Origin of the sequence: Exiguobacterium sibiricum 7-3, assembly GCF_000620865.1 — a bacterium.
GTDB lineage: Bacteria > Bacillota > Bacilli > Exiguobacteriales > Exiguobacteriaceae > Exiguobacterium_A > Exiguobacterium_A sibiricum_A.
The window spans coordinates 723341-838683 of record NZ_KK211190.1; the positions used below are offsets into that span (position 1 = coordinate 723341).

Below are 115343 nucleotides of genomic sequence, written 5' to 3' on the forward strand. Positions count from 1 at the left end.
GCGTCAACTTAGAAATCAAAGGCGGCGAAATCCACGCGGTCATGGGACCAAACGGGACTGGTAAATCGACACTTGCATCAGCATTGATGGGTCACCCGACTTACGAAGTAACGTCTGGTTCAGTCACACTCGACGGCGAAGACGTCCTCGAGATGGAAGTCAACGAACGCGCACAAGCAGGTATGTTCCTCGCGATGCAATACCCAAGCGAAATCAGTGGTGTCACGAACTCAGACTTCTTGCGTTCAGCAATCAACTCACGCCGCGAAGAAGGCGATGAGATCTCACTCATGAAATTCATCCGTCAACTCGACGCACAAATGGGTCTTCTTGAAATGCCGGGCGAAATGGCACACCGTTACCTCAACGAAGGTTTCTCAGGCGGAGAGAAGAAACGGAATGAAATCCTCCAAATGACGATGTTGAAACCAGCCATCGCCATCCTTGACGAAATCGATTCAGGTCTTGATATCGATGCGCTTAAAGTCGTCGCAAAAGGTGTCAACGAAATGCGTTCACCTGAATTCGGCTGCTTGATCATCACGCACTATCAACGCCTCTTGAACTATATCGAGCCAGACTTCATCCACATCATGATGGGCGGAAAAATCGTCATGTCAGGTGGAAAAGAACTTGCACACCGTTTAGAAGCAGAAGGTTATGACTGGGTTAAAAAAGAACTCGGCATCGAAGAAGTCGAAATCGAAACAAAAGCGTAAGACGAGGGAGGAAGCATGATGACTGTAGAACTGAATCTTGCAGTAAATCGCGAGGCAGTGGCAGAACGTGCGACTCGCTTAGGGGAACCCGCTTGGATGATCTCTAAGCGTCAAGACGCACTGGATCTTGCCCCAACGCTCGCATTGCCAAAAGTAGAAAAAATCAAAATCGGTGGCTGGAACTTCACAGAGGGAACAGCAGATCTTGAGACAGTAACAGGTCTGACACCGGATATCGAAACATTGATCGGTGAAAACCGTGACCATATGCTGATCACGCGCAACGGACAACTCGTTCACGCGCAAAACAGCGAAGCGGCGAACGGTGTCATCTTCACGACACTCGAAGACGCAATGAAACATCACCCAGAACTGATCGAGAAATACTTCATGACAGAAGGCGTCAACGTCAATGAAGACCGTCTCGCAGCACTCAACGCGGCACTCATGAACGGCGGTACATTCCTTTATGTACCAAAAGGCTTGAAGTTGACGGTTCCGATGCAAGCAATCTATACGCTGGAGCAAGCGGGTGGTGCACTTTACCACCATGCGATCATCATTGCTGACGCGGACAGCGAACTGACGTATATCGAAAGTTTCGTGTCGTATGGCGAAGAAGCGCATAACGTCAACGTCGTCACGGAAGTGTTCGTTGAAGACAACGCCAAAGTCCTCTTTGGTGGTGTCGATACACTGGCAAAAGGTGCTGTCACATATATGAACCGTCGCGGTGTCGTCAAACAAGGCGCGAAACTCGAATGGGCACTCGGTCACATGAATGACGGAAACACGATCACAGAAACGAAAACACACCTCGTCGGTAACGATTCGTTCTCTGACACGAAAGCCGTAACGGTTGGTCGTGGCGATCAAAAACAAAACTTCAACGTCCGGACAGACCATTTTGGTAAAGGTTCGGAAGGTTTCATCTTGATTCACGGTGTTCAAAAAGATTCGGCAACATCGATCTTCAACGGAACATCGATGATTCACCATGGCGCTTCAAAATCAAACGGTGTCCAAACGGAACGTGTACTCATGTTGTCTGAAAAGGCACGTGGTGACGCGAACCCGATCCTCTTGATTGATGAAGATGATGTCATGGCAGGACACGCGGCATCTGTCGGCCGTGTCGACGAACTTCAACTCTACTACTTGATGAGCCGTGGTTTATCACGTAAAGAAGCAGAACGTCTTGTCGTTCATGGTTTCTTACAACCGGTCGTTTCAGAACTCGCGATTGACTCTGTCAAAGAACGTCTCGTTCAAGTGATCGAAGGGAAAGTAAACTAATATGGGAATCGATGCATCCATCCGCAATCAGTTTCCGATTCTTGACCAACAGGTTAATGACCGGAAACTCGTCTATTTAGATAGTGCGGCTTCGTCACAAAAGCCGCTCGTCGTCATTGAGGCGATTGACAACTACTACAAGACGGTTCATTCGAATGTGCACCGTGGCGTCCATACGCTCGGAACACGAGCGACGGATGCGTACGAAGGTGCGCGTGAGAACGTACGTCGTTTCATCAAGGCGCAACACCATGAAGAGATTATCTTTACCCGCGGGACGACAACGGCGATCAATATCGTCGCGTCGAGTTACGGAATGGAGCATGTCGAAGAAGGGGACGAGATTGTCGTCACATACCTGGAGCACCATGCGAATTTGATTCCGTGGCAACAAGTCGCGAAAAAGAAAAAAGCGAAACTGAAATATGTCGATTTGACAGCGGACGGTCGTGTGACGATTGAAGCGGTCAAAGCACAAATTTCCGATCAGACGAAAGTCGTCGCGATGGCGCATGTCTCGAACGTCCTCGGGACGATCAATCCGATCAAAGAAGTGACACAACTTGCGCACGCTGTCGGTGCCGTCATGGTCGTCGACGCAGCGCAAAGTGCACCGCACCAACAAATCGATGTCACGGATCTCGATTGTGATTTCCTGGCGTTTTCGGCACATAAAATGTGCGGACCAACCGGTATCGGCGTCCTGTACGGCAAAAAAGCATTACTCAATGCGATGGAGCCGGTCGAATTCGGAGGCGAGATGATTGACTACGTCGGGCTTGAAGAGTCGACGTTCAAACCATCACCGTACCGGTTCGAAGCGGGAACACCGATCATCGCAGGAGCTGTCGGCTTGTCGGCAGCAATCGATTTCTTGGAACAAATCGGACTCAGTAACATCGAAGCCCACGAACGTGAGCTTGCCCAGTACGCGATGGCACAAATGCGTGACATCGAAGGACTGACGATTTACGGTCCGGAAGAACGGGTGGGTCTCGTCACCTTTAATCTCGGTGATGTCCACGCACATGATGTCGCGACGGTACTCGATATGCAAGGCATCGCCGTCCGTGCCGGTCACCATTGTGCGCAACCGCTGATGCGCTGGCTTGGAGCCAGTTCAACGGCACGAGCAAGCTTCTACCTGTATAATACAAAGGAAGAAGTAGATGCATTAGTAACAGGACTTCGCCAAACGAAGGAGTATTTCAGTCATGGATTTTAACAATCTCGATCACTTGTACCGTCAAGTGATCATGGACCACTATAAAACGCCCCGCAATCGTGGTGCGATTGACGGTGGTGTGACAATCGATATGAACAATCCGACATGTGGCGACACAATCCGTCTGCAACTCGCAATCGAAGACGATATCGTCAAAGATGCGAAGTTCGACGGCGAAGGATGTTCCATCAGTATGGCGTCTGCGTCGATGATGACACAGGCCGTCAAAGGAAAAACAGTCGAAGAAGCATTACAACTCGCCAACGTCTTTTCCGAGATGGTTCAAGGAAAAGATTATGACGATGAGAAATTTGATCTGGGAGACGCGGAAGCACTGTCTGGTGTGACGAAATTCCCGGCACGAATCAAGTGTGCGACACTTGCCTGGAAGGCGCTCGAACGCGGCGTCGAAGAAGGGAAGTAACTTCGGTCAGTAAGTAAGAGGAGGAAACGAACATGGCTAAGAACATGCCTGAAATTGGCGATTATAAATATGGTTTCCACGATCGCGATATCTCGATCTTCCGTTCTGGACGCGGCTTGACGACAGAAGTCGTCGAGACGATCTCGAAAATGAAGGAAGAACCGCAATGGATGCTTGATTTCCGTCTGAAATCACTCAAGATTTTCAACGAACAATCAATGCCAGCATGGGGCGGCGACCTATCAGATCTTCGTTTTGATGACATCACGTACTATGTTAAACCATCAGAACGTGCTGAAAAATCATGGGATGAAGTACCGGAAGAAATCAAACGTACGTTTGACAAACTCGGAATCCCGGAAGCTGAGCAAAAATACCTCGCAGGTGTTTCAGCACAGTATGAATCAGAAGTGGTTTACCACAACATGAAGAGTGAGCTTGAAGATCAAGGAATCGTCTTCAAAGATACGGATACAGCACTGAAAGAAAACGAAGATTTATTCCGTGAGTACTTCGGTAAATTGATTCCGCCGACGGATAACAAGTTCGCTGCTCTTAACACAGCGGTCTGGTCGGGTGGATCATTCATCTACGTACCAAAAGGCATCAAGATGGATACGCCGCTTCAAGCCTACTTCCGGATCAACTCGGAAAACATGGGTCAATTCGAGCGGACGTTGATCATCGTGGACGAAGAAGCATCGGTGCATTACGTCGAAGGATGTACGGCACCGGTCTACACGACGAACTCGCTTCACTCAGCAGTCGTTGAGATCTTCATCAACAAAAACGCGTACTGCCGTTACACGACAATCCAAAACTGGGCGAACAACGTCTACAACCTCGTTACGAAACGTGCGATCTGTGAAGCCGGCGCGACGATGGAATGGGTCGATGGTAACATCGGTTCGAAATTGACGATGAAATATCCAGCCGTCATCTTAAAAGGTGAAGGTTCACGTGGTATGACATTATCAATCGCGATCGCGGGTAAAGGTCAACACCAAGATGCGGGCGCGAAGATGATTCACCTTGCACCAAACACGTCGTCGACAATCGTCTCGAAGTCGATTTCAAAACACGGTGGGAAAGTAACGTACCGTGGAATTGTCCACTTTGGTCGTAAAGCGACCGGCGCACGTTCGAACATCGAATGTGACACGTTGATCATGGACAACCAGTCGACATCAGATACGATTCCGTACAACGAAATTCTCAACGATAACATTTCGCTTGAACACGAAGCGAAGGTGTCGAAGGTCTCAGAAGAGCAATTGTTCTACTTGATGAGCCGCGGGATTTCACAAGAAGAAGCAACGGAAATGATCGTCATGGGCTTCATCGAGCCGTTCACAAAAGAATTGCCGATGGAATATGCGGTCGAAATGAACCGTCTCATCAAGTTCGAGATGGAAGGTTCAATCGGATAATTTTTCAACTCTCTCATCAACAGATGAGGGAGTTTTTTTCGTGAACAGCTAAAAACGGGTAAAGGATTGAAAAAGGAGGGAGTTATGATGCGTAAACTCATTTATTCTTTTCAAGTCTCGCTCGACGGGTACATCGAGGATGCGTCAGGCAGCATCGCGTTTGCGTCACCGGACGCTGAGCTGCATCAGTATTTTAATGACTACGAAACAGAATTTGATACCCATGTTTATGGACGTCGTCTGTATGAAATGATGCAGTACTGGGAGTCCGCGGATCAAACGGACACAGATCCGATCATCGTAGCGTATGCGAAGACATGGCAAGCGCTCGAGAAGATTGTGTTCTCGGAAACGATGACAGCAGTCGAGGGAAACGCACGTCTTGCGACGAGACCACTTGCGGAGGAACTGGCGGCATTGAAGCAGGCACCCGGGAAACAGATTGCGATCGGCGGGGCGACGCTTGCGGCAGAAGCCGTCCGCTTGGACTTGATCGACCGCTACCATGTCGTCATCTATCCCGTCTTACTCGGAGGCGGCAAGCGGATGTTTCCGTTGTTTGAGCACTCCTTGTCCTTACAGCTCGTGGAGCAGCAGACATTTGCTTCCGGGTGTATCGCCTTGACGTATGAACGGATTCGAACCGACTCCTGATGATCAGCAATGAATCCATGAAACAGGCAGTCTTTTTCTCCTTATTTTTGAAGGAGTAGGAAGGATTTGCTTGTTTTTTATATGAAGAATACACGTCTTTTCGAAGACGAGTCTTGAAGAAGAAATTCCCGATTCCGCTATGCTATGATAAAAAATATGTAGCACACACAGATGAGGAGGGGGAAGGATGATTTATGTCGGCGTGACCGGTTGGGGCGATCACGACAGCCTCTATCCGACACCACAGGATCGGAAGGAGAAGCTCGCTGCCTACGCGGGCCATTTTCCGGCAGTCGAGGTCGATTCGACGTATTATGCGATTCAACCGGAACGGAATTATCAAAAATGGGTCGCGGAAACACCGGATGACTTTCGGTTCATCGTCAAGGTCCATCGGGCGATGAGTGGTCATGACCGGGAAAACAAGGATCCGCTTGGTCCGATCTTTGAACAATACCTCGCTTCGATTGAACCGATGCGGCAGAGTGGAAAGATTGCAGCAATTCTCGTCCAACTCCCGCCCTGGTTCGATGTCAGTAAAGTGCATCTCGAGTACCTTCAGACGATCCGGAAGTCGCTTGCCGGTCTCCCTGTCGCGATCGAGTTTCGGAATCCGTCCTGGTATTCCGAAGCGTACCAAGAGCGGACACTGCGTTTTTTGGCGGAGCATCAGTTCATCCATACGATCTGTGATGAACCGCAGACGGAAGACGGATCTGTGCCGTTTGTTCCCGTCGTGACACAAGAGACGGCATTTGTCCGTCTGCACGGCCGTAATATCAACGGATGGCTCAAGAAGCCCGGCCAAAGCAGTGAGGACTGGCGGAAGGTCCGTTGCCTGTACCGTTACTCGGAAGAAGAACTGCAAGGTTTGGCGACACACATCCGTTCACTTGCCGAACAGGCAAAAGACGTGTATGTTTTCTTTAACAACAACTCAGCAGGAGACGCCGTACCAAACGCCAAACGACTGATCGAGATTTTAGGTCTTGATTATGAATCGCTTGCGCCCCGGCAAATTTCCCTGTTTTAACACCTAGAGGAGGCTTAAGCGTGAAGTTACACGTCATTCATTATAACGATCTGCATTCACACTTTGATATGTGGCCTCGCTATATGTCGTTCATGAAAGAACACCGGACGTACGATTCCCTCGTCTTCGATTTAGGCGACCATGCGGACCGGGTCGCACCGGCGACGGAAGCGACGCAAGGTAAAATCAATACCCATCTATTAAATGAACTGTCCCCGACGGCTGTCACGATCGGAAACAATGAAGGCATTACGTTTCCGCATGATTGGTTGGCAGACTTATATACGGACGCGACGTTCCCGGTTCTCGTCTCGAACTTGACGGCACCGTTTGTGAAAGCCGGCATGATTCAACACCTACCGACGGGAAAAGTTGGGATTTTTGGGCTGACAGCTCCTTATTACGAGCTGTACGCCTTACTCGGATGGACGATTGAAGATCCGTTTGAAGCAGCAGCACGTGAGATCGAAGCTTTGCGGGATCAAGTCGACGTCTTGATCTGTTTAAGTCATCTCGGCTTTTATCAGGATGAAGAACTGGCGGAACGGTTCCCGGAGCTTGATTTGATCATCGGAGCGCATACGCACCACGTCCTCGATGACGGAGTCGTCAAAAACGGCGTGTTGATTGCCCAGGCCGGAAAGTACGGTCAGTACGCAGGGGAAATCTACTTAAACACGGATACGGGCGAAAAAGAGGCGGTCCTGCATCCGCTTGAAGCGTATCCGGCAGACGAGGCGACATCGGTCTTACTCGATAAAGAACAGTATTTAGCGGAGCGTCAGATGAAACAACCGATTGGCCGGACATCAGGTCTGGCGAATGACTGGTTCAACCCGTCCCCGTTTACGCAACTGCTCGCGGATACGATGCGCGACTGGTGTCAGGCGGACCTCGCCTGTGTGCCGGCCGGGATGTTGCTTGGCTCATTGTCCCCGGGACCGGTGTCCGCGTTTGATTTGCACCGGCTTTGTCCGCATCCGATCAATCCGTGTAAGGTGACGATGACGGGTGTGGAATTAAAAGCGTTCATCGCCGAGGTCGACAGTGAGCGTTTTGAACAGCTGAAAGTGCGCGGTCTCGGTTTCCGTGGTAAATTAATGGGCAAGATGCATTATTCTGGAAATCATCACCAAATTGACAATACGAAAACCTATACTGTCGTCCTTCCGGATATGTTTACATTTGGTCCTTTATTTCCGGAAATCAAAGAAATGCCGAAAGAATATTTCATGCCGGAATTATTACGGGATTTGTTGTTCAATCGCCTATCGGAGAAGTCAGAATTTGGTGAATTACCCGTCCGCAAACACTGAATATTTGTTATACTGTAACAGAAATCAGGTCAGTTTTTACGGATAAAGGGGGAAACCGATTCATGGGACGCGGAGAGATACAACGTAAACCAGAGTGGTTGAAAATCAAGTTGAACACGAATGAGACATACACAGAACTCAAAAGTATGATGCGCGAGAAAAAGCTCCACACGGTATGTGAGGAAGCCAAGTGTCCGAACATTCATGAATGTTGGGCTGTGCGCCGGACGGCGACGTTCATGATTCTTGGAAGTATCTGTACACGGGCTTGTCGTTTTTGTGCCGTCACGACAGGGCGACCAAACGAACTCGACTTGGAAGAACCGAAACGAGTAGCGGAATCCGTTCGTCTGATGAATCTGAAACATGCGGTCATCACAGCGGTTGCCCGTGATGATTTAAATGACTTCGGAGCCGGTGTCTACGCGGAGACGGTGCGTGAAGTGCGCCGTATGAATCCGGAGACATCAATTGAAGTCTTACCGTCCGACATGGGTGGGAACTTCGACGCGTTACAGACGCTGATTGAAGCCAAGCCGGACATCATGAACCACAACATCGAGACGGTACGCCGTCTGACACCAACGGTCCGGGCAAAAGCAACGTACGACCGGACGCTTGAATTCCTGCGTCGTTCAAAGGAACTCGCACCTGAAATTCCAACGAAATCGAGTCTGATGTTAGGTCTTGGTGAGACGTGGGAAGAAATTTTGCAGACGATGGACGACTTACGGGCGAATGATGTCGACATCATGACGATTGGTCAATACCTGCAACCGACGAAAAAGCACTTGGATGTCATCAAGTACTACACACCACAAGAGTTTGCTGAATTAAAACAGATTGCGCTCGGAAAAGGCTTCTCGCATTGTGAGGCCGGTCCGCTTGTCCGCTCGTCTTACCACGCCGACGAACAAGTCAACGCTGCGAAAAAAAATAAAGCTGCTCTACCGATTGACTGACGATCAGGGACCGTCCACGCCGCGTGCGGGGACGGTTTTCTGCTGTCTGACGATTCGTTTTCAAGTATGATTATGGTAAGATAAAAGAAGCAGGGGGTGGAAAAATGATACAAGTCAATCGTGAAAGATATGAAATCGTCGAAGAAAAACGGGAAGGATTCCACGAAGAAGCCTTCATCGGCCGCTTTAGCGATGTGCTCGAAAAATATGACTACATCGTCGGAGACTGGGGACACGGACAATTGCGGCTCCGTGGTTTCTATGAAGATAACCATGAAAAAGCAACGTTTGATACAAAAAATCTCCCACGTGGCGGATTATTTGTACGAATACTGCAATTTCGGCTGTGCGTATTTTATCGTCAAACGGATGGAATTCGTAGAAGGAGAAGAAGCACCACCTCGCTTCGACGGATCTTCGGCGAATACGTTAAAACTGAAACGGAAGTTCTCGGCGGAAAAAGAAGAAGCAAACGAAGTCAAAAGCGAACAGTAATCAAAATGACATTTGAAAGGATGTTTCCGATTGGGTGTTTTCGGCTAATAGTATAGTATTACGCACCTATAGGGGGAACTATCCATGAGAATCGTCGGGATCTATCATTCAGTACCAGAAGTCGTCAGTGCTGTTCATGATTTACGTGTCGCAGGAGTTGTTTCAACAGATTTAAAAGTCATTGCCCATGATCGATATGATTTGGAACAAATCGAAGAGTTGGCAGATCTGAACAATCAACAAACATCGACTCGTCTGTCGCAAGAAGAACACATGAATCTATGGCAAGAGATCAAAGGCATCTTTAAAAAGGACAGTGCCGGATCTTCTTCGCACAGCGATGTACTGGAAGCGAGCGGATTGACGAAAGAGGATGTCAACCGTGCCAACAAAGCAGCGGAAGAGGGACAATTCGTCTTACTCGTCGGCGATGAAGCGGATCAACATTCTGAACGGAAAGCCCACGATGAATCGGATAATACAAACGTTTTCAGCGGTCCAAACACGCTCAATGAGCGAAACGATCGGTTACTGTAACAGCAAAACAGCCAACTCCTAAGGGAGCTGGCTGTTTTTTTATAGACCAATGTAGTCACTCAAATATCCTTCAAGTTCGTCTGCCGCCTCATCCTCTAAATCAAAGGCATGGGCGATGTAGCCCGGCTCATCAAAGTCGTCCGGACCAATGATTGCAAACCGGTTCGACAACAGGTTCAGCACCAAAATCTTTCCGAAGAAGTGTTCGGAGTGGGTAATGGCCAAATCGAAACGGCTCGTCTCACCGATCCAGCAGACGAACCGGGTTTTTGTTTGTTCAACGTCGTCGTATAAAAAATCGCGTTCTTGCATCATCTGTCAGTTCCCTCATTTCCTTCATCTCTGATTAGATTAAAGGGTTTGGGGAACCTTTTGCAAGTAAGGTTTACGCGAAAGGCTGTGTTCTGCGATGACCTTCCGGATCGTCCGTGTTTTTGAACGCATGACAAGTGATGTCGTCTCGACGATATCGTCCGTCAAGAAGCGGACGCCGTCGAGCATCTCACCTGTCGTGACACCCGTTGCAGCAAAGATGCAGTCGTCACTTTTAATCAAATCGTCGAGTGTCAACAATTGCAACGGATCGGCAAGTCCCATCCGGATGACACGTGCTGTCTCTTCCTCATTCATCGGGTGCAGACGGGCCTGCATGTCGCCACCCATCGCCTTGACGGCAGCTGCCGTGATGACGCCTTCCGGTGCGCCGCCCGTTCCGATGAAGATATCGATTCCAGTTGAAGGAGAAAGTGGAGCGATTCCTGCTGACACATCGCCGTCTTCAAACAGACGGACACGTGCGCCGACACGCATTGCTGCTTCCCGGAAGTGATCATGGCGTGGACGGTCCTGCATGATGACGGTGACGTCTTCGATTCGTTTTTGATTCAATTCCGCTGCTTTTTGAATGATGAATTCGAGCGGGTCGTCAAGTGAGACATGTCCTTTTAAGTTCGGTCCGACGGTCAGTTTATCCATATACATATCCGGCGCATGTAACAAAGCACCTTGGTCAGCGACAGCGATGACGACCATTGCGTTACCGAGACCTTTGGCAACGATGTTCGTTCCTTCAAGCGGATCGACTGCGATATCGACGATCGGACCGCTTGTCGTACCGACTTTTTCGCCGATGAATAACATCGGTGCTTCGTCGAGTTCCCCTTCACCGATGACGACGGTTCCCGCCATGTTGACGGTATTTAAGACTTCGCGCATGGCAGTCGTTGCCGCATCATCGGCTTCGTTCTTCTTGCCCCGGCCAATCCATTTGGCGGATGCCAGTGCCGCTGCTTCTGTTGCTCGGACGATTTCTAGTGCTAATTCGCGTTCCATCTATGAATAACCTCCAAGTCACTCAATGTGACATACTATTTTCGTAAAAATCTAAATTGAGGATAACACATTGAGCAATGTGATGCAAACAGCCTTTCTGCTTTTCATGTTTCGCCGATAGAGCTAAAATGAAGGGTGTGAGGGGGAATGTAAGATGTATTTTGTAAATCGTGAAAAGATTGAACAAACCGTTGTTTGTTTTGAAACGGCCTTGCGTCAAAGTAAAGAGTTAACAGGGGATGCTTTGACAGTTTCACTTGCGTGGGAACGAATCGGATTTTTAGTGATTGAAAGCATCATCGATATCGGGAACAGTATGATTGATGGTTTCATCATGCGTGATCCGGGAAGTTATGAAGATATCGTCATGATTTTAGAAGATGAGCGGGTCATTGATGCGTCACTTGCGACAAGCTTGAAGCGTATCGTTGCGTTGCGGACACGAATCGTCCGTGAATTTACGACATCGAGTACAGCGGAAATCCGGGATGGTCTTTTGGAAGAAGAAACACAATTACGTCGTTTTCCGGACGCCGTCCGACGTTATTTAGAGACAGAACTCGGACCCGTCTCTGCATTTTTACCAAACGAGGAGTGAGCCAGGATGAAAGCAAAAGGATATTTATTTGATTTAGACGGTACAATGTATAACGGGACAGAACCCGTCAAAGAAGCAGTCGATTTCGTGAACCGGTTGCAGGAAGAAGGCGTACCGTATCTGTTCGTTACGAACAATGCCTCGATGACGGCGGAAGCCGTTGCTGAAAAATTACGCGGCATGGGTGTGCATTCGAATGCGGAACACGTCTTAACGAGTGCGATGGCGACAGGTCGCTACATCGCAGAACTCGATCCGGGTGCGAAAGTCTATGCAATCGGAGAAGGCGGATTGATTGATGCCCTTGAACGTCAAGGCTTACAAGTCGTCGCGGATGAGAATGCCCACTATGTTGTCATCGGTCTCGACCGTCAGATCACGTATGAGAAGTTAGCCGTCGGAGCACTGGCAATCCGGGCCGGAGCCCGCTTCATCTCAACGAATGGAGACATCGCGATTCCGACAGAGCGCGGATTCCTGCCGGGAAACGGTGCGTTGACGTCCGTTTTACGTGTGACGACGGAAAAAGAACCGTTTTATATCGGGAAACCGGAACCGGTCATGGTCAATATCGCAGCCGAAATGATTGGTCTTGCGAAAGAAGATCTCATCATGGTCGGGGATAATTACCATACGGACATTTTGTTCGGGATCAATGGCGGTATCCGGACGATGCATGTCAACTCCGGCGTCCATACACCGGTCTTCATTCAAGGGCAGGATGCCCAACCGACGTATATGGTCGATACGTTGGCAGAATGGATTCTCTAACCAAAAAAATCCCCATTGACGGATGTCAGTGGGGATTTTACTAATTAGAAAACTTGTTCGACTTCAACGACGCCGGCTACTTCTTCAAGCAGGGCACGTTCGATACCAGCCTTCAGTGTGATCGTTGAACTTGGGCAGCTGCCGCAAGCTCCCATCAAACGGAGTTTGACGATACCATCTTCTACATCTACGAGTTCAACGTCTCCTCCGTCACGAAGAAGGAACGGACGCAATTTTTCGAGTACTTCGTTTACTTGATCAAACATTTCCATGCGTAAACACATCCTTTCTTATAGACTCATTGTAACAGGGTTGAAAAATGTTCTCAATCTGGAAAACTTGTATACTAAAAAAGAAGTGCAGAAAGAAAAGGGGGATATAGGATGGAAATCAAGGTATACGGGGCTGCAAAGACTTGTCCGAGCTGTGTAGGGGCACCGAGTTCTGAAGAGACGTACAGTTGGTTGCAAGCGGTTCTCGGACGGAAATACGAGACGGCATTAACCTTTGAATATGTCGATTTCGAGGCCGTGCCGCTCGACGATGAGTGGGTGACAGCCTTAAAGGACGATGTCTATTTTTATCCGCTCGTCCTGCTCGATGGTGAGATGATTGATGAAGGATACGTGCAGCTGAAGAAAATCACCCAGGCGATTGATATGAGAGTGCAAAAAACGGCCCCGGAATGATGACCGGCGCCGTTTTTCTTATTTAATTTTTTTATGTTTCCAGAGGACACCGGACTTCAGAAGACGCGGAACTTTTCCCGTCAAGGCTTGTTTCCCCATGACGATTCCAAAACCGTCTGATTTCCCGAGCGACCCGAGCATGCCGCGTAACTTGATTTCCGGCAGTTTCGGTAACTTCTTGCCGGCCCATTTCGCCTGCAGGACATCAACGACTTGATCGGCTTGATGTTCGGCGAGCTGTCCGCTTGGTGCATACGGCAGACTGGCGCAATCCCCGATGACGAAAACATTTTCATGTTCCGGCACATGGTGGTGATCCGTCAGCTTGATCCGTCCGCCGCTGTCCGCTTCAAAACCAAGATCGCGGACGACTTTGACCGGTTGCGTCCCGGCTGTCCAAATCGTCAAGTTCGACGGATAGGCATCATCGCCGTTTTGAACATCATCTGCCGTGACGAATGTGACGTTGGAATTATTGATGACCTCGACATCATGTTCCTCGAACCACTCTTGGACATAGGTCGAGACCTTATCCGAAAGGAAAGACAAAACGGACGGTCCGCGGTCAAATAAGCGGATTTTTAAATCTTTCCGGCTTTCGTGCAGTTCACTGGCGAGTTCGACGCCGGATAGACCGGCTCCAACGATCGAGACAACCGCGCCGGGTGAAAGTCCGCAAATCGCTTGCTGCGTTTTCCGCGACTCTTCAAGTGTCTGGATGCTGTAGGTAAACTCTTGTGCGCCCGGTATGTTATGGTATTTATCTTCACACCCTAAAGCGATGATGAGATCGTCATAAAACAGTTCCGTCCCGTCTTGCAGATGGACGGAGTTCGTCTCCGGTGAAATCTGGACGACATGTCCATATTTATATGTGAGATGTTCGCCTTCCGGAAAAGCAATCCGAACATCACGATCCGATAATGTACCGGCAGCTAGTGCATAATACTCTGTTTTTAAGGCATGATACGGTAAACGATCGACGAGTGTCACAGCGACCTCTTCATCCTTAAATCGTTCACAAATCCGCATCCCACCGTATCCACCACCTAAAACAACCAGTTGCTTCATAACTTAAAATCCCCCTTAGTTCCCCTAAATCAGTCTGACCTTGTATAATACGACATGAGGAAAGATAATTCCTGCTTAAAGGAGGAAAAAAAGTGAATCCGATTATTGAATTTTGTATCAGTAACTTAGCGACAGGGACCCAGGTCGTCATGCAACAACTCGAACGGGACCCGAATGTCGATGTCGTCGAATATGGTTGTCTCGGTTATTGCGGCATCTGTTCCCTCGATCATTTCTGTCTGGTTGACGGAGAAACGGTTGTCGGCGAGACACCGGAAGAATTGTTAGAAAAGATTTATTTAAAAATTGAAGAAAACGAATTCTAAAAAAATCCCCGTGTCTCAGATGAGACCGGGGATTCGTGTCTGTCAGCGGGCGCGGCTTCGGACTTAGATCGTTTGTTGACGACGCATCATCCAAGGTTTCAGTTTCAAGAACAGCGGAATGAAGAGGGCTGAGATGAACATCGCCTTGATGATGTTAAACGGTAAGATACCGGCTGTAATCGTCGTCCACTTGACGGCAGGATCAAGCATGTAATCCATGCCGAAGAACCAAGCGTACGCTGGAAGAATCAAGATATAGTTGAGGATTGCAAGACCGAGTGCCATCGTGATTGTACCAGCGACAAGACCGGTTGCAAGACCTTTTGTAGATTTCTTTTTATGATAGAACCAACTGACCGGAAGAATGAAGGCAACACCAGCTGCGAAGTTGGCAAGCTCGCCGACCGGAACACCACTTCCGCGGAAGATGTAGTACAGGACGTTTTTGAGTGCTTCGACGATGACGCCGGCGACCGGTGAGAACATGATAGCGGCGATCAAAGCAGGAACATCACTGAAGTCGATCTTCAAATAGTTCGGTAAAAACGGAAGCGGGAAATTCAGTAGCATAAGAACAAATGAAATTGAACCTAACATGGATAATGTGACCATTTTTTGTGTGCGTTTCATACGAGTATAATCTCCTTTTGCTCGTTCCTCTCGATGAAGTATTGGCATGGCTGCGTTCAAAATAAACCCCCATCGAAGTATTCGATAGGGGAGAAGTCCGCAGTAAACTAAACCTGAACGATTTTTGCAAAAATCGGTTCAAGAAATAGAAACATGCCGCCATCTTCTCCCATCCAGACTATACTGTCGGCTCCTGAGTCACACAGAATCAGCAAATAGCGCCCTATTCGCTCGCGGGCTTCAGACGAATCGTCTGTTTACCGCCGGTCGGGAATTTCACCCTGCCCTGAAGATGGAACGATTTAATTTTTTTTGATACAACTCCTTTATACAACGAATTCAAGATAGTTTCAAGCAACTAGGTTTCGATTCACCTCAAAATTGCGTATACTAATAAAAAAGGGAAGGTGATGACATGATTCATTTAACAGAAGCGGCCGCACTCCAAGTCAAAGAGATGATGTTGCAGGCGCCGGACGATGAACAAAATCTGCGCATGCTCGTTCAAGGTGGCGGATGCAGTGGTCTCTCCTACGGCATGGGCTTTGACAGTGAAAAAGAGACAGACTTAACCTTCGAGCAACACGGGGTCAAAGTCATTGTCGATCAAAAAGATTATCCGGTCGTCAAAGGACTGGAAGTAGACTATAAACAATCCATGCTCGGAGGCGGATTCACGATTACGAATCCAAATGCGATTGCCACATGCGGCTGCGGGACTTCATTCCGGACTGCAACCAATGCCGGGACACCGGGCGGATGTTAATCAAATCACTCTAAACGCAGACGATTCCGTCTGCGTTTTTTTGTTTTCGGCGGCGGATCAACAGGACTTTTCGATGCGGATGGAGAAGGACTAACAAGAACATGAGCATGCTATGACAAGGGAGGACTATCGATGCGAAAGGTACTGATTTTTGGTGGAACACGCTACTTTGGTCGACGGTTGGCATTACGGCTTGCGGAATCGGGGGATGATGTGACGATTGTCACGCGCGGCGAGCATACGCCACCTGTCGCGAAAGGCTTGACATTTTTTAAAGGGGACCGAACGTCAAGCAGCACGATGAAAGACTTAGGGAGTCAGAACTGGGATATCATCTATGACAACATCTGCTTTAATCCGTATCAGGCGAAACTTGCGGTCGATGCGTTCGAGGGGAAAGTCGGACGTTACATTCTGACGTCGACGATGTCGGTCTATGAGAACGGTGGAACGAAGATTTCAGAACGTGCCTACAATCCGTTTCCCGGGAAATATGACCTCGAAAAAGAACATGACTACGGGGAAGGAAAACGTCAGGCGGAAAGTTACTTTTTCCAACGGGCGACCTTCCCGGTCATTGCCGTTCGTTTCCCGGTTGTCCTGGGACCGGATGATTATACGGAACGACTAGTCTTTCATGTCAAACGCGCCTTGGCCGGTCAACCGATCATCGCTGAAAATTTGTATGCGAAGATGGGCTACATCTCAAGTTATGAAGCAGCAGCTTTCCTCGAATGGTGCGGCCGTTCGACGATGACGGGACCTATTAATGCTGCAAGCGACGGCGTGTTGTCGATTCAAGACTTGATGGATAAGATTGATCACGTGGCAGAGACGACATCGCGTTTTGAGACGACAGGCGAAGATTCGTCACCACTTGCGCCGGAACATGACTTCTATATGGATACGACAGCAGCCAAGCAAGCAGGGTATTTATTCCAGCATGTCGATGACTGGCTCGATCGACTGATTGAAGAGGAGGTCCGTAACCACAAATGATGCAATTGATGAAACCAACGATCGCATGGGAAAAAGAATACCGTGCCTTTTTAGAAGACTGGCGAGAATCGGGAGAATCGATCGTACCGGAAGTTGTCGGAGATACGTATGAACCGCTCGCAGCCTATTTCGCTGAGCAAGAAGCGGAGGAATCGGAAGTGAGCCCGGGACGTGTTACGCATTCAACGTACTGGATGGTCGATGGACAACGGATCGTCGGTGCATTGAACTTCCGACATGACTTGACGGAGAATTTGAAGTTGTATGGAGGGCATATCGGATACGGCATCCGCCCGTCCGAGCGCAAGAAAGGATATGCGACGACAGGTCTTCGGCTCGTACTCGAGGAAGCACGACAGCGTGGACTCGATCAAGTATTGCTGACGTGTGGTGTCGAAAATCTCGCATCGCGCCTTGTCATCGTAGCGAACGGTGGTCAGGAAATCGAACCGACTGTTCGCGATGGACGCGAGACACGTCGCTTCATCATTTCGTTATGAGGAGGCCTGTTTTGATTCGTGCAGCGGTACTTGAAGACGCTGCTGTGATTGCCCGGATTCATGTCGCATCCTGGCGGGAAACGTACCGGACGATTATGCCGGATCCATATCTCGATCAGTTATCAGCGGAGAACCGGGAATCGGGTTGGCGGAAAAGTCTTGCCGAAGGTCCGGTTTTCGTGGCGCTTGATCAGACAAACGAAATCGTCGGTTTTGCGAACGGTGGACCAAGCAGGGAAAATGATGCGACGGAGGGAGAACTGTACGCGCTCTATCTTTTGAAAAGTCATCAGGGACAAGGAACCGGTAAACGGTTGTTTGATCACGTGTTGGAAGATCTCAGGCGGAAAGACTTCCAGTCTTGCATTGTAAGTGTGCTGGCAGATAACCCGTCCCGTTTCTTTTATGAACGCTTCGGCGGACGTCTCGTTTCCGGACAGCCAATCGAGCGGGGCGGGAAACAACTGATTGCGTGTACGTATCGGATTGTACTTGTCCCGTCATTTAACGCATGAATCAAAAAAACAGCGTTCCTTCGATTCGCAAATCGAGGTGACGCTGTTGTTCGTGATTACTTAATGATTTTTCACTTTTTCGAACAGACTTGTGGAGTGTTGCGGATGACGGGCCGATGGATCAACAAGCAACTTCGCTTGGTTGACGGCAATCGGTGCTTCCCCGAAACCGGTCGCGATCAATTTGACACGACCGTCATAGGTCGCGATATCCCCACAGGCGAAGACACCGGGAATCGCTGTCTCCATCTTCGAGTTGACGCGGATCGAATTGCGTTCGAATTCGACTTCCCACTCCTTGAGCGGTCCGAGCGAGGAGACGAAACCGAAGTTACAGACGACATCATCGGCACCGACGACGATGACTTCATCCGTTTCGGCATGTTTGAACGTCAGCGTCTCGATGCTGTCATCACCTGTGACCGATTCGAGTGTATACGGCGTCATGACATTGACAGACGAGTTATGCAACAATTCGACTGTATGTTCATGGGCACGGAACTTATCACGTCGGTGGACGAGCGTGACCGATTTGGCGATCGGTTCGAGCATCAGTGACCAGTCGACCGCTGAATCACCGCCGCCGAGCAAGACGACTTGACGGTCTTTGAAGCGATCCATCTCGTTGACGAAGTAATGCAGGTTACTTGCTTCAAACCGTTCTGCATCGGCGACACCGAGTGGACGGGCAGCAAACGAACCGTTCCCGGCTGTCAGAATGACGGTTTTCGTATAATGTTCACCTTTGTTCGTGACGAGACGGATTAGTCCGTCATCGAGGCGTTCGTAAGCAAGGACCGTTTCGCCGAGAACGTACGTCGGATCAAATTCATTTGCTTGTTCGAGCAGGCGATCGACTAAGTCCTGAGCCTTGACTTTCGGGAAGCCGGCAATATCGTATATATATTTTTCAGGGTAGAGCGTTGCTAATTGTCCACCGAGTTGCGGCAGACTTTCGATGACTTTCGTCTTCATTTGACGCATGCCTGAGTAAAACGCGGTGAACAGTCCGACCGGACCGCCGCCGATAATTGTGACATCATATGGTTGGTGCATCTGAGTCCCTCCTAAAGTTGGATACCCCTATTATATAGGAAGAGGGGTTCCATGTTGCAAGTACGGGACATCTCACATTTTTTTCAGGGATTGCATATTTTTACTTTGCAATCTATGATAGAAAATGGTTCAATGAACGTATAGACGTGTGAACATTATTTGAACAAAGTTTTTGAGCATTTATCTGCAATTGAATGTGAAGAAAATCACAACAAAACTATTAAGCGTAAGGGGTATCAGAACATGAACACACCAAACATTGTTATTCTTGGAGCCGGCTACGGTGGATTGATCACAGCAGTCAACCTTCAGAAAAAACTTGGCGTCGACCAAGCGAACATCACATTAATTAACAAACACGATTACCATTATCAAACAACGTGGTTGCACGAACCAGCAGCAGGTACGATGTCTGCTGAACAAGCACGTATCTATATTAACGACGTCATCAATCCTTCACGTGTCAAGCTTGTTAAAGGAATCGTCGAAAAAGTCGATACAGCAAGCAATACAGTGAAACTTGTCGACGGTGGAACAGTCCCTTACGATTATGTCGTCGTGGCACTCGGTGGAGTCCCTGAAACATTCGGCATCAAAGGGTTGAAAGAGAATGCTCTAACAATCAGTTCATTGAACAGTGTCCGGAAAATCAAGGAACACATCGATTACTCATTCGCAGAGTATAAAACGACAGGTTCAACAAACCGTTCACTCTTGACGATCGTCGTCGGTGGTGCCGGATTTACGGGAATCGAATTCATGGGTGAACTCGTCAACCGGATTCCTGAACTTTGCAAACAATATGATATCCCACGCGAACTCGTTCGTGTCGTCAATATTGAAGCGGCTCCAACGGTCCTTCCTGGATTTGATGCGGATCTCGTCAACTACGCACACAAATGGCTTGAGCGCCAAGGCATCGAGTTCAAACTCGGTAACGGCATCAAGGAATGTGCACCGGGCAGCGTGACATTCGGACCGCTCCAAGGTGAAACAACAGAAACAATCGAAGCGAACACAATCATCTGGACAGGTGGCGTCAGTGGTAACCCGGTTGTTGCAGCATCTGGCTTTGAAGCGATGCGTAACCGTGTCGTCGTCGCAGAAGATCTCCGTGTTCCTGGACATGAGAATGTCTTCATGATTGGTGACTGTTCAGCGGTTATGGATCCGAACTCGAACCGTCCGTACCCACCAACTGCGCAAATCGCAACACAGCAGGCACACAAAGTGGCTGAAAACATTGCAGCCTTAATCAGTGGACGTCAAACATCGACATTCACATATGAAAACAAAGGAACTGTCGCTTCACTTGGTCATAAAGATGGAATCGGCATGGTCTTCGGTAAGAAGATTTACGGCCGTAACGCATCGTTTATGAAAAAAGTCATCGACAACAAACATTTCCTTGAGCTTAAAAAGATTGGTCTTGCCATCAAAAAAGGTAAATTCTAAGTTCACGTTTTAGGCAAATGTACACTCGTGCATTTGCCTTTTTTGTCGGTTATACTAAAAGAGATTTAAAGGGGGAACATTATGCATATCATTCAAGCCGTGATCGGGAGCGTTCTTTATCTCGTCATGTTCTTTAGTATCGGTTTTATCTTAAACATGTTATTACGCAGTACGTGGATCATGCTTGTCCTTTATCCGATCATCATCATCATGATGATTGATAACCAGTCGACACTTGATTATTTCACGAATGCGCGTGAAGCGATTCCGAAACTCGGGGAACGAATCATGGGTCTGCAGACGGCAGACATCACGATGTTCGTAGCCGGTCTTGCCGGAATCATCATCGCCGGGATGTCCATTCGTTTCCTGCGTAAGAGCGGTTACCAAATGTTTTAAAGTCTACTTGAGTGAGTAGGCTTTTTTAGTATGTGAAAACACGTTATAATAAAAACAGTGTCTTTTAAAAAATGTGTAAGAGCAGATAGGGTTGAGAGCGAATGGATAAACAAATGTACCACGTTATCAAAGTCTTGAATAATAATGTCGTCATTTGTTCGACTGGTGCCAACCAGGAAGTCATTATCCTCGCAAAAGGGATTGGCTTCGGTCGGAAGCCAGGCGATCAACTAACGGATCTTGAAAAGCTAGAAAAAGTATATACGTTAAAGGATAAAGACGAACAAGCGCAGTACAAGGCGCTTGTCGGACATCTGGATGAAAACTTCATCGCCTTGATGAATGAGATCGTCTCCATGATCGAAACACGGTTCGGGAAACGGGTTGACGAACACATTCATATCGGATTGACGGATCATTTGACGTTTACATTCAAGCGCCTTGAACAAGGGATGGAAGTGACGAATCCATTTCTTGCGGAAACCGAAGCGTTGTATCCGGAAGAATATGCGCTGGCGGAAGAAATCGTTGAATTCATTAGTGCTGAAATGAATTTTTATTTACCGCCGGCCGAAACCGGATTTATTGCACTTCATATCCATTCGGCGACGAACTTCAAAGATGTCCTTGAAGTTAACCGACACCATCAATTGGTCGGACTGATTGCCAGTCATATCGAACAACGTCTGCAAATCAAAATCGACCGAAAATCACTGGATTATAAGCGTTTAATCCGGCACCTGCGTTCAGCAATTGAAAGGGTTTCCAATGGGGAGTACCTAGAGGCGCCAGAAAAAGTAGAAAAGCTATTGCGCGAAGAATATCCGCTGTGCTATGATACTGCTTGGGAGCTGATGTCCATCATGGAACGTCAGTTGAAGAAAGCGGTACCGCGCGGTGAAGCGACGTATCTTACGATGCATCTGCAACGCTTAGTGCAGTACGATTTAGGTAAATGACCGCACGGACTACGTGTTACTGATACGATCAGGCATGAGTGGGATGTCGGGCAAGATGATTTATTTCCGTTTCTATTTTTACGGGATAAGTGTATTTTGTCTACAATCCGCTTGTGCCTGATTTTTTTCTGTAAAAATCGGTCGGATGTCTGACTTTTTTTCAACCCGTCATTGGTATTATTCATTATTTTTAGTTTTTACATCAAAAGGAGGAAACACACATGTTCAAACAGATTTTTGCTGTTCTTCAACGTGTTGGTAAAGCGTTGATGCTTCCTGTTGCGATTTTGCCTGCTGCCGGGATCTTACTTGGATTCGGTAACGCGATGCAAAATCCGAACTTGACGTCAAAACTCGAGTTCTTAAAAAATGATGCAATCATCAAGGTTGCAAAATTGATGGAAGCAGCCGGGGATATCATCTTCGGTAACTTAGCACTCTTATTCGCGGTCGGTGTCGCGATCGGATTAGCAGGAGACGGCGCTGCCGGACTTGCTGCCATCGTCGGATTCCTGATCATGAACAAAACAATGAGCGTTTGGCTCGGCGTTACACCAGAAATGGTCGCTAACGGACAAGGGTACGCAAACGTACTCGGAATTCCAACACTTCAAACAGGTGTCTTCGGTGGTATCATCATCGGTTTAATCGCAGCCTGGGCCTACGGGAAGTATCATAATCTCGAATTGCCGCAATTCCTCGGATTCTTCGCAGGAAAACGTTTCGTTCCAATCGTTACAGCAGTCGTTTCATTATTCGCAGGTCTTGTACTTGTTTTCGTTTGGCCGTTCGCTCAAGACGGGTTGAACACATTCTCCCACTTCATGATGGAGAAGAACCCAACACTTGCAGCATTCGTCTTTGGTCTCATTGAACGTTCATTGATTCCATTCGGTCTTCACCATATCTTCTATGCACCATTCTGGTTCGAGTTCGGTTCGTACACGAACAAAGCCGGTACAGTTGTTCATGGTGACCAAGCAATCTTCTTCGCACAGTTAAAAGATAACGTTGCACTAACAGCTGGTACGTTCATGACTGGTAAATTCCCGTTCATGATGTTCGGTCTTCCAGCAGCAGCACTTGCTATGTACCATGAAGCACGCCCAGAGCGTCGCGCTGTTGTTGGTGGTCTTCTTGGATCAGCAGCACTTACAGCTTTCTTGACAGGTATCACAGAGCCAATCGAATTCGCGTTCTTGTTCGTTGCTCCGATCTTGTTCGCAGTTCACGCAGTCTTCGCAGGTCTTTCGTTCATGACAATGCAACTCTTGAACGTTAAAATCGGTATGACATTCTCAGGTGGATTGATTGACTTCCTTCTCTTCGGTGTCCTTCCAGGACGCACGCAGTGGTGGCTCGTCATCGTCGTCGGTCTTGTTCTTGCAGTTGTTTACTACGTCGGATTCCGTTTCGCAATCCGCAAGTTCAACTTGAAAACACCAGGTCGTGAAGACGAAGTCCAAGAGACATCAATGGCTCAAGGTTCTGAACTCGCAGCAGGTATTCTGGATGCACTTGGTTCTGAATCAAACATCAAACACCTTGACGCATGTATCACACGTCTTCGTGTTGAAGTTCTTGATAAATCAAAAGTTGACAAAAATGAGTTGAAAAAATTAGGTGCTGCAGGAGTTCTTGAAGTTGGTAACAACGTTCAAGCGATCTACGGACCGAAATCAGATAACATTAAATCTGAGATTCAAGCTGTCATCGCATCACGTAAACAAGAAAAATCAGTCTAATGATTGAAAGAGCTTTCCCGATTTGGGAAGGCTCTTTTTTTTGTGAAAATAAACATCAGGCAAATAGTTTTGCGTGAGAAACATTAAGGGTATGAAGTAAGTAGTTTGGTTAAAAAAAGGAGGGAAATCACTGATGTGGAAAAATGTGTTCGGTGTGTTGCAACGGATCGGTAAAGCCTTGATGTTACCGGTTGCGATCCTACCGGCAGCGGGGCTTCTCCTGGCGTTTGGTACGGCGTTTCAAAACCCGAATCTGACGCAGTATCTTCCGTTTCTCGAAAATGACGCACTGGTCGTCATTTGGCGGGTTATGCAGGATGCCGGGGATATCATCTTTGCCAATCTAGGATTATTGTTTGCCGTCGGGGTCGCGATTGGTCTTGCGAATGGTGAAGGGGTCGCAGGGTTAGCCGCGATTGTTGGATTCTTGATCATGAACAAAGTTATCAGCTCATTTTTACAGATTACGCCGGAAAAGATTACAGAAGCACAAAAATCGAGTGACTTATCGTATGCGACTGTCTTAGGAATTCCGACCCTGCAAATGGGGGTGTTCGGAGGGATCATCGCCGGATTAATTGCGGCGTACAGCTATAATAAATTCTTTAAAATTAAATTACCTGATTTCCTTGGATTCTTTGCCGGTAAACGGTTTGTCCCAATTGCTACAGCGCTATTCAGTTTAGTCGCTGGTTTTGCGTTGTCCTATATTTGGCCGCCGATCGGGACGGGCATCAATACGTTCTCGAAAACGATCATCGAATCAAATGAAACGTTATCTGCCTTCATCTTTGGATTAGTTGAACGTTCTCTCATTCCGTTTGGTCTCCACCATATTTGGTATTCAAGTTTCTGGTTCCAGTTCGGTGAATATACCGACAAGGCGGGCAATATCGTCAACGGGGATCAGCGGATTTTCTTTGCCCAGTTAAAAGACGGCGTTCCGTTCACAGCCGGAACATACATGACCGGGAAATATCCGTTCATGATGTTTGGACTTCCTGCTGCCTGTCTGGCAATGTATCATACTGTTGCGAAGGATCGCCGGAAAGCCGTTGAAGGGTTATACTTCTCGGCTGCCCTGACCTCTTTCCTGACAGGGATCACTGAGCCTGTTGAGTTCTCATTTGTTTTCGTTGCACCATTATTGTTTGCAGTCCATGCTGTTTTTGCCGGATTATCCTTCATGATCATGGACATTTTGAACGTCAAGATCGGGATGACTTTCTCCGGAGGACTGATTGACTACACGTTGTTCGGTATTTTACCAAACCGGACTTCCTGGTGGCTCGTCATCCCGGTTGGTCTCGTATTCGCCGTCATTTATTACTTTGGTTTCCGTTTCGTCATCCAGAAATTTGATCTGAAGATTCCTGGACGCGAAGCGATTCAGGAAGGTGCTGCCGCATCGACGACGACGGCTGGCGAACTGCCGTATGAAATTCTCCAAGCGTTTGGCGGGGCTTCAAACATCAAACACTTGGATGCCTGTATTACACGACTCCGGATTACCGTTAATGATAAATCAGGTGTCAACAAAGATCGCTTGAAACAGTTGGGTGCTGCCGGTGTCCTCGAAGTCGGGGATAATGTCCAGGCAATCTTTGGTCCGAAATCAGATGGTATTAAGACCGAGATGGCAGAAATTATGAACGACCCGAACTATCAACCACCTGCTAAACCGGAAGCCGATCCGATTCCACAAGTCCCGACAGGAGCGGAAGCGCGGACCGATGACCGGTCAGGCTTAGCCGGAACAGATGGTGCATATGTTCCGAGTGAAGGATACGTCTCGCCACTCAGTGGTGTGATTCGTTCACTCGATGACGTTCCGGATCAAGTCTTCTCCGGACGGATGATGGGTGACGGTTATGCGATTGAGCCGACAGAAGGGTACGTCGTTTCTCCTGTTTCCGGTGAAATCACGACGTTCTTCCCAACGAAACACGCGATTGGTATTCTTGCCGATAATGGAGATGAAATCCTGATTCATATCGGTATTGATACAGTATCACTTGAAGGAAAAGGATTTGAAGCGCTAGCGAAGGCAGGGGATCGGGTCGAACCGGGTTCACCGTTGCTGAACGTTGATCTAGAACAAATCCGACCGCTTGTCCCATCACTCCTGACACCGATTATCGTCACGAACAGCGGCGACCGGAAAGTTTCGGTCGATGTCGGGAAAACAGTTGAAGCCGGTGAAAAGATTTCGTATGACATTAAATAAGAATTGATACGATAAACACGATTCCATTTTTGGGGAATCGTGTTTTTTACATACAGCGAACATTTAACGATGAGATTTTGCACATACGATGATACAATGAATAAGCTATTATGAAGATTAGCTATTTTTTGAAAAGAAAGAGGTGAGTCGATGGCTACGACTTCGACGAAAACACGCTACGTCGTGTTAGGGTTATTGATCGGGATTTTGGTAGCGGCAATGGATAATACCATCGTTGCGACTGCGATGCCGACAATCGTCAGTGAATTAAACGGTTTTGATCAATATGCATGGGTCACATCGGCCTACATGATTGCGACTGTGGCCGGGATGCCGATTTTTGGTAAATTGAGTGATATGTACGGTCGGAAACGATTCTTCCTATTTGGAATGTTACTGTTCATAGCAGGAAGCATTCTTTGCGGGATGGCCGACTCGATTGTTGAACTTTCCGTTTATCGTGCCGTTCAAGGTTTGGGTGGCGGTGCTTTAATGCCAATCGCCTTTACCATCATCTTTGATATTTTTCCGCCTGAAAAACGCGGGAAAGTCAGTGGATTGTTTGGGGCCGTCTTCGGAATTTCAAGTATCTTTGGTCCGTTACTTGGGGCCGTATTAACGGATGCGATCAACTGGCGTTGGGTCTTTTATATCAATATTCCGCTAGGGATTTTGGCATTAACACTCGTTTCCCTGTTTTACAAGGAGTCACCGGTGCATCGGACACAAAAAATCGATTATGCTGGAGCCGTGACGTTGGTTGCCGGACTTGTCCTATTTTTGCTGGCACTTGAAATGGGTGGAAAGGATTATGCGTGGAACTCACCGCAAATCCTTGGTTTGTTTGGAGCGGCTCTCGTTGCCTTCATCATTTTTGGCTTCATCGAACGTCGCGCAGCCGATCCGGTCATCACGTTCAGTTTATTTAGACGGCAATTGTTTGCAGCGACACAAGGCGTAGCCTTCTTTTACGGATTCGTCTTCATCTCTGCCAGTGTCTTTATTCCAATCTTTGTCCAAGGTGTATTTGGTGGCAGTGCGACCAACTCGGGTCTGATTTTGATGCCGATGCTGATTGCATCCGTCGTCTCGGCCCAACTTGGTGGAAGATTACCGAATAAATACGGATTCCGGAATGTTATGCTCGTTTCGGCAGTCTTCTTCTTGTTAGGGGTCTATCTGTTAAGCACGATGTCCCTTGAAACATCGAGAACAGCCATCACGATTTACATGATTATTTTAGGTTTTGGTGTCGGATTCAGCTTCTCTTTACTCAACTTGGCAAGTATCAACGGGATTGAGATGCAGCGTCGGGGAGCCGCTACTTCGATGGGATCAACGTTCCGAACGATTGGGATGACGCTCGGCGTAACAGTTCTTGGAATTGTTCAATCACGGACGTTTTCATCGACAATCAGTGAACAGTTGCCGGGTGGCAATGCACCGGATGGCGGACAATTCCCGACGGCTTCAGCCCTTGCGAAGATGCCGCCGGAAGTAGCGAATGCCATCAAGTCATCACTTGCGGAATCGATTTCGTCGGTCTATTTGTGGGCCTTGATTCCAGCAGTGCTCGGCGTTATCTTTGTCTTCTTGATGGGGAATGAACGACCAACCTTAAAAGAAGGACAAGGCGAACGACCGAAAACAAAGCAAGCATAAAAAGAAGATCAACGAACAAAATTTGACTCAAAAGAAATCATTTGGATATGCACTCGCTTTCCTCAGGCGAGACACAAGCCAGTTTTCCTGCCCCGTTTGGACAGGAAAGCGGGTCTTGTTTGTCTCTGACAGCGCAGTTTACATCTGCGCTTTTTCCTGTAGGAGTCTCGTGCATCAAAAGATTTCTTTAAAGCAAAAACAGAGGGACGGATTTTAAAATCCGTCCCTTATTTGTGTTGCACAATACTAGAGAGAAGCAGTAACTTCTTTTGACGCGACAAAAAAACACGTCCCGAGATGGGACGTGTCCGAAACACCTTATTTTTTGATATCGAATGTCGTGCTGAGGAAGTTGACGACGTCTTCCGCTGTATCCATATCGAGTACTTCTTCGACGATTGCTTCACACTCTGCTTTGTTCAAGCGCGTCATTAAGCTGCGTGCGCGAAGGACAGAAGAAGCGGACATCGAGAATTCGTCGAGTCCGAGTCCGAGAAGGATTGGAAGCGCGAGTTCTTCTCCAGCCATCTCACCACACATGCCGACCCATTTGCCTGCTTTATGTGCTTCTGTGATGACGTTGTTTAAGAGGTTCAAGATTGCCGGGTTGAACGGTTGGTAGAGATATGAAACTTTCTCATTCATCCGGTCAGCTGCCATCGTGTATTGAATCAAGTCGTTTGTTCCGACTGAGAAGAAGTCGACTTCTTTCGCGAATTGTTTCGCCATGACAGCTGTTGATGGAATCTCGACCATCATACCAACTTCGATGTCTTCAGAAACCGTCACGCCTTCTGCTTGAAGATTCGCTTTTTCTTCGAGGAGAAGTGCTTTTGCTGCACGGAATTCTTCAAGTGTCGCAATCATCGGGAACATGACAGCGAGTTTTCCGTACGCACTTGCCCGGAGAAGGGCGCGGAGCTGTGTCCGGAAGAGATCTGTTTGGTCCAGGCAAAGACGGATCGCACGGTACCCGAGGAACGGGTTCATCTCATGCGGGAGATCGAGGTAAGACAATTCTTTGTCGCCGCCGATATCAAGTGTCCGGATGACAACTTTTTTATCGCCCATCGATTCGAGAACCGTTTTGTATGCCGTGAACTGCTCGTCTTCTGTCGGGAACGTTTCAGCGTCCATGTAGAGGAACTCTGTCCGGTATAATCCGACTGCTTCCGCACCGTTTTCGAGAACACCTTTTACATCGTTTGGTGTTCCGATGTTCGCTGCGAGCTCGACGTGATGACCGTCCGCTGTGACTGTTTTTTCGTTTTTAAGTTTTTTCCATTCTTCTTTTTGAGCGATATACGCTGAACGTTTTTCTTCATATTCTGCGATTTGGTCGCTTGAAGGGTTGACGATGACGTCACCTTCCGTACCGTCAAGAATCAAGAAATCACCGTGTTTGACTTCCGTCAAGACGACTTTTGTTCCGACGACAGCCGGAATTTCAAGAGAACGGGACATGATCGCCGAGTGCGAAGTCCGTCCACCGATGTTCGTAGCAAATCCTTTTGCATACTTCCGGTTAAGTTGTGCTGTATCTGAAGGTGTTAAGTCTTCTGCAATGATGATGACTTCTTCATTGATCTGAGCTGGTGTAACGAACGTGATACCGAGCAAGTGGGCCATCGTCCGTTTCGTGACGTCACGGACATCGGCTGCACGCTCACGCATGTATTCGTTGTCCATTGACTCAAAAATCATGACCATCATCTGTGACACTTCATCAAGTGCTTGAGCGGCATTGGTTTTCTCATCGTCGATTTTCGCGTTGACCTGACTCACGATTTCCGGGTCTTCCAAGATCAAGAGGTGAGCTGAGAAGATTTCCGCTTTGTCTGCACCGAGTTCTTTTAATGTGTTTTCACGGATGATTTCAAGTTCACCCTTCGACTTAACGATAGCGGCCTGGAAACGTTCCTTTTCAGCTGCCGAGTCCTCGATTTTATTCGTCGGAATGTCAAAGACAGGTGTTTCCATTACGAATGCCTTTGCAATCGCAATCCCTGCAGAAGCGCCAATTCCTTTGATGTGCTGTGCCATGTGCATTACCCTCTTTTCAGTAAGTTTTTTCGCCGCAGCGACGTCATTTCTTTGCTATCTATAGATACCCATAAACGCATCTCTCTTAACGGGTCGCTTGCGGACTCTCCCTTTGAATGAAAACGTAGACATTTCTGTCGTTGCCAAATGACCGTTTGCTAGAAGTGCCTGTCCTTTTCACCTGTTTAATCCTATCACATTGTGAAACGGGCAACAATTGTTTGAAACGCTCCAAATCGACAAATTAAAGAACGTCTTTTTTGAGAGCGGTTTCATTTGTCCTGAAGGCTATTAGTTGGAAAATCAGATCAAACGCTTCATACTAATACGTATCACTAAAGGGGGATTTGAATATGCGATGGAATCAAGTAGATCCACAAGCTCATGTCGAAGTACTCGTTGTCGGTATTTCAGGAAACCAACCGGTCGAAGAACGGATCCGGTCACTTTATCCGGATCGTTTGGATGAATGGGTACGCCGAGGGGATATCTCAACGAAACAAGGAGAACTCCGCTTGTTGCCAACGCTGACGGGAACTGTGGAACGTGTGTTGTTCGTCGGTCTCGGGAAAGCCGAAGGACTTACGACGGACAGCCTTCGCCGACTATTCGGAAAAGCGGCTCAGTTCTTGAAAGCACGCCAGTTATCCAAAGTGACGATTGATGCAACGACTTTCCCAGGTCAACCGGTCGAACTGATTGCTGAGACGTTTGGCTTAGCTACATATGAAGTCAAACATTATAAAACAAATACCCACGCAACGTATGACCTGGATTTAACGATCTGGTCAGAGGCAGGAGATCAGGATGTTGTACGTGGGGAAGCACTTGCGCAAGCGACTAATCTCGCACGACGTCTCGTCACGATGCCGGGGAACTTGTTGACGGCACCTGCTTTGGCGGATGAAGCCCGCTTTATTGCCGAACGTCACGGACATGATTTAAAAATTCTTGAAAAAACAGATATGGAAGCGCTTGGAATGGGTGCATTGCTCGCCGTCAATCAAGGGTCGACGATTCCACCGAAGCTGATTGTCCTTGAATACAAAGGAGCAGGCGATGATGTCCCGATTGCAGTCGTCGGAAAAGGGGTCACCTTCGATACAGGCGGTTACTCGATCAAACCAAAAGACGGGATCGTTGGGATGAAAGGCGATATGGGAGGAGCAGCAGCGGTTCTCGGATTGTTTGAAGCGCTCGGTCAACTTAAACCGAATGTAAACGTCTTGGGAGTCATTCCGGCGACGGATAACATGATTTCCGGTGACGCGTTCAAACCGGATGATGTCATCACGTCGATGGCAGGAAAAACGATCGAGATCCTGAACACGGATGCGGAAGGACGACTTGTCCTGGCAGACGCTGTCACCTATGCCAAAGAATATAAACCGAAGATGATCATCGATCTTGCGACGCTGACAGGCGGCGTGTTGGTGGCACTCGGAACAGAAATCACCGGGGCATTGACGAACGATGCCGCATTGTACGAACGGTTCGAAGCCGTGACGCAAGAAACAAACGAGATGGTCTGGCAGATGCCGTACGTCGATCAGTTCATCAAGCAGGTCCGACGCTCCGATGTCGCAGATTTAAACAACTCACCGGGACGAATGGGACATATGATTTTCGGTGGTGCCTTCGTCGGTGAATTTGTCGGTGAGACGCCATGGCTCCACCTCGATATCGCCGGAACGTCCGAACAAAAAGCCGCGACGGAGCTTGGTCCAAAAGGGGCGACCGGTGTCATGGTCCGCAGTCTGTATCATTTCGTCGAACGCGAAAAATGATACGTGTCAACAGTGTTCTCATTTTAGTGACCATCATCGGTATCATCTGGTACCTGGATTCACGGGAACAGATTCCTTTGGCGGTAGCGACTTTTTTCGGCGTCTTTACGACGTTATCGCTCCTCAAGAGTCTGCGGGAGAAGTCCAATGGACGTCACCGGAATTGATGCGGCGAAAGCCGGATGGGTGGCTGTATCGATTCGAGACGGTCAGTTTTCCTGGACGGTCGCTTCTTCACTCGACGAAATCGAATGTGGAACCCGGACCTATATCGATATGCCGATTGGACTGGAAGAAGACAAACGCCGGGTGGTCGATCAGTTGTTACGGGAAGAATTGAAGCCCGGCCGAACGAGCAGTGTCTTTAATGCCCCGTTGCGTGAAGCACTGGAGCAAGCCGGTTATCCGGAAGCAAACGATTATTCGAAGCAACAGGCAGGATTTGGTCTATCGAAACAGGCATGGTATTTGTTACCGAAAATCCAGCAGGTGCGGACCTGTTATCGACCGGGCATGATGGAATCTCATCCGGAAGTCTGTTTTGCCCGCCTGACCGGTCATCCGGCACGTCACAGTAAACGGACGGTCGAGGGAGTGGCGGAACGGATCGTATTGTTGCAACGGTACAACTGTCCGGCTTACTGGGAGCTGACTGTCCGCGGTGTCGCGACAGACGACTGGATTGATGCCTGTCTGCTTGCAGTTGCCGCGACGTTACCAGCAGTCTATATGCCGGCTGATCGACCAGTCGATGCGGCCGGATTTCCGTTATATGCAGCACTACCTAAAAAAATCACCTTCACCGAAATGGTGTAGGTGATCCTTTGATAAAGTCCCAAAGATAATGAAAAATGCGGGCGTTGTGTAACGCTTTGATGATGACCGCAATCAATGGACCTAAAATCAATCCAAAGACGCCGAACACCTGAATCCCGACAAATAAGGCGATCAAGGCAGTGATGGGTTGAATACCGATATTATCGCCGACGATTTTAGGTTCCATGATATTACGTTGTAAGATGACAACCCCGTACAGGATGGCGAGACCGATAGCGAGTCCTGTATTTCCCGTAATGATGGAATAGGCGATCCAAGGCAAAAAGACGGAGCCGGTTCCAAGGTAGGGCAAGATATCAAAAAATGCCGCGATGAACGCGATGGCAAACGGATGCTCGACCCCGATGATCAACAGTCCGATCAGGACGATGAAAAAGGTAATTGTAATCAACGTCAGTTGCGCTTTGATGTAACCGAATAAAGCGGACCGGAGACTTGTGACGACCGATTCGGCACGGGCGAACCACGGCAACATTTCGTATTGCTTCAACCGGATTTCATACTTGTGCCAGTCTTTTGAGATGAAGAACCAGGCGAGCAAGACGATGACTAAAATCAATGCGATGGAGGGTAATGTCGCTAAAATCGTCTGCAACATCCCGGCGACACTTTTCGAACCCTCACCAATCGCACTGGCAAGCGAACTGCCGAGGGACTGGATACTGTTTTGGACGGTGTTTTGCTGTGACGGTTCAAGCGAGCGAAGGGCTTCCGACGCATCATTCCAAATCGGTGCCAGTTTTTCGTTGTAGAGCTTTTGAAAATAAAGACTCAGCTCCTGGATTTGTGCCGGTAGTTGGTTAGCGACAAAAACAAGTCCACGAATCAACTGCATGATGATTAAAACGAGTGAGCCGATTAACAAACCGCTCATTAAAATGATGGATAGCAGAGCACCCCAACCGCGGTTGATCCGAAGTCGTTTTTGAAAAAAGTCGACGAGTGGTCGACTGAATAAAGCCAGTAAAAAAGCAAAGACGAACGGGTACATGAAAGAAGACAAGCGAACGATCAGCCAACCGGTGAAAAAGATGGCAAGGATGACGCCAATGAAACGAGCTAACTGCCACAAACGTTCAGTCGACATAAGCAACACCTCTTACTATGTATGGAATGTCATCATCATATCATGTTTGTCAGACGAACGTATCATTCAAAAGGGGAGGAATTCAGATGAAACGAAAAGAAATGGGATTACTCGTATCGCTCGCCGTTGCGAGTGGACTCGCTGTCCGGGAATGGCGGAAGAACCAACAGTTCACGAAACGATTTAAGGAACAATCGGAAGACCGGCTTGTGAAGGGAATGGCGGAGGTGCAGGACGATGCAGGAGATGATTCTTCTTCAACAAAAGGTTGATGAAACGATTCAATCGCTTGGAGGATACTTTCGCCCGTTATCGGGATTAGCCCGCCTGATTGAGGAAGTCGGTGAAGTGGGAGAGGCGCTCGAAACCGGAGATGAGTCGGCGTTTCAAGCGGAACTGGTCGATGTCCTGATGATTTCGACTTGCCTTGCAAATCAATACGTGACGGATTTGGCACATCAGCATCAACAGCTCGAGACGATGGAAGACAAGGTGCAAGGTTCTTTTTACTGCCTTGTTCATGAAGCAGGGCAGGTCGCCCGTGTCATGAACGGATATGAAGGTGACAAGCCGCCGAAAAAGACGGAAGACGTCATTCCGGTCGGGACGTCGCTCGCCCGTCTCCAGCGTGAACTGTTTCGATTGGCCCGTCCACTCGGAATCAACCTCCTGGAAGAAATCGATCGCACAAACGAGAAGAACCTGAATCGTGACCGTAAACGATTTGCTTTGACACGCGATCCAGTGACAGAAGCGACGATTGATCATTTCCGAAGCGCAACAGGAAATGCGGAACGGTTATGGGGGGCGCCTGTCCATGAAGCCGATTTGACACTCGAGGTGCATATTCAATCTGCCCTGCCGTCTTTACGCCGCTTCCTGCGTTGTGCCCGGATTGAAGGCATTGCCGGATTCGTCATCGAGGCTCCAATCGAGCGGACTGCCACTTTACGAAGTGTCAAAGATCAGGCAGATGAAATCGGACGTATGATCAAGGAACAAACTCCATTATCGTTTAAAGAGTCGCCTTACCGGATTGACGTCTATGCCCCTCAGCTTGGTCCGGTTTCGCCGTATCATGCCGAAGACGACCACCGGATGTTTATCGTCCTACATGTTGATGAATAACTAAAAAAGAAGCATCCATTTCCGAGTTGGAATGGATGCTTCTTTTGGTGTAGATCATCTTGAGGGATTAGATAACTCGACTTGTTTCTGGTTCAAGTGTTGCATGAAACGGTTGATTCGGTGAATCGCCTGTTGGAGCTGTTCGATCGAACTGGCATAGCTTGCACGGACGTAGCCTTCACCGCTTGCGCCGAATACAGAACCGGGGACGACAGCGACGCGTTCCGCAATCAACAGTTGCTCTGCGAATTCCTCGCTCGTCAAACCAGTCCCGCCGATGTACGGGAAGGCATAAAACGCCCCACCCGGTGAATGGGTCGGCAGTCCGGCGTCATTTAAGGCTTTGACGAAATAGTTCCGCCGTTGCCGGTAACTGCGGACCATGTCCGGAACCGTCTTGTGACGCGAGCGTAAGGCTTCGATTCCGGCGAATTGAACGAGCGTCGGGGCACACATCATGCCGTACTGATGAACTTTCAGCATCGCCTGGCTGATAGCGGGCGGGGCACAGGTAAAACCGAGCCGCCAACCGGTCATCGCAAAGGCTTTAGAAAACCCGTTGATGACAATCGTCCGTTCCCGCATATCGGGAAGGGTCGCAAAACAAGTCGGCTCGTCTTCATAAGAAAGTTCAGCGTAGATTTCATCGCTGATGACATAAAGATCATGTTTCTTGGCAAGTAACGCGAGATCGGCCAATTGATCGCGTGTCATGACGGAACCGGTCGGATTGGACGGGAAACAAAAGATGATCGCTTTTGTCCGGTCTGTGATGACCGCTTCAATCGTTTCCGGCTGAATCGTAAATCCATCTTCTGCACGACAGGCTGCTGCAATCGGGATGCCGCCTGCAAGTTCGATCAACGGAGCGTACGAGACAAAGGCAGGTTCGACGACGATGACTTCGTCTCCGGGATTGATCAATGTCCGAAACGCTAAATCAAGCCCTTCCGAAGCGCCGGTCGTGACAATGATTTCGTCCGAGACCTGATAGTCAATCGAAAATTTCTCTTGCATGTACAAGCGGATTTCCTGTCGTAATTCGACCAATCCGGCATTGGCGCTGTATGCCGTGTAACCTTGTTCGAGAGCAGCAAAACTTGCTTCCCGGACATTCCAGGGAGTGACGAAATCCGGTTCACCGACACCGAGGGAAATGACGTCTTCCATCGAACCGGCTAAGTCGAAAAACCGCCGGATGCCGGAAGGGGCCAACCGTTCGACACGTTCAGATAAGTGTTTCATGGAGACACCTTCAATCGTTTGTCCCCGTCATCCTGGCTGAATAAAACACCGTCATGTTTATACGTTTTGAGACGGAAATGTGTTGTCGTCGAAATGACGGAATCGAGTGTCGATAATTTTTCTGAGACGAACTGCGATACTTCCTGCAGGGATTTCCCATCAAGGACGACTTGTAAATCGTATGCGCCTGACATCAAATAGAGTGACGTCACTTCCGGGAACCGGTGGATGCGTTCTGCGACCTCATCAAAGCCGCGTCCCCGTTTCGGTGTCACTTTGACATCGATGAAAGCTGTCACGCCATGGTGAGCATGGATTTTTTGCCAGTCGATGACGGCTGTATAACCGAGCAGGACGCCATCTTGTTTGAATGCCTCAAGCGACGACACTACTTCTTCTTCCGTCAGGTCCAGCATCTGAGCAGCAAGGGCGTGATCGATCGGTCCATTCTGCGTCAATAATTCAAGTAATTCCAATTGTTTATCTGTATACACGATAATCACTCACTTTCTGTCAAATGGCCGCTAAACGTTCGCCGTGTTTCACGGAGACGGGAGCGGCGTTCTTCTTGGACGATATGAAAATTTTTCATTTCCGTCGTCGGCAGTTCGTGTTTTTCCACAAGACGCTCAAAATAGACGCGACGTGAGGCATCCTGTTTTGCGGATTGATGATTGCCGGACGGATTAAAGGCATACAGGACAGTCGCACGGGCGGGGTGCAGGACGAGATGATCTTGTCCGACCCGTAAGATCCAGTCCCAGTCCCAATAGTTGAAGACGTCTTCGTCAAATAAACCAAGCTCTTCGTGAAGCGACTTTCGATAGAGGGAACCGGACGGGATATAGGTCGAATCCTCTTTCATGGCTTCCCGATCATACGGATAGGCGAACGGTTCCGTTGTTTTGACGACGCGGTGATCCTGCTGCCAGTCGTAGGTGAACAGTTCCGCATCGACGTACGTCAAGTCCGCTCCGGCTTCGAGATCGCCGACGGCTTCTTCGATATGTGAAGGTAACAACAGATCATCATCGTCGTGGAGAAGGATATATCTTCCGTTTGCTAACGAGACACCGTGGTTTCGTGCCCGGACATGGTGATTTTCCGGCAAATCAATTGCTGTGATCGTCAGTTTGTCCTGAAAATCGGCAACGACGGAAGTCAGCGGCTCTCCATTATTGTTCAAGATGATGACTTCAAAATCCTGATAGATTTGTTTTGTCAGTGCGGTCAGTGCTTCGCGCAACTCACGCAACCGGTTATATGTGGGGATGATGACTGAGACCATCGGCATTTAAGTCGTCTCCTTAGAACAAAGACACCCTTGAAATTCAGGTGTCCTTGTGAGATATTTACATTTTTTCTTCGATTGTCGGAAGTAAGTCATTCCATTCAGCGTCAGCTTCTTTTGTGACGGTGACGAAATCACCGTATGCAAAGAGATTATCGATGCCGTCAATCGTGATGAGTGATGCGAGCAAAGCGTCTTCCGGTGTATCCCCTTTTTTGACGCTGGTACTCTTGGCACCGAAACGGTCTCCGTCGAGGGTGATTTTTACTGAGTTCGGGTTAGGCGTGTAGTCAACTTGCATAATCAGTCTCCTTTCAAAGTTCACACGAATCTTCACATAAAAGTAAGTTCGTTGCGAGTAAAATCAATTCCTGCTGATCCGGTCGTTCATCAAAAGATTCTTCAAAAACGATCCCTATTGCTTCCGCAAGAGGGGTTATTTGATCATGAACCGTCAGTAAGCTTAGTATAGCAGACATTTCCGTCGGATAATTTCCTTCTCCTAGGTGAAATGGATCATATTTTTTTAAAAGTTCTTCTGAACTCATAATCAATAAAACTCCTTATCTCAATATATCTCAAAAGGCGGTAGTTCGCCTTTTCAAATTTGTTTGACCTGAATTTCAATGCAAGGGCTTATTTTTCCGGCATTTAGTGATAACCTATATCTTGTAGATAAATAGGTTTAAAAATGCCTGAAACGTCTATATATAGAGTGAAGATTGAATAACACTTTCTATATGTAGGGCGTCTTTTTTTAGTTTAGCGCATTTTTTACGGCAACGGAACCTATTTTAAAGTTAGAGAATGGGAGTGGTTCATAGTGGCATCTCCACTGAATACAGCACGCATCTATCAAGGTGCAATGACGATAGAAGATGTATATACGGTCATCCGTCAGATTACAGCATCATACTCGGAGCTCGACGTCGAGCGTTACACAGAACGCGCGATTCGAGCACTCGAAGGAAAGACGTTACAGGCGGATCAAGTCTATGAACTCTTAACAATGCATGCGCTGGATATGTTAAAAGCAGAAGAACCGAACTGGACATTTGTTGCGACAGCAACGTACTTGAACCGGTTATATCTTGAAGCGAGTGAAAACCGCGGCTATACAGCGGACGAACGGTACGGCTCGCTTTATCACTTGATTGAGAAATTAACGGAGATTGGTATTTTCACGCCCCACCTTTTAGAAACGTATTCGAAAGAAGAAGTCGAAGAACTTGCGGCATCGATCGATCCGTCACGTGATCATCTGTTCACGTATATCGGACTCCGGACATTATCCGACCGTTACTTAGCGCGCGACCACGTCAAAAAATTATACGAATTACCGCAGGAACGTTTCATGATCATCGCGATGACACTCATGCAGACAGAACCGAAAGACCGCCGGATCGAGCTCGTCAAAGAGTCGTACTGGGCACTTTCGAATCTCTACATGACCGTTGCGACACCCACTTTATCGAACGCCGGTAAATCATATGGACAACTGTCATCATGCTTCATCGATACAGTCGATGATTCTCTACGGGGCATCTATGACTCGAACACTGATGTTGCGACACTGTCAAAAGGCGGCGGCGGAATCGGTGTCTATATGGGGAAAATCCGTTCACGTGGATCAGACATCAAAGGATTTAAAGGGGTTTCAAGCGGTGTCATTCCGTGGATGAAACAGTTGAACAACACAGCGGTCAGCGTCGATCAGCTCGGTATGCGTCAAGGTTCGATCGCCGTTTATCTCGATATTTGGCATAAAGATATTCTCGAGTTCCTCGATGCTAAATTGAATAATGGGGACGAACGGTTGCGGACACATGATTTGTTCACAGGCGTCAGCTTACCGGACCATTTCATGCGGACGGTCGAAGCGCGCGGTGACTGGTACTTGTTTGACCCGCACGAAATCCGGACGGTGATGGGCTTCAGCCTGGAAGATTCGTTTGATGAAACGGAACAAGGCGGCAGCTTCACGGAGAAATACACAGCGTGTGTCAACGAACCGCGTCTGAGCCGGACGAAGGTCCCGGCGATTGATCTCGTCAAACGCTATATGCGTTCGCAGCTCGAAACAGGCACACCGTACATGTTTTTCCGTGATGCAGTAAACCGTGCCAACCCAAACAAACATGCGGGCATGATTTATTCGTCTAACCTTTGTTCGGAAATCATGCAGAACATGAGTCCGACGACCGTGACGGAAGAATACACGGAAGACGGAAAAATCATCATTACGAAAACACCGGGCGATTTCGTGGTCTGTAACTTATCTTCGATCGCGCTTGCGCGTGCTGTCCGTGAAAATGTGTTGGAACGCTTGATTCCAATTCAAATGCGGATGCTCGATAACGTCATTGATTTAAATACGATTGACGTGCCGCAAGCACAGATTACGAATCAAAAATACCGCGCCGTTGGTCTCGGAACATTCGGCTGGCATCACCTGCTTGCTCTCGAAGGCATCCGCTGGGAGTCGGTCGAGGCTGTTCAGTATGCCGATCGTCTTTACGAAAAAATTGCATACTTGACGATTGATGCGTCGATGCAACTGGCGAAAGAAAAAGGCGCGTACCGTCTCTTTGAAGGATCGGAATGGCAGACAGGGGAATACATCGCCCGCCGTCACTACAAAACAACGGCTGAACTGAACTGGGATCGTCTGCAAGCGGACATCACGGCACACGGTATGCGAAATGCCTATTTGATGGCAGTCGCACCGAACTCGTCGACGGCAATCATCGCCGGCAGTACGGCTTCGATCGATCCGATTTACAAGAAGGTTTATGCGGAAGAGAAGAAAAACTACAAGATTCCGGTCACAGTACCCGATTTGACACCGGAAACGAACTGGTTCTATAAATCAGCGTTTGAGATTGATCAGCTTTGGAGCATCCGTCAAAATGCCTCACGCCAACGGCATATTGATCAAGCAATCAGCTTTAATCTCTACGTCAAAAACAGTGTCAAAGCGAAAGAATTACTCGAGATGCACATGGAAGCATGGCAGCTTGGGATGAAGACGATTTACTACACACGTTCGACGACCGTCGAAATCGATGAATGTGAGTCGTGTTCATCATAAGAGAAGGAGGACGATATCATGAAGGCAGCAATCGTATATGCGTCAATGAGCGGAAATACAGAGGAGGTTGCGGAACTGATTGCCAAAGCATGTTCCGAAATGCAGGTCGAACCGACGATGATCTTTGCCGATGATGTGACGACGTATCAGCTAGTCCCTTATGATATCGTCTATTTTGGTTCGTACACCTGGGGAGACGGACAATTGCCGGATGAGATGCGGGATTGTCTTAAGCTGGTCTTAAAGGAAAGTCCGCACGCGATTCCGCAGGCAGCCGTCTTCGGAACAGGTGATAAAATGTTCGTCAAATATTGCCGTGCCGTCGATGAGATGGCCTACCATCTCGCGAAATTCGGGGTACCGCTCGCGGGTGAATTACTCAAAATCGAACAATCGCCGCGAAACCGACCGCACATGGTCAAAGAGTGGACACGTCGAACACTACTGCAATTACAGCAAGAGGGAGCCGAACAACATGGAACAACTACAAAAAATCAAACTGCTTGATGCCCGTCATCCGAATCGTGCGACAGCGATCATCGGTGGGGAGACAAGCTCGATCGTCAACTGGAACGACATTGCGTATCCGCAGTTTTATTCGATCTATAAACAGTTATTATCAAACTTCTGGATTCCCGACGAAATTTCGATGTCAAAAGACATGCAACAATGGAATCAACTGAGCGAACGGGAACAGGATTCGTTTAAGCGGATTATCGGTTTGTTGTCGATTCTCGACTCTGTCCAGACCCGCTATATCCTGGAATCAGCGATGTTTACATCAGACGCTTCAATCCATGCGATTTTGGCGATTGTGGCACAACAGGAAGTCGTGCATAACCAATCGTATAGCTATGTCTTGTCGAGTCTTGTGCCGTTGTCGGAACAAAACCGGATCTTCGACATCGCGAAAGATGACGACATGGTCATGAAGCGGAATGCCTTCATTCTTGATCTGTATGAAGATTTCCAAAACGACCGGACACCGGAAAACTTTGCGAAATCACTCGTCGCCTCAATCGTTCTCGAAGGAATCAACTTCTATTCCGGATTTGCGTTCTTCTATAACTTAGCCCGTCACCAAAAAATGGTCGGAACTTCGACGATGATCAGTTACATCCAGCGGGATGAACTTCAACACTCCTACTTCATCAGTCAGCTGTTACGTGCCGTCTTGACAGAGCATCCGGAAATCGATGCAGACGGTTCATTCACGAAGTTCGTCTACGCGACATTCGAACGTGCCGTTGATCTTGAAATCGAGTGGAGTGAATACGTGTTACGTGACTTGGACGGACTTGATGTCAGCGAGATGCGTGACTACGTCAAATACCTCGCTAATAAACGTCTCCGTGTCATCGGACTCGACGATTTGTATGAAGGACACGATGAAGACGTCATGCCGTGGATTCGCGCCTATTCCGACGACTCGATGAATGCGACGAAATCCGATTTCTTCGAACAGAAATCACGGTCGTATGCGAAGGTAACGGATGCGAACGGATTTGACGATTTGTAAGCCGTTCACGAATCTTTATTTTTTGATTGCTTCACCGTGAAATTTCCTTTACGCTAGGACAGGTGAGGTCATGCTCGACTCCTGCGGAAAAACAAGTTAATCATGACGCTTGAAGATGCATCGCATCTGAAGCGGCATAATGACTTGTCTGCGGAAAGCCGACAGACCGGACCTGTCCTTTTTATCTGTTTATTTTTTAGGTCAATCGAGAAGTGGACAAAAAAAGGGCCGGACTCGAAAAGTCCGGCAGAATCAGGGGGAATACTTGAAGTCTTGCTACTAATTTGTTCCCTTGTAAAATAAAAAATAAACAATTTGAAAAATATTTTTTACCATCCGTAAAAAGTATGTTATTATAAGTTGATGAATTTAGTTAGGGAGTGTATAAACTATGGCAAACTTTGAAAAAGACCAAGTCGTTACTGGTAAAGTAACTGGTATTCAAAACTTTGGTGCTTTCGTAGCACTTGACGAGCAAACACAAGGTCTCGTCCACATCTCAGAAATCTCACACGATTACGTAAAAGACATCAACGATTACGTAAAAGTTGGCGATGAAGTAACTGTTAAAGTTCTCGACATCGACGAAGCTAACAAAAAAATGAAGCTTTCGATCAAAGCAACACAGGAAGCTCCAAAACGCGAAGCACGCGCTAAAGGCCCACGCAAAAACACTGGCCGTCGCGATGCAGGTCCTGCTTTCAAACAAGAAGAAGCTCCTGGCTTCAACGTGTTAAAAGGCAAATTGGAAGAATGGATTGAAAAATCAAACTTCCAAAAATAAGATTTTGAAAGAGAATCGACATCGGTCGGTTCTCTTTTTTTTGCGTTATAAGCATTAAAATAGATGCAAAAGGGGAATGTGTGGATAATGTAAGGTGTTCATTACTTATCAAGGGGGCAACACACAATGGAAAACTTCGAATATCGTAATCCAACGAAACTTATTTTTGGTGACGGTCAAGTCAGCAAGATTAAAGACGAGTTAAAAGCACTAGGTGCAAAAAAAGTCATGCTCGTATTTGGCGGAGGCAGTATCAAACGTAATGGTGTCTATGATGACGTCACACGCGAACTCAATGCGGCAGGAATCGAATACGTCGAATGCGACGGCGTCGAACCAAACCCACGTATCGAAACAGCAGAGCGCGGCATTAAAATTGCACGTGAAGCAGGCGTTGACGCATTGCTCGCTCTTGGTGGCGGTTCTGTCATCGACTGTACGAAATTGATTGCTGCTGGTATCCCGTACGAAGGTTCAGCATGGGATCTCGTCATCGGGAAAGCGACACCAGAAACAGTGATCCCGTTCGGAACAGTCTTGACGCTTGCTGCGACAGGTTCAGAAATGAACTCAGGTTCTGTCATCACGAACTGGAAGACACAAGAAAAATACGGTTGGGGCAGCCCGTTGACGTTCCCGACATTCTCAGTCCTTGATCCAAAGTACACAGTCAGTGTACCGAAAGATCAAACGATTTACGGCATCGTCGACATGATGAGCCATTGCCTCGAGCAATACTTCCACACAGCGCATGCACCGGTTCAAGAACGGATGACGGAAGGTGTCATGAAAGCAGTTATTGAAGCTGCACCGAAACTTGTCAACGATCTCGAAAACGTTGAACTCCGCGGTACGATCCTGTTTGCCGGTACGATGGCACTCAACGGTGTTCTTCAAATGGGCGCACGCGGTGACTGGGCGTCACACAACATTGAGCACGCGGTCTCAGCCGTTCACGACATTCCGCATGCAGGCGGTCTGGCCATCCTCTTCCCGAACTGGATGCGTCACGTTCTTGATGAATCAAACGCACACCGTTTCGTCACGCTCGGTGAAAACGTCTTTGACGTCGATACGGCAGGTAAATCAGAAATGGAAGCAGCACACGCTACAATCGATGCAATCAGTGCGTTCTGGACATCACTTGGTGCACCGAACCGCCTTGCGGATTATGACATCAAAGAAGAAACGGTCGATTCAATCGTGAAGTCAGCGATGACACGTGGAGACTTTGGTAACTTCAAATCACTTGGCAACGAAGATGTTCGCCAAATCGTAACAGCTGCTTTGTAAGCGTCATAACATTTGCTAATCTTTTCACAAAAGACTTGAACGACCTTCCTTCTTGCGTTTTAATGAAAAGGAAGGTCGCATTTGTTTGCGAATGAATAAGGAGGACGAGTGAATGACAACGGTACGTTTTGATTATTCGAAGGCCCTACAATTCGTAGGACAACATGAAGTAGACTATATGGCGGATACGGTAAAAACATTACACGGAGCAATCCACAACGGTACAGGTGCCGGCAGTGATTTCTTAGGATGGGTCGATTTACCGACGAACTATGACAAAGCGGAATTTGAAAAAATTCAAGCGGCGGCTGAAAAAATCAAGTCGGATTCAGACGTCTTGTTAGTCGTCGGAATCGGCGGATCGTATCTCGGGGCACGTGCTGCAATCGAGATGCTCGGTCATTCGTTCCACAACCTATTGTCAAAAGACGAGCGGAAAGCTCCGCAAATCATTTATGCCGGACATAACATTTCTTCGACGTACTTACACGATTTGTTCCAAGTACTTGAAGGAAAAGATGTTTCGGTCAATATCATCTCGAAATCAGGAACAACGACAGAACCGGCAATCTCGTTCCGTCTCTTGAAAACATTCATGGAAGACAAGTACGGTAAAACAGGTGCGAAAGACCGGATTTATGCGACGACAGATAAAGCACGTGGTGCCCTGAAGACACTTGCTGACTCAGAAGGATACCAAACGTTTGTGATTCCGGATGACGTTGGGGGTCGTTTCTCTGTCTTGACACCGGTTGGTTTATTGCCGATTGCGGCAGCTGGTATTTCGATTGAAGACTTGATGGCAGGTGCGCGTGATGCACAAGTTCAGTTCTCAAATGAGAACTTGGCGGAAAATGAAGCGTACCAGTACGCGGTCGTCCGAAACGCATTATATGCTAAAGGAAAAACAATCGAGTTGCTCGTTAACTATGAACCCGCTTTACATTATGTGTCCGAGTGGTGGAAACAGTTGTACGGAGAGTCAGAAGGAAAAGACTTCAAAGGCATCTTCCCGGCAGCAGTCGACTTCTCGACGGATCTTCACTCAATGGGACAATACGTCCAAGAGGGACGCCGTGACTTGTTTGAAACGGTCATCAAAGTCGGACAAGCGCGTCATGCCTTGACGATTGAAAAAGATGCACAGGATCTAGACGGTTTAAACTTCCTTGAAGGCAAGTCGATTCAATTCGTCAATGACAAGGCAGCAGAAGGAACGTTGCTTGCTCACACAGATGGACAAGTTCCGAACTTGACAGTTGAATTGCCGGAGATGACACCGTATCATCTTGGATTCTTGTTCTACTTCTTTGAAAAAGCATGTGCGATGAGTGGATACCTGCTTGGTGTGAATCCATTCGATCAGCCAGGTGTTGAAGCGTACAAGAAAAACATGTTTGCCTTACTTGGTAAACCTGGATTTGAAGCAGAAAAAGCGGAGCTTGAAGCTCGCTTGAAATAAGAAGCCAGACATCTCTCGATTCAGAGGGATGTCTTTTTTTGTCATTTTGGCAAATTCCCACGCACTTTCACTTTTAGAATGCTTTCGAAACAGGTAAAGTGAAGAGAGAAGAAGAAATGAGGTGCACGCACGTGATTACGTTTTTAGATTATTATCAAAATCGGGTTGAACTGAGTTTTGAGGACCATCCGTTTTCAGTCCATCCGCTTCATGTCTGGGTCATAGCCGTGTACGAAGGGAAATGGTTACTGACGCATCATAAGCAACGGGGATACGAGTTTCCGGGAGGAAAGGTCGAGCCAGGGGAAACGGCAGAGGAAGCGGCATACCGGGAAGTCATGGAAGAGACAGGAGGGCGCATTGAACGCCTCCAGTACATCGGACAGTACCGGGTCGAGGGGCGGGGGGATACGATCATCAAGAATATCTACTTCGCCGAAATCAAATCCTTGGTCCCGCATCTTGCTGTCGATGAGACGGATGGTGCCTATTTACTAGACGATATCCCGAAACGTTTAGATACGAACCGCCAATACAGCTTCATGATGAAGGACCGTGTCCTTCCGGAGACTCTTCGTGTACTCGCCGAACGCCGACTGGTTTGAGCTCCCTCGCCAGGGACCATTCCGTACCTTTCGGGTCTTTTATGAAACGTCCGACGGAGAACAGGTCGGGGCGTACATCATCTTACCGGTTCGTGCGAACGGACAAGGTCTCTTATATTTACGTGGTGGGACACGTAATATCGGTATGGTTCGGCCGACCCGCTTAATGCAGTTCGCGCAAGCCGGTTATTTGGTCATGGCTCCTTTTTACCGCGGTAACTTAGGTGGAACCGGTAAAGAAGATTTTGGACATCAAGACATCCTGGACGCCATCAGTGCGTTTGATTGGCTTGATCAATATGTCGAGCGGACGTCGGTCTTTGGCTTTTCCCGCGGAGGTCAGATGGCGCTTTTACTGGCGCATCATCGTGAAGTTGCCCGGACGGTGTCGTGGGCCGGCGTAACGAATCTGATTTGGACGTATGAAGAACAACGGACGATGCAAAAAATGCTCAGACGGTTCACGGGTGGAGTACCGGAACAACGGCTAGAGGAATACCGCATCCGGTCGCCGCTTTATTTTCCACCTCAAGGAGACGTGTTGTTGATTCATGGATTGTATGATCAAAACGTTCGATTGCGTCATGCGACGAACTATGCAGCCCGCTATCCGGAAAAGACCCGCTTGTTGGTGTATCAGTATGCGCATCAATTTCCAATCCATCAAAAAATGCTCGTGACGAAACAAGTCATTGATTGGATGTTATCCAAGTGAAAAACATGTGTGAAAACATCTCAATGCCTCGCATTGAGATGTTTTTTCTCCAAATGATGGGAACATTGATATGTTTTAAAAAAGAGATTTTTTAAGGGAAAACGATATTTGATATACTAGAACATATAAAATAAGCCAGATTAACGGATTTAGAAGGGATATATGAGATGGAAATCTTACTTGCGCGACAACCGATTGTAGACCGGTTTGGTTCGATTGACGCTTTTGAACTCCTCTATCGTTCCGTTGAAGCACCTGAAGTCTTTGATGGTGACTTAGCGACGATGGATGTATTGACGAATACACTGATTCATCTGGGAGTAGATCGTGTAGCAGAAGGAAAACGATTATTCATTAATTTCACGGGTGATTTGTTACAGTCTGAACTGATTGATCATTTGGATCCGACCCAATTCGTGATTGAAGTATTAGAGACGGTACAGATTGATGCTGACATGCTCCTGACGCTTCAGAAGTGGAAAGAAGCGGGCTTCGTATTGGCACTGGATGATTTCGTGACGGATTTGTTGCGTCATCATGGCGCTGAACTGTTTGATTTGATTGATTTAATTAAAATTGATATCGAAGCCATCAATCCACGCGAACAAAGTGCAATCTTACATATCTTGAAGCGGAATTATCCGCATATGCGCTTTTTGGCAGAACGGGTCGAAACACATGAAGACCATACGAGAAGCCTTGAGATGGGATATGACTGGTTTCAGGGATACTTTTATGCCAAACCGATGTTGATGAAAGGAAAGGCGGTTCCTCCGCAAGTACCTGTGCTGTTGAAGATGTTGAAATGGTTGGATACAGACGATCATTATGACGACGTCGTCGATGAAATCGAAAGAAATCCCTACATCAGCGTGCAAGTACTGCAATTGATCAATTCTCCGGGAATCGGTCTTCGAAACACAGTCAGTTCTGTCCGTCAGGCGATTTCCTTATTAGGCTTTTCGCAACTGAAAAGCTGGATTTCGTTAATCGTCTTGCGTGAAATGAAACTCGCAAGTCCATACAAATGGTCAGATGAATTATTACGTTCGTCGTTGCATTGTGCGAAACTATGCGAGTTGTTTGCTAGGGAAACGAAGACACTGAAAGCAGAAAGCGCCTATATGATTGGATTGCTGTCGCATATCGATGCGTTACTTTCCGTAGATATTGATGAAATCATTGATCAGCTTCCGATTGAACCGGCATTGAAAAACGTTTTGCAAGGCGAGGATCATCCGTTTCGAGATTGCCTGTTGCTCGCAATCAGCGCAGACCGAGGAGAATTTGAACGATTCGAGATGCTGAGTAACCGATTCGGGATTGCGAAGCGCCGCGCCTACGAGTTACTGAAGGAAAGCCAAGTTTGGCTCTCTCAAAAGGAACTTCATTTACAGGACAAGACAGATTCAATCGTCTAACACAAAAGGTTGAGCATCCGTTAAGGAGCTCAACCTTTTTAGTGTTATTGATATTTTTAAACGCGAGGACCAGCTGCTTTGATGGCATCGGTCGCACTTTCGAAACGTGCGAAGTTCTGCGTGAACTTTTGAGCGAGTGCAGTCGCTTGTTGTTCGTAAACGGATGGATCCGCCCAGACCTTGACCGGATTGAGTAAATCGGTCGGAACACCAGGGACTTCAATCGGCATATGCAGACCGAAAATCGGATGTTCTTCTGTCGGGATATCTGTGAGCAGACCGTTGACGGCCGCATTGACCATCGTCCGTGTATACGCGAGTTTCATCCGGCTGCCGGTACCGTAAGCTCCACCGGTCCAACCTGTATTGACGAGATAGACTGTGACGCCGTGGCGATCAATCAGTTCTCCGAGCATCGTCGCATATTTTTCTGGAATCAACGGTAGGAACGGTGAACCGAAACACGTCGAGAACGTTGCTTCCGGTTCTGTGACGCCGCGCTCCGTTCCGGCAAGTTTTGATGTATAACCTGATAAGAAGTGATACATCGCTTGTTCTTTTGTCAGTTTACTGATCGGAGGCAACACACCGTAAGCATCCGCTGTCAGGAAAACAATTGTTTTCGGATGACCGGCACGAGACGGGATAGCGATGTTGTCGATGGCAGTAATCGGATAAGCCGCGCGTGTGTTTTCCGTTTTTGACGTATCATCATAATCCGGAATCCGGGTGTCGTCGAGGACAACATTTTCAAGAACGGTACCAAAACGGATCGCATCAAAGATTTGTGGTTCTTTTTCACGTGACAGGTTGACGGTCTTCGCATAACATCCGCCTTCGATATTGAAGACGCCGTCATGTGACCAGCCGTGTTCATCGTCGCCGATCAATTGACGGCTGTCATCTGCAGACAGGGTGGTCTTACCAGTCCCGGATAGCCCGAAGAACAACGCGACATCACCTTCATGTCCAACGTTAGCTGAACAGTGCATCGACAACACTTCTTGTTGTGGCAAGAGATAGTTCATGACAGAGAAAATTGATTTTTTGATTTCTCCGGCGTACTCGGTTCCACCAATCAAGACGATACGGTGTTCAAATGACATCGCGATGAATGTCTCAGAGTTTGTCCCGTCAACCGCAGGATCCGCCTTAAAGTGTGGTGCGTAAACGACCGTAAATGGTTCAAAGGCCGCAACCGTAGGATATTCGCGTAAGAATAGCTGTTTCGCAAACAGATTATGCCAAGCATATTCGGTTACGACGCGCACTGGAAGGGTGAAATGCGTATCGGCACCAGCAGCAGCTTCTGTGTAGTAGAGTTGATCTGCTTCGTTCATATAACGAAGAACTTTTTGTAACAGTTGCTCGAATTTGTCCGATTCCATCGGTTGATTGACATGACCCCAATCGATATGCATCTCACACGATTGATCACGGACGATGAACTTGTCTTTCGGTGAACGACCTGTAAATTTCCCCGTTTCTACAGACAAAGCACCATTTTCTGCAAGAACTCCTTCTTTGTTACGAATCGCATGTTCGACTAGTTCAGCAACGGACAGTTGTTTGAACACATGCTCCTTCTTGAGTAGTTCTTCGATATTCAGGACCGTCATCGGCATCCTGACCCCACCTTTCCCCTACGTTGGTTTTGGCTCTACTATTAGTATGACACATTTATTATATATGACATACTAATGATAGGGCAATCATTTTCATGCGCTGATTTCTATTTATCTGGAAACGCTTTCAGCATTAACAGTTTAACATCTCTTCTGATTTTTTTCGACTAGAAATTAAAACGTTGCTTGACAGAGTGGACACAAGTTTATATCATGTAATTCGTAACGGATACTCTTATTCTGAGCAGGTGGAGGGAACAAGGCCCGAAGAAACCCGGCAACCGTCTTATATTAATTTCATCATTAATGTAGGAAAAGGTGCTCTCCTGAAGCGAAGTAAACACTTCGAACGATAAGAGGGTAAAGGAAGAACGCACAACCTTTCCCTGACCATTTTTGGACATGGAAAGGTTTTTTTCATTTTACCGTCCCACTCAACTAGGGGAAATGAGTACACCGTCAAATTCTTTTTTGGGAGGGTCAAACATGACAAACCTTAATCGCCGACTATTTACGTCGGAATCAGTAACTGAAGGTCACCCGGATAAAATCTGTGACCAGATTTCGGATTCAATTTTGGATGCAATTCTTGCAGCCGATCCAAACGCACGTGTTGCGGCAGAAACTTCTGTCACGACAGGACTCGTATTAGTAGCAGGAGAAATCACGACATCAACTTACGTGGATATCCCGAAAGTCGTTCGTGAAACCATTCGTGAAATCGGCTACACACGCGCTAAATACGGTTTCGATGCAGACACTTGTGCTGTATTGACATCAATCGACGAGCAGTCAGCAGACATCGCTCTCGGTGTCGACCAGGCGCTTGAAGCACGCGAAGGAAACATGTCAGATGAAGAAATCGATGCGATTGGAGCAGGAGACCAAGGTCTGATGTTCGGTTACGCAACGAAAGAAACACCTGAACTCATGCCACTTCCGATTTCACTTTCACACAAACTTGCTCGTCGTCTTGCAGAAGTCCGCAAGACAGGACAACTCGATTACCTCCGTCCGGATGGTAAAACGCAAGTCACGGTTGAATACAACGAGAACAATGAACCTGTTCGCGTCGATACAATCGTCATCTCAACGCAACATGCAGAAGAAGTGACGCTTGAGCAAATCCAAGCGGATCTGAAAGAACATGTCATCGCTCCGGTCATTCCGACGGAGTACATCGATGCAGACACGAAATTCTTCATCAACCCAACTGGCCGTTTCGTCATCGGTGGACCACAAGGCGATGCAGGATTAACAGGTCGTAAAATCATCGTTGATACGTATGGCGGTTACGCACGCCACGGCGGTGGAGCTTTCTCTGGTAAAGATCCAACGAAAGTCGACCGTTCAGCTGCTTATGCAGCACGTTATGTCGCGAAAAACTTGGTTGCCTCTGGTCTTGCAGACAAAGCAGAAGTTCAACTTGCTTACGCAATCGGAGTAGCACATCCGGTCTCAATCGCAGTCGATACGTTCGGAACAGGAAAACTTCCTGAAGCGCAACTCGTCGAATTGATCGCAGAAAACTTTGATCTCCGTCCTGCAGGGATCATCAAGATGCTTGATCTCCGCCGTCCGATTTATCGTCAGACAGCAGCTTATGGCCACTTCGGTCGTACAGACATCGAATTGCCATGGGAGCAGACAGATAAAGCTGCTACTCTTGAAGAGCAGGCAAAACGTTTCGTATAATCCATTGTTCAGAAACATCCTGTTAAAGGGTGTTTCTGAACTTTTTTTGTTTCTCCCGAACTTTGCAGGGATACGACTGAAATTTCTAGAAAAGGGTAAAAGAACATGAGTCTGTAATCTGTAAAAGGAAAAGGGGGATTTCGGTATGGAGATACGCGAAGCAGTTCCGGCTGATGCAGCACGCATTCATGATATTGCGCTCACGTCTTGGATGGACACATATGAGGAAATCTATTCGGAGCGTTCGAAAGCCCATTTCGTTCAGGAAGCGTATCCGCAGGAAGAAGTGGTTCGGGCAATTCGAACAGCGGAAGAAGCACGTGGGGAATACTTCAACGTCGGACTGATTGACGGGGAAATTGTCGGTTTCATTCACGCCATCGATGTGGATGGAACGTGGGAAATCGTCCGTTTGTATGTCTTGCCGAAATACCAACAAAACGGAATCGGACGCCGGCTGATCCGCGAACTGGAATTGCAAGGGGCATCTCCAATTGAAGTCTATGTCGAATCCCGGAACTATAAAGCCCGTCACTTTTTGACTGCATACGGATTCAAGGAAATCAGCGAGACGACAGAAGAAGTCTTCGGTCAGGTGGAACCTGTGACGCGATTGCAACGTATATACGAATAAGGGAAAAGAAATCCGACTTGAGGCGGTTTTGCTGAAGTCGGATTTGTTTCATACTAGATGGATATCTGATGAAGAGGTGAGCGTGTGGTAGAACAACCAACCGGAGTGATCGTCCTTGTGTACCCACTCCAATTACGTGCCAGACCAAGTGAAGCACTGATTCGCGTTTTAGAGCGCGAATATGAAATCCTTCTGGTCGATGCACCCCGCCGTGTGTCGTTTGAAGAACACCAACAGTTGTTAAAAGAAGCATTACGCGAAGCCGGGAAGCGGAAGCTCCCGATTCATATCATTGCCTGCAGCATGGGAGCACTTGTCGTCAATCGACTGCTGCAAGAATATGAATTACCGGTGGCGAGCCTGACGTTCATCTCGCCGTTGTTTGATTGGCATAACTCTAAACAATTGGGGGGCGTCAAGCAAGTCTTTGCGAGCGCCTTCGACCGGTTCCGTCCCGATGCTCCGCTTGGAACGTTACCGTTCGGACAAAACAATGAGGATGCTGCTCGTCTCGGTGAGTTGACATATGCGCAGTATCGCGAGATTGAAGAAGAAATCGTCATCCATGATGAAGAAAGAAAGAAATTACCGCGAGTCCAACTCGCTTGTTTTTATGCACCGGACGATCAATTCGCTGACGTCAAATTGACGCTTGAAGTGTGTCGAAAGATGGGCGGAGACCAGATTTATCTGCAACGCCTGCATGGATTTCCCCACTTCAGTTTTGAACGTTTGAATACACGATTTGCTGAAAAGTTATTGTTGTTCCTAAAAATTGTGGAAGATTAACAACGCTAAATTAAAGAGGAAGCCGGATGTCAGAATCCGGCTTCCTCTTTTTATTGGTCAATAACTTGTTTTTTTAATTTTTTTTCAATTGCCACGATGAACGGCGGGTTATTTTGCTGATTCAAGAAACGGTACTGCAGGACGGCATAATCCTGTTGAGGAAGTGATGAAACGTGTTCCAACACCGCATCGCGTTCGCGGCGTCCTTCCAAGTGACCATGGTAAATCACAAGGACAATCAGACCGCCGGGAACAAGGACCGGAAGAAGGGCCCGGAGTGCCTCAAGCGTCTCTTCTCCGGTCGTCGTGACCGATTTATCGCTTCCCGGTAAGTAACCAAGATTAAACACTCCGGCACGAATCGGACGTTGTTCAGCAAACAACCGAGCTCCGACGTGAATATGACTTTCGTGATACAAATCGACCCAGTCAAAGACGTGAGCCGCCTGCAGTCGGCGGGTCGTTTCCTCAATTGCTTGCTCCTGGACATCAAAAGCGATGACCCGTCCGCTCGGTCCGACCTGCTCTGCAAGAAAATGCGTATCATAACCGTTCCCTGCAGTCATATCGACGACGCAATCCCCTTCATGGATGACGGATTCCAACAATTCTTTTGCGTAAGGTAATACACGTGCAAGTGACATGGCAAAAACTCCTCTTTCTGATTGATATGCTCTATTTTTTTCTAAGTACCCGTAAAATCGACCCTTTAGTCAATTGTATCATTTTTCCGATTGTTCGTTTAAATTGAAGTTCCTTGACAGAGGGCAGAATAATTTCGTAAAGTGGCAAGGTTGGAAACTATATTGGAGGATACTTACCATGCCGAAATTACCTCGCGCGGTCTGGATTCTGGTATTGGCGATGGCGATCAATACGACAGGATCCTCTTTTTTATGGCCGTTTAATACATTATACATTCATGAATATCTGGGAGAGTCGATGACAAAGGCCGGAATGGCTTTATTCGTCAACTCGGCTCTTGCCATCATCGGTAACTACATCGGTGGAAAAGCATTTGATCGGTTAGGCGGCAAACGGACACTTGTCATCAGTGTCATTGGGCTGGTCCTTGCCTCGATTGGTCTCTGGTTGTTCCATCAGACCTTCACCGGGTATGTTCTGATGTTAGGATTGATCGGGTTTGTCGGTGGAATGGTGTTTCCGACCATCTATGCCTTGACCGGCGTCATTTGGCCGGAAGGCGGGAGACGGGCATTTAACGCGATATATGTTGCCCAAAATGTCGGTGTTGCATTAGGGACCGCTATCAGTGGGCAAATCGCGGCAATCGATATCCAGTTCATCTTCATTGCCAATCTGATACTTTATTTGTTGTTTGCGATTGTACTGTTAGTAGGGTTGAACTGGATTCAGGTGCACCCGATCAAACGTCAATCGATGGCTGCAGGTGAGGAAGTGCGGGAACCGCTTTCGCGGAGCTCGGTCCGGACGATGTTGTATGTCTCGATCGGCTACGCACTGTTGTGGTTTGTGTATGTTCAATGGCAGGGAACGTTTGCCGTGCATACAAAATCGCTCGGAGTAACGATTTCTGAGTACTCGATTTTATGGACAATCAACGGTGCGTTGATTGTGTTTGCACAACCATTATTGACGCCGGTCTTACGTTGGTTTGGTGACGATTTGAAACGTCAATTGTTAACGGGGACCGGTATTTTTCTTTTGTCCTATGCCATCGTCCCATTTGCTGGTGGATTTAAGATGTTTTTAGTCGCCATGATCATCTTGACGATTGGTGAGATGTTCATTTGGCCGGCAGTTCCTGCGATGGCAGCGCGCCTGGCTCCGATTGGTAAAGAAGGTGAGTTTCAGGGATACGTCAATATCGCCGCTTCGGCAGGACGGATGATCAGTCCGACCGTCGGGGGTCTGATTTATGATTTATCCGGTATGAACGCTGTATTTCTTACGCTGATTGGACTTATTCTGATGGCAGGATTTACGTTCATTCGAGCGATTCCGAATAAGGCAATAAAATAAGTTAGAAAGACAGAGACGGTCGTTTGATGGCGCCATCTGTCTTTTTTTGTTGAAGCATAAAAAACATGTAAAATGGGTATTCAATTAAAAGGAAAAAAATAATTAATTAACCAAATTAAAGAAAAAATAAAGTGTGTTAGACGTGTCGTGTGCCGGAGGTGGAGAAGATGAGGCAATGTATTTTCATTGAAGACCGGTCGACTTGGACCACACTAGTCGAAAATAAGAGGCTTGATATTTTTTATAGCTATGAATACGTTCATTTGAACGCACGTGCTGAAGAAACTGCTGGATTGATTTATTTTCAGGGAACTTCTGGCGAAATGTTTTATCCATTCTTAAAGCGGCGAATTTTTGATACCGAGTATTTTGATATGATCACACCTTATGGTTATGGAGGTCCGGAAGTTGTTGGTGAATTGACGTTAGAAGAACTGGCAGATGCTAAGCGTTCTTTTCGGCAATGGGCAATGCGTCACAAAATTGTCTCGGAGTTGATTCGTTTTAATCCGTTGACGGAAAATCAAAAACGGATAGCGGATTGGACGACAACTGAATTCATCCGCCATACGACAAGCATCGATCTTCGTCCATCCATCGAGGAAATCATGCAAACATTCCACAAAAAAAACCGGAGTATGATTCGGAAGTCATTAGCGTCAGAGCTGACGGTTCGCCGAGGATCAAAAGAAGATTTGCCGACCTTCATCCGTCTCTATTACCAAACGATGGACCGAAAAGATGCCTCTTCCCATTATTATTTTACACCTGAGTACTTTGAACAACTGTTTCAACCGACACAGCTGTGTGAATCATTACTGTTGATTGCCGAGTGGAGAGGGGAAGCAGTCGGTAGTTATTTCGTACTGCTTGGACAAGAGTATGCACACGGACATTTAATTGGATGTCAACGGGATGAATACAAGCTGTTTCCGAATCAGCGCCTGGAGTATGAGGCGATTTTACATTCCAAGACGGCAGGTATGGTCGAACAGCATTTAGGCGGCGGATATCAGGAACGGGACAGTCTGTTTGAAAGCAAGTGCCGCTACACAGGATACCGGATGTTTGAATACCATCAAGGAAAAACGATTCTTCTCCCACATGTCTATGAACAATTGTGCCAAAGGTATGGAAGTGATAAAGAAGCGAACTATTTCCCGGAATACCGCTACCAAGAGACGGTTTTAGCTAGATGAACCAGCCTGATCGTCTGCGGATGATCAGGTTTTTTGGTAGGCTGATAAGAGGAGGGGAAGCAATGAAAAAAACAGGTCTGATTTTTGATATGGATGGTGTCATCCTCGACAGTGAGATTCAATATTTTAAAGTCCATCAACACATGTTCAAGATGTTATCCATCCCACTCGATCATACGCAGTATGCGACGTTCATGGGAAAAACAGGAGACGAGATGTGGGAAGAATTGATCGCGCAACACGATCTACCTCACTCGACGGAAGCATTACTGGCACTCGAACATGAATTATTCCAACAACATGCGAAACCGGAAGAATGTGGCTTAAAAGACGGAATCAAAGAACTGATGGAACTGGCACGGATAGAAGGATACCGGATCGCGATCGCTTCCTCAAGTTCACTCGAAAAAATTAAACGGGTCATTACGCATTATGGATTAACGGTCGATGCGTACACGAGTGGATTTGAAGTACCACGTTCGAAACCCGACCCGGCAGTTTTTCAGCTCGCGGCAAAGCGGATTGATCAAACACCTGACACCTGTATCGTCATCGAAGATGGAGCAAACGGGATGATTGGTGCGAAGAAAGCGGGAATGGAAGTCATCGCCTTGCTTGACGACCGGATGCCGGCACAAGTTTTGCAACATGCGGATCATGTGGTTTCGTCTCACGCCGAAATCGGAGAAATTTTACGCAACCGTTGACGGTAAGGGAAGGTTCAGCTTACACTTACAAATAGATAGTCCATTGCGACGAACTGAAGTAGTAAGGGAGTCATTCCGTTTTAGAGAGCTGGTGGTCGGTGTAAACCAGTCGGAATCGTCCGTGAACTCGTCAGGGAGCATGATTCGTGAAACCAAGTAGCGAACTCCGGTCCTTCACACCGTTATCTGTGAATCAAGTGGTCTGCTTCTGCAGACAACGTGGGTGGTACCGCGGGAGACAAACCGGTCTTTCGTCCCTATTCCTAGGGGCGGAGACCGGTTTTTTGTATATTCAGAGGAGGAATAGAGATGCCGTACAATCATCGTGAAATCGAACCAAAATGGCAAGCGCGCTGGGAACAGGACAATGCGTTCGTCACAACAGAAGATCCGGAAAAAGAAGGATTTTATGCGTTAGACATGTTTCCTTATCCATCGGGAGCAGGACTGCATGTCGGGCACCCGGAAGGATACACGGCAACCGATATCCTCGCCCGGATGAAACGGATGCAAGGTTACAACGTCCTTCATCCGATGGGATGGGATGCGTTTGGACTCCCGGCAGAACAGTATGCCCTCGATACAGGGAATGATCCGCGGGAATTCACAGCGCAAAACATCGAAACGTTTAAACGTCAGTTAAAAGACTTAGGGTTCTCTTACGATTGGGATCGTGAAATCAATACGACGGATCCGAAATATTACAAATGGACGCAGTGGATTTTCACGAAGTTATATGAACAAGGATTAGCATTTGTCGACGAAGTAGCCGTCAACTGGTGCCCGGCGCTTGGAACCGTGCTTGCGAACGAGGAAGTCATTGACGGACTGTCCGAGCGTGGCAATCATCCCGTCGTCCGTGTCCCGATGCGGCAGTGGGTCTTGAAAATTACGGAATACGCGGACCGTTTACTCGAAGATTTAGATGATCTTGACTGGCCGGAATCGGTGAAGGAGATGCAACGGAACTGGATCGGAAAATCGGAAGGTGCGGAAATTGACTTTACGATTGATGGTCATAAAAAACAAGTGACAGTCTTTACGACACGTCCGGATACAGTGTTCGGCGCCACCTACCTTGTCCTTGCACCGGAGCATCCATTCGTTGCGGACATCACGACAGCTGATCACGAAGAAGCCGTCAAAACCTACATCGCTTCTGTTCAGACGAAATCGGACTTGGAACGGACGGATCTTGCCAAAGAAAAAACAGGTGTCTTTACGGGAGCATTTGCCGTAAATCCGATTTCCGGCGAACGTCTTCCGATCTGGATTGCCGATTATGTGTTATCAACATACGGGACAGGCGCGATCATGGCCGTACCGGCACATGACGAGCGGGATCATGAATTTGCGAAACAGTTTGACCTTCCGATTATCGAAGTCGTAAAAGGCGGTAACGTCGACGAAGCGGCTTATACAGGAGAAGGCGAGCACGTGAATTCACAGATGCTCGACGGGCTTTCAAAACAAGAAGCGATTGAGACGATTATTGCAGAACTTGAAACAAATCAAGTCGGACGCAAAAAAATCACATTCCGGTTGCGTGACTGGTTATTCAGTCGTCAACGGTACTGGGGTGAGCCGATTCCGGTCGTCCACATGGAAGACGGAACGATGAAGACGCTGGATAAATCTGAACTTCCACTTGAATTGCCGATGATTCCGGAAATCAAGCCGTCCGGAACAGGTGAATCTCCACTCGCCCTTGCAGAAGACTGGCTTGATTATACGGATCCTGTCACGGGACTTAAAGGACGTCGTGAGACGAACACAATGCCACAATGGGGCGGCAGCTGCTGGTATTATCTTCGCTTCATTGATCCGCATAATGAAGAAGCGATTGCAGATCCGGAAAAATTGAAATACTGGCTCCCGGTTGATATTTATATCGGAGGAGCTGAGCATGCTGTTCTTCATTTACTGTATGCCCGTTTCTGGCACAAAGTCTTGTATGATGTCGGTGTCGTACCGACGAAAGAACCATTCCAAAAGTTATACAACCAAGGGATGATTCTCGGAGAAAACAATGAAAAAATGTCGAAATCACGCGGAAACGTCATCAACCCGGATGAAATCGTCAAGTCGCACGGTGCGGATACGCTTCGCTTGTACGAGATGTTCATGGGACCACTTGACGCCTCAGTGTCCTGGTCGGAGAATGGTCTTGACGGAGCCCGTCGTTTCCTTGACCGCGTCTGGCGTTTGTTCGAACGCACAGCGGACATTCAGGACGTGACGACAGTCGATGCCGACTTTGAACGTGTCTACCACCAGACTGTCAAGAAGGTAACGGAAGACTTCACGAATATTCAGTTCAACACCGGCATTTCGCAGTTGATGGTCTTCGTCAACGAAGCAAACAAACAACCGGTCTTACCGCGTCATTTCCTTCGCGGATTCATTCAGTTATTGACGCCTGTTGCTCCGCACTTAGGGGAAGAGTTATGGGAACAACTTGGCTTTGACGACACATTGACATATGCGGCATGGCCGACATTCGATGAAACGAAACTCGTCAGTGATACGATGGAATTCGTCATTCAAGTCAACGGCAAGGTCCGTTCGAAGCTTGTCATCAGCATCGACGCAACGAAAGAAGAAATTGAAGCCCTTGCGTTTGCAGATGAAAAAACACAAGAGTGGATTGGCGATAAAACGGTTCGAAAAGTCATCGTCGTTCCGAAAAAACTGATCAATATCGTAGCAAACTAAGGCAAAACCCCTCATCTGATTTAATCAGATGGAGGGGTTTTCGTTTATCTCCGTCGCAAGTCCGCTTTTTTTTTAGGGCGCCTTCTGCTAAACTGAATCAGAAACCGAGACAGAAAGGCGATTTGTGTAAATGAAACGAACTTATATAGTCTATACAACGATTTTTGCCGTCGTCTCCGGTCTGATCCTTTGTGTGTCCCTCGTCTTTTCAAGACCCGAGACCGTCGCACAAATCAAAGAGACGTTTGCAAAAATTGAGACACAATCGAAACACCAAGCAGCTGTTAAACAAGTACCACCGAAAACACCGTCCTCGATTCCGAATCCGGAAGAGCCGTTGATCAAGAATGTCCAACAGATGTTGTACGATGATTCGATTGGTTCTTATCTTGTCGTAACGGAAGACTATCACTTTTTTGAAATCAGCGGGACCGGAGAACGGATCAACGCTTCGTTCCAAATCGAAGATGAAGGCAAGTTGATGCTGTCGGGTGTTGACGGGATGACGCTCGTTGACGGTGAGACCGTCGCTTTATTGACATCCAATCAAATTCTCGTGACAGTTAAACGGGAAGAGGGTGTCTGGAAAGAAGACAAACGAGAACGGGTAGCAGGTACGACAATCCGCGACAGTTTCCACGGACTTGGTTATGACGCCAAGAAAAAACAATTTTACACGATCAATCACATTCGCTCGTTAGCGCGAAGTGAACTGACGTATTTTACGACGAAACAAGATGAAATCAAGATTGATAAAGATGCGACTGCGAAGGAAAAACGGGCCTTGAAGAAAAAACAAAAACCACCGTATTTGACGATCGTGGCACGAAAGCGGATCGACACGGCCAGTGGTATGCGCAGTGATGCGAAAAAAGCGTTCGCGGAAAACTTCCGTCCGATCGGTCTTGCCGAGCGGCAAGGGCGGATTTATACACTGGATTCGGAAACGTTATTCCTGTATTCGATTGACACGAATGATGTGACCATCACAGGGGAATCAGCGAGTCCAAAAGTGTACGGGGCAGAAGGTATATTTGTTCAGGACAATGAGTTGTTTGCACTCATCCAAACGGATAAATTCTCGAGTCGTTCGTTTACACCTATCGACTAAAAGGCTAGCTCCGTGTGGAACTAGCCTTTTTGTCATAATGCGGTCAGGGCAGCATTCGTTCCGGCACAATGTCCGGTCACGAAAGCGGCTGTGATATTGTAACCACCTGTATAGCCGTGAATGTCGAGGATTTCGCCGGCGAAAAAGAGACCGCCTGCTTTTTTCGACATCATCGTTTTAGGTTGAATTTCCTTAATCGAAACGCCGCCACCGGTGACAAATGCTTTATCAAAGTCGAGTGTTCCCACTGCTTGAAGCGGGAATCGTTTGAGCGTTGCTAACAATTGGGTGAAGTCTTGTTTTTTAATTTGCGTGCACACTTCATCACCAAAACCGATACGGGCAAATAACAGATCGAGTAATCGTTCCGGAACAAATCCTTTTAACGCATTACGGACTGTCTTTTTCGGATTAGCGGCAAGGGCGGCTTGGAACCGTTCCGTCAAGGCACCAATCGATTCGTCCGGGAATAAATCAATGGAGAGATGGACGACACGTTCGCCTGACCGTTTTCTTTCCTTAATCGTGTACTGACTGCACCGTAACGCAATCGGACCACTTAAACCAAAATGTGTGAACAAGAGGTCACCGGTATGCGTTTTAATCGGTTTGTCTTTTTTACCGTGGACCGTTAAGGCGACGTCACGTAACGAAAGACCTTGTAGTGTCTTTTCTTGGATAAACGTATCATTCAGTAAAATCGGAACTTCGGTCGGAAAGAGGTCCGTGATCGTATGGCCGGCTTTACGTGCCCAAGGATAACCGTCACCGGTTGAACCAGTGTGTGGAACCGATTGTCCACCAACCGCGACGACACAACTTTTGGCTTCAAGACGGGTTCCGTCAGCAAGCAAGACGGCTGCGAACGAACCGTCCGGGTGAAAGTCAAGGGTTGCAACTTCCGCATTGATTTGGATTTCGGCGCCGTGTTGACGAATTTGATCAATCAACACACGAACGACATCGGCGGCCTTATCGGAAACCGGGAACATCCGTCCATTGTCCTCTTCTTTTAATGCGACACCGAACCCTTCGAACAGTTCAATGATGGATTCGTTATTGAACTGTGAAAAGGCGCTGTAGAGAAAACGGCCATTTCCGGGAATCGATTGAACAAGCTCTTCCAGTGGTTTGCGGTTTGTGACATTACACCGACCGCCACCTGAAATCGCTAATTTTCGTCCGAGTTTACTTCCTTTATCGAGCAAAAGCGTCTTAGCGCCTGCTTGTAACGAGGCGAGTGTTGCCATTAAGCCGCTGGGGCCGCCTCCGATTACGATTACATCATACATGTGGTCACCTCATTTGTTGGATTCTGCTTGTTTCACTTTAGCAGAAGTTTGTACTGTAAACAAACCGTCTCTTTCTTTTATGGAAGCTGAGCGGTATAATGATTTGCAATTGTGCAAGAGAGAACTTGTATATTGAGACGTTTATCGAGTCAAGAAAAATAGAAAGTGCGAGGAAGGTTATCCATGTCGACTGTGAGCAAAAAGCAAGAAACTTCATCTAGTAATACCGGATTCGTTCGTGGAACGATGTTGTTGTCCGGTGCATCACTCATTTCCCGTGCCCTTGGTCTGATTTATCTATTTCCGTTTCAGTTCATGGTCGGAGCGACGGGAATCATGTTTTACACGTATGCGTATAATTATTATGCCATCATGATTGGTCTCGCAACAGCCGGTATCCCGGTAGCCGTTTCGAAGTTTGTCGCAAAGTATAATGCGATGGGGGAATACGACACAAGCGAACGGTTATACCGATCCGGATTAAAAATCATGTCCATCACCGGTGTAGTATCCTTTCTGGCCTTATTTTTACTGGCTCCTTATTTGGCTCACCGGGCAATACCCGGAGGAGACGTCGATTCGGCTTCTTATGTCGATGCCGTCACGATGACGATCCGTGGCGTCAGCTTTGCCTTGATTCTGATTCCGGCGATGAGTATGACGCGCGGTTATTTTCAAGGGTATCAATCAATGGGACCTACGGCGATTTCGCAAATTCTGGAACAAATCGTACGAATCATCTTTTTACTGGCCGGTGTCAGCATCGCGATTTATCTGTTTGATACGGATGCGGCCTGGGCCGCGACGATTGCGACGTTCAGTGCCTTCATCGGGGCAATCGGTAGTGTCGTCGTGCTCGTTTATTATTTCCGAAAACGCGCACCTGGTTTAAAAGCCTTACGCGATGGTCAAACGACGATATCGCCGGATCGTCCGTTAGCAGGGCTGTATAAGGAATTGTTGACGTATGCGATTCCGATTGTCATGGTCGGCTTGTCGACACCGCTTTATCAGGTCATTGATCAAAACACGATGAATGCTGCTTTACAAAGCATTGGTTACACGTTGGAAGCAGCCGGGAATGCAACAGCCTATCTGATTGCAGATAGTCACAAAATTGTCTTGATTCCGGTTTCGGTCGCGACAGGATTATCCTTATCTGCGACACCACTTTTGACGGCATCCTTTACACAAGGGGATATGCGGAAAGTCCGGAAACAGATTTCGCAAATCTATCAATTGGCCTTTTTCGTGACGATTCCAGCCGTCGTCGGAATGATTTTGCTCAGTGAAGAGACGTTCCATGTCTTGTTCCCGAGAGATCAGGCCGCATGGGTCTACTTGTTGAGCTATGCACCAAGTGCGCTTTTCCTTGCGCTGTATTCCGTCACGGCCGCGGTACTGCAAGGCATCAACCGCCAGTATTTCACGATTGTCGCGACATTGGCAGGCTTGCTGACGAAGTATCTGTTGAATGCTCCATTGATTCACTGGACAGGAGACGGGACGGGTGCCGGATATGCGACGATTCTTGGATACCTCGTCGCAACAGGATTGATGTTCTTCCGGATTACGCAAACGATTCAGTTCCCGTTCAGTACGGTCTTGCGCCGGACGTCACTGATCATGATCATTAGTGCCATCATGGGTGCGAGCGTCGCACTGGTGAAATGGGGATTATCGGTCGTACTACCCGCTACGACGGTCGGTTCGCTCGTCATTTTAATCGTCGGAGCAGGAATCGGTATCGTCGTCTTTGCAGGTCTTGCCATTTGGAGTGGATTAGCGGAAGCTGTATTAGGACGAAAATTTTCAATGAAACGAGGACGAGGAAATGCGTCTAGATAAATTACTCTCAAACATGGGAGCAGGATCCCGAAAAGAAGTAAAACAATTACTCAAGTCGGGTGCGATTCAAGTCGATGGCGAAATCGTTTACGACCCGAAACAGCACGTCGATACAGAAAATCAACAAGTGTTGTTATACGGCGAACCGGTCACGTATCAAAAATTCATTTATTTAATGATGAACAAACCACCGGGTGTGATCAGTGCAACAGAAGATAAGCGGGATCAAACCGTCATTGATCTGTTGTTTGAAGACGTAACATATTTCAAACCATTTCCGGTCGGACGACTCGACAAGGATACGGAAGGATTATTGCTGTTGACGAATGACGGATCATTTAATCATGCGTTGATGTCACCGAAAAAACACGTCGAAAAAGTGTATTATGCAGAAGTCATCGGTACGCTGACAGAAGAGGACGTGGAGGAAGTTGCAGAAGGGGTCACACTTGAAGACGGGTATAAAACAAAACCCGGTAAGCTGGTCATTCTGGAAGCGACGGATGAAACATCAACACTCGAGCTGACGATCACGGAAGGGAAGTTTCATCAGGTCAAACGGATGATGCTGGCTCTCGGAAAAGAAGTGACGTATTTGAAACGATTGTCGATTGGACAATTGCCGCTTGATCCGGCACTGGAAGCAGGCGAATACCGGGAACTCACACGTGGCGAATTGGCACTGTTTGATTTTAAACCGGAATAAGAACAAGGACGCTCTTCTTTTAGAAGGGCGTCCTTTGTTGATTATTGATTACGCAGCGCTTCCGCAATCGGGAATGGACCGCTTAATACTTCGAACTGACGTGTTTGAGTCGGATGATCGATCAATGTGACGAAAAGAGCCGCGATATCATCTCGCGAGACTTCGCGTCCTTCATACGAATCGAAGTGTTCTTGTGTCTCAATCGTACCGCTCGGCTCATCATAACTGAGTGGACCTGGTCGGACAATTGTATAATCCAGACCGCTGTCTTTTAGGTGACGGTCTGCCGCACCTTTAGATTCCAAATACACTTTCAATTCACCTTGCGGATGATCTGCGCCAACTGAGCTAAGCATCAAGAAACGCTCAATCCCACTTGCTTTAGCCGCATCGATGACTTTAATGGCGCCGTCTTGGTCGACGGCACGTGTTAATTCGTCGGAAGCACCGCCTGCACCAGCAGCAAAAATAACGACATCGGCATCTTTTACGACATCCGTGACATCTTTCGTTAGATCGCCGAGGCGTACTTCAGATGCTCCGAGTGCAATCAAGTCATTGATTTGATTTTCTTCGCGGACGACAGCGATGGCTTGATGCTGACCTTGTTTCCCGACCAGTTCAACCATTTTCCGCCCTGTTGTTCCGTTTGCTCCAATAATTAAAATATTCATTTCATCATCTCCTTCTCAAACTAGATATACCCTGCTTCAAAAAAAAATAACAAAAAAAAGACGCGAATGATTCGCGTCGTAACAGAAAATAGTCTGATGAAACATCTTAATCAGCCGGCTTGTCGTTGTTTTTTACTTGATGTCCAAGTACCGCGTCTTGGGCTTACAATGAGGTTGTTATATTCGAGCACATTCAAGTCACGCTGGACGGTCCTTGAAGTAATGCCGAACTCTTCAACCAAGTCTGCTGTCGTAGTAGCTCCGTTCTCATTGATATAGAGATAAATCGATTTAATCCGGGTCAACATACGGTCTGTAGAATCTTTCATTGGTATAACCACTCCCCCAATGGATAGAATAGTGTTCTAAAGCTTCGGGTGACAAAAGACGATGATTAATTAAGTTGTTTCGCCTTTAGTATAACTCTTTTAATATAGAATGCAAGTAATTTAACCGAACGTTTTCAAAAAAAACACAAACTTTCAATGCTTAATGGCGAATGAAACATGTTTTTTATCTTTAAATGTTCGTTAAAAACGTAATAACAAAAGATTTAGTATTTTGGATGTTCGTCATTGTCAAATTTTCGCTATACTTAAAGGTGAACGAATTAGCGGATAAGGGAGAGAAGTCAAATGGTCAATTGGAAAGAAGAAGTCATGGCACGACGCGAAGATCTTTTAGTTGATTTAAAAGAGTTATTACGCATACCGAGTATTCTGGATGAAACAACGATTCAGGAAGGAGCTCCATTCGGAACGGAAGTCAAACGTGCACTCGATTGGATGCTCGCACTCGGAGAACGAGATGGATTCATTACGAAAAACGTCGATGGATATGCCGGTCACCTTGAGTATGGTCAAGGGGATGAATTACTCGGCATTCTTTGCCACCTGGACGTCGTACCAGCGGGCGGGGATAACTGGACGTACGGACCATTTAACCCGACGATGGCTGATGGGAAATTGATTGCGCGGGGTGCAATCGATGATAAAGGACCGACGATGGCGGCGTATTATGCCTTGAAAATCGTCAAAGAATTAGGCCTTCCGCTTTCGAAACGGATTCGTCTGATTGCCGGTGGGGACGAAGAGAGTGAATGGCGGTGTGTGAATCATTACTTCAAGCATGAAGAAATGCCGACGCTTGGATTTGCACCGGACGCTGATTTTCCGATCATCAATGCAGAAAAGGGATTATACGACGGTTTGCTTACTCAAGGTAAACCGGTTAAAGCTGCAGATACAGGATATCAACTGATTCACTTTGAAGGTGGAGAACGTCCGAATATGGTACCGGGTCATGCGACAGCGACGGTTCATGTCGCCGAGCGGGGGACGATTGAAGAAGATTTCCATCGGTATCTGGAGAAGCAGGGTGTGACGGGTACAATCAAGGAGACGGCAGAAGGACTCGTCTTTGACGTCATTGGAGTTGCCGCTCATGCCATGGAACCGGACAATGGGAAAAATGCTGCCCTGCATTTGGCGCGTTTCTTGCATACGCTCCACTTGGATTACAACGGACGCCGTTATCTCGAGATGATCGTGCACATGTTCCGCGATTCACGCGGAGTTGCACTCGGAGTTGCCGCATCTGATGAAACAGGCGATTTGACGATCAACGGCGGAGTTTTCCGTTATAAAGAAGGGCAAGGGACAGCTTCGATCAATATCCGTTATCCCTACAGTGCCGATTTTACAGAACGACTACAATTGATTAAAGAAGCTGCGATCGCATACGGATTCGAGCTTCAGACACGCACACATATGCCGCCGCATCACGTCGATCCGAGCCACGAACTGATCCAGACGCTCAGTGCTGTATATGAACGGCAAACAAATCAAAAGGCGGATTTGATTGCCATTGGTGGCGGGACGTATGCCCGTTCGTTGACAGCAGGTGTCGCATTTGGACCTGTTTTCCCGGGCGGACCGGAAGTGGCGCACCAAGTGGATGAGTATGTTGATTTTGAAGAGCTGTTATTAGCCGTCGCCATCTATGCAGAAGCGATTTACGAATTGGCGAAATAAGCATCGGTTCATCTAAAAAATAATTTATAATGAAATGAATCCCCCGAATCCATTGTGATAGGGGGATTGATTCTTGAAGGAGAGTCGGTTGTGATCCATCGTCAAAAACACCATTTTCAAGCTCTTTATTTTTTCATCTTCTTTGGGCAAGGTGCACTGATTCCATACTTGGCACTCTATTTTTCCAATGATGCCTTTCAATTATCGGCATCCGAAATCGGAACGATTGTAGCAGTAGGTCCGGTGTTATCGATTGTCCTACAACCAGTTTGGGGAATGGCGGCAGACCGCTTCGGACGACCGAAACGTTTACTGTTAGTAGCCTTACTTGCTGCCGGTCTATTAACCATCAGTTATTTATTGACGTCCATCTACTTATTTCTGTTATTGATCTCTTCACTCTGGGCATTATTCCAGTGTGCACATATTCCGCTTGTCGATACGTTGGCAATCGAATTTTCAAAAAGAAAATCAGTCGATTACGGAGCACTACGCTTATTTGGCTCTGCCGGTTTTGCACTGGCTGTCTTTATCCTCGGACAGGTGACGGAACAAGGATCACTTGATGCGATTTTTTATGCCAGCGGAGCTGCGCTTGTTCTTGGATTTCTTGTGTTGATTGGAATTGAAGAAACACCTGTTTCGACGGTCGAGCATGAACACATCCCATTGAAATCGTTGTTTTCGAATAAACGTTTTCTACTGTTTTTAGCAGGCGGAAGTTTAGTGTTTGGACCGATTTTTGCAAACAACTATTATTTCGGGAGTTATGTGACGATCCGTGGTGAATCGACAGCACTCGTCGGAACACTGTTTTTTGTCGCCGTGTTATGCGAAATTCCATTCATGCGGATTGCAACACGTGTGATGATGCGGTTTGGGCCGATTCCGGTTCTGGTCTTTGTTTCAGTCTTGTCGGCGTTGCGGACAGGCATCTTAGCGCTTGAACCGCCCGTTTTGACACTTTGGTTATTGGCGGCGTTACAAGGATTGATCATCGGCTTGCTGATTCCGGTCGCGCTCGATTATGTTCGCTCGCTCGTCTCCCCCTCGACGGTCGCAACGGCAGTCAGTACATATATGGCGACGACGACCGGCCTTGCGACTGCTTTATTTAATTTAATGAGTGGGTTTGTTCTGGATCAATGGACCATCTACGCCGTATTTTGGGTATATACAGGTAGTAGCCTGTTAGGTGCTTGTTTGTATCTGGTCAGCTCAAAAATCAAGGAGTGATCCGTATGCAAAAACACTATTTTATCGCCATTCCGGCTGCTGACGAGACGTTGACGCGATTCGCGGCTCATCTGGCGCTCGGACGTTATTACAAAACGGTGTACGAATCAGGCGAGTATCATCTGACGCTACGTTTTTTAGGAACATTAACAGAGGACGAGTTGAGGATTTGGCGACGTCAATTGACAGAAATTGCTCAAATGACTTCTGCTTTTACGTTAAAATTAGATCATCTGGAACGGTTTGGATTAGCCGAACGGCCTCGTGTCTTTGCCGTCGGACCAGCGTATGAGGAAAAACTGTTTCAGCTTGCCCGACGGATTGATCCGGATCCGGTTAAACCGTTTGTTCCACACATTACCCTTGCGAAAAAGTGGAATCAAGAAGTGTCGCTCTATCCACCCGAAAGCACACCTGTAGGCAGCTTGATCGTCAAAGAAATCGTTCTGTATCAGATTTACCCCGACGGTCAGCCGCGGTATCAGGCAGACACACGATTTCCATTTGGGAAGAAATAACGAGGTGATATGATTGGCATTATTGATGAAACTTTATGATTTAGAAAGCCGATATGAACGAAATCCGCTGGAAGTTTCGAAGCGTTTCAAAGAGCAGCAGCTGGTGGATTATGCGAACGTCTTGAAAAAATGGGAGTCGGGTGAACTGTTTCCGGGTGAAACGATTATTCGACCGAAAAAATGGTGGCAGCCTTTTAAAAAACCGGAGATGTTTCAGGTGCCGGGAAAACAAATCTCGAAGTCAGCTTTTGATAAATGGTATAAAAAGCGAGTGGAAGTCCAAAAATTAATTTACGTGGCAGGTGGAGCGACAGAAGAAGACATCTGGCGCTTGCCCTTAAGACGCCATCTTGACTTCTATCAAATGTTGCATCTCTTAAATGATCAGTTCGGCATGTTTTATCGTGCCGTCATTCAATACCAGCAGGGGGAAGTCGAACTCAGTCCATTTGTCGTAGGACCTTCTGCTATCTATGTACTGGACTGGTTAGATGGAGAAGAAAGTATCTATCATATCAAACGGGATAAACTATGGCGAGAACAACCATTTAAAGCCTCATCGAAAAATATCGTCAATCCATTAATCAGCTTAAAGCGGACGGAGGATATCCTGCGATTGATTCTAGGTTCCGAATTCATGTTACCAATCGAGCGTGTCGTCATCGCGTCACAAGGTTATTTCGATCAAATTCCGAAAGAGACGACGACAACTTACGTCAATAAGGTGGACTTCACGGATTGGCTACGGAAAATGAATTTGTCGGCTGTGCATACAAAAGCTTCTCAAATGCGGGTATGCGAACAGATATTAAAAGAAACGGTTTCGGTGACCTTTCAAATGGCATTGACCAGTCAAGAAAACGGGCGGATTCAAAAATAGGGAGGGAAGCGGCAAGATGTTTGATTGTCGCGTAAACAGATGATAAATAATGAATCGGAAACGCAGCAAGTCAGATTGTGTTCAGTTGAGTTCGTGACATTTCAAACTATCCTGATGGAGACGACTACACTGGTTGGACAAGCTGATTTTTCGCTCGTCTGTGATGGTCAGCCGATGAACTACTCCATTGAAAATCGAGAAGAAGCGGACGGGACGATCAAACTGACACTGCTGCTCGACCGGGCGGTTGAAGTAGAACGATGTTATGAAATCATCTTACCCGATCAGGAACGATTCCGTGTGTTACCGAATCGGATTGTACAAACGATGTTATTTGATCGGAAATACAGTTATGAAGGACCCTTGGGTGTCGTTTATGACGCCGAGGTGATTTCCTTATATGTGTGGTCACCGCTGGCAGATCGGTTGGAGTGTATCCGTTACGATCAAGGCGGTGTCGAAATTGACAGCCGGGACTTCGAACGGCAGGAACGAGGTGCGCACCGTTTGGTGGTGCCCCGAGCATGGGAAAACAGCCTGTATCGTTACCGGGTCACGACGTATCAAGGAACACATGAAGTCATCGACCCTTATGCGAAGGCGGTCAGCGTAAATGGACAGTTTGCTGTTTTGCTTGATGTCGAGCAGGAAATCAACCGTCAGTTTCCGCATCGACAGAAACGACCGCTGTTAATCAAGCCGACAGACGCCATCATTTATGAAGCACATGTGCGGGATTTTACGATTGATCCGTCTTCCGGCTCTCATCATCCCGGGCAATACGCGGGGATGACGGAAACAGGAACCGTTTCACCGGAAGGACGTTCGACAGGCATCGATTATTTACTTGAGCTGGGGGTGACCCATCTTCAATTGTTGCCGGTTCATTTGTTTACGACGACAGAGGAAGTCAGTCGCCTTCCTTATAACTGGGGGTATGATCCTGTTCAATGGTTTTCACTGACGGGATGTTATGCCAGTGACCCGAGCGATCCGAAAGTCAGGATTTTTGAATATGTCGAAATGATTGAACAGCTTCACGCGGCAGGGATTCGGGTGACGTTTGATGTTGTCATGAATCATGTCTACATTCGCGAACAATCCGCGCTCGAACATCTGGTTCCGGGTTATTACTTCCGCTATGAAGTGGACGGAACACTTGCTAACGGGACAGGTGTCGGGAATGATACGGCATCGGAACGGTTCATGATGAGACGGATGATTGTTGATTGCCTGACGTATTTTGCGGACAGTTTTCAGGTGGATGCCTTCCGGTTTGACTTGATGGGAATTCATGACGTTGAGACGATGAATCGTGTTCGGGCAGCGTTAGATAACATTGATCCGACGATTCTTGTTTACGGAGAAGGGTGGGATTTGTCGACACCTTTACCGCAACGTCAAAAGGCAATCAGTTCTGTTGCTTCGCAAATGCCTCGGATTGGTCATTTTAACGATGTTTTCCGGGATGCTTTAAAAGGCTCGACGTTCAATGAAACGGATTGTGGTTTTGTGTCGGGTAACGGTTGGTGGGAAGGTGAAGTGCGAAACGGAATGGCCGGTAGTATCACTTTGGACGGTCAAACGACCGGACGTTTCCCTGAGCCGACGTATTCAATCAATTATGTCGAAGCGCACGACAACCATACCTTGTACGATAAGTTAGCACTTGCCCGACCGGATTTGGAGGAAACGACACGGTTACAGATGAGTAGACTGGCTCAGACGATTATTTTCTTAGCGGCTGGCATTCCGTTTCTACACGCCGGACAAGAGTTCGGACGGACAAAACAAGGCGTCGAAAACAGCTATAATGCACCTGATACGATTAATCGGATGGATTGGACGTTACGCGATCAACATGCGCAGATGGTTGAGTATTTAAAAAATATCTTACAAATCCGTCGAATGCACGGAGGATTCAGGTTGCACCGAGCCAATCAAGTTCAAGAACTGATGCATTTTTTGCCGATGCATCCGGGAGTCATCGCCTACGAAGTGGAGGCCGTTCATTCGTATGATGCCTGGCAACGGACGCTTATCGTCCATAATGTGACGTTTGAAAAGATTGAAATCGCGCTCGATCATCCGAGATGGAATGTCCATGTCCATGGAAACGAAGCATCCGTTACACCGATTGAAAAGGGTGTTTCGCAGATCACGGTCCTTCCGTTGTCAACAACGATCGCCACATGTTAAGATAATCATTGTGCCTTAAGGCAAATCTACTAAAAAGTTGAGCGGATTATAATGGAATTAGATATTTTAGATGCGCTTGGCGAAGGCTGGACCCTTACGCCAGCAGGCGGAATCACGGGAGAAGCATATATTGCCTCGACCGGGCAGTCAAAACTCTTTTTAAAACGAAACTCCTCGCCATTTTTGGCGATTTTATCAGCGGATGGAATCGTACCGAAGCTGCTTTGGACGAAGCGGATTTATAGCGGTGATGTCATCAGTGCCCAACAGTTCATTGAGGGGCAAGAACTGGAACCGGAAATGATGGAACGACCGGAAGTCGCCCGGTTGCTCGGGAAAATTCATGACTCGAAGGAACTGCTGTTCATGTTACAACAGTTGGATCAGCGTCCAATCGAGCCGGATGAACTTTTACGGCAGTGTCGGCTGTATTTTCAACCTGCTGAACTGGCACATCCGGAATTGATTGAACAGGCAATCGACTATCTGACTGAACAATTACCTTACGTTAGAACGGACGAGCAAGTCGTCTGCCACTCGGATTTAAATCATAATAACTGGTTGGTCGGAACAGATGGACATCTGTATCTCAATGATTGGGATGATGCCATCATCGCGGATCGCGCTTACGATCTTGGGATGATGCTATACAGTTATGTCGACGAAGAGTGCTGGCCGGAATGGTTTGCAAATTACGGACATCCGTTGACGGCGGATTTAAAACAGCGGATGTATTGGTACGTCGTGGCTCAGGCGGTGCTCTCGATTTATTGGTATGAAGATACCGTGCATCCTGATGCGGCAGAGAGCTATCTTTTCTTGGCGCAACTGCTCGAGATGGACCAAGAAGGTTAAATCGATGTCATGTACTTTCAACACAACAAGCTTTTAACGATAAAAAAGGGGCTGACTCAAAAGTCAGTCTCTACAAAGATAAGGGTGGCAGAATTATAATCTGCCACCCTTATCTCGTAAAAAAAGAATCACTCGCTACACGCAACTCCTGCAGGAAAAAGCGCATTTTTGCGCTTTTAGACAAACAAGACCCGCTTTCCTGCCTGAATGAGGCAGGAAAGCGGGCTTGTGTCTCGCCTGAGGAAAGGGCGTGAAAGACGAGTGATTCTTTTTTGATTCAGCCTCTTTTTTTAGCCTTCAGCAATCTTTATTTCTTTTTCAATATCGTGACTTTCGAGATCCGCTTTACGGTAGGCTTCTGTCGTCGGCAAACGTAAATCCAATCGCGGTTTTTCTTCGAACATGACTGTCACGTCTTGAACCGTATAGTCGAAGACGTGTCCGCCACCACTTCGTTCCTGATCGATGAAGTGAAGGTGGTAACCTGCGACTGCAATGCCATGACCGAATCGAGGTGTAAAGTAACCGGCCAGCGTACCGTCGATTTGTTCGAATGTTCGGGCGCTTTGTGTCGCGACAGCTTCGGTGATCGGACGGAATGGTTTTTCCTGTCGGGCGACTGTCCGTGTCTTGACCTCGGAAAATCGTCCTTCGATTCGTACCGCGTAAAAGCTGTTAACGGTACTCAGCTGCTGACTTAACCAGTGTTCGAAATCAGCTTTAGTCATCGTTTGTTTCACGGATAATGACTGTTCCGGAACAAATCGTGTGAGAGAACAGAACGGCGTCGTCGTCTTCGGATCGAGCGGACGGGCACTGCCGTCCGACCGTAATTGATAAAAAGAACCGTCAAAACCAATCATTTCCCCGTCGAGATGATCAAATGTTCCGATTCCGAAATCGTGTCCGGGAAGAATTGACTCGTAACGTGTCTCGCTTTCGAACACGCCGTCGAGTAAAGCCATCATTGTCGAAATCTGAAGTAACGTATCCTCGTGTTGCATCGCTTCCATCTCCTTATCAGTTCAGTTGATCCAAGTGTACTTCTTTGCCGAGTGTAATGTTATCGCTGTAGTCAATCGGGACATCCACGATAACAGGACCATCTGTTTTCCATGCTTCTTCCATGACCGAGATGAGCTCTGACGGATGATTGACACGAAGTCCTTTTGCGCCAAAACTTTCGGCATATTTCACTAAATCGACTTCACCGAACGATGTACCGGATTTTCGGTTATACTTCATTTCTTGCTGGAATGCGACCATGTCAAATCCGCTGTCACGCCAGACGAAATGGACGAGCGGGGCATTCAAGCGGACTGCCGTTTCCAGTTCCATCGCAGAAAAGAGGAAACCGCCATCTCCCGAAATCGAGACGGCTTTTTTGCCGGGACGAACGAGTGTCGCCGCAATCGCCCACGGTAATGCGACGCCAAGTGTCTGCATCCCGTTACTGAATAGAAGGTGACGTGGTTCGTACGAACGGAAGTGGCGGGCCATCCAAATATAATGTGAGCCCACATCGACTGTGACCGTTACATCGTCAGCAATTTGTTCACGTAACGTTTTCATAAAGTAAAGCGGATGAGTGAGGGGTGAGTCTTTGACGATTGGCGGGATGTCCCGTTCTTCCAACCGTTGTTGAAGACCACGTAAAAACTCAGTTGAACTCGCCGGGAATGTTAATGTATTCAATCGTTCTGATAAAGCATTGATGGTAGCTGCGACATCACCGACAAGCTCACGGTCAGGACGATAGAAATGATCAATTTCAGCCCGCATCTGATCGAGGTGGATTAATGTCCGCTCCTGAGACGGTTGATTCCAGAATTTTGGATCGTACCCAATCGGATCGTACCCGATTGATAAGACAAGATCGGCTTCAGCAAGTAAAGCGTCTCCCGGCTGGTTTCGGAAAAGTCCGACTCGGCCATAAAAATTAGATTCAAGCTCGCGCGACAATGTACCGGCCGCCTGGAATGTCTGAACAACTGGAATCGAGACACGTTTCAACAAAGCGCGGATTGCTTCGACGACACGAGGTTGGCTTGAACGCATACCGAGTAATAAGACCGGTAACTTCGCTTGCTCAATTAATGTAGCCGTCTCATCAATCCATTCTTCTGGTGCGATTCCGAGTTTAGGTGTTTTGACGGCTTTAAACGAAGTGACGTTTGCTTCATTTAATCCGACATCTTGCGGAATGCTGACAAAAGCAGCACCTGATGTCGTTTCAGCCGTCCGGAAAGCATTGGATAACACTTCAGGAATGTTGTCGGCATCTTGAACTTCAGCACTGAAGTTCGTGATCGGTTTGAACAGTGCTTGGTTATCCATCGATTGATGTGTTCGTTTCAAACGATCGGCTCGTGTGACGGCGCCGGCAATCGCGACGACAGGGTCACCTTCTGAGTTTGCCGTGACAAGACCGGTCGCAAGGTTCGAAGCACCTGGTCCTGACGTGACAAGAACCACGCCCGGTTTATCCGTCAAGCGACCGATTGCTTGTGCCATGAAAGCGGCGTTCTGCTCATGACGTGCGACAATCAATTCTGGTCCGCGGTCTTGCAAAACGTTAAAGACAGAATCAATTTTCGCTCCAGGAATTCCGAAAATGTAATCGACACCCTGTTCGATGAGGGTATCAACGACCAAATCGGCCCCTGTTTTCTTCTGTACTAATTTTTTGGATTCACTGTTTTGTTTTTCTTTCATTACAATTCTCCTTTTCTACCAGTAGTTTTGGTTGTTCGATAGCTGTAATATGAAAACTGTTTCGTAAAAAGTATACATCTGTTTTAGTGAGAAACCAAGGTGAATCGTTCAGAAACTAAAAAAGACACCTTGTGATTTACACAAGATGTCTGACACGTCAGCATTATTCCGCATTAACTTTCCCGAATGTCGCCCAAACAAAGAGGGCTGCTACACCCATGACAAGGACAATCGGAGAACCCCAGGCAATTAAGAAGTCATCCATCATTAAAACCTCCTTCAAGAAACTTTGTACTGTAAGTGTAGTAGATTGCTCAGTAATTCTCAAGTGACGATCTGCTGAACTTTCTTTTTGGCGTCAATCAAGAACATCTTATATATTTACCCGAATCATGATAAACTTATCTGCGGATAATTTAAGAATCGAAAGGATGAGCAGTATGCGTTTACGTCACAAACCATGGGCACTGGATTATATGAAAGAGCAATCCTCCATTTATATAGCAGACCCGTCGGCCTTAAAAGGAAACTGGTCGAATGAATTTAAAAATGAGAATCCAATTTACATCGAAGTCGGGTCAGGAAAAGGGGCCTTCATCACAGGGATGGCAAAACAGTATCCAGAAGTCAACTTCATTGCAATCGAGTTATTTGAGAGCGTTGCGGTCGCCATCGTTCAGAAGATGGTTGAAGAACCACTTGCTAACGTTCGTGTCTTGACGGTTGATGCAAAAGACTTGCGTGACTTCTTTGAAAAAGGAGAGGTTGCCCGTGTTTATTTGAACTTCTCTGATCCTTGGCCGAAATCACGCCATGCCAAACGCCGCTTGACGTATAAAACGTTTTTGGCGACGTATGAAGATATTTTACCGGAAAAAGGACAGATTCATTTTAAGACGGATAACCGGAAATTATTTGAATCCAGTCTGATGACGATGTCTGCTTATGGGATGACATTCGATTGGATGTCGCTTGATTTACATGCCAATGAGCCGGAAAATAACATCAGAACGGAATACGAAGAACGTTTTTCAGCACTTGGTCAACCGATTTATCGGATGGAAGCAACGTATACGAAATAATTTAGACAAAAAGTTTTCTTATTTTCCTAGCATTTCTTTCACACTTTTTTCTTATTAATTGGTACAATGTTGTTGACTGAAGAACTGTATTTACAGGTAAAGGGGGAAATTGGGGATGTGGCAAAAAAGCTTAGCCTTCGTAACAGCACTCTTTCTCGCATTGAGTATCGGACAATCGGTATTCGCTGCGATTGATACGTCATCTATGCAAAAAGCACTTGACGAGGATTTGAAGAGTACACATTACGACTATAAAAAAGGTTCTGTAGAAATTGAAGATCCAAAAACATTCACTGGTGAAAAAGGTGAACAGATTATCGGCGGAATCGCGGTAATCGAGACAGTTCGTGATGGAATCTTCATCACGATCAAACGTGAAATCCATTTCTTTAACGCAGACAGCGGTAAGTTACTTACAAGCGCAGATGCGGCTAAAGTAGACGGCGTCAAAGAATACATCGACAGCAACTCAGATAACCTGCACCAAAAAGTGGTCTACTGGTTGCCGATGTTGCTCATGTTATTAATCATTGCTGTACCAGCTATCATGCTATACGTTGTTGTACCGCGTCTGTATTCAACAACTGAATACATGAACCCGATCTACGAGCGTAATGATAACCCGCGTTAATCTTTTTTAAATCAAATGAAAATCCCTTGTCCGACCCGATTCGTTGGGACCGACAGGGGATTTTTTTAGACAAATAAAACGAGTAAAAAAGCGATGATGGCCGGAAGTCCTTGTTTGAAAAGAATCGAGACATTTGCAGTAGCTGCACCATAAAGGGCAGCGACGATGACACAGCCGAGGAAATACAACTGAACAGCCGGGGAATCAAGAATCAGTCCAAAAATCAGACCGGCAGCAAGAAAACCGTTGTAAAGACCTTGATTGGCGAATAATGTCCGGATTTGTGGATTCGAGACAGCCTCTTCTGTCAGTCCGAATGTACGCTTGGCAGACTTGGATGATAGAAGAAACATTTCAAGTACCATGATATAAAAATGTTCCACAGCGACTAGCAGTACGAAGAAGGTAGCGAGTAAAGACATGTCGGAGCTCCTTTCTTAAAAAAAGACCATACTCCGTCGATCGAAGTATGGTCCGTCTATTATGCGTATTCGAGTAAAGCACCTGTTTCCGCATCAACTGTGAATTGATACGTTTTTTCATCGTCACCTTCAAGGACCGAGATGCCACCTTTGTAGCTTTGGTAGTCACGTGACTCGTATGCGTACGCCTCTGGTGTTGCAGAGATCCATGCACCTTGGACACGTCCTTTTGCTGAAAATGTGCGTTTCGTGATTTCGAGCGCTTCCTCGGCAGAGAGTTGTTTGTTGTCGACAGCCTTCTTGACTGCGAAAGCGGCAACGACCGCTGCTGCGAGACCGATAATCCAATAGCGTTTTTTCATTAAAATTCCCCTCCTTACAGGTTCTATTCCTACTGTACCAAATAATTCGTCCAGTGAGAAACAAAAGGTTAAGTGATTGAAGCAAAATTTTGTATAATGAATGAACAGGGGGCGATACATATGAATGAAAAAACAAGAGACTTGTTTCGAACATTGACGGAATTAAATGGTGCGCCTGGATTTGAACACGATGTCAGACGCTTCGTGAAAGAGCGGATTGCACCGGTGACGGATGAAATCGTCATGGATGGTCTTGGTTCGATTTTCGGCAAACGGACAGGACAAGAAGATGGTCCAAAAGTTATGGTTGCCGGTCATATGGATGAAGTGGCCTTCATGGTCACACAGATTACGAAAAACGGCATGCTCCGGATTCAACCGCTCGGCGGTTGGTGGAGTCAGGTCCTGCTCGCACAGCGTTTCTCGATTTGTGGGGATAACGGCATCATTCCTGGTGTCATTGCCTCGATACCACCACATTTATTGACGGATGAAGTCCGGAATAAGCCGATGGCAATCAAAGATATGTTCATCGATGTTGGGGCAGACTCAAAAGAAGAAGCGGAATCTTTTGGTATCCGTCCGGGCATTCCGGCTGTTCCGTTCTTCCCGTTCACACCGATGGCTAATCCGAAAAAAATCATGGCGAAAGCTTGGGACAACCGTTACGGCGTCGGCATGGCAATCGAGTTGCTGGAAGAGACGACAGCATCGGATCATCCAAACGTCTTGTTCTCAGGGGCGACGGTTCAAGAAGAGGTCGGCTTACGCGGTGCACAAACAGCAACGAACCTGATTGATCCGGATGTTGCTTTTGTCGTCGATGCCTCACCGGCCAATGATGCGTCGGGGGATAAAACAGAATTTGGCCAGCTCGGTCAAGGGCCATTGTTACGGATTAAGGACAGCGTCATGATTTTATCGAAAGAAATGACAGATTATGTCCTCGACACGGCAGAATCAAACAAGATTCCGTATCAATACTATGTCGGTGCAGGCGGAACGGACGGAGGAGTCATTCATCGTTCGAACAACGGAATTCCGACGACGGTCGTCGGTCTTCCTGCACGTTATATTCATACACATGCCTCGATCATGCATACGGATGACTATGATGCGGCGAAAGAATTGCTCAAGAAACTTGTAACGCAACTGGATGCGACGACACTCGCAACATTACAAATTAAATGAAGATGATGGAAGAAGGATGCCTTCGTGCATCCTCTTTTTTTGTGTCCTAACTGTCTTGTCATATGAAAAACAAATGTATGACCTTTTTTTAGAGTTTGTTATAATGAATCTGATTTCAAACAGAAGGAAGTGGCATGTTGTTAAAAAGAAAAGGGATTTTACTTAGTCCGAAAGTATATTTTATTACAGTACTCAGTTATATGGCGTTAGGACTCTTCAGTTCTTTGATTATGGGATTAATTTTAAAGACGATTGGTGAAGGGTTGATTACAAGAGGAATCGAAGCGGGAATGCTCGTTACGGTCGGGGAACAGGCAATCGCGCTGACGGGACCGGCGATTGGCGTGGCTGTGGCATTTGCTCTCGAAGCTCCACCACTCGTTTTGTTTTCTGCCGTTGCTGTCGGTGCATTTGGTTATGAAGCAGGAGGTCCTGCCGGAAGTTATGTCGCAGCGGTCATTGCTACTGAAATCGGAAAATTGATTTCAAAGACGACGCGTCTTGATATCATCTTGACGCCATTCATCACGTTGCTCGTCGGTTTTGTGAGTGGTAAGTACGTCGGAGCTTGGATTGGAACATTGATGACCGATTTAGGAGAAGTCATCCGGTGGGGAACAGAAAGAGAACCCTTGATCATGGGGATTTTTGTCGCGACCGTCATGGGTCTCGCCTTAACAGCTCCGATTTCAAGTGCTGCCCTCGGTATCATGTTAGGTCTTGACGGACTGGCGGCCGGTGCTGCAACGATTGGCTGTGCGGCACAGATGATCGGATTTGGTGTCATCAGTTACAGGGATAACGGGATTGGTGGATTCATTGCCCAAGGAATCGGCACGTCGATGTTACAAGTGGGTAATATCATTCGAAATCCATGGACGATTGTCCCGCCGACACTGGCGGGAGCACTGCTCGCACCGTTCGCGACAGTTTTGTTGACACTCGAAAGTAATCCTGAAGGATCGGGTATGGGGACAAGCGGACTTGTCGGTCCGCTGATGATGCTAAAAACGATGGGATTTGAAGCGGAGTATTATTTAGCTGTCTTTGTTTTATGTTTCCTGGCACCAGCGCTGCTGAGTTATTTGATTTATCGGGCCCTGCATCGCATGGGACGGATTAAAGACGGAGATTTGAAAATCGAGTATTAATGAGAATATACTTGTTCATTGGCTTTTTGAAAGAGGCAAAGAAAGAGAAACAGGCGGTGGATGCGCATCCACCGCCTGTTTCTCTTTACATACGTATACTTACAGGGAAAAACCAAACGAGCTGGAGTAAAAACTTGTGAAAAAGACATACAAGTACAATAGATAGAGCGGAATCAAGTAACGCATCCGAACGATTGGTAATTTTCTGGCGAGCCGTTTCCCGATGGCTTCGAGTAACATGATGATGGCGAATCCGACCACAAGAAAAATAAGAATTTGAGGCAGGCTACGCTCGGAATCGATGAACGAATATCCATATCGGAGACAACTTGTCATGCCGACAAAACCTACAAATCGTTCGAAAGGATGTTTAACAGGTTGATCAGTCATAATAATTTCCTTTCAGGACATTTTCTAGTTGCAGTATAGCAAACAGAGCACCAAAACGCACAGAAACATTCGAATATGCTATGATGAACCCAATGAAAAAGCAAGTATTGAGGGAGTGTAACAGATGAAAAAATTAGAATCGAAAGAACAATTTGAACAAGCGAAACAAGAAAAATCGATTTTCCTCTTCTCGGCGGATTGGTGTCCGGATTGCCGGTTTTTAGATCCATTCATGCCGGAGATGGAACAGACGTTTAGTGAATTCAATTTTTATTACGTCGATCGTGATCAGCACATTGAAATTGCCCAGGAAATGGACATCTTCGGAATCCCGAGTTTCGTTGCGTATCGTGAAAATGAAGAGACGGGTCGTTATGTCGGAAAAGAACGAAAAACACCTGAACAGGTTACAGCATTTTTAGAAACAGTCTGAGACAAAAGCGAGCGCTGACTCGCTTTTTTTAATAGGAAAGGATGAAATGGATTCATGGAACTACAACAAATTCGTCGCCTTGTCACTGAGGCATTTGATACAACACAATATACAACTTATTTTGATCGAGAAAAATCGGTTCTTCGTATCGAACGGAAACAAGATCGGACAGGAGTCGATCTAGGATTGAATCCACTTGTGGCCAAAGCGAAACGTCGCGGGGTGATAGCGGTCGAAGAGACGATCGAATACATCAAAGCTGTTTTGGAACAGACGGGACCGGTTTCGCTGATTGGTCATGAACAACAGGTCTTTCCTGTCATTCGGGCTAAATCTTTTGCAGATGAGACGAAAGACGGCAAGAAAATCATCAGTACCCCCCATACCGGTGAAACGAAAATCATGTACGCCCTTGATTTAGGTGCCACGTACCGGTTGATTGATGAAGAGTTGTTACAACAAGCAGGATGGACGACCGAACATTTGTCAGAGGCAGCTCGTTTTAATTTAAAAACACTGGATGCGCCTTTTAAGATGGACGAAGTAGCCGGGAACATCTTTTATTTCCTGAGTACGGGTGACGGATATGAAGCGAGTCGTGTCTTAAATAAACAATTATTGAGCGATTATGCCGAAAAAATGACAGGAGAGTTTGCAGTCGGGATTCCGCATCAGGATGTACTGATTTTTGCCGATATTCGAAACGACGCAGGATACGATGTTTTACAACAATTAATGTTTGACTTCTTCACGAATGGACGGGTTCCGGTAACGGCACTTCCATTCATGTACGAAGAAGGTAAACTGGAACCGGTCTTCGTCCTTGCAAAAAACAAGCATCCGAAAAGTTGAATAATCTGCTACAATAGGCATTGTGAGAAAGTTTGAAGGGAGTCATGGATTGCATGAATGTTTTTTATAATAAAGAAGGTGTCGGAGACGTCTTGATGGTCATCTTAGCAGATGCACCACGCGCTGAAATCACTGCCGAAAGAAAAGGCGATGTAGCAACGATTTTCCATGGCGAAGACGTCATTGGCTATAACATCTTCGAAGCATCAAAGCAGTTTGAATTGAATGCTGTAGGACCGGTCGAATTGACACCGAAACTTGTTGAAACGGTTCAACGCGTACTAGGAGAAAATGGAATCGATTTCGAAGCGCGTGAAATTGATTATTCACCTAAATTCGTAGTGGGATTTGTAGCATCTGCTGAAAAACATCCAGATGCGGACAAGTTGTCGGTCTGTCAAGTAGAAGTGGATGGTCAGACACTGCAAATCGTCTGTGGGGCACCAAACGTTGCTGCCGGACAAAAAGTAGTAGTCGCTAAACCTGGCGCCGTCATGCCGTCTGGGTTAATCATTCGTCCGTCCGCTTTACGTGGAGTGGCTTCTAGCGGAATGCTTTGTTCTGCACGGGAACTCGCATTGCCGGATGCACCGCAGGAAAAAGGAATTCTTGTCCTTGAAGATACTGCGAAAACGGGAGAAGCATTTTTAATCGGTCGATAATTCGGCCGATTTTTTAACAAGATGGAGGGGTGAGGGAATGAGCAGTCGTTATGAACAGTCGTTAAAGGAACAGGCAGCACGAATTCGACGTGAATTAGCAGGCGAAAAAGAAACAAAACCCGTCGAACGTCCTAAAAAAGAAGAGCGTGAAGATCGTTTCGTGTTGACGGATGTTCCATCGCCTATTTACGGATTCCAACGACCTAGAAAGCAACGGTCGATCCAAGAGGAAATCCATTCGGACGAATCTGAAGTCGGTGTTTCAAGTGTGCATGAAGAGGAAAAATCAGAAGAGTCGCTTGAACATGAGGCAGAGGAATTGAACGAAGAGTCGCGGATCGAGACGATGGAACAGACGGATCTAACCGAAGCGGATGCTGGCTTAGTACCGACGACAGATTCAGATATCCTCGTTCCAGAACCGACAATCGAAGAAAATGCTCCGTTAGACGATGTTTCGGAAGAACAAGTCAAAGCACAGGCGGCGATTGAAAATCATCTTCCTGCAGCAGACGATACTGTTAAAGTAACGGAAGATCCTGTTACAGAAGAAATCAGCGAAGAAGATACGATTGAAGAAGCAACAGCGGAGAGTCATGTGGAAGAAAAGCCTGAGATGACTTTGGAAGATCAATCTGTTCATGAAGAAGATACGGAAATCGTCCAGTTATCAACAGGTGTTGTACACGTTGATTCTCAAACGGAAGAGCCGGTCACGCAGATAGAAGAATTGCACTCTGCTGAAAATGAGTTAGTCGATAAAATCAAAGAAGAAAATAGTGTGGCCGAAGAAGCGCTGACGAATCAGTCGGTTCAAATCAAAAAACCGGTTGGTCCGCCGGTAAACGTCGTGATGACGACGAAGGACTTGATGGCCATGTATCGTGCACGTCGGGAGCAAAATAATTTAAATGGTAAAAAATAAGTCGGTTTGCTATAATGGTACAGGTTTTGTACCCAAGCCCGATGGTACGGACCGGAACGTGAATTGGAGGGCTCATATATGACAAACTATCATTTTGTAGGGATTAAAGGAACAGGGATGAGTGCACTCGCCCAAGTACTGCATGAAATGAATCATCAAGTACAAGGTTCTGATATTGACAAGCATATTTTTACAGAAGATGCCTTGCGGGCAAAAGGAATTCCGTTTTTCCCGTTTAGTGCGGAAAACATTAAAGAAGATCAAGTCATCATCCAAGGAAATGCTTTTGGGGATGATCATCCAGAAATTGCTCGGGCAAAGGAACTGGATTTAACGATTTATCATTATTATGATTTCTTAGGGTATTTAGCAGATGAGTATCGGTCTGTCGCCATTACCGGTTCGCATGGTAAAACATCGACGACTGGTTTACTGTCACACGTCTTAAGTGGCATTACACCGACGGCATTCTTGATTGGTGACGGAACCGGTGCTGGCGTTGAAGACGCAAAGGCGTTTGTCTTTGAAGCGTGTGAATACAAACGACATTTCTTATACTACAAACCGGATTATGCGATCATGACGAACATCGATTTTGATCATTCGGATTACTTCACGGGCATTGATGATGTCGTATCCGCATTCCAGGAGATGGCGATGCAGGTTAAACAAGCAATCGTGGCTTGTGGAGATGACGAACATCTACAAAACCTTCAGGCGAATGTTCCGATTCTCTATTATGGTTTTGGCGAAAACAATGATTTCCGTGCAGAAAATGCAACGTCGACTCCAGATGGAACATCGTTTGACGTGTATCTTCGGGATGACTTCTACGGGACGTTTCTGATTCCTGGCTTTGGTCGACACCATGTCTTAAATGCCTTGTCTGTCATCGCGATTTGCCAGTACGAAGGACTAAACAAAGACGAAGTCGCAGCACGTCTGTCTACATTCGGCGGAGTTAAACGTCGTTTTAGTGAATCAACTTTCGGTTCGCAAATTCTTGTTGATGATTATGCGCATCACCCGAAAGAAATCAGTGCGACGATTGAATCAGCACGCAAGAAATATCCGGATCGTGAAGTCGTAGCGATTTTCCAACCGCATACGTATACCCGCTTGAAGTCATTCATGGATGATTTTGCGACATCGTTACGCGAGGCGGACGCCACTTATCTTTGTGAAATCTTTGGATCGGCACGTGAGCAAGAAGGTCAAGTCCGTGTAGAAGATTTACAAGAAAAAGTATCTGGATCTGATATTTTGACACGGGATAATGTATCAATTTTAAGTAAACATGAAAATGCAGTGCTGCTCTTTATGGGAGCGGGAGACATTCAAACGTATCAACACCAGTACGAAAACACGAAATAACATCCTGAGTAGAAACGGACGCTGGCATTCATTTGTCGGCGTCTTTTTTTGTCAGTTTCGTGAAACAAAAAAGCTGAAGTGATTTTGATGCACGATGTTGTAATTTTTTGATTGCATCTTGAATTGATTTTTGGAATAGTGGGGGTATGTTATTTAGAAAGGAAAGACGTCATGGGACAAATCTTACTCATCTTACTGTTACAGCTGATTTACGTACCTGTTTTGACATTACGTACCATCATGCTCGTCAAAGGAAGAACAATCATTGCAGGTGTGTTAGGAACGGTTGAAACGTTGATTTATATCTTTGCGCTCGGTATCGTATTCCGTGACTTGACGACAGTCGGAATGATTGTCTACGCTCTTGGATTCGGTCTTGGTATTCTGATTGGAGGATTCGTCGAACGGAAGCTGGCGATTGGATACAATATGATTCAAGTTCACACACAGGAGTTTCCGGCAGAGTTGATTCAAGTCATCCGGGATAATGGATTCGGAGTCACACATTATCAAGGTCAAGGTCGTGACGGAATTCGCTATCGACTGGACGTACTGGCAGCTCGGACAAGAATGAAAGTGTTACGTAACCTGGTCGAGGAGTATGAACCGAAAGCTTTTCTTGTCGCTTTTGACTCGGTTGATTTCAAAGGCGGTTATATGCTCAAAGGATTGAAACGATCCCAGTAAGGAATTTCATACTGGACGCTCGAAGAATCTCTCATGAAATCATGTTTAAGTTTTGTTATTTAAGGATAAAGATGAAATAGAACAAAACACAGTTTTATGAGAGGAGAAATCGATAATGATTAGTAATCATGCTAAGACGGCTTTAAATCAACAGGTGGCAAACTATGGTGTGCTGTTTGTAAAACTCCATAACTACCACTGGTACATTAAAGGTCCTGATTTCTTGACGTTACATGTAAAGCTTGAAGAATTATACACATGGGTTTCGGAACAATACGATGTCGTGGCAGAGCGTTTGTTGATGAACAATGGAATGCCTTCTGCAACGCTGAAGGAATATTTGGAGCAAACGACGCTTGAAGAAGCCAAACCAGGTTTATCAGCAGATGAAATGGTCGAGTCAGTCATCAGCGACTTCCAACAGATTCGTAAGGAAATGTTGGATGCAATCGTACATCTTGAATCGCAGGACGTGACGGTGGAAGACGATTTGCTGGCACAAGCAAAAGAAATTGAAAAACAAATTTGGATGTTGCGCGCAACATTAAAAAAATAAGTCGAAAAAAACGGATGGCTGCATCCTATATGGAATGAGCCGTCCGTTTTTCCTTATTTTAAGTTTTCAGGATTCAAGACATCGAGTTCAGGTAAAACGAATCGACCATCTTTACGAATCAAGACATCATCAAACCAAATTTCTCCGCCGCCGTAATCAGGACGTTGAATGTTCACCAAATCCCAGTGGATGGATGAGTCATTTCCATTGTAGGCCTCGGCATATGCTTGACCGGGTGTAAAGTGGAAACTACCATCGATTTTTTCGTCAAACAGGATATCCTTCATCGGGTGCTGGATAAACGGGTTGACACCGATTGCGAATTCTCCGACAAAGCGGGCGCCGGCATCTGTATCAAATACTTGATTGATCCGTTCCGTATCGTTTGCTGTCGCTTCAATGATTTTTCCGTCCTTGAACGTCAATGTGACGTTTTCAAATGTAAATCCTTGATACGGAGAAGGCGTGTTGTAAGAGATGGTACCGTTAATCGAATCTTTGACCGGGGCTGTAAAGACTTCTCCGTCCGGAATGTTGGCATTGCCGGCACACTTGATTGCTGGAATGTCCTTGATTGAGAAAGCAAGGTCTGTTCCAGGTCCGACGAGACGAACACGATCGGTTTTATTCATCAAATCGACGAGAGGCGTCATTGCGTCACCCATCTTAGCGTAATCAAGCGTACAGACATCAAAGTAAAAATCTTCGAAAGCCTCTGTCGACTGGTTTGCCAGTTGCGCCATTGAAGTCGTCGGGAAACGTAACACGACCCATTTCGTGCCTTTGACACGATCTTCGGTATGCATCTTGCCGAGTGTTTTACCGTACAGCTTCATTTTGTCAGACGGTACGTCGGAAAGTTCGTTGATATTGTCTCCAGCGCGTAGACCGATGTAAGCATCCATCGCCTGCATTTGTTTTTGTTCGATGTCCGCCATCAATTGAAGTTGTTCTTCCGACGCATTGCGGTACAATTTCCGTAACACGCGGTTATCCTTTAAGAGGACGAATGGAAGACCACCGGCTTCATAAGCGGCATCAACGAGCGCTTCGACAAGCTCACGTTCAATTCCGAAGTTCTCGATCAAGACTTTTTCACCAGGAGCAAGTGCTACTGAATAATTGATAAGATTCGTTGCGAGTTGTGTTAGACGTGGGTCACGCATGAAAAGTTCCTCCTCAAAATGATGTATGTAGGTTTCATTTATCATTGTAACGGAAATAAACCATTTGGAGTAGCAGGAACCATTGCTTCTACGTCGAACTACCAACTAGACACTAGCAAAAGAAATTGGAGGCACGAACCATGGAAATTACATTAGGCGGAATTGCCGGATTGGTTGCTGCGATTGCATTCGTAGTACTCGTCATCTTCCTCGCACGCGTATTGAGCGCAGCAGGTAAGACACTTAACAACGTAGCTGATACAACAGCAGGGCTCGAACGTCAATTAGACGGTATCATGATGGAGACGACAGCGTTGTTACACAAAACAAACCGTCTTGTCGATACGATTGAAGAAAAAACAGAATTGCTTGCACCGGTTGCGAACTCAATCGAAGAATTGGGGACATCGCTCAATAAAGTAACAGATTCAGTTCGGACTGTATCTGACACGGTCGCAGGTGCTGCCGATACAAACAAAGAACAAATCGCACAAGCCGTCCGTTGGGGATCAGTCGCGGTTGAACTCTTTAAGAAAAATAAGCCTGAACCAGGCCAAGAAGTTTCATCTTCGACAACGGCTACGACGACAGTCGAAAAGAAACCGCGTCGCCGCTTCCGTAAAAAAGCAGAAACACCGGTCACACCGGAAGTCGTTTCTGTCCCGGATGTCGAGAGTATTCCAGATGAGTTGAAGGGAGATCGTTCATAATGACAAAACAACATCCATACCAAACACAAGATACTTCTAAAGGTGGCGGATTCCTTGCTGGTATCATCGTCGGTGGTTTAATCGGTGCAGCCGCAGCATTATTATCAAGTCCGAAATCAGGCCGTGAAATGCGTGGAATGCTCGATGAGCGGACAGCACCAGCGCGCCAACGTCTGAACGAACAGACGCAAGTCGTTCGTGAAAAAGCAGAACCACTCGTAGGAGAATGGATTCAATTAGCAAAAGATAAAGCAGCACCTGTCATTGAAAAAGCGAAAAAGAATCCTACCGTTCAAGAAGCGGCACAATACGCTGGTTTTGAAAAAGACCAATCGAGCATCGATGCTGCACTTGCAGAGGCGGAACAATTGGTCCGTGATATCGAACGTGAAATCGGTGACGAAGTGGACGGTGCTCCAGTAGCGGAACAACTTGATACTGAAACGGTTGCCGAGCTATCTGAATTACGTGAAGATCTCGAAGGGGAAGAGAATGAAGAAGATACAGAAGACGAGGACAATGATCCCCAGTCCAAATTAAGTCATGAAAAACAACCTAAAAAATAAGCAACCTTTTAGCGTACTCACTGACTTTAAATAGTGAGTACGCTTTATTTATGTACAATTTCACAAGAGTTCGCTATAATTAGTTGCTATTACGAGCTATATGCTGATTAGGGAGTGGTAGAAGAATGGATCAACATGCAGAATTAAAACGTTTACGGGATGAACTTGATTTAGTGAACGCTGAGTTGCTGGCGTTAATTAATAAACGAGGGGAAATAGCGGTTGAAATCGGTAAAGTAAAACGTGCCCAGGGAATCGATCGGTATGATCCGGTCCGTGAACGTCAGATGCTTGAATCGATTGCAGCGAGCAATCATGGTCCATTTGAAACAGGACGCCTACAGCACGTATTTAAAGAAATTTTCAAAGCCTCGCTTGAACTTCAAGGAGAGGATCGAACACGGAAGTTGTTGGTGTCTCGAAAACAAAAACCGACGAATACGATCATTCGTATCGGGGATGATGTGATTGGTGACGGTTCCCAACAATTAATTGCAGGTCCGTGTGCGGTCGAAAGTGAGGAACAGGTCTTTGAGGTGGCAGAACAACTTGCGAAACATGGTGTCCGCTTCATGCGCGGCGGTGCTTACAAACCGCGGACATCACCATATGATTTCCAAGGTCTTGGATTAGACGGATTAAAAATGTTGAAAAAAGCAGCTGATGCCCATGGTCTTCATGTCATCACTGAAATCATGACACCAAGCGCAGTCGAGTCAGCTCTGCCTTATGTGGACATCATTCAAGTCGGTGCCCGCAATATGCAAAACTTCGACTTGTTGAAAGAAGTAGGACGAACGAACAAGCCGGTTCTGTTGAAACGGGGCTTATCGGCTACACTTGAAGAGTTCATGTACGCTGCTGAATACATCATGGCAAGCGGGAATGAACAGGTCATCCTATGCGAACGCGGAATTCGGACGTATGAACGGGCGACCCGCAATACACTCGATATCTCTGCCGTTCCGATTCTAAAACAAGAAACACATCTTCCGGTCATGGTGGATGTGACCCATTCGACGGGCCGTAAAGATTTACTTCTTCCGACTGCAAAAGCAGCATATGCCATCGGAGCAGACGCCGTTATGGTAGAGGTCCATCCGTTTCCGGCGCTTGCGTTATCGGATGCGAACCAACAACTAGATTTTAATGAGTTCGATTCGTTCATCGAGAATCTGACTTCTACTTTTCCGGCACTAAACGTTCAATGATTTTCTAAAAAGGCTGTTCTTTAGCGAATGAGAACGTTTTACAATGAGGGAAGAATGGGAAAAGAAAGTTATCTTTTCCTGTCTTCCTTTCGTGTTGCCTAAAAATGAAAACAAGAATGAAAACAAAATGGTTGTCTAAAATAAGGAGGAATTTGTTTTGAACAGTAATATAACGATTTATGATGTAGCCCGGGAAGCGGCCGTCTCCATGGCGACCGTCTCGCGTGTAGTAAATGGAAATCCGAACGTCAAACCGTCGACGCGGAAAAAAGTACAGGATGCCATCGATCAACTCGGCTACCGTCCGAACGCAGTCGCACGAGGTCTTGCCAGTAAGAAAACGACGACTGTCGGTGTCATCGTACCGGATATTTCAAATATCTTTTTTGCAGATTTAGCACGGGGAATTGAAGACGTTGCAACGATGTACAAATACAATATCATCTTATGTAATTCGGATCAAAATCCTGAAAAAGAAATTCATCTGTTGAATACGTTACTTGGTAAACAAGTGGATGGAATCATCTTCATGGGTGGACGTCTTCACGAAGATCTTGTCCGTGAATTTAAAACATCTCCTGTTCCAATCGTGTTGGCGGCTACTTTAAATCAAGATTATGATCTTCCAGCCGTTAATATTGATTACGAAAGTGCTGCGCATGATGCTGTAAAATCTCTGATTGACAATGGTCATAAACGGATCGGATTCATTACAGGTCCACTTGAACAACAGATTAACGGAGAAAAGAAATTTGCCGGTTACCGGAGCGCCTTGGAAGAAGCAAATTTACCGTTTGATGAGCAAAACGTTGTCCTTGGAAACTATACGTACGATTCAGGCATGAAGGCGATGAATCAATTACTTGAACTCGGCGATGCTTGTCCGCGTGCGATTTTTGCAGGGACGGATGAAATGGCGCTTGGTGTCATTCACGCTCTTCAAGACGCCGGTCATCAAGTTCCAGACGACTTTGAAGTCATCGGACATGATAATACCCGTCTTGCGACGATGATTCGTCCGAAACTGACGACGGTCGTTCAACCGATGTATGATATCGGGGCAGTTTCGATGCGTTTACTAACGAAGATTCTTAACAAAGAAGAAATTGAGACAAATGATGTAACGTTACCACACCGGATTGAAAAACGTGATTCTACACGTTCTTGATGAAGCAAAAAAGTCTGTTCTTTTTCAATCGAAAAAGAACAGACTTTTTTTATGGTCATGGCTTAACTAAAATCGTTTGGTCTTGATGGTGATGCAATTGATCATTCTCGACATGAAGGCGGATAATTGTCTCCCCTGGATGTGTCAACGAAACTTCGCCTGCATATTGATCCGATTTTTTAGTGAGCGGCAGATACGTATGTTTTTCAATACCGGGTTCGATGACTTCAATTTGAACATCTGCCTTGAGCGGCTTGCCGTTCAGGAAGACATGAAAGGGGACGGGGAGTTTTGCCCCGGCTTTCATTGTTTTAGCGCCCATATAATGAACAGATAATCCTTCGACGGTAGCGTGTTCATGTGCCTGTTCAGTCGTGTTCTTTTTCGTGTCTTCATGCGAGTGATCCATAACGACGAATGAGATCTTATCCATATGGTGAAGTCCGTTTTTATCATTGATATGATAAAGTCCTTCATATTCGCCTTCAGCAAGCTTGGCTTCGGCTTGATAAGTACCTGTCTTTTTTAATGCCGCTTTAAACTTTTGATGAACCGCTTCTTTTTCATCAGCTTTCCAGACTTCAAAAGCTACGTTTTCCAGATTAACAGCCTTCTTATTCTCAAGTGCTGTCGCTTGGAAAACTACTTTTTGATTTTCCATCGTCTTCGCCGGTACATCAACCGTGACGTCGACTGGTTTTTTTCCGGATCCTTGCATTGTATCATGATCCATCGCTTGTTTGTCATTCGCGCATCCGGCAAGTAAAAGTCCTGTCGCGAAGAACATCCCCATGAAGCTCATTGTTTTTTTCTTCAACACGGATTCCCCCAATTTTCGTTTACTAAATAAAGTAATGAAAGCTTATTCAGTATAACAAGAACTTGTGAAGTGCCCGCGAAGTAATTGTGAAAAGAACAAGACATTTTCAATCGTTTGAATAAGGGGAGGAGAACGATAAGTGTTCTTTTTTAGAATCGTCGACAAACGGCCACAGTAATCGTTTGACGGTCTCCCAGTTTTTTTCTTCAATTTCCGGACGGCGAGGAATCATCGGGTAAAGCGGAACAGGGTCGGCCCACGTCATTGGAACGGTTGGACTTTCTTTTTGCCATCGCTTAATCCATTCTTCCGGAAGGTTTCCCCGAAAAGGAGATTTATTTGTCAAAGCGGCAAATACTTGACTCCAGGCGCGGGGGACGACACGGTACCAGTCATAACCGCCACCACCTAAAGCTACAATCCGGCCGTCTGTGTACCGGTCAGCAGCCTCAACAGCGATTTGTGGAATCTGTTCGTAGCTCTCCATCGTTAACGACAGATGGGTCAAGGGATCAAGTGCATGTGCATCCGCGCCATTTTGAGTAATGATCAAATCCGGTTTAAAGAGTTCGCACGCTTCAAACAAGACTGTCCGGTAGGCATGTAAAAAAGAAGCATCTTCCGTAAAGGCGTCAAAGGGAACGTTCCAGCTCCATCCATACCCTTCCTCTGCGCCACGCTCCGTCACCATTCCGGTTCCGGGAAACAAATAACGTCCGGTTTCGTGAAGCGACAACGTCATGACATCCGCCTGATTGTAAAAAGCCCACTGAACCCCATCGCCATGATGGGCATCGGTATCAACATATAAAATCCGACAGTTATATTTTTGAATCATAGCTGCCATCGCGACGGCAGTATCGTTGTAGATACAAAAGCCGGAAGCCCGTCCCCGGAAGCCATGATGCAGACCTCCTCCGATATGGAACGTTCGCCGGTATTGACCGGACAGGACCAGTTCACAGGCTTCGATTGTTCCACCGACAAGTAAGGCAGCACTCTCATGCATCTGATCAAAAAGTGGCGTGTCTTCGGTTCCTAATCCGTACATTTGAGCCTTCATTGGAGAGAGTTCGCCGTGTCCTGCGAGTTTCACCGCCTGTATGTAATCCGGATCATGAATCAACGATAATTCCTCGTCTGTTGCCGGACGGGGGGCGATGCAGTCGACATTCTCGAGAGCACCGGTTGCTTCCAATAAGGACAGTGTTAATTCGAGACGGATAGGATTAAACGGATGGGAGTCGGAGAACCGGTAGGCGGCCTCTTCTTTGCTATAAAGATAAGCAAACTCTTTCATCGGCTCATATCAGGACCGACCACGTCAAATCCTTCCTTTCGTAATTTTTCGATGACACGAATTGGATTCATCGTTTGGACACGAAAAGCGACGATTCGGACGTACGGGTCGTTTGTCGGATAGACTAAGACATTTAAGATGTTAACGTTTGTTTTCGCCAGGAGTCCGGCGATTTTAGCAAGCGTTCCTGCCGTGTTTTCGACGCGGACTTCGATTTGTGAACTCGGTTCGAGTGCGCCGGTCAATTGGACGAAGGTCCGCAACAAATCCGTTTCTGTTATTAGACCGACCAAGCGACGTCCCCGAACAATCGGAAGACAGGAGAGACGGTGTTCGTAAAACAAGACGGCCGCATCTTCGATGAAGTCAAGCGGATGAGCCGTAATTGGTGTTCGTTGCATGATGCTAGAAACGGCATTTTGCTGATCATTTAAAAAAGTTTCCGGGTGAAAGACGCTGCTTGCACTTTGCATCTCCCGCAGACCAATCAAGCCTAGCAGTTCCTGTCGGGCGTTCGTCACAGGCAGGTGACGAATCTGGTGACGGCGCATCAACTCAGCGGCATGAGCAATCGAGTTTGTAGGTTGAATAGTAATACAATGTGTCTTCATGATTTGTTCGATTAACATGCGAGCCCTCCTTAATCGTACATGAAGCGACGACGGAGCCGTAACGCATCAAAATGCGCAACGACTTCAGGTGCGACATGTTTACCGATCCGTGCCATCAAACAATTGGCAGGATGCGAGGCGATTTCTGGATCATCCGTCGGGAAAAAGACTAGCCCACCGTGGTTCATCATTTTTTCCATGATTTTACGGTAGTCCCAAACGGATAAACCACTTCCTTTTAAATCCCAATGCCAATAATATTCTGTCGTTAAAATTAAATACTGTTCCATCGCTGGATCAAGCATCGAAACTTCGAGAAGCTTTTTACCGATTTGCTGCCCACGAAAACGGGCGGCTACTTCGATGGCGCCGAGCTCTAGAATATACGGATTGTTCCCCTCGCTCCATGTCTCATAAGGGTCGGGATATAGAAAGGTTACATAGCCGATGATGTCATTTCCTTGTCGTGCGATGATGATACGTCCTTCTTCCAAAGCAGCGATTTCAACGAGTGCTTCAAGCTGTTCCGCGGGTTGTCGAAAAGCTGTTAGCCCTGGATCAAGTGTATAAGTAGCAAGTACCTGGCTTGTGACCGGTCCTTCAATTTCCACTGGACCAAGCGATGTTTCATGAGTACGATGATTGAATTGTTTTTCAAACATGTAAGCGTCACCACCTTCCTGTTCATTATAATCGAAAGCAGAGAAAGAAAGAGAGGGATTTTTTAACAAATTGGCGGCAAATGGATTGAACTACACGATAACTAGCTTATAATGTAGGAGAGAACAGCGAAGGGGAGGAACGAGACATGAAAGTTTTGAAAGCGCTTCCGGGGAAGCATTGGTTATCCGAATATGATGGTTCAGATTCATATGATTGGCAAGAAGCGGAACAATATTTTTCGTGGTCGACGACGGGGAAAGTCAATATGGCCTACGAAGCAATCGATCGTCATGCTGAAGGTGAACGTGCCAATAAGACGGCACTGATTTATTTCGACGGGACAACAGAACAAACATTTACGTATGCCGATATGAAACGAATGACAAATAAAGCGGCCAACGTCCTGAAAGAAGCAGGCGTCGAAGCAGGAGATCGAATTTTCATTTTCATGCCACGTTCTCCGGAATTGTATTTTGCCTTACTCGGTGCTTTGAAGGTTGGTGCAATCGTCGGTCCGCTATTTGAAGCATTCATGGAACAAGCAGTCCGGGATCGCTTACTGGATTCGGAAGCAAAAATGCTGATTACGACAAAAGCTTTATTACCGCGGGTTCCTGTTGATGAACTGACATCACTTGAACAGATTTTGCTAGTCGATGACGCCGTCGAGGAAAAGGATAAAATTAAAGATTTCCGACTGGCTTTTAGTCAAGCGTCTGAATCGTTTGAGCCGGTTTGGCTTGACCGGGAAGACGGTTTGATTCTTCATTATACATCGGGTTCGACCGGGAAACCGAAAGGCGTTTTGCATGTCCAGAATGCAATGATTCAACATATGATGACAGGGCGATGGGTACTCGATTTACAAGAAGAAGATGTTTATTGGTGTACTGCTGATCCAGGGTGGGTCACGGGGACGAGCTACGGTATCTTTGCACCTTTCTTGAACGGTGCGACAAATGTCGTTGTGGGCGGTCGTTTTAATCCGGACTTCTGGTACAGTATCATCGAAAAATATAAAGTAACAGTGTGGTACAGTGCACCAACTGCTTTTCGGATGTTGATGGGTGCTGGTGCGGAAGTCGCGAATACACATGATTTGTCCAGTTTACGGCATGTCCTTTCGGTCGGGGAACCACTGAATCCGGAAGTCATCCGGTGGGGGAAAGAAGCTTTCGATCAACGTATTCATGATACGTGGTGGATGACTGAGACCGGTGCAATGATGATCTGTAACTACAAATCAATGGACATCAAACCAGGATCGATGGGGAAACCGATTCCGGGAACGAAAGCGGCGATTGTAGATGATCAAGGAAACGAGTTACCTCCTTTCCGGATGGGGAATTTAGCGTTAAAAACACCATGGCCATCGATGATGCGGCAAATTTGGAACAATCCACAAAAATACGAGTCGTATTTCTTCAAAGGATGGTATGTATCCGGCGATTCAGCTTATATGGATGATGAAGGATACTTTTGGTTCCAGGGTCGTGTCGATGATGTCATCATGACTGCCGGAGAACGTGTTGGACCGTTCGAAGTAGAAAGCCGCTTGGTTGAACATCCGGCTGTTGCAGAAGCGGGTGTCATCGGGAAACCGGATCCGGTTCGTGGTGAAATCATTAAAGCCTTCATCTCATTAAGAGATGGTTATGAGCCGACAGAAGAACTCAAACAAGAAATCCAAAAATTCGTCAAAGAGGGGCTGGCAGCTCATGCGGCTCCGCGTGAAATCGACTTCCGCGACAAACTGCCGAAAACACGCAGTGGTAAAATCATGCGTCGTGTCTTAAAGGCTTGGGAATTGAATCTCGAAGCTGGAGATCTTTCGACGATGGAAGACTAAGTTTATCTTACAAAAACAGACCACTTATTTCCGGAAACATCGGAAGTAGGTGATCTGTTTTTGGTTTTGAACGGAACGCTAAAAAAACACCGACTCTTTCTGTAGAGTCGATGTTTTAGTGACGGAATTTAGATTAATCAGCGTTCTTTTTAGCGTCTGCTTTACGCTTGGCATCTGCATCGGCTTTGACTTTTGCCTCGTCCGCTTTACGCTTGGCATCTGCATCGGCTTTAGCTTTTGCCTCGTCCGCTTTGCGTTTGGCATCCGCATCGGCTTTAGCTTTTGCCTCGTCCGCTTTGCGTTTGGTATCCGCATCGGCTTTGGCTTTCGCCTCGTCCGCTTTGCGTTTGGCATCCGCATCGGCTTTGGCTTTCGTATCGTCTGCTTTTTGTTTGGCATCCGCATCGGCTTTCGCTTCTGCTTCTTTTTTCTTTCGATCTTGTTCGGCTTGCTTTTTCTTTTCCGCTTCCGCTTTTTTCTTCGCTTCCGCTTCTTTTTTCTTTTGATCTTCCTCTTTGAAACGACCGGTATTTTTGAAGTCGTCTGCACTGACAGAGGCTGGCTGATTGAATCGGGCACCTGACTTGAAGTAACTGCTGTTTGCGTTATATGTCAGATTCGCCATTTGAGCCCAAAGATTTTGTGTCCGTTGATAGTACGTCGTCGCACCCATCAAGGAGTTGTTTTGGTCATGTCCGGTCCAGACGGCAAGCGTGACACCAGGTGTTGAACCGACAAGATATGAGTCTTTGATTTCATTCGTCGTCCCGGTTTTACCTGCCCAATCACCAGGTGCCTTGAGTAATGAATTGGCATATTGCGCCGTTCCTTTATCAAAGACACCTCGCATCATATCGAGCGTCAAATAAGCGGTACGATCTTGATAGATACGCTTTTTCTTTGATTTTGCTTTATAGATGTTTTTGCCGTCTTTCGTAATCTTCGAAATGACATACGGTTTGACGTATTCACCATAGTTGGCAAGCGTTGCATAAGCACCGGCGAGTTCGACCGGTGTGATTTCCATCGTTCCTAAAGCGGCAGATGGAGCGTAGCGGATATTATCGGGAATTTCAATTCCCATATCGACTAATTTTTGAATTGAATTCGACATGTTCATCTTCTCGTACGTCTTAACGGCAGGAACGTTGAGAGACAGCTCCAATGCTTCACGGACAGTGACGTTTCCGCGGTAACGTCCGCCTTCATTGTTGATCGGATTATCACCGGGTTGACGCGGAACTGTTTGATAGTAATATTCTTCGTCATTAATAGTCGATGCCGGTGTAATTAATCCATTTTCAATACCGTTTGAATAAACAAGAATTGGTTTAGCGGTCGAACCGATTTGACGTTTTGCCTGGAAGGCGCGGTTGAAATCATCCGCTGTTCCATCCGTATAACGCCCGCCAACAAATCCTAAAATCCGACCTGTTTCATTTTGAACCATGACAGCAGCGGTTTCTTCTGGATCTTTTTTCGTGACTGTCTTTTTCGTTTTTGGATTGACGACTTGCTTATACTGCGGTGCACTCGGGAAGTTAGCCGCATTTTTAGCCGGTGTCTGCATTGCTTCGTGAATCTTTTTGTCCAGCGTCAAATAGATTTTATATCCACCTTGTCGCATCGCGATCAATGCTTGGTCGCGGTAGTTGGCTTTGACTTCGGCAAGTTCAGAAGGTTTGACTTCATCCTCTTTGATCCCGTCCTGTTTCATGAAATAGCTCGTCATGATTTTAAGTGCTTCTTTTTCAGCTAAATCATAGACGTACGGATACGTATCACGGGAACGTTTCGATGTTTTGGTAAAATCTTTTGTAATATCGTATTTTACAGCTTTTTCATATTGTGCTTTTGTAATACTTTTCGCGACATACATTCGCTTTAAGACCGTTTTCATACGATTGGTACTCGGTGTCAAATCCTTTTTGACTATTCCACCTTGAAGGTAAGGTGTGTAATAGTAAGGGTTTTTTGGAATACCGGCGAGGAAAGCAGCTTGTGGTAACGTCAGTTTTTTGGCAGGTTTGTTAAAGACACCACGTGACGCAGCTTCGATTCCGGCGATATTTCGTCCGAGTGAATTTCGTCCGAACGACACGACGTTCAGATAAGCTTGAAGAATTTCGTCTTTTGTCATCGCATTTTCAAGACGCAGAGCCAGAATGATTTCTTTAGCCTTCCGTTCAAACGAGACTTCATTCGTCAGAATCTGATTTTTAATCAGCTGTTGTGTTAAGGTACTTCCGCCTGTACGTGACGAAGAATTCGTCAGTTCTTGAAGAACGGCGCGTAGCGTTGCTTTTGGAACAATACCATCATGTTCATAAAAATCAACGTCCTCTGTCGATAACACGGCATCGAGTAAATAAGGGGAAATTTCTTTAATATTAACGGGTTGACGTTCTTCGTCCGTCGCAATATTAGTCAGCTTCTCGCCACTCCCCCAATAAATTTCACTCGTAATGGCATAACTGTTTACTTGCTGCTTCATTTCTGCCAGTTTCGGTGCTTTTGTATCTTTGACGAGCGAAGCAAAATAGCCGCCTGCTGCCCCGACAGAAAAACTACCGACCAACAAGACCCCTATAATGAGGAATAAAATGATATTCCAAGATACGTCGTATGTGATATTTGACCAGTGCCGAACGGCTTTCGTCCGGGGGTGATTCCAAAACTTGAACCAGTTCTCGCGCATAAATGATCTCCTTTACATCTTAAACTTGGGTGTAAATTAACATTAAATCACAGATAGACGTATTATACCATAATTGAAGTATTAGAAAATGGCTTGACAGTCGATTCTGCTTCAACGTATCATGGAAACATCTTCATCAAATGTATAGTAGAATCAGCTGTGATTGGAAAAAAGTAATGAACCGCTCCCTGTATCAGAGATCTAGTGGTGCTGCGAACTAGGACATAGCGCTTCATGAATTACGCTTCCAGGAGCTTCTTGAGAAATCAAGCGGATTGCCCCGTTATCAGCAATCTAAGTGGCATGAAATTCATGCAATTAGGGTGGTACCACGGAATATTCCGTCCCTTCGTTCAGACGAGGGGACGGTTTTTTTTTAGACTATTTTTAGGGGGAAGACAGATGACGTTACTTGAAGATTTAGAGTTTCGCGGATTGATCAGCCAAATGACGGACGAAGAAGGAATTAAGGAATTACTTGCTAGCCCGACGACGCTTTACACAGGTTTTGACCCAACGGCAGATTCACTCCACATCGGACATTTATTGCCGATTCTTGTGTTAAAACGATTCCAACAAGCAGGGCATCATGCGATTGGTTTAGTCGGAGGAGCAACTGGGATGATTGGTGACCCGAGTGGCCGCTCGACAGAACGCTCTTTGAACACATCGGATATCGTCGAAGAATTCGCGAACCGGATTAAAGGGCAATTGTCACGCTTTTTACCGCTTGATGGTGAAAATCCGGTCACGATTGCGAACAATCTCGACTGGACAAAGGATTTGACGATCATTGATTTCTTGCGCGACATCGGAAAACATTTCCCGATCAGCTACATGTTGGCGAAAGATTCAGTGGACTCACGCCTCCAAAACGGGATTTCGTTCACAGAGTTTTCTTACATGTTGCTTCAATCGTTTGATTTCTTGAAGCTGTACGAAAATGAAGGGTGCCGTCTGCAGGTCGGCGGAAGTGACCAGTGGGGGAACATCACGGCGGGAATGGAATTAATCCGCCGCGTCGGTCACGATCAAAAAGCTTTCGGGATTACAGTGCCGCTCGTCACGAAATCCGATGGTCAAAAATTCGGGAAAACGGCCGGTGGAGCAGTTTGGCTCGATGCTGATAAAACGACGCCGTACGAGTTTTACCAGTTCTGGTTTAACGTCGACGATCTTGATGTCATCAAGTTCTTGAAATACTTTACGTTCCTGACACCTGACGAAATCAACGCTCTTCAACGGGAAGTCGAGACGGCACCTGAAAAACGAGTCGCGCAACGCCGGTTGGCAGAAGAGATGACAGTTCTAGTTCATGGCGCAGAGGCACTCGAACAATCAGAGCGAATTACAAAGGCACTTTTCAGCGGTGAAATCAAATCGTTGAAAGCGGAAGATATTGCCGATGCTTTTAAAGGAATGCCACGCTTTACATTGGGAGAGGCAACGAATTTGGTCGATATCCTTGTCGAAGCCAAAATCAGCCCGTCAAAACGTCAAGCCCGTGAAGATGTGACGAACGGTGCGATTTACATCAATGGAGAACGGGAACAGGAATTAACGAAAGAGATTACACGCCAGGATGCGATTGGTGATTTCACAATCATCCGTCGTGGGAAAAAGAAATACTTTGTGCTCGAGCACGCTTGAAGTGAATAAAAAAACAACGCTGACGATTTCGTCAGCGTTGTTTTTGGTTTAAGCGACACGGAACAAGCGAAGGGGAAGCAGACGAACGGCAATCGTTGTTGCGAGCAACGCTTTTAGGACATCTCCGAGAATAAACGGAATATTGATCGTCAGGGCATCGAGGAATGATAGATGCAAGACGGCCATTAAACCGAATGTGCCGAGCAGATAGACGAGCCCGAGCCCAAATACGAGCATCCCGATGAACAGCGGAACGAAACGACGGGTCTTTTCAGCGACGAGACCGATGAAGAAACCAGCAATCGGGAAGGCAATCAGATAACCGGCGGTCGGACCAACAAACGGAGCCAATCCTCCTTTTCCACCAAGTAAAGGAAGTCCGGCAGCGGCAAGCAGTAAGAAAATCAGGACAGCCAGTCCACCGCGTTTGGCACCGAGAATGGCACTAACCGTCATGATGGCGAGCATTTGAAGTGTGATCGGAACAGGTCCGACGAGTTGAAGTTGCGGCAACAGACTGACCGCAGAAATGATGGCAGCACCTAAAGCGATAAATGTAAGATCTTTTGTTTTCATGTTATGACACGTCCTCTTCGTTATGTGTTAACCAATATAAAATAAAGGTTAACACAAAACATGAAAAAGGGAAACATAAAAAAAGCACCCACCGGAGTGGATGCTTGAAACAACTGATTAACGTGAGTAGTACTCAACAACGAGTTGTTCTTGGATTTGATCGTTCAATTCAGAACGCTCTGGAAGACGGACGAACGTTCCTTCGAGCTTCTCAGCATCAAAAGTAACGAAGTCTTTAGTTGCTGGAGCAACTTCGAGTGCTTCTTTGATAACGACAAAGTTCTTCGATTTTTCGCGAACTGAGATCGTTTGACCTGGTTTCACGCGGAACGACGGGATGTCGACGCGAGCACCTTCAACTTGGATGTGACCGTGGTTGACGAGCTGACGAGCAGCACGACGTGTACGAGCCATACCCATACGGTAAACGACGTTGTCAAGACGTGCTTCAAGTAAGAACATGAAGTTCTCGCCGTGGATACCAGGCATTTTGCCAGCATCGTTGAAGATACGGTTGAATTGGCGTTCGTTTACTCCGTACATGTGACGAAGCGTTTGCTTCGCTTGAAGTTGAAGACCGTACTCAGACATTTTGCGACGGCTGTTACCGTGTTGTCCTGGAGCGTACGGACGTTTTGCGATTTCTTTTCCAGTTTCAGTAAGTGAGATACCGAGACGACGTGAAAGTTTCCAAGCTGGACCTGTATAGCGAGCCATAATAAGACTCCTCCTTAGTGTTCGTTATTATTTGCATAAAAATAATAACGCCATCAAACCCACGTTACGCCCATTTCATGATGTGGCACCCTCGCTTGATAGCAAAGTTACACGATGCCCCTCCGGCAAAAGCCGAGTCATGAAATGTGATACGTAAGCGATTTGACCGCTATCGTTATCATTTCTGCACTTTTACAAGTATACGTCTGCTGATTCCTGCTGTCAATCAAATATGGCGAAGAAGAATTTCGGTGAACGCTTCGAGACCGGCTTGGTCTGTCTCGTCGAACCGATTGAGTTCCGGACTGTCGATGTCGAGGACACCAATCGTTTTTCCGTTTTTGATCAACGGCACGACGATTTCCGAATTAGTTGCCGCGTCACAGGCGATATGCCCCGGGAATGCATGAACATCCATTACGAGCTGTGTTGTTTGATCCTGAGCTGCTGTTCCGCAAACTCCTCGTCCGAGCGGAATCCGGACACACGCCGGCAACCCTTGAAATGGACCGAGGACTAATTCGTTTTGTTCCGGATCCATTAAATAGAACCCGACCCAGTTCGTCCGGTCGAGAAATTGACCGAGTAATGCACTTGCATTCGAAAGGTTGGCAATCTGATTGGTTTCCCCAGTCAGTAACGCATCAAGCTGTTTATTCAGCATCTCGTATTGTTTTGTCCGGTCACCATCATAAGTCGTTGTCTCAAACATGTAGAATTCCTCCTGAAAAATCATATTTTAATCATCTTATCGGGTTTTCACACGACTGACAAACAATTGATTTCAAGAAACCCGGTTAAAAATTCGGAAGAAATTAGTAAAAGCCCGAGTAAATCTATGCAAATCGGTTGCGCTATACTATTATAAGGATAAGATTAAAGCGAATTTCTCAAAATATAAAGTCGCTTGATAGGGTGGAGGTCGTAGCAAATGTGGGCATGGGTGATTGGTGTCATCGTCATCGTATTACTCGTCATGCTGTTTAGCATGATCAGTCGGAAAAAATATTATACGAAAATCGATGAACTTGATCTTCGGAAACAAGGAATCATCAGCGCGTCGATTCCGAAGGAGTTGCAAGAACTGAAGGAACTCCCAATGGCGGGTGAGACGGAGACGAAATTCACTTCCTGGCATCAGGCATGGGAGGAATTAGTGACAGTCCACGTCGCACAAATCGATGAGACATTATATCGAGCGGAAGAAGGGCTGGATCGTTACCGGTTTGTTGCGGTTAAAAATGATCTGGAAGTAACAGAACAATTAATTGCCGAACTCGAAGGATTAATTGATGAGATGCTGGTAGACATGTCGACGTTCAAGACAAATCAATCGGTCTTGGCGGAGCTTAAGGCACAAGGCGAAACAAACTCCAGTCAAATTCGTAAATCGTTATTGTTGCAGGCGACGTCATTCGGACCTGCGTTACCTAAATTGGAAGAACAGGCGGAACAGATTGACCAGTTGCGGATTGAGATGGTTGCCTTTGAAGAAGCGGGTGAAGTGACGAAAGCCTATGAGACAAGTTTGTTACTTGAAACAAAAGTAGAAGAAACACGTCAACTCGTCGAAGTGATTCCACAGCAGTGGAAGACGCTCGCTCATGAACTCAGACAGCGGATTGACCAGCTCGGAGCTGGTTATAAAGAGATGACACTGGATGGGTATCCGCTTGAACCACTCGGCATGCAATCCGACATTAAGCGATTTGAAGAACAACGCTTGAGTCTCGTCAAGAAGCTCGAATTCCTTGAAATTACCGGACTTGAAGAGCAGGTGCAACAGCTCGCTTCAGACATCGACCAAATGTACGATACGTTCCGCCGTGAAGTCGATGCCCGGCACCATGTGAAAAAAGAAAATCAATCGTTGAAGCAAAAAGCATTACGGATGCGCGAAAAGGTCCATCAATTGGCACAGGAGTTCAGTATGCTGCGGGAAAATTATGAGATTTCAGCAGATTTGGGTGAACATTACGAATCGATTCAACGCGATGAAGAAATGTTGTTTGGAGCCGCGAAGGATTTGGATGAATCCATCGCGAGCCGGATCATTCCCTTCAGTATGCTCGAAGATCAAATGCGGGATGCTGTTCGCCTGGAAGAACAGTTGATGATTCAATATGAAAGATTCGCCGTTGAGTTGCAGGCGTTACGGAAGGAAGAAACAGAAGTCCGTCAACGTGTTACCGAATGGCGACAACTGTTATCGACCATCCGCTTGCGCTTAAAACGACTTGGTCTTCCTAAAATTCCGGCAGACGTCGAAGAAGCCTTACAGGCATCAAGTCGTTCATTACAGATGCTTGAGACGCGGTTGGAAGAGTTACCGTTTAACGTTCATTACATCGTTTCCCAGAGTGAAGATGTCAACGGGACGTTTAAAACATTGCAAGAACGGATAGATAAAGTAGTATTCGAAGTCACTTATGCAGAACGACTCGTTCAATACGCAAATCGATTCCGCCGACAGGATAATGAGATACATATGTCGTTGACGATTGCTGAGACGAAGTTCCTGGCCGGAGACTATGAACGGACGATCACGTTAGGTGAACAAGTGCTGGAACAGTTTGAGCCTGACTCGATTGAACGTATTCGAAAAGCATGTGGTCAACCGGAAACGATGCATGCATAATCATCACTGACAATTCAGGGTGGCCGTCCAGGTCACCCTGTTTTTGTAAAAAAGGGAGCGATTGAGATGGGGAAACTGTACGTAAACGGAATCATTCGAACAATGACGCACGAAACAGATATTCATTCGGCGATGTTCATTGAAGGAGAACGGATCATTGCAATGGGCGAAGAGGGTAAGTTACGCCGGCGGTTTGGAAGACGGATTCAGTCAATCGTTGATTTAAACGGGAAAGCCGTTTATCCGGCTTTCACCGACGCTCATATTCATTTGATCGGATACGGCGAAGCCATCGGGCGGGTTGATGCGTCGCGTTATACGACGTTAGCGGAATTGGGAAAAGCGTTTACTGAGGCAGAAGCCATCAATGGGCTACATGTGGCGGAAGGATACGATGAAACGAAGCTTGACCGGGCACCGACGAAAGCGTGGTTAAATCAGCTTTTCCCGACAGAACCGGCTTTATTGAAGCGGACGGATCGGCATACCGTACTCGTTAATGATGTTTTGTTCAAACAATTGGGGTACAAAGCGTCAACCGTCGTCGAAGGCGGGAAAATCGGATTGCTCGAATCGGGAGAAGCGGACGGATTCCTTTATGATGCGGCGATTGAACCGTTGTATGCGTTACAGTCGGGATCAGTCGAGCGGAATAAATCCTCATTGCGGTCAGCCATTAAAGATTTGCACCGTCATGGGATCGTTGCCGCCCATACGGAAGATTTGGCCTATCACGGCGATTTAGCCGAAGTCTTGCAAGCGTACAGTGAAGTGACGGAAGAAACGGGATTCCATGCCCATCTGCTTGTTCATCATTTAGTTATCGATCAGCTTATTCAGATGAATCCTGTCCTGCCGTCGACGCTGTCGACCGGGGCGATGAAACTGTTCGTTGACGGAGCTCTCGGTGGACGGACAGCATTGCTCGGCAGAGGATATTCAGATGACGCGACGACACGCGGCATCGAAGTCCATTCGCCGGAACAACTCGAGCAACTCGTCAAACGGGCCCGGAGTTACGGCTTTACGGTGGCAGCACATGTCATCGGTGATTTGGCGATCGAACGTTTCGTAGCCGTCCTTGAAAAATATCCGGCTCCGAAAGGGACACGGGACCGAATCATCCACGCAACCGTCGTACGTCCGGAACTATTGGCACGAATTCGTAAATTGCCGGTCTTGATCGATGTACAACCGGTCTTCTTGCTTGATGATGCCGATTTTGCGCAAGACCGTCTTGGTTTGAACCGGCTGGATTGGGCGTATCGACTAAAATCACTTGCTGATACAGGGGCGCTTCTCTGTGGTGGGTCCGATGCCCCGATTTCAAGTCCGGATGTCCGGCGGGCGTTGTATGCTGCGACAACTGGAACGGCGGGTACTATCAATAAGGCGAATGAAGTGTTGTCGATGTATGAAGCCTTGCTGTTGTTCACGAAAAATCCGCATATCGCGACGGATACACATGGACGAAAAGGCATGTTGCTTCCGGGATACGATGCGGACTTCGTGATCTTTGAACAGGATTTTTATACGTTACGTGGGGAAGCTGTCTTAACCAACCGGCTGCTTGAAACCGTTCAAGCAGGGAAAACCGTTTTTGAAGCAACACCAGTCATGAAGTAAAACAAAAAAACTGCCGATTGGCAGTTTTTTTGTTTTATAAGAAAGAACGTTGGATTTTATGCCAAAATGTATTATTCGTTAATTTAACTGTCTTGAGTTCTTTTTCCGATAATTGAATATCGACGGAATCTGTCCGTTTTAAACTGAGGGCTTCATTATCCATTCCGATGATCGGATAGTCGTTGCCATCTTCAATGATGCGTAAAGACAACTTACGGCCGCGATTCAAGAGGAATGCCGATCCGAGTGTCCGGTAACGGTTGTTGTTGACGGAGGCAATCTCACTGACTTGAAGACAATGGATCAATGGATCGACGATTGCACCTGACAATGATTTATTGTAGGCAGTGGAGCCGGTCGGTGTCGAGATGACCATACCGTCCCCGCGGAATGTCTCAAACAGGAACCCATCGATGTAAACTTCAATTGCCAGCGACTTGATGATGCTCGACTTAACGGAACATTCGTTCAGACACAGCATGCCTGGTCCACCGTTAATCGAAGCTTCGAGAAGCGGATAGCGACGGACTTCAATTTCGCCTTCAGAAGCACGGCTTCCGGTTTCCTTGAAGATGGCTTCAACCGAAGAGAGATCATTGATATCGAAGTCACAATAAAATGAGTTCGGTCCTTCGGCAAACCCGACATAAATGGCATCTTCCCGGAATCCCGTAAAGCGGGCTGCTTGAAGGAAGGCGCCATCTCCGCCAATGGAGACAATGATGTTAGCCTGTTTGTGATCCTGGACGACATTCAATCCATACCGATTTCCTACTTCAATCAGTTTACGTACCTGCGTCTCGTGTCTTTGTTTGTTACGGTAATACAGGTAGACATTGTTTCGAGCCATGGTCAATTCCCCCTTGAAAGCGTTTCATGAACTCTTTTATTATACCCGTCTTTGACAAAAACCGGTACTGCTAGCTCAAAGTGCGGGCAGAAATCTTGTGTTATCGCGGTAGCATTTTTATAGTAGAATGGAAAACGACATATGAATCTATTGGGAAATGGGGAATTTACATGGCAACATTTAAAGGGAACGCAATCACGTTAATCGGAACACCTGTTGAAATCGGACAAGAGGCACCGGATTTTGAAGTATTAGCAAACGATCTTTCACCGGTGACACGCGATACGTATGAAGGGGTCCGGATCATCAGCGTCGTCCCGTCAATCGATACAGGTGTCTGTGATGCCCAAACACGTAAATTCAACGAAGAGGCAGCGGCGATTGAAGATGTGACGGTCTTGACGATTTCAAACGACTTACCGTTTGCACAACGTCGCTGGTGTGCGGCGAGTGGACTTGACAACGTCGTGACGCTGTCAGATCACCGTGATCTTTCATTCGGAACACAGTACGGAGTCGCAATCGAAGAACTTCGTTTACTGGCTCGTTCAGTATTCGTCATCGATGCAGCGAATAAAGTCGTCTACGCGGAATATTTAGAAGAGTCAACGAACGAAGTTGACTTTGATTCAGCGCTTGCTGCTGCTAAAGGAGCAAAAGCGACGAAGTAAGAATAGTTTACAAACGGTGTAAAACCGCTACAATGAAGGTAATGAGAAAAAACGGCTCCCAAGAAGTGCGGGGGCCGTTTCGTTTTGAAAGGATGGAAGACACATGGAATCGTTAGAAAAATTATATAAAGAATTGACACATCAAACACGTAAATTAGAACACGATTTAGACATGCCGTACCTGGAAGGTCTGACGGAAGTCATCGATCGTTTGAATGAACGGCATACGGAAAACGTAGAACCGGAAACCGTCCGGAAAGCCGTTTCACTCGCAATCCTTGAAGGAATGAAACAAGCACAGCCAAATCACTTGCCGACACCGGACAGCGTTGCATTGTTTGCGGGTTATTTAATCGGGAAATTAATCAAGAAGGAGGATGTCCGTCTGCTGGATCTTGGCAGTGGAACAGGTGGTATGTTACATGCTGTCCTCAGTCAACTTCCAAAAGATACAGTTGCCGAAGCAGTTGAGGTCGATGAAACGTTAATTCGACTATCGGCGTCCGTTTCGGAATTAATGGATTATCCGATCAACTACACGCATCAGGATGCCTTGCGTCCTCTCTTGCTGGATCCGGTCGATTTAGCGATGGCGGACTTGCCGATTGGCTATTATCCGGACGAAGAAGTCTCGAAAACCTACGTTTTAAAACGGGATGAAGGGATGAGTTACAGCCACTTCTTGTTGATTGAACAAGCGATGAACTATGTTAAACCGGGTGGGTTTGGTGTGTTCGTCATTCCAAACGGATTATTTCAACATGATACAGAAGGCAAACTTAAACAATATTTCGAAACGAAAGCCCATGTCGTCGGAATCCTCCAGTTACCGTTGACGATGTTTAAGCAGGAACAAGCAGCTAAAAGTTATTTGATTGTCCGGAACCACCTGGCGGGTATGACGATGCCAAAACAAGCATTGCTAGCCGAGTTGCCATCGTTTACCGATGCCCGTGCCTTCGGCGGAATGGTGAAACAGATTGATGAATGGATTAACACAGAATTAAAATGAAATACGCAAAGTGATTGAAATCTATCGTTAATTTGACTATTCTAGTGTAGAACAGAAAAAGAGCAAGACTCATACAGATGTGAATGTCGATCGATTTGAATGGAAAAGGGGAAAAAATCATGGCAAAGATTATGGCAGTAAACGCCGGTAGTTCGTCACTGAAGTTCCAATTACTTGAGATGCCGAATGAAACGATGATTGCAGTTGGTTTAGTAGAACGCGTCGGAAAAGACGATGCGATCTTTACGATTAAATATGGCGAAGGACAGAAGTTCACAGATGTTCTTCCACTTGCGACACATAAAGAAGCAGTTGAATTATCACTTGAGAAACTCATGGAATTCGGCATCATCTCATCATATGACGAGATCAAAGGTGTCGGACATCGTGTGTTACACGGTAAAGAAAAATATGCGGACTCGGTTGTCATTACAGAAGAAGTCATGCAAGACATCGAATCATACACGGAGCTCGGTCCGTTACACATTCCGCCAAACTTGATCGGAATTCGTGCGTTCCAGGCGATTTTACCAGAAGTCCCGCAAGTCGCTGTTTTTGATACGGCTTTCCACCAAACGATGCCGGAAGAAAACTTCCTTTACAGTCTTCCGTACGAATACTACACAGAGTACGGAATTCGGAAATACGGTTTCCACGGGACAAGCCATAAATATGTAACAGAACGTGCTTCTGAATTGTTAGGTCGTCCGTTACAAGACTTACGTCTGATTTCATGTCACCTCGGCAGTGGAGCGTCAATCGCAGCTGTTGCAGGTGGAGAATCACTTGATACGACGATGGGCTTCACGCCACTCGAAGGAATTACAATGGGTACACGGTCTGGTTCGCTTGATCCGGCTTTGATTCCCTTCTTAATGGAGAAGACAGGAAAAACAGCAGAAGATGTCCTGAATGTCATGAATAAAGAATCAGGAATCTACGGTCTCTCTGGTCTTTCAAGTGATTTACGTGATGTTGAATCTGCAGCGACAGAAGGAAACCACCGTTCAGAGATGGCACTCCGAATTTTCGCTAACCGGATTCATGGCTACATTGGTCAGTATGCAGCGGAGATGAACGGTGTTGATGCCATCATCTTCACAGCAGGTGTCGGTGAAAACTCGGATTCGATTCGTGAGCGTGTCTTACGCGGTCTTGAGTTCATGGGCGTTTATTGGGATCCTTCACTCAATAACGGCGCACGCGGAGAAGAATTGTTCATCAACTATCCGCATTCACCGGTCAAAGTCATCATCATTCCGACGAATGAAGAATTGATGATTGCCCGTGATACGGTTCGTATCGGTGGATTGGTTGAACAAAACGCGTAATGGGAATCTTTTTTATCAAACGTCTGGATCACAACGAAAGTTGTGTTCAGACGTTTTTTGTTTGAAGAAAATCATCTCAACGGAGTGAAAACAGATGAGTTTATTTCTCGTAATAAAAACGTTTGTTACAAGGTTTGTCATATAAAAAACGTAAAAACGAAAGTTAAACCGATTATTGTCGTAAAAACGGTTTGAAACCGATAAAAATGAGTCTTTTGTAATATAAAAGTAACAATCGCGTCATCTTTTTGTGGTCTATATGTAACGGCACAGCTCCATTTTGTCATGTATATTAATGTAAGTTACAAAACAGGGACAATTATGGAGGAGAGATTACATGATGATGAAACGAATAATCGCTAGTGTTTTAGCAGTCTTGTTAGCACTCAGTTCGTTTGCAGGTCTTCAAGCGGAAGCTGCAACTAAAAAAAATGTCAAGTCGTCGGTCGATAGTCTTATTGTTCGCCAAAAAGCCACAACAGCGTCTAAGAAACTCGGTCTTCTATATAAGAATCAAACACTACCGTACAAAGCAAAAACAGGAAACTGGTATAAAGTCAGTTACAAAGGAAAAACGGCTTACCTCAGTGCCCGTTATTCTAAAGTCGTCACATCAAGCGGATCGAAAAAACAATCAACAGGTGGTTGGAAAACGATCACAAATGTAAGTGCAACAGCATATACACCGTACGATCCAGGTAGCGGTAACTTAACGGCAATCGGTTGGAACATCAAGAGTTCTAAAAAGAAAGTCGTAGCAGTTGATCCACGTGTGATTCCGCTTCGTTCAACGGTTAAAGTGTATTACAAAGGAAAATTAAAAGGGACGTATACAGCAGCAGATACAGGCGGTGCCATCAAAGGTAAGAAGATGGATATTCTCTACTACTCACGTGCCGAAGCATTTAACTGGGGTCGTCGTAACGTCACTGTTAAATTCAAATAAGTCATTTCAATCAATCGTACATCGGTGCGATTGATTTTTTTTTGTCTAAAAAAGCACTGCCTCTTGAAAGAAGCAGTGCAGAAATGAGTTCAATTAAAGACGGACAATCAAGACATCACATTTTGCATAACGTGTAATACTTTCGGAGACACTACCGATAAAGAAACGTTCGACAGCATTTAAACCGGTTGCACCACAGATAATCAAATCAACATTATGGTTGGGTGCAAGTTTTTTGGCGATGGTTACTTTCGGGGAACCGTATTCAATAGCGACTTCAACATCCTTGACACCACGCTCCTGAGCTGTCTTGACGTAATCATCGAGCAGTTCTTTCGCATATGATTCGGCGCGTTCGGTAATCGTCCGATCGTAGGCTTCGACAGTTGCAAAAGTCCGTGTATCGATGACATGAGCAATGACGAGTTTGGCATTATTTCGAAGTGAGACGTCAATCGCTGTTTCAAAAGCACGCTCTGCCTCTTTTGATCCGTCGACTGCTACTAAAATGTTATGATATACGATTGCCATCTTATATCCATCCCTTCGTATTCATCTGATTTTACACCCTTATTGTACCATTCCCTTAAATAGAAGGTGAGGAACATTTAAGGAGATTTTAAAATTGTTCTTCGCCAGCGGAACCCGTAAGATGGAAAGAGATGAAAGGAGGCGATGCCAAGATGAGGCACGCATTAATTACAGCAGGAACAAAAGGACTCGGTGAGATGGTGACCCGTCGTTTGCTCGAGGAAGGTTGGCACGTAACGGCTCTTCACCGTTCAGAACCGACGTTTTTTCATGAACGTCTCCATTTGATTAAAGCGGACGTGACAGAGCAAAATCAGCTGATGGAGGCAGTTGAGCAGTCGATGACTGCCCACGGTCGGATCGACGCGTTGATTTTGAATGCGGGACCGTATATCTTCGAACGGAAATCGCTTGTCGACTATTCAGATGAAGAATGGAATGAAGTAGTGACCGGTAACCTGACAGCTAGTTTTTGGTTATTACGAAAGATTCTTCCAATCATGCGCAAGCAACAATACGGACGTATCATTACATACGGTTTTCCGGAGAGTGCATCTGCACCTGGTTGGGTGGAGCGGGCTGCATTCGCGGCGGCGAAAAGCGGCATGGTCAGTTTGACAAAAAGTGTAGCGCTTGAAGAGGCAGAATACGGTATCACGGTAAACATGGTCAATCCGGGTAATATTGTGGGTGACAATAAGTCCAAACGGATTGAACAGGCGACGGCGGATGAACAGACACCGGTCGGACGGACTGGTGTCGGAGAAGATATCGCGCGGACGATTTCGTTTTTAGTAGCGGAAGAATCCAGTCTGATTACAGGGGCGATTCTTGATGTGACCGGCGGGGTCAACGTTGTACATCAATCCCGTCCGTGATGGTTCCGAAGAATAATTAACAGTTGGATTTGGTTGTATAGATAACAGGGGGACGGAATTGAAATTCCGTCCCCCTGTTTTTCATTTTTTTGATTCTGATTTAGTTTACTGTACTGCTGTTACAGGCAATGACTGAAGATGCTTCGGATAACGGGTCAGTGCTTCCGGTCCGCTCTCGGTTAAATGAATGTCATCTTCAATTCGAACACCGCCGATGTTTGGAACATAGATACCTGGCTCGAGCGTATACACGATTCCGGACTCCGCTGTCAGCAGGTTGTTCGATGCGAGTGACGGGAATTCATGGACATCGATTCCGAGACCGTGTCCGACACGATGGGTGAAATAGTCACCGTAACCGGCTTGTTCAATCACGTTCCGGGCAGCTTGATCTAATGTACCAAGAGTCACGCCGACTTGGCTGGCTTCTGTAGCTGCTTCGAGTGCTTGAAGAACCGTTTGGTAAATGGTTTGTTGTTCTTCACTGGCTTCGCCATAAACGAACGTCCGGGTAATGTCTGAACAATATCCTTTCCAAACGACACCAAGGTCAAACAGGACAAAATCGCCTTCTTGAATGACTCGGTCACCCGGCACACCATGCGGGTCTGCACTGTTTGCTCCGAATAAAACCAATGTATCGAACGACATCTCACGGACGCCTTTCTTTTTCATTTCGAACTCGATTGTTGAAATGACTTCCATTTCCGTGACACCAGGACGAATTGCCTGTTTACCGATTTCGATTGCTTCGTCAGCTAAGGTTGCTGCTTCGCGGAGAATCGTAATCTCTTGAGCGTCTTTTTTCAGGCGTAGTGCTTGCAAGGGTTGACCGATATCAAGAATTGCCGCATTTTCTTGACGGGCTTCTAGCTCTTTGAACCGGCTGAAAGTCATATGTTCGCCTTCAATCCCGATTCGGTTATTGGAGATCGAAAACGTTTGAAGCGCTTCACTGATTTTATCAAATGGATGTTCATGGTCCGCATACGTAATGACTTCGCCGTCCCATGGACTTGCAGCGACGATGTTGGCTTCGAGCGCAGGGCAGAAGAGGGCACGTTTTCCGTTAGCGTCTACGATGACAGCCATCACACGTTCATGCGGTTCCGCATAGACACCTGAAAAATAAAATACACTCGCTTTTGACGTAATCAATGCAACATCGATTCCTGATTCTTGTAATACACGACTAATCTGATTTGTCCGTTCTAACATATCGTTTCCACCTCTCTGTTCGTTTCATGATTCAGTATACCATCGTTGGAATTGGAAAACATTTCTCGCAAATCGGGACTAGTACACTTTTCATTCATTGGAGTAGTACAGTATAATGACAGAAGAGTAGAATATAGGAAAAAGAAGGGATACAGCATGCCTACAAAACATGAACAGATCATCCGGCACATTGAGGATCTCGATGTGGGCGCCAAAATATCCGTCCGGCAAATCGCAAAGGACTTAACGGTATCCGAAGGTACGGCATATCGTGCCATTAAAGAAGCGGAAAATTTAGGGTTCGTCTCAACAATCGAACGTGTGGGGACGATTCGTATTAAAAAGAAACAAAAAGAAAATATTGAAAAACTGACGTTTGCGGAAGTCGTCAACATCGTGGATGGACAGGTTCTCGGAGGACGTGACGGACTTCATAAGACATTGACGAAATTCGTCATCGGAGCGATGAAGTTAGAAGCGATGATGCGTTATATCGATGTCGACAGTCTTGTTATCATCGGAAACCGGGAAAAAGCACATGAACTGGTCTTGGATGCAGGAGCAGCAGTTCTGATTACCGGTGGTTTTGATACGACGGAAGACGCAAAACGATTGGCGGACGAAATGGAGCTGCCGATCATTTCAACGTCTTACGACACATTCACTGTCGCGACGATGATCAACCGGGCCATCTATGACCGACTGATCAAAAAAGAAATTTTACTTGTCTCCGATATTTTAATTCCATTACATGATACGTTTTATTTACAAACGAATGATCCGATTGCCAGATGGCATGAACTCAATGAGCAGACGAAACACAATCGTTACCCGGTCATCGATGAACAGATGAAGGTCGTCGGTGTCGTGACGGCGAAGGATATCATTGACCGTCCACACGATTGGCCGGTTGAAAAAGTCATGACGCGTCATCCGATCACGGTCGGTATCCGTACAAGTGTGACGAATTCCGCGCATCAGATGGTGTGGGAAGGGATTGAGATGTTACCGGTCATTGACCAATACGGTCGATTACTGGGCATCATCAGCCGACAAGATGTATTAAAAGCCCTGCAACTGGCAAACCGTCAACCACAAGTCGGGGAAACGTTTGATGACTTGATAACGGGACAAATCAAGGCGGCGGAAGATGCGAGAGGACCTTACCTTTCGCTGGAAGTCTCACCACAGATGACGAATTTCATGGGGACGGCTTCAAGTGGTGTCTTGACGACCTTGCTCGTCGAAGGAGCGACACGGATGTTGCGCCACATGAAAAAGGGTGACCTCGTCATCGAAAATGTCAGCATTTATTTCATCAAACCCGTTCAAATTGAGAGTACGATTACGATTCGAGCCAATGTGTTTGATGTCGGGCGGAAGTTCGGAAAAGTGGATGTCGAGATGTATCAAGGCACACAAATCGTGGCAAAAGCACTCGTGACGTCACAACTGATTGATCGATAACATGGACTGGGCATAAAAAAAGACGGTAGCTACCGTCTTTTTTAGGACTGTTCCGTCTGTTCCATTTCACGGACGACATACGGATAGATTTTTTTATAGCGGATGAAACCAGCGATGAACGAAGCGACACCGATGACGATGAGGATTGAACAAACAACTTTCCCGGTTGTCGATGTCAGGCCTTCGCCGGAGACGAATTGGTTAACGGCAAACAAGAT

At 46.7% G+C, this 115343-nt stretch carries 115 protein-coding genes, 2 pseudogenes, 2 riboswitches and 2 other annotated features (2 of these 121 running past the window's edge); of the genes and pseudogenes, 80 read left to right on the forward strand and 37 right to left on the reverse strand.

Annotated features, from left to right (window positions below; genetic code table 11):
* From sufC to P402_RS0104670, 11 genes and pseudogenes are all read left to right on the forward strand, one after another.
* Positions 1–719, forward strand: the 3' portion of a protein-coding gene (sufC, locus tag P402_RS0104620; RefSeq protein ID WP_012371204.1) for a Fe-S cluster assembly ATPase SufC. Its footprint begins 67 nt before the window's first position; 719 of the gene's 786 nt are visible here — the last part of the coding sequence; the start codon falls outside the window, past its left edge; the stop codon is at positions 717–719.
* A gap of 18 nt (positions 720–737) precedes the next feature.
* Complete coding sequence (gene sufD / locus P402_RS0104625; RefSeq protein WP_026827633.1) at positions 738–2015, forward strand: Fe-S cluster assembly protein SufD; 1278 nt, start codon at positions 738–740, stop codon at positions 2013–2015.
* Position 2016: 1 nt separating this feature from the next.
* Positions 2017–3240, forward strand: a complete 1224-nt coding sequence (locus P402_RS0104630) for a cysteine desulfurase (protein ID WP_026827634.1) — start codon at positions 2017–2019, stop codon at positions 3238–3240.
* A complete protein-coding gene (gene sufU, locus P402_RS0104635) occupies positions 3230–3664 on the forward strand; it encodes a Fe-S cluster assembly sulfur transfer protein SufU (RefSeq protein WP_012371201.1) in 435 nt (144 codons plus the stop codon). The genes P402_RS0104630 and sufU overlap by 11 nt, the downstream gene beginning before the upstream one ends.
* A gap of 32 nt (positions 3665–3696) precedes the next feature.
* Positions 3697–5094, forward strand: coding sequence for a Fe-S cluster assembly protein SufB (sufB, locus tag P402_RS0104640; RefSeq protein ID WP_026827635.1), 1398 nt, complete (start codon positions 3697–3699; stop codon positions 5092–5094).
* Positions 5095–5181: 87 nt separating this feature from the next.
* Positions 5182–5748 (forward strand): dihydrofolate reductase family protein, encoded by a 567-nt coding sequence (locus P402_RS0104645; RefSeq protein ID WP_026827636.1) that lies wholly within the window; start codon positions 5182–5184, stop codon positions 5746–5748.
* A gap of 187 nt (positions 5749–5935) precedes the next feature.
* Entirely contained in the window at positions 5936–6781 is an 846-nt protein-coding gene (locus tag P402_RS0104650; RefSeq protein ID WP_026827637.1) for a DUF72 domain-containing protein, read from the forward strand.
* Between the two features lie 20 nt (positions 6782–6801).
* A complete protein-coding gene (locus P402_RS0104655) occupies positions 6802–8097 on the forward strand; it encodes a bifunctional metallophosphatase/5'-nucleotidase (protein WP_026827638.1) in 1296 nt (431 codons plus the stop codon).
* A gap of 23 nt (positions 8098–8120) precedes the next feature.
* Positions 8121–9059 (forward strand): lipoyl synthase, encoded by a 939-nt coding sequence (gene lipA / locus P402_RS0104660; RefSeq protein ID WP_268745048.1) that lies wholly within the window; start codon positions 8121–8123, stop codon positions 9057–9059.
* 104 nt (positions 9060–9163) lie between these two features.
* Positions 9164–9434, forward strand: a pseudogene (locus tag P402_RS16230) (YutD family protein); the annotation flags it as partial.
* A gap of 204 nt (positions 9435–9638) precedes the next feature.
* Positions 9639–10091 (forward strand): general stress protein, encoded by a 453-nt coding sequence (locus P402_RS0104670; protein WP_026827640.1) that lies wholly within the window; start codon positions 9639–9641, stop codon positions 10089–10091.
* Positions 10092–10130: 39 nt separating this feature from the next.
* Here P402_RS0104670 and P402_RS0104675 read toward each other — a convergent pair whose 3' ends face one another.
* Together P402_RS0104675 and glpX are read right to left on the reverse strand one after the other, a co-directional pair.
* Entirely contained in the window at positions 10131–10406 is a 276-nt protein-coding gene (locus tag P402_RS0104675; protein WP_034769721.1) for a DUF3055 domain-containing protein, read from the reverse strand.
* Between the two features lie 36 nt (positions 10407–10442).
* Positions 10443–11423 carry a class II fructose-bisphosphatase gene (gene glpX / locus P402_RS0104680; RefSeq protein WP_026827642.1) on the reverse strand — a complete coding sequence of 327 codons (981 nt, stop codon included), beginning with the start codon at positions 11421–11423 and terminating at the stop codon, positions 10443–10445.
* A 154-nt stretch (positions 11424–11577) separates the two neighbouring features.
* On the opposite strand from glpX, the gene P402_RS0104685 reads away from it, so the two are divergent.
* Both P402_RS0104685 and P402_RS0104690 read left to right on the forward strand, forming a co-directional pair.
* The gene (locus tag P402_RS0104685; RefSeq protein WP_026827643.1) at positions 11578–12021 is read left to right on the forward strand and encodes a DUF86 domain-containing protein; all 444 of its coding nucleotides are present in this window, start codon (positions 11578–11580) and stop codon (positions 12019–12021) included.
* A 6-nt stretch (positions 12022–12027) separates the two neighbouring features.
* Positions 12028–12792, forward strand: a complete 765-nt coding sequence (locus P402_RS0104690; RefSeq protein ID WP_026827644.1) for a TIGR01457 family HAD-type hydrolase — start codon at positions 12028–12030, stop codon at positions 12790–12792.
* A 44-nt stretch (positions 12793–12836) separates the two neighbouring features.
* On the opposite strand, the gene P402_RS0104695 is transcribed toward P402_RS0104690, so the two are convergent.
* Positions 12837–13064: a NifU family protein gene (locus P402_RS0104695; RefSeq protein ID WP_012371190.1), complete on the reverse strand. Its 228-nt coding sequence runs from the start codon at positions 13062–13064 to the stop codon at positions 12837–12839.
* 111 nt (positions 13065–13175) lie between these two features.
* Between P402_RS0104695 and P402_RS0104700 the strand changes: the two genes are divergently transcribed.
* Positions 13176–13481: a DUF1462 family protein gene (locus tag P402_RS0104700; RefSeq protein ID WP_026827646.1), complete on the forward strand. Its 306-nt coding sequence runs from the start codon at positions 13176–13178 to the stop codon at positions 13479–13481.
* 18 nt (positions 13482–13499) lie between these two features.
* Here P402_RS0104700 and P402_RS0104705 read toward each other — a convergent pair whose 3' ends face one another.
* Positions 13500–14552 carry an NAD(P)/FAD-dependent oxidoreductase gene (locus P402_RS0104705; RefSeq protein ID WP_026827647.1) on the reverse strand — a complete coding sequence of 351 codons (1053 nt, stop codon included), beginning with the start codon at positions 14550–14552 and terminating at the stop codon, positions 13500–13502.
* 92 nt (positions 14553–14644) lie between these two features.
* Here P402_RS0104705 and P402_RS0104710 point away from each other — a divergent pair, with 92 nt between their 5' ends.
* Entirely contained in the window at positions 14645–14878 is a 234-nt protein-coding gene (locus P402_RS0104710; protein WP_026827648.1) for a YuzB family protein, read from the forward strand.
* A gap of 63 nt (positions 14879–14941) precedes the next feature.
* Here the strand turns inward: P402_RS0104710 and P402_RS0104715 are convergent, their stop codons facing one another.
* Complete coding sequence (locus P402_RS0104715) at positions 14942–15508, reverse strand: ECF transporter S component (RefSeq protein ID WP_026827649.1); 567 nt, start codon at positions 15506–15508, stop codon at positions 14942–14944.
* A 157-nt stretch (positions 15509–15665) separates the two neighbouring features.
* Positions 15666–15806: riboswitch (FMN riboswitch) on the reverse strand.
* Positions 15807–15923: 117 nt separating this feature from the next.
* Between P402_RS0104715 and P402_RS0104720 the strand changes: the two genes are divergently transcribed.
* From P402_RS0104720 to P402_RS16235, 4 genes are all read left to right on the forward strand, one after another.
* Positions 15924–16274, forward strand: coding sequence for a HesB/IscA family protein (locus tag P402_RS0104720; protein WP_012371185.1), 351 nt, complete (start codon positions 15924–15926; stop codon positions 16272–16274).
* Between the two features lie 132 nt (positions 16275–16406).
* The gene (locus tag P402_RS0104725; RefSeq protein WP_026827650.1) at positions 16407–17273 is read left to right on the forward strand and encodes an NAD-dependent epimerase/dehydratase family protein; all 867 of its coding nucleotides are present in this window, start codon (positions 16407–16409) and stop codon (positions 17271–17273) included.
* Positions 17274–17281: 8 nt separating this feature from the next.
* Positions 17282–17773, forward strand: a complete 492-nt coding sequence (locus tag P402_RS0104730) for a GNAT family N-acetyltransferase (RefSeq protein WP_235188818.1) — start codon at positions 17282–17284, stop codon at positions 17771–17773.
* Between the two features lie 11 nt (positions 17774–17784).
* Positions 17785–18288: a GNAT family N-acetyltransferase gene (locus P402_RS16235; RefSeq protein WP_160168606.1), complete on the forward strand. Its 504-nt coding sequence runs from the start codon at positions 17785–17787 to the stop codon at positions 18286–18288.
* A 60-nt stretch (positions 18289–18348) separates the two neighbouring features.
* Here P402_RS16235 and P402_RS0104740 read toward each other — a convergent pair whose 3' ends face one another.
* Positions 18349–19344 (reverse strand): NAD(P)/FAD-dependent oxidoreductase, encoded by a 996-nt coding sequence (locus P402_RS0104740; protein ID WP_026827652.1) that lies wholly within the window; start codon positions 19342–19344, stop codon positions 18349–18351.
* A 243-nt stretch (positions 19345–19587) separates the two neighbouring features.
* On the opposite strand from P402_RS0104740, the gene P402_RS0104745 reads away from it, so the two are divergent.
* The 6 genes and pseudogenes from P402_RS0104745 (at position 19588) to P402_RS0104770 (ending at position 27791) form a co-directional block, all read left to right on the forward strand.
* A complete protein-coding gene (locus tag P402_RS0104745) occupies positions 19588–20799 on the forward strand; it encodes an NAD(P)/FAD-dependent oxidoreductase (protein ID WP_026827653.1) in 1212 nt (403 codons plus the stop codon).
* Positions 20800–20880: 81 nt separating this feature from the next.
* Positions 20881–21198, forward strand: coding sequence for a YuiB family protein (locus tag P402_RS0104750; protein ID WP_012371179.1), 318 nt, complete (start codon positions 20881–20883; stop codon positions 21196–21198).
* A gap of 101 nt (positions 21199–21299) precedes the next feature.
* Positions 21300–22157, forward strand: a complete 858-nt coding sequence (gene glcT, locus P402_RS0104755; RefSeq protein ID WP_026827654.1) for a glucose PTS transporter transcription antiterminator GlcT — start codon at positions 21300–21302, stop codon at positions 22155–22157.
* Between the two features lie 221 nt (positions 22158–22378).
* Positions 22379–23881 (forward strand): annotated as a pseudogene (ptsG, locus tag P402_RS0104760) (glucose-specific PTS transporter subunit IIBC); the annotation flags it as partial.
* A 154-nt stretch (positions 23882–24035) separates the two neighbouring features.
* On the forward strand, positions 24036–26129 hold the full coding sequence (gene ptsG / locus P402_RS0104765; protein ID WP_026827656.1) for a glucose-specific PTS transporter subunit IIBC: 2094 nt from the start codon (positions 24036–24038) through the stop codon (positions 26127–26129).
* Between the two features lie 150 nt (positions 26130–26279).
* Positions 26280–27791, forward strand: a complete 1512-nt coding sequence (locus tag P402_RS0104770; RefSeq protein ID WP_026827657.1) for an MDR family MFS transporter — start codon at positions 26280–26282, stop codon at positions 27789–27791.
* A gap of 318 nt (positions 27792–28109) precedes the next feature.
* Here P402_RS0104770 and ptsP read toward each other — a convergent pair whose 3' ends face one another.
* Positions 28110–29834, reverse strand: a complete 1725-nt coding sequence (gene ptsP / locus P402_RS0104775) for a phosphoenolpyruvate--protein phosphotransferase (RefSeq protein ID WP_026827658.1) — start codon at positions 29832–29834, stop codon at positions 28110–28112.
* Positions 29835–30187: 353 nt separating this feature from the next.
* On the opposite strand from ptsP, the gene P402_RS0104780 reads away from it, so the two are divergent.
* The 3 genes from P402_RS0104780 to P402_RS0104785 are packed head-to-tail and all read left to right on the forward strand — an operon-like array spanning position 30188 to position 32437.
* The gene (locus P402_RS0104780; RefSeq protein ID WP_026827659.1) at positions 30188–31621 is read left to right on the forward strand and encodes a leucyl aminopeptidase; all 1434 of its coding nucleotides are present in this window, start codon (positions 30188–30190) and stop codon (positions 31619–31621) included.
* A gap of 26 nt (positions 31622–31647) precedes the next feature.
* Positions 31648–31788 carry a hypothetical protein gene (locus tag P402_RS16980; RefSeq protein WP_235188819.1) on the forward strand — a complete coding sequence of 47 codons (141 nt, stop codon included), beginning with the start codon at positions 31648–31650 and terminating at the stop codon, positions 31786–31788.
* Positions 31769–32437 carry a DUF429 domain-containing protein gene (locus P402_RS0104785; protein ID WP_026827660.1) on the forward strand — a complete coding sequence of 223 codons (669 nt, stop codon included), beginning with the start codon at positions 31769–31771 and terminating at the stop codon, positions 32435–32437. The genes P402_RS16980 and P402_RS0104785 overlap by 20 nt, the downstream gene beginning before the upstream one ends.
* On the opposite strand, the gene ytvI is transcribed toward P402_RS0104785, so the two are convergent.
* Positions 32421–33545 (reverse strand): sporulation integral membrane protein YtvI, encoded by a 1125-nt coding sequence (ytvI, locus tag P402_RS0104790; protein WP_026827661.1) that lies wholly within the window; start codon positions 33543–33545, stop codon positions 32421–32423. The genes P402_RS0104785 and ytvI overlap by 17 nt on opposite strands.
* 86 nt (positions 33546–33631) lie before the next feature.
* Between ytvI and P402_RS0104795 the strand changes: the two genes are divergently transcribed.
* Both P402_RS0104795 and P402_RS16705 read left to right on the forward strand, forming a co-directional pair.
* Complete coding sequence (locus P402_RS0104795; RefSeq protein WP_026827662.1) at positions 33632–33817, forward strand: hypothetical protein; 186 nt, start codon at positions 33632–33634, stop codon at positions 33815–33817.
* Positions 33783–34673: a MazG nucleotide pyrophosphohydrolase domain-containing protein gene (locus tag P402_RS16705; protein ID WP_235188820.1), complete on the forward strand. Its 891-nt coding sequence runs from the start codon at positions 33783–33785 to the stop codon at positions 34671–34673. The genes P402_RS0104795 and P402_RS16705 overlap by 35 nt, the downstream gene beginning before the upstream one ends.
* A gap of 54 nt (positions 34674–34727) precedes the next feature.
* On the opposite strand, the gene P402_RS0104805 is transcribed toward P402_RS16705, so the two are convergent.
* The 5 genes from P402_RS0104805 to P402_RS0104825 are packed head-to-tail and all read right to left on the reverse strand — an operon-like array spanning position 34728 to position 37757.
* Entirely contained in the window at positions 34728–35918 is a 1191-nt protein-coding gene (locus tag P402_RS0104805) for an aminotransferase (protein ID WP_026827664.1), read from the reverse strand.
* On the reverse strand, positions 35915–36421 hold the full coding sequence (locus P402_RS0104810) for an Lrp/AsnC family transcriptional regulator (protein ID WP_081776612.1): 507 nt from the start codon (positions 36419–36421) through the stop codon (positions 35915–35917). The genes P402_RS0104805 and P402_RS0104810 overlap by 4 nt, the downstream gene beginning before the upstream one ends.
* Positions 36418–37212, reverse strand: coding sequence for a glycosyltransferase family 2 protein (locus P402_RS0104815; protein WP_026827666.1), 795 nt, complete (start codon positions 37210–37212; stop codon positions 36418–36420). The genes P402_RS0104810 and P402_RS0104815 overlap by 4 nt, the downstream gene beginning before the upstream one ends.
* A 58-nt stretch (positions 37213–37270) precedes the next feature.
* Positions 37271–37510, reverse strand: coding sequence for a NifU N-terminal domain-containing protein (locus P402_RS0104820; RefSeq protein ID WP_026827667.1), 240 nt, complete (start codon positions 37508–37510; stop codon positions 37271–37273).
* Positions 37511–37523: 13 nt separating this feature from the next.
* A complete protein-coding gene (locus P402_RS0104825; RefSeq protein WP_026827668.1) occupies positions 37524–37757 on the reverse strand; it encodes a DUF1871 family protein in 234 nt (77 codons plus the stop codon).
* Positions 37758–38074: 317 nt separating this feature from the next.
* Between P402_RS0104825 and P402_RS0104830 the strand changes: the two genes are divergently transcribed.
* The 9 genes from P402_RS0104830 to P402_RS0104870 all read left to right on the forward strand — a co-directional run bounded on the left by P402_RS0104830 (position 38075) and on the right by P402_RS0104870 (position 48099).
* Complete coding sequence (locus P402_RS0104830) at positions 38075–40300, forward strand: ribonucleoside-diphosphate reductase subunit alpha (RefSeq protein WP_235188901.1); 2226 nt, start codon at positions 38075–38077, stop codon at positions 40298–40300.
* Between the two features lie 18 nt (positions 40301–40318).
* Positions 40319–40807: a flavodoxin domain-containing protein gene (locus P402_RS0104835; RefSeq protein WP_026827670.1), complete on the forward strand. Its 489-nt coding sequence runs from the start codon at positions 40319–40321 to the stop codon at positions 40805–40807.
* Entirely contained in the window at positions 40776–41819 is a 1044-nt protein-coding gene (locus P402_RS0104840; protein ID WP_026827671.1) for a ribonucleotide-diphosphate reductase subunit beta, read from the forward strand. The genes P402_RS0104835 and P402_RS0104840 overlap by 32 nt, the downstream gene beginning before the upstream one ends.
* A gap of 391 nt (positions 41820–42210) precedes the next feature.
* Positions 42211–42603 (forward strand): S1 domain-containing post-transcriptional regulator GSP13, encoded by a 393-nt coding sequence (gene yugI, locus P402_RS0104845; protein WP_014971071.1) that lies wholly within the window; start codon positions 42211–42213, stop codon positions 42601–42603.
* Between the two features lie 126 nt (positions 42604–42729).
* Entirely contained in the window at positions 42730–43896 is a 1167-nt protein-coding gene (locus P402_RS0104850) for an iron-containing alcohol dehydrogenase (RefSeq protein WP_026827672.1), read from the forward strand.
* Positions 43897–44008: 112 nt separating this feature from the next.
* Positions 44009–45358: a glucose-6-phosphate isomerase gene (locus P402_RS0104855; protein WP_026827673.1), complete on the forward strand. Its 1350-nt coding sequence runs from the start codon at positions 44009–44011 to the stop codon at positions 45356–45358.
* Positions 45359–45489: 131 nt separating this feature from the next.
* Positions 45490–45963 carry an RNA deprotection pyrophosphohydrolase gene (gene ytkD, locus P402_RS0104860; RefSeq protein ID WP_026827674.1) on the forward strand — a complete coding sequence of 158 codons (474 nt, stop codon included), beginning with the start codon at positions 45490–45492 and terminating at the stop codon, positions 45961–45963.
* Positions 45935–46678 (forward strand): alpha/beta hydrolase family protein, encoded by a 744-nt coding sequence (locus P402_RS16245; protein ID WP_051525121.1) that lies wholly within the window; start codon positions 45935–45937, stop codon positions 46676–46678. The genes ytkD and P402_RS16245 overlap by 29 nt, the downstream gene beginning before the upstream one ends.
* 167 nt (positions 46679–46845) lie before the next feature.
* The gene (locus tag P402_RS0104870) at positions 46846–48099 is read left to right on the forward strand and encodes an EAL and HDOD domain-containing protein (protein ID WP_026827675.1); all 1254 of its coding nucleotides are present in this window, start codon (positions 46846–46848) and stop codon (positions 48097–48099) included.
* Positions 48100–48155: 56 nt separating this feature from the next.
* Here P402_RS0104870 and pckA read toward each other — a convergent pair whose 3' ends face one another.
* Positions 48156–49724, reverse strand: coding sequence for a phosphoenolpyruvate carboxykinase (ATP) (gene pckA, locus P402_RS0104875; protein WP_026827676.1), 1569 nt, complete (start codon positions 49722–49724; stop codon positions 48156–48158).
* Positions 49725–49956: 232 nt separating this feature from the next.
* Positions 49957–50083: riboswitch (SAM riboswitch) on the forward strand.
* 127 nt (positions 50084–50210) lie between these two features.
* Here pckA and metK point away from each other — a divergent pair.
* From metK to P402_RS0104890, 3 genes are all read left to right on the forward strand, one after another.
* The gene (metK, locus tag P402_RS0104880; RefSeq protein ID WP_026827677.1) at positions 50211–51419 is read left to right on the forward strand and encodes a methionine adenosyltransferase; all 1209 of its coding nucleotides are present in this window, start codon (positions 50211–50213) and stop codon (positions 51417–51419) included.
* A gap of 145 nt (positions 51420–51564) precedes the next feature.
* Positions 51565–52053: a GNAT family N-acetyltransferase gene (locus tag P402_RS0104885; protein ID WP_026827678.1), complete on the forward strand. Its 489-nt coding sequence runs from the start codon at positions 51565–51567 to the stop codon at positions 52051–52053.
* A gap of 84 nt (positions 52054–52137) precedes the next feature.
* Positions 52138–52842 carry a serine aminopeptidase domain-containing protein gene (locus tag P402_RS0104890; RefSeq protein ID WP_026827679.1) on the forward strand — a complete coding sequence of 235 codons (705 nt, stop codon included), beginning with the start codon at positions 52138–52140 and terminating at the stop codon, positions 52840–52842.
* 50 nt (positions 52843–52892) lie between these two features.
* Here P402_RS0104890 and P402_RS0104895 read toward each other — a convergent pair whose 3' ends face one another.
* Positions 52893–53486, reverse strand: a complete 594-nt coding sequence (locus P402_RS0104895; protein WP_026827680.1) for a class I SAM-dependent methyltransferase — start codon at positions 53484–53486, stop codon at positions 52893–52895.
* A gap of 178 nt (positions 53487–53664) precedes the next feature.
* Here P402_RS0104895 and P402_RS0104900 point away from each other — a divergent pair, with 178 nt between their 5' ends.
* From P402_RS0104900 to P402_RS0104920, 5 genes are all read left to right on the forward strand, one after another.
* Complete coding sequence (locus P402_RS0104900; protein ID WP_026827681.1) at positions 53665–54846, forward strand: MDR family MFS transporter; 1182 nt, start codon at positions 53665–53667, stop codon at positions 54844–54846.
* Between the two features lie 167 nt (positions 54847–55013).
* Positions 55014–56045, forward strand: coding sequence for a peptidoglycan bridge formation glycyltransferase FemA/FemB family protein (locus P402_RS0104905; protein ID WP_026827682.1), 1032 nt, complete (start codon positions 55014–55016; stop codon positions 56043–56045).
* Positions 56046–56107: 62 nt separating this feature from the next.
* Complete coding sequence (locus tag P402_RS0104910; protein WP_026827683.1) at positions 56108–56752, forward strand: HAD family hydrolase; 645 nt, start codon at positions 56108–56110, stop codon at positions 56750–56752.
* 39 nt (positions 56753–56791) lie between these two features.
* Positions 56792–57014 (forward strand) — a binding site (T-box leader).
* Between the two features lie 47 nt (positions 57015–57061).
* Entirely contained in the window at positions 57062–59467 is a 2406-nt protein-coding gene (gene leuS / locus P402_RS0104915; protein WP_026827684.1) for a leucine--tRNA ligase, read from the forward strand.
* A 130-nt stretch (positions 59468–59597) separates the two neighbouring features.
* Positions 59598–60578 carry a hypothetical protein gene (locus P402_RS0104920; protein ID WP_026827685.1) on the forward strand — a complete coding sequence of 327 codons (981 nt, stop codon included), beginning with the start codon at positions 59598–59600 and terminating at the stop codon, positions 60576–60578.
* 32 nt (positions 60579–60610) lie between these two features.
* On the opposite strand, the gene P402_RS0104925 is transcribed toward P402_RS0104920, so the two are convergent.
* A complete protein-coding gene (locus P402_RS0104925; RefSeq protein WP_026827686.1) occupies positions 60611–61870 on the reverse strand; it encodes an NAD(P)/FAD-dependent oxidoreductase in 1260 nt (419 codons plus the stop codon).
* Between the two features lie 183 nt (positions 61871–62053).
* Here P402_RS0104925 and P402_RS16250 point away from each other — a divergent pair, with 183 nt between their 5' ends.
* Positions 62054–63718 (forward strand): putative polysaccharide biosynthesis protein, encoded by a 1665-nt coding sequence (locus P402_RS16250; RefSeq protein ID WP_034769734.1) that lies wholly within the window; start codon positions 62054–62056, stop codon positions 63716–63718.
* On the forward strand, positions 63705–64424 hold the full coding sequence (locus P402_RS0104935; RefSeq protein WP_026829610.1) for a pseudouridine synthase: 720 nt from the start codon (positions 63705–63707) through the stop codon (positions 64422–64424). Before P402_RS16250 ends, P402_RS0104935 begins: the two co-directional genes overlap by 14 nt.
* A gap of 41 nt (positions 64425–64465) precedes the next feature.
* On the opposite strand, the gene P402_RS0104940 is transcribed toward P402_RS0104935, so the two are convergent.
* Positions 64466–65098 (reverse strand): SDR family oxidoreductase, encoded by a 633-nt coding sequence (locus P402_RS0104940; protein WP_026827687.1) that lies wholly within the window; start codon positions 65096–65098, stop codon positions 64466–64468.
* Positions 65099–65208: 110 nt separating this feature from the next.
* Positions 65209–65427: a DeoR family transcriptional regulator gene (locus tag P402_RS0104945; RefSeq protein WP_012371138.1), complete on the reverse strand. Its 219-nt coding sequence runs from the start codon at positions 65425–65427 to the stop codon at positions 65209–65211.
* A gap of 306 nt (positions 65428–65733) precedes the next feature.
* On the opposite strand from P402_RS0104945, the gene pepV reads away from it, so the two are divergent.
* The 6 genes from pepV to P402_RS0104975 all read left to right on the forward strand — a co-directional run bounded on the left by pepV (position 65734) and on the right by P402_RS0104975 (position 72819).
* Positions 65734–67131 (forward strand): dipeptidase PepV, encoded by a 1398-nt coding sequence (gene pepV, locus P402_RS0104950; RefSeq protein ID WP_026827688.1) that lies wholly within the window; start codon positions 65734–65736, stop codon positions 67129–67131.
* Between the two features lie 90 nt (positions 67132–67221).
* On the forward strand, positions 67222–68367 hold the full coding sequence (locus P402_RS0104955) for an MFS transporter (RefSeq protein WP_026827689.1): 1146 nt from the start codon (positions 67222–67224) through the stop codon (positions 68365–68367).
* Between the two features lie 5 nt (positions 68368–68372).
* Positions 68373–68885, forward strand: a complete 513-nt coding sequence (thpR, locus tag P402_RS0104960) for an RNA 2',3'-cyclic phosphodiesterase (protein WP_026827690.1) — start codon at positions 68373–68375, stop codon at positions 68883–68885.
* Between the two features lie 25 nt (positions 68886–68910).
* A complete protein-coding gene (locus P402_RS0104965; RefSeq protein WP_235188821.1) occupies positions 68911–69765 on the forward strand; it encodes a hypothetical protein in 855 nt (284 codons plus the stop codon).
* 39 nt (positions 69766–69804) lie between these two features.
* The gene (gene pulA, locus P402_RS0104970) at positions 69805–71964 is read left to right on the forward strand and encodes a type I pullulanase (protein ID WP_026827692.1); all 2160 of its coding nucleotides are present in this window, start codon (positions 69805–69807) and stop codon (positions 71962–71964) included.
* Positions 71965–72015: 51 nt separating this feature from the next.
* Positions 72016–72819, forward strand: a complete 804-nt coding sequence (locus P402_RS0104975) for a phosphotransferase family protein (RefSeq protein ID WP_026827693.1) — start codon at positions 72016–72018, stop codon at positions 72817–72819.
* Positions 72820–73109: 290 nt separating this feature from the next.
* Here the strand turns inward: P402_RS0104975 and budA are convergent, their stop codons facing one another.
* From budA to cydS, 3 genes are all read right to left on the reverse strand, one after another.
* A complete protein-coding gene (budA, locus tag P402_RS0104980; RefSeq protein WP_026827694.1) occupies positions 73110–73823 on the reverse strand; it encodes an acetolactate decarboxylase in 714 nt (237 codons plus the stop codon).
* A gap of 16 nt (positions 73824–73839) precedes the next feature.
* The gene (gene alsS / locus P402_RS0104985) at positions 73840–75534 is read right to left on the reverse strand and encodes an acetolactate synthase AlsS (RefSeq protein ID WP_026827695.1); all 1695 of its coding nucleotides are present in this window, start codon (positions 75532–75534) and stop codon (positions 73840–73842) included.
* A 163-nt stretch (positions 75535–75697) separates the two neighbouring features.
* Positions 75698–75799, reverse strand: a complete 102-nt coding sequence (cydS, locus tag P402_RS17250; protein ID WP_426353925.1) for a cytochrome bd oxidase small subunit CydS — start codon at positions 75797–75799, stop codon at positions 75698–75700.
* Between the two features lie 175 nt (positions 75800–75974).
* On the opposite strand from cydS, the gene trmB reads away from it, so the two are divergent.
* Positions 75975–76616 carry a tRNA (guanosine(46)-N7)-methyltransferase TrmB gene (trmB, locus tag P402_RS0104995; protein ID WP_026827696.1) on the forward strand — a complete coding sequence of 214 codons (642 nt, stop codon included), beginning with the start codon at positions 75975–75977 and terminating at the stop codon, positions 76614–76616.
* Between the two features lie 115 nt (positions 76617–76731).
* Entirely contained in the window at positions 76732–77247 is a 516-nt protein-coding gene (locus P402_RS0105000; protein ID WP_026827697.1) for a hypothetical protein, read from the forward strand.
* A gap of 65 nt (positions 77248–77312) precedes the next feature.
* Here the strand turns inward: P402_RS0105000 and P402_RS0105005 are convergent, their stop codons facing one another.
* Together P402_RS0105005 and P402_RS0105010 are read right to left on the reverse strand one after the other, a co-directional pair.
* The gene (locus P402_RS0105005) at positions 77313–77669 is read right to left on the reverse strand and encodes a DUF1304 domain-containing protein (protein ID WP_026827698.1); all 357 of its coding nucleotides are present in this window, start codon (positions 77667–77669) and stop codon (positions 77313–77315) included.
* A 59-nt stretch (positions 77670–77728) separates the two neighbouring features.
* Positions 77729–78031 carry a PepSY domain-containing protein gene (locus tag P402_RS0105010; RefSeq protein ID WP_012371126.1) on the reverse strand — a complete coding sequence of 101 codons (303 nt, stop codon included), beginning with the start codon at positions 78029–78031 and terminating at the stop codon, positions 77729–77731.
* Between the two features lie 120 nt (positions 78032–78151).
* Here P402_RS0105010 and P402_RS0105015 point away from each other — a divergent pair, with 120 nt between their 5' ends.
* Positions 78152–79222, forward strand: coding sequence for a M42 family metallopeptidase (locus tag P402_RS0105015; protein ID WP_026827699.1), 1071 nt, complete (start codon positions 78152–78154; stop codon positions 79220–79222).
* Positions 79223–79356: 134 nt separating this feature from the next.
* Positions 79357–80373 (forward strand): PTS transporter subunit IIC, encoded by a 1017-nt coding sequence (locus P402_RS0105020; RefSeq protein WP_034769739.1) that lies wholly within the window; start codon positions 79357–79359, stop codon positions 80371–80373.
* 99 nt (positions 80374–80472) lie between these two features.
* Here the strand turns inward: P402_RS0105020 and P402_RS0105025 are convergent, their stop codons facing one another.
* On the reverse strand, positions 80473–80709 hold the full coding sequence (locus tag P402_RS0105025) for a hypothetical protein (RefSeq protein ID WP_235188822.1): 237 nt from the start codon (positions 80707–80709) through the stop codon (positions 80473–80475).
* Between the two features lie 178 nt (positions 80710–80887).
* Between P402_RS0105025 and P402_RS0105030 the strand changes: the two genes are divergently transcribed.
* The 7 genes from P402_RS0105030 (at position 80888) to P402_RS0105060 (ending at position 86252) form a co-directional block, all read left to right on the forward strand.
* Complete coding sequence (locus P402_RS0105030) at positions 80888–81196, forward strand: thioredoxin family protein (RefSeq protein ID WP_026827702.1); 309 nt, start codon at positions 80888–80890, stop codon at positions 81194–81196.
* A 54-nt stretch (positions 81197–81250) separates the two neighbouring features.
* Positions 81251–82048, forward strand: a complete 798-nt coding sequence (locus P402_RS0105035; RefSeq protein WP_026827703.1) for a DUF1444 domain-containing protein — start codon at positions 81251–81253, stop codon at positions 82046–82048.
* A 53-nt stretch (positions 82049–82101) separates the two neighbouring features.
* Entirely contained in the window at positions 82102–82710 is a 609-nt protein-coding gene (gene ytpR, locus P402_RS0105040) for a YtpR family tRNA-binding protein (RefSeq protein WP_026827704.1), read from the forward strand.
* Positions 82711–82747: 37 nt separating this feature from the next.
* Positions 82748–83635, forward strand: a complete 888-nt coding sequence (locus P402_RS0105045) for a hypothetical protein (protein WP_026827705.1) — start codon at positions 82748–82750, stop codon at positions 83633–83635.
* 78 nt (positions 83636–83713) lie between these two features.
* A complete protein-coding gene (murC, locus tag P402_RS0105050) occupies positions 83714–85009 on the forward strand; it encodes a UDP-N-acetylmuramate--L-alanine ligase (protein ID WP_026827706.1) in 1296 nt (431 codons plus the stop codon).
* 171 nt (positions 85010–85180) lie between these two features.
* The gene (locus tag P402_RS0105055) at positions 85181–85696 is read left to right on the forward strand and encodes a DUF2179 domain-containing protein (protein WP_026827707.1); all 516 of its coding nucleotides are present in this window, start codon (positions 85181–85183) and stop codon (positions 85694–85696) included.
* Positions 85697–85811: 115 nt separating this feature from the next.
* On the forward strand, positions 85812–86252 hold the full coding sequence (locus P402_RS0105060) for a Dps family protein (protein WP_026827708.1): 441 nt from the start codon (positions 85812–85814) through the stop codon (positions 86250–86252).
* A 53-nt stretch (positions 86253–86305) separates the two neighbouring features.
* Here the strand turns inward: P402_RS0105060 and P402_RS0105065 are convergent, their stop codons facing one another.
* Positions 86306–87418 carry an aminopeptidase gene (locus P402_RS0105065; RefSeq protein ID WP_026827709.1) on the reverse strand — a complete coding sequence of 371 codons (1113 nt, stop codon included), beginning with the start codon at positions 87416–87418 and terminating at the stop codon, positions 86306–86308.
* A gap of 140 nt (positions 87419–87558) precedes the next feature.
* Between P402_RS0105065 and P402_RS0105070 the strand changes: the two genes are divergently transcribed.
* The 4 genes from P402_RS0105070 to ccpA all read left to right on the forward strand — a co-directional run bounded on the left by P402_RS0105070 (position 87559) and on the right by ccpA (position 91073).
* Entirely contained in the window at positions 87559–88128 is a 570-nt protein-coding gene (locus P402_RS0105070) for a DUF948 domain-containing protein (protein WP_026827710.1), read from the forward strand.
* A complete protein-coding gene (locus P402_RS0105075) occupies positions 88128–88694 on the forward strand; it encodes a YtxH domain-containing protein (RefSeq protein WP_034769743.1) in 567 nt (188 codons plus the stop codon). Before P402_RS0105070 ends, P402_RS0105075 begins: the two co-directional genes overlap by 1 nt.
* Before the next feature lie 125 nt (positions 88695–88819).
* Positions 88820–89905, forward strand: coding sequence for a bifunctional 3-deoxy-7-phosphoheptulonate synthase/chorismate mutase (locus P402_RS0105080; RefSeq protein WP_026827712.1), 1086 nt, complete (start codon positions 88820–88822; stop codon positions 89903–89905).
* A 157-nt stretch (positions 89906–90062) separates the two neighbouring features.
* Positions 90063–91073 (forward strand): catabolite control protein A, encoded by a 1011-nt coding sequence (ccpA, locus tag P402_RS0105085; protein WP_026827713.1) that lies wholly within the window; start codon positions 90063–90065, stop codon positions 91071–91073.
* A 55-nt stretch (positions 91074–91128) separates the two neighbouring features.
* Here the strand turns inward: ccpA and P402_RS0105090 are convergent, their stop codons facing one another.
* The 4 genes from P402_RS0105090 to P402_RS0105105 form a co-directional block, all read right to left on the reverse strand.
* Positions 91129–91893 (reverse strand): FixH family protein, encoded by a 765-nt coding sequence (locus tag P402_RS0105090; RefSeq protein WP_026827714.1) that lies wholly within the window; start codon positions 91891–91893, stop codon positions 91129–91131.
* A gap of 106 nt (positions 91894–91999) precedes the next feature.
* On the reverse strand, positions 92000–93193 hold the full coding sequence (locus tag P402_RS0105095; protein ID WP_026827715.1) for an acetoin utilization protein AcuC: 1194 nt from the start codon (positions 93191–93193) through the stop codon (positions 92000–92002).
* Complete coding sequence (locus P402_RS0105100; protein ID WP_026827716.1) at positions 93190–93822, reverse strand: acetoin utilization AcuB family protein; 633 nt, start codon at positions 93820–93822, stop codon at positions 93190–93192. Before P402_RS0105100 ends, P402_RS0105095 begins: the two co-directional genes overlap by 4 nt.
* 11 nt (positions 93823–93833) lie before the next feature.
* Positions 93834–94466, reverse strand: coding sequence for a GNAT family N-acetyltransferase (locus P402_RS0105105; protein ID WP_026827717.1), 633 nt, complete (start codon positions 94464–94466; stop codon positions 93834–93836).
* 146 nt (positions 94467–94612) lie between these two features.
* Here P402_RS0105105 and acsA point away from each other — a divergent pair, with 146 nt between their 5' ends.
* Complete coding sequence (gene acsA, locus P402_RS0105110; RefSeq protein WP_026827718.1) at positions 94613–96316, forward strand: acetate--CoA ligase; 1704 nt, start codon at positions 94613–94615, stop codon at positions 96314–96316.
* 133 nt (positions 96317–96449) lie between these two features.
* On the opposite strand, the gene P402_RS16255 is transcribed toward acsA, so the two are convergent.
* A complete protein-coding gene (locus tag P402_RS16255; protein WP_051525122.1) occupies positions 96450–99014 on the reverse strand; it encodes a transglycosylase domain-containing protein in 2565 nt (854 codons plus the stop codon).
* 150 nt (positions 99015–99164) lie between these two features.
* Positions 99165–99366, forward strand: a binding site (T-box leader).
* Between the two features lie 50 nt (positions 99367–99416).
* Here P402_RS16255 and tyrS point away from each other — a divergent pair.
* Entirely contained in the window at positions 99417–100664 is a 1248-nt protein-coding gene (tyrS, locus tag P402_RS0105120; protein ID WP_026827719.1) for a tyrosine--tRNA ligase, read from the forward strand.
* A gap of 48 nt (positions 100665–100712) precedes the next feature.
* On the opposite strand, the gene P402_RS0105125 is transcribed toward tyrS, so the two are convergent.
* The 3 genes from P402_RS0105125 to P402_RS0105135 all read right to left on the reverse strand — a co-directional run bounded on the left by P402_RS0105125 (position 100713) and on the right by P402_RS0105135 (position 102669).
* The gene (locus tag P402_RS0105125) at positions 100713–101240 is read right to left on the reverse strand and encodes a biotin transporter BioY (protein WP_026827720.1); all 528 of its coding nucleotides are present in this window, start codon (positions 101238–101240) and stop codon (positions 100713–100715) included.
* Positions 101241–101357: 117 nt separating this feature from the next.
* The gene (gene rpsD, locus P402_RS0105130; RefSeq protein WP_026827721.1) at positions 101358–101957 is read right to left on the reverse strand and encodes a 30S ribosomal protein S4; all 600 of its coding nucleotides are present in this window, start codon (positions 101955–101957) and stop codon (positions 101358–101360) included.
* Positions 101958–102183: 226 nt separating this feature from the next.
* Entirely contained in the window at positions 102184–102669 is a 486-nt protein-coding gene (locus tag P402_RS0105135; RefSeq protein WP_026827722.1) for a GAF domain-containing protein, read from the reverse strand.
* 219 nt (positions 102670–102888) lie between these two features.
* Here P402_RS0105135 and ezrA point away from each other — a divergent pair, with 219 nt between their 5' ends.
* Positions 102889–104595, forward strand: coding sequence for a septation ring formation regulator EzrA (gene ezrA, locus P402_RS0105140; protein ID WP_026827723.1), 1707 nt, complete (start codon positions 102889–102891; stop codon positions 104593–104595).
* Positions 104596–104661: 66 nt separating this feature from the next.
* A complete protein-coding gene (locus tag P402_RS0105145) occupies positions 104662–106221 on the forward strand; it encodes an amidohydrolase (protein ID WP_026827724.1) in 1560 nt (519 codons plus the stop codon).
* 34 nt (positions 106222–106255) lie between these two features.
* On the opposite strand, the gene P402_RS0105150 is transcribed toward P402_RS0105145, so the two are convergent.
* Complete coding sequence (locus P402_RS0105150) at positions 106256–107071, reverse strand: NAD kinase (protein WP_026827725.1); 816 nt, start codon at positions 107069–107071, stop codon at positions 106256–106258.
* Between the two features lie 164 nt (positions 107072–107235).
* Between P402_RS0105150 and tpx the strand changes: the two genes are divergently transcribed.
* The 4 genes from tpx (at position 107236) to P402_RS0105170 (ending at position 111031) form a co-directional block, all read left to right on the forward strand.
* Positions 107236–107742, forward strand: coding sequence for a thiol peroxidase (tpx, locus tag P402_RS0105155; RefSeq protein ID WP_152538843.1), 507 nt, complete (start codon positions 107236–107238; stop codon positions 107740–107742).
* 103 nt (positions 107743–107845) lie between these two features.
* Positions 107846–108754 carry a class I SAM-dependent methyltransferase gene (locus P402_RS0105160; protein ID WP_026827727.1) on the forward strand — a complete coding sequence of 303 codons (909 nt, stop codon included), beginning with the start codon at positions 107846–107848 and terminating at the stop codon, positions 108752–108754.
* Between the two features lie 119 nt (positions 108755–108873).
* Positions 108874–110085 carry an acetate kinase gene (locus tag P402_RS0105165; protein ID WP_026827728.1) on the forward strand — a complete coding sequence of 404 codons (1212 nt, stop codon included), beginning with the start codon at positions 108874–108876 and terminating at the stop codon, positions 110083–110085.
* 340 nt (positions 110086–110425) lie between these two features.
* The gene (locus tag P402_RS0105170; protein WP_235188823.1) at positions 110426–111031 is read left to right on the forward strand and encodes a 3D domain-containing protein; all 606 of its coding nucleotides are present in this window, start codon (positions 110426–110428) and stop codon (positions 111029–111031) included.
* 93 nt (positions 111032–111124) lie between these two features.
* On the opposite strand, the gene P402_RS0105175 is transcribed toward P402_RS0105170, so the two are convergent.
* Positions 111125–111562: a universal stress protein gene (locus P402_RS0105175; RefSeq protein WP_026827730.1), complete on the reverse strand. Its 438-nt coding sequence runs from the start codon at positions 111560–111562 to the stop codon at positions 111125–111127.
* Positions 111563–111714: 152 nt separating this feature from the next.
* On the opposite strand from P402_RS0105175, the gene P402_RS0105180 reads away from it, so the two are divergent.
* Positions 111715–112440, forward strand: a complete 726-nt coding sequence (locus P402_RS0105180; protein ID WP_026827731.1) for an SDR family oxidoreductase — start codon at positions 111715–111717, stop codon at positions 112438–112440.
* Between the two features lie 105 nt (positions 112441–112545).
* Here P402_RS0105180 and P402_RS0105185 read toward each other — a convergent pair whose 3' ends face one another.
* Positions 112546–113658 (reverse strand): M24 family metallopeptidase, encoded by a 1113-nt coding sequence (locus P402_RS0105185; RefSeq protein WP_026827732.1) that lies wholly within the window; start codon positions 113656–113658, stop codon positions 112546–112548.
* 156 nt (positions 113659–113814) lie between these two features.
* On the opposite strand from P402_RS0105185, the gene P402_RS0105190 reads away from it, so the two are divergent.
* The gene (locus P402_RS0105190) at positions 113815–115125 is read left to right on the forward strand and encodes a DRTGG domain-containing protein (protein WP_026827733.1); all 1311 of its coding nucleotides are present in this window, start codon (positions 113815–113817) and stop codon (positions 115123–115125) included.
* A 41-nt stretch (positions 115126–115166) separates the two neighbouring features.
* Here the strand turns inward: P402_RS0105190 and P402_RS0105195 are convergent, their stop codons facing one another.
* Positions 115167–115343, reverse strand: the 3' portion of a protein-coding gene (locus tag P402_RS0105195; protein WP_026827734.1) for a YtpI family protein. Its footprint extends 141 nt past the window's final position; 177 of the gene's 318 nt are visible here — the last part of the coding sequence; its start codon lies beyond the right edge, outside the window — the gene reads right to left on this strand; its stop codon occupies positions 115167–115169.

Coding starts and splice junctions, on each gene's coding strand:
- sufD (WP_026827633.1), top strand. CDS start 738: ATGACTGTAGAACTGAATCTTGCAGTAAATCGCGAGGCAGTGGCAGAA.
- P402_RS0104630 (WP_026827634.1), top strand. CDS start 2,017: ATGGGAATCGATGCATCCATCCGCAATCAGTTTCCGATTCTTGACCAA.
- sufU (WP_012371201.1), top strand. CDS start 3,230: ATGGATTTTAACAATCTCGATCACTTGTACCGTCAAGTGATCATGGAC.
- sufB (WP_026827635.1), top strand. CDS start 3,697: ATGGCTAAGAACATGCCTGAAATTGGCGATTATAAATATGGTTTCCAC.
- P402_RS0104645 (WP_026827636.1), top strand. CDS start 5,182: ATGCGTAAACTCATTTATTCTTTTCAAGTCTCGCTCGACGGGTACATC.
- P402_RS0104650 (WP_026827637.1), top strand. CDS start 5,936: ATGATTTATGTCGGCGTGACCGGTTGGGGCGATCACGACAGCCTCTAT.
- P402_RS0104670 (WP_026827640.1), top strand. CDS start 9,639: ATGAGAATCGTCGGGATCTATCATTCAGTACCAGAAGTCGTCAGTGCT.
- P402_RS0104675 (WP_034769721.1), bottom strand. CDS start 10,406: ATGATGCAAGAACGCGATTTTTTATACGACGACGTTGAACAAACAAAA.
- glpX (WP_026827642.1), bottom strand. CDS start 11,423: ATGGAACGCGAATTAGCACTAGAAATCGTCCGAGCAACAGAAGCAGCG.
- P402_RS0104685 (WP_026827643.1), top strand. CDS start 11,578: ATGTATTTTGTAAATCGTGAAAAGATTGAACAAACCGTTGTTTGTTTT.
- P402_RS0104690 (WP_026827644.1), top strand. CDS start 12,028: ATGAAAGCAAAAGGATATTTATTTGATTTAGACGGTACAATGTATAAC.
- P402_RS0104695 (WP_012371190.1), bottom strand. CDS start 13,064: ATGGAAATGTTTGATCAAGTAAACGAAGTACTCGAAAAATTGCGTCCG.
- P402_RS0104700 (WP_026827646.1), top strand. CDS start 13,176: ATGGAAATCAAGGTATACGGGGCTGCAAAGACTTGTCCGAGCTGTGTA.
- P402_RS0104705 (WP_026827647.1), bottom strand. CDS start 14,552: ATGAAGCAACTGGTTGTTTTAGGTGGTGGATACGGTGGGATGCGGATT.
- P402_RS0104715 (WP_026827649.1), bottom strand. CDS start 15,508: ATGAAACGCACACAAAAAATGGTCACATTATCCATGTTAGGTTCAATT.
- P402_RS0104720 (WP_012371185.1), top strand. CDS start 15,924: ATGATTCATTTAACAGAAGCGGCCGCACTCCAAGTCAAAGAGATGATG.
- P402_RS0104725 (WP_026827650.1), top strand. CDS start 16,407: ATGCGAAAGGTACTGATTTTTGGTGGAACACGCTACTTTGGTCGACGG.
- P402_RS0104730 (WP_235188818.1), top strand. CDS start 17,282: ATGAAACCAACGATCGCATGGGAAAAAGAATACCGTGCCTTTTTAGAA.
- P402_RS0104740 (WP_026827652.1), bottom strand. CDS start 19,344: ATGCACCAACCATATGATGTCACAATTATCGGCGGCGGTCCGGTCGGA.
- P402_RS0104745 (WP_026827653.1), top strand. CDS start 19,588: ATGAACACACCAAACATTGTTATTCTTGGAGCCGGCTACGGTGGATTG.
- P402_RS0104750 (WP_012371179.1), top strand. CDS start 20,881: ATGCATATCATTCAAGCCGTGATCGGGAGCGTTCTTTATCTCGTCATG.
- glcT (WP_026827654.1), top strand. CDS start 21,300: ATGGATAAACAAATGTACCACGTTATCAAAGTCTTGAATAATAATGTC.
- ptsG (WP_026827656.1), top strand. CDS start 24,036: ATGTGGAAAAATGTGTTCGGTGTGTTGCAACGGATCGGTAAAGCCTTG.
- P402_RS0104770 (WP_026827657.1), top strand. CDS start 26,280: ATGGCTACGACTTCGACGAAAACACGCTACGTCGTGTTAGGGTTATTG.
- ptsP (WP_026827658.1), bottom strand. CDS start 29,834: ATGGCACAGCACATCAAAGGAATTGGCGCTTCTGCAGGGATTGCGATT.
- P402_RS0104780 (WP_026827659.1), top strand. CDS start 30,188: ATGCGATGGAATCAAGTAGATCCACAAGCTCATGTCGAAGTACTCGTT.
- P402_RS0104785 (WP_026827660.1), top strand. CDS start 31,769: ATGGACGTCACCGGAATTGATGCGGCGAAAGCCGGATGGGTGGCTGTA.
- ytvI (WP_026827661.1), bottom strand. CDS start 33,545: ATGTCGACTGAACGTTTGTGGCAGTTAGCTCGTTTCATTGGCGTCATC.
- P402_RS0104795 (WP_026827662.1), top strand. CDS start 33,632: ATGAAACGAAAAGAAATGGGATTACTCGTATCGCTCGCCGTTGCGAGT.
- P402_RS16705 (WP_235188820.1), top strand. CDS start 33,783: ATGCAGGAGATGATTCTTCTTCAACAAAAGGTTGATGAAACGATTCAA.
- P402_RS0104805 (WP_026827664.1), bottom strand. CDS start 35,918: ATGAAACACTTATCTGAACGTGTCGAACGGTTGGCCCCTTCCGGCATC.
- P402_RS0104815 (WP_026827666.1), bottom strand. CDS start 37,212: ATGCCGATGGTCTCAGTCATCATCCCCACATATAACCGGTTGCGTGAG.
- P402_RS0104820 (WP_026827667.1), bottom strand. CDS start 37,510: ATGCAAGTTGACTACACGCCTAACCCGAACTCAGTAAAAATCACCCTC.
- P402_RS0104825 (WP_026827668.1), bottom strand. CDS start 37,757: ATGAGTTCAGAAGAACTTTTAAAAAAATATGATCCATTTCACCTAGGA.
- P402_RS0104830 (WP_235188901.1), top strand. CDS start 38,075: ATGACGATAGAAGATGTATATACGGTCATCCGTCAGATTACAGCATCA.
- P402_RS0104835 (WP_026827670.1), top strand. CDS start 40,319: ATGAAGGCAGCAATCGTATATGCGTCAATGAGCGGAAATACAGAGGAG.
- P402_RS0104840 (WP_026827671.1), top strand. CDS start 40,776: ATGGAACAACTACAAAAAATCAAACTGCTTGATGCCCGTCATCCGAAT.
- yugI (WP_014971071.1), top strand. CDS start 42,211: ATGGCAAACTTTGAAAAAGACCAAGTCGTTACTGGTAAAGTAACTGGT.
- P402_RS0104850 (WP_026827672.1), top strand. CDS start 42,730: ATGGAAAACTTCGAATATCGTAATCCAACGAAACTTATTTTTGGTGAC.
- P402_RS0104855 (WP_026827673.1), top strand. CDS start 44,009: ATGACAACGGTACGTTTTGATTATTCGAAGGCCCTACAATTCGTAGGA.
- P402_RS0104870 (WP_026827675.1), top strand. CDS start 46,846: ATGGAAATCTTACTTGCGCGACAACCGATTGTAGACCGGTTTGGTTCG.
- pckA (WP_026827676.1), bottom strand. CDS start 49,724: ATGCCGATGACGGTCCTGAATATCGAAGAACTACTCAAGAAGGAGCAT.
- metK (WP_026827677.1), top strand. CDS start 50,211: ATGACAAACCTTAATCGCCGACTATTTACGTCGGAATCAGTAACTGAA.
- P402_RS0104885 (WP_026827678.1), top strand. CDS start 51,565: ATGGAGATACGCGAAGCAGTTCCGGCTGATGCAGCACGCATTCATGAT.
- P402_RS0104895 (WP_026827680.1), bottom strand. CDS start 53,486: ATGTCACTTGCACGTGTATTACCTTACGCAAAAGAATTGTTGGAATCC.
- P402_RS0104900 (WP_026827681.1), top strand. CDS start 53,665: ATGCCGAAATTACCTCGCGCGGTCTGGATTCTGGTATTGGCGATGGCG.
- P402_RS0104905 (WP_026827682.1), top strand. CDS start 55,014: ATGAGGCAATGTATTTTCATTGAAGACCGGTCGACTTGGACCACACTA.
- P402_RS0104910 (WP_026827683.1), top strand. CDS start 56,108: ATGAAAAAAACAGGTCTGATTTTTGATATGGATGGTGTCATCCTCGAC.
- leuS (WP_026827684.1), top strand. CDS start 57,062: ATGCCGTACAATCATCGTGAAATCGAACCAAAATGGCAAGCGCGCTGG.
- P402_RS0104920 (WP_026827685.1), top strand. CDS start 59,598: ATGAAACGAACTTATATAGTCTATACAACGATTTTTGCCGTCGTCTCC.
- P402_RS0104925 (WP_026827686.1), bottom strand. CDS start 61,870: ATGTATGATGTAATCGTAATCGGAGGCGGCCCCAGCGGCTTAATGGCA.
- P402_RS16250 (WP_034769734.1), top strand. CDS start 62,054: ATGTCGACTGTGAGCAAAAAGCAAGAAACTTCATCTAGTAATACCGGA.
- P402_RS0104935 (WP_026829610.1), top strand. CDS start 63,705: ATGCGTCTAGATAAATTACTCTCAAACATGGGAGCAGGATCCCGAAAA.
- P402_RS0104940 (WP_026827687.1), bottom strand. CDS start 65,098: ATGAATATTTTAATTATTGGAGCAAACGGAACAACAGGGCGGAAAATG.
- P402_RS0104945 (WP_012371138.1), bottom strand. CDS start 65,427: ATGAAAGATTCTACAGACCGTATGTTGACCCGGATTAAATCGATTTAT.
- pepV (WP_026827688.1), top strand. CDS start 65,734: ATGGTCAATTGGAAAGAAGAAGTCATGGCACGACGCGAAGATCTTTTA.
- thpR (WP_026827690.1), top strand. CDS start 68,373: ATGCAAAAACACTATTTTATCGCCATTCCGGCTGCTGACGAGACGTTG.
- P402_RS0104965 (WP_235188821.1), top strand. CDS start 68,911: ATGAAACTTTATGATTTAGAAAGCCGATATGAACGAAATCCGCTGGAA.
- pulA (WP_026827692.1), top strand. CDS start 69,805: ATGATAAATAATGAATCGGAAACGCAGCAAGTCAGATTGTGTTCAGTT.
- P402_RS0104975 (WP_026827693.1), top strand. CDS start 72,016: ATGGAATTAGATATTTTAGATGCGCTTGGCGAAGGCTGGACCCTTACG.
- budA (WP_026827694.1), bottom strand. CDS start 73,823: ATGCAACACGAGGATACGTTACTTCAGATTTCGACAATGATGGCTTTA.
- alsS (WP_026827695.1), bottom strand. CDS start 75,534: ATGAAAGAAAAACAAAACAGTGAATCCAAAAAATTAGTACAGAAGAAA.
- cydS (WP_426353925.1), bottom strand. CDS start 75,799: ATGGATGACTTCTTAATTGCCTGGGGTTCTCCGATTGTCCTTGTCATG.
- trmB (WP_026827696.1), top strand. CDS start 75,975: ATGCGTTTACGTCACAAACCATGGGCACTGGATTATATGAAAGAGCAA.
- P402_RS0105000 (WP_026827697.1), top strand. CDS start 76,732: ATGTGGCAAAAAAGCTTAGCCTTCGTAACAGCACTCTTTCTCGCATTG.
- P402_RS0105005 (WP_026827698.1), bottom strand. CDS start 77,669: ATGTCTTTACTCGCTACCTTCTTCGTACTGCTAGTCGCTGTGGAACAT.
- P402_RS0105010 (WP_012371126.1), bottom strand. CDS start 78,031: ATGAAAAAACGCTATTGGATTATCGGTCTCGCAGCAGCGGTCGTTGCC.
- P402_RS0105015 (WP_026827699.1), top strand. CDS start 78,152: ATGAATGAAAAAACAAGAGACTTGTTTCGAACATTGACGGAATTAAAT.
- P402_RS0105020 (WP_034769739.1), top strand. CDS start 79,357: ATGTTGTTAAAAAGAAAAGGGATTTTACTTAGTCCGAAAGTATATTTT.
- P402_RS0105025 (WP_235188822.1), bottom strand. CDS start 80,709: ATGACAAGTTGTCTCCGATATGGATATTCGTTCATCGATTCCGAGCGT.
- P402_RS0105030 (WP_026827702.1), top strand. CDS start 80,888: ATGAAAAAATTAGAATCGAAAGAACAATTTGAACAAGCGAAACAAGAA.
- P402_RS0105035 (WP_026827703.1), top strand. CDS start 81,251: ATGGAACTACAACAAATTCGTCGCCTTGTCACTGAGGCATTTGATACA.
- ytpR (WP_026827704.1), top strand. CDS start 82,102: ATGAATGTTTTTTATAATAAAGAAGGTGTCGGAGACGTCTTGATGGTC.
- P402_RS0105045 (WP_026827705.1), top strand. CDS start 82,748: ATGAGCAGTCGTTATGAACAGTCGTTAAAGGAACAGGCAGCACGAATT.
- murC (WP_026827706.1), top strand. CDS start 83,714: ATGACAAACTATCATTTTGTAGGGATTAAAGGAACAGGGATGAGTGCA.
- P402_RS0105055 (WP_026827707.1), top strand. CDS start 85,181: ATGGGACAAATCTTACTCATCTTACTGTTACAGCTGATTTACGTACCT.
- P402_RS0105060 (WP_026827708.1), top strand. CDS start 85,812: ATGATTAGTAATCATGCTAAGACGGCTTTAAATCAACAGGTGGCAAAC.
- P402_RS0105065 (WP_026827709.1), bottom strand. CDS start 87,418: ATGCGTGACCCACGTCTAACACAACTCGCAACGAATCTTATCAATTAT.
- P402_RS0105070 (WP_026827710.1), top strand. CDS start 87,559: ATGGAAATTACATTAGGCGGAATTGCCGGATTGGTTGCTGCGATTGCA.
- P402_RS0105075 (WP_034769743.1), top strand. CDS start 88,128: ATGACAAAACAACATCCATACCAAACACAAGATACTTCTAAAGGTGGC.
- P402_RS0105080 (WP_026827712.1), top strand. CDS start 88,820: ATGGATCAACATGCAGAATTAAAACGTTTACGGGATGAACTTGATTTA.
- P402_RS0105095 (WP_026827715.1), bottom strand. CDS start 93,193: ATGAAAGAGTTTGCTTATCTTTATAGCAAAGAAGAGGCCGCCTACCGG.
- P402_RS0105100 (WP_026827716.1), bottom strand. CDS start 93,822: ATGTTAATCGAACAAATCATGAAGACACATTGTATTACTATTCAACCT.
- P402_RS0105105 (WP_026827717.1), bottom strand. CDS start 94,466: ATGTTTGAAAAACAATTCAATCATCGTACTCATGAAACATCGCTTGGT.
- acsA (WP_026827718.1), top strand. CDS start 94,613: ATGAAAGTTTTGAAAGCGCTTCCGGGGAAGCATTGGTTATCCGAATAT.
- P402_RS16255 (WP_051525122.1), bottom strand. CDS start 99,014: ATGCGCGAGAACTGGTTCAAGTTTTGGAATCACCCCCGGACGAAAGCC.
- tyrS (WP_026827719.1), top strand. CDS start 99,417: ATGACGTTACTTGAAGATTTAGAGTTTCGCGGATTGATCAGCCAAATG.
- P402_RS0105125 (WP_026827720.1), bottom strand. CDS start 101,240: ATGAAAACAAAAGATCTTACATTTATCGCTTTAGGTGCTGCCATCATT.
- rpsD (WP_026827721.1), bottom strand. CDS start 101,957: ATGGCTCGCTATACAGGTCCAGCTTGGAAACTTTCACGTCGTCTCGGT.
- P402_RS0105135 (WP_026827722.1), bottom strand. CDS start 102,669: ATGTTTGAGACAACGACTTATGATGGTGACCGGACAAAACAATACGAG.
- ezrA (WP_026827723.1), top strand. CDS start 102,889: ATGTGGGCATGGGTGATTGGTGTCATCGTCATCGTATTACTCGTCATG.
- P402_RS0105145 (WP_026827724.1), top strand. CDS start 104,662: ATGGGGAAACTGTACGTAAACGGAATCATTCGAACAATGACGCACGAA.
- P402_RS0105150 (WP_026827725.1), bottom strand. CDS start 107,071: ATGGCTCGAAACAATGTCTACCTGTATTACCGTAACAAACAAAGACAC.
- P402_RS0105160 (WP_026827727.1), top strand. CDS start 107,846: ATGGAATCGTTAGAAAAATTATATAAAGAATTGACACATCAAACACGT.
- P402_RS0105165 (WP_026827728.1), top strand. CDS start 108,874: ATGGCAAAGATTATGGCAGTAAACGCCGGTAGTTCGTCACTGAAGTTC.
- P402_RS0105170 (WP_235188823.1), top strand. CDS start 110,426: ATGATGAAACGAATAATCGCTAGTGTTTTAGCAGTCTTGTTAGCACTC.
- P402_RS0105175 (WP_026827730.1), bottom strand. CDS start 111,562: ATGGCAATCGTATATCATAACATTTTAGTAGCAGTCGACGGATCAAAA.
- P402_RS0105180 (WP_026827731.1), top strand. CDS start 111,715: ATGAGGCACGCATTAATTACAGCAGGAACAAAAGGACTCGGTGAGATG.
- P402_RS0105185 (WP_026827732.1), bottom strand. CDS start 113,658: ATGTTAGAACGGACAAATCAGATTAGTCGTGTATTACAAGAATCAGGA.
- P402_RS0105190 (WP_026827733.1), top strand. CDS start 113,815: ATGCCTACAAAACATGAACAGATCATCCGGCACATTGAGGATCTCGAT.